This is a genomic window from Streptomyces spongiicola (assembly GCF_003122365.1).
Classification (GTDB): Bacteria; Actinomycetota; Actinomycetes; order Streptomycetales; family Streptomycetaceae; genus Streptomyces; species Streptomyces spongiicola.
Window position 1 is genome coordinate 6,954,834 of record NZ_CP029254.1, and the last position, 115,343, is coordinate 7,070,176.

At 73.6% G+C, this 115,343-nt stretch carries 90 protein-coding genes and 1 pseudogene (2 of these 91 cut by a window edge); 51 read left to right on the forward strand and 40 right to left on the reverse strand.

The features are described from left to right. Positions 1-642: the 3' portion of an NAD(P)H-dependent flavin oxidoreductase gene (locus DDQ41_RS30215; RefSeq protein ID WP_109297311.1), read on the forward strand. The gene continues 468 nt to the left of window position 1, outside the view; 642 of the gene's 1,110 nt are visible here — the last part of the coding sequence; its start codon lies beyond the left edge, outside the window; its stop codon occupies positions 640-642. Continuing rightward, the gene (locus DDQ41_RS30220; RefSeq protein WP_262508622.1) at positions 639-2,279 is read left to right on the forward strand and encodes an acyl-CoA synthetase; all 1,641 of its coding nucleotides are present in this window, start codon (positions 639-641) and stop codon (positions 2,277-2,279) included. Before DDQ41_RS30215 ends, DDQ41_RS30220 begins: the two co-directional genes overlap by 4 nt. Positions 2,280-2,717: 438 nt before the next feature. On the opposite strand, the gene DDQ41_RS31515 is transcribed toward DDQ41_RS30220, so the two are convergent. Then, positions 2,718-2,900 (reverse strand): hypothetical protein, encoded by a 183-nt coding sequence (locus DDQ41_RS31515; RefSeq protein WP_147317672.1) that lies wholly within the window; start codon positions 2,898-2,900, stop codon positions 2,718-2,720. A 429-nt stretch (positions 2,901-3,329) separates the two neighbouring features. Between DDQ41_RS31515 and DDQ41_RS30225 the strand changes: the two genes are divergently transcribed. From DDQ41_RS30225 to DDQ41_RS30240, 4 genes are all read left to right on the forward strand, one after another. Next, a complete protein-coding gene (locus DDQ41_RS30225; protein ID WP_109297313.1) occupies positions 3,330-4,208 on the forward strand; it encodes an alpha/beta fold hydrolase in 879 nt (292 codons plus the stop codon). A gap of 131 nt (positions 4,209-4,339) precedes the next feature. Then, positions 4,340-5,368 carry an L-threonine 3-dehydrogenase gene (tdh, locus tag DDQ41_RS30230; protein ID WP_109297314.1) on the forward strand — a complete coding sequence of 343 codons (1,029 nt, stop codon included), beginning with the start codon at positions 4,340-4,342 and terminating at the stop codon, positions 5,366-5,368. Between the two features lie 90 nt (positions 5,369-5,458). Beyond that, positions 5,459-6,658, forward strand: coding sequence for a glycine C-acetyltransferase (locus tag DDQ41_RS30235; RefSeq protein ID WP_109297315.1), 1,200 nt, complete (start codon positions 5,459-5,461; stop codon positions 6,656-6,658). After that, complete coding sequence (locus DDQ41_RS30240; RefSeq protein WP_109297316.1) at positions 6,655-7,569, forward strand: LysR family transcriptional regulator; 915 nt, start codon at positions 6,655-6,657, stop codon at positions 7,567-7,569. Before DDQ41_RS30235 ends, DDQ41_RS30240 begins: the two co-directional genes overlap by 4 nt. Before the next feature lie 329 nt (positions 7,570-7,898). Here the strand turns inward: DDQ41_RS30240 and DDQ41_RS30245 are convergent, their stop codons facing one another. The 3 genes from DDQ41_RS30245 to DDQ41_RS30255 all read right to left on the reverse strand — a co-directional run bounded on the left by DDQ41_RS30245 (position 7,899) and on the right by DDQ41_RS30255 (position 12,347). Then, entirely contained in the window at positions 7,899-8,705 is an 807-nt protein-coding gene (locus tag DDQ41_RS30245; RefSeq protein WP_109297317.1) for a GNAT family N-acetyltransferase, read from the reverse strand. An 83-nt stretch (positions 8,706-8,788) separates the two neighbouring features. Beyond that, positions 8,789-10,201 (reverse strand): aminotransferase class I/II-fold pyridoxal phosphate-dependent enzyme, encoded by a 1,413-nt coding sequence (locus DDQ41_RS30250; RefSeq protein WP_109297318.1) that lies wholly within the window; start codon positions 10,199-10,201, stop codon positions 8,789-8,791. A gap of 427 nt (positions 10,202-10,628) precedes the next feature. Continuing rightward, positions 10,629-12,347: an acyl-CoA synthetase gene (locus DDQ41_RS30255; protein WP_262508623.1), complete on the reverse strand. Its 1,719-nt coding sequence runs from the start codon at positions 12,345-12,347 to the stop codon at positions 10,629-10,631. A gap of 173 nt (positions 12,348-12,520) precedes the next feature. Between DDQ41_RS30255 and DDQ41_RS30260 the strand changes: the two genes are divergently transcribed. From DDQ41_RS30260 to DDQ41_RS30290, 7 genes are all read left to right on the forward strand, one after another. Further along, the gene (locus DDQ41_RS30260) at positions 12,521-13,321 is read left to right on the forward strand and encodes a crotonase/enoyl-CoA hydratase family protein (RefSeq protein WP_109297319.1); all 801 of its coding nucleotides are present in this window, start codon (positions 12,521-12,523) and stop codon (positions 13,319-13,321) included. Positions 13,322-13,623: 302 nt separating this feature from the next. Further along, positions 13,624-14,841, forward strand: a complete 1,218-nt coding sequence (locus DDQ41_RS30265; protein ID WP_109297320.1) for an OB-fold nucleic acid binding domain-containing protein — start codon at positions 13,624-13,626, stop codon at positions 14,839-14,841. A gap of 2 nt (positions 14,842-14,843) precedes the next feature. Next, complete coding sequence (locus DDQ41_RS30270; protein ID WP_109297321.1) at positions 14,844-15,896, forward strand: thiolase domain-containing protein; 1,053 nt, start codon at positions 14,844-14,846, stop codon at positions 15,894-15,896. Then, the gene (locus tag DDQ41_RS30275; RefSeq protein WP_172607586.1) at positions 15,886-17,055 is read left to right on the forward strand and encodes a thiolase domain-containing protein; all 1,170 of its coding nucleotides are present in this window, start codon (positions 15,886-15,888) and stop codon (positions 17,053-17,055) included. Before DDQ41_RS30270 ends, DDQ41_RS30275 begins: the two co-directional genes overlap by 11 nt. Positions 17,056-17,263: 208 nt before the next feature. Continuing rightward, entirely contained in the window at positions 17,264-17,506 is a 243-nt protein-coding gene (locus tag DDQ41_RS30280; protein WP_109297323.1) for a DUF397 domain-containing protein, read from the forward strand. 166 nt (positions 17,507-17,672) lie between these two features. After that, the gene (locus tag DDQ41_RS30285; protein ID WP_109297324.1) at positions 17,673-18,071 is read left to right on the forward strand and encodes an ACT domain-containing protein; all 399 of its coding nucleotides are present in this window, start codon (positions 17,673-17,675) and stop codon (positions 18,069-18,071) included. 170 nt (positions 18,072-18,241) lie between these two features. Further along, positions 18,242-18,742, forward strand: coding sequence for a hypothetical protein (locus DDQ41_RS30290; protein WP_109297325.1), 501 nt, complete (start codon positions 18,242-18,244; stop codon positions 18,740-18,742). Positions 18,743-19,099: 357 nt separating this feature from the next. On the opposite strand, the gene DDQ41_RS30295 is transcribed toward DDQ41_RS30290, so the two are convergent. From DDQ41_RS30295 to DDQ41_RS30310, 4 genes are all read right to left on the reverse strand, one after another. Continuing rightward, entirely contained in the window at positions 19,100-21,355 is a 2,256-nt protein-coding gene (locus tag DDQ41_RS30295) for a terpene synthase family protein (protein ID WP_109297326.1), read from the reverse strand. Between the two features lie 147 nt (positions 21,356-21,502). Next, positions 21,503-23,410: an N-acetylmuramoyl-L-alanine amidase gene (locus DDQ41_RS30300; protein WP_109297327.1), complete on the reverse strand. Its 1,908-nt coding sequence runs from the start codon at positions 23,408-23,410 to the stop codon at positions 21,503-21,505. A 371-nt stretch (positions 23,411-23,781) separates the two neighbouring features. Then, entirely contained in the window at positions 23,782-24,669 is an 888-nt protein-coding gene (locus DDQ41_RS30305; protein WP_109297328.1) for a universal stress protein, read from the reverse strand. Positions 24,670-25,159: 490 nt separating this feature from the next. After that, positions 25,160-26,278 carry an aminoglycoside phosphotransferase family protein gene (locus tag DDQ41_RS30310; protein ID WP_109297329.1) on the reverse strand — a complete coding sequence of 373 codons (1,119 nt, stop codon included), beginning with the start codon at positions 26,276-26,278 and terminating at the stop codon, positions 25,160-25,162. A gap of 232 nt (positions 26,279-26,510) precedes the next feature. On the opposite strand from DDQ41_RS30310, the gene DDQ41_RS30315 reads away from it, so the two are divergent. Next, entirely contained in the window at positions 26,511-28,004 is a 1,494-nt protein-coding gene (locus tag DDQ41_RS30315; RefSeq protein ID WP_109297330.1) for a DNA-binding protein NsdB, read from the forward strand. A 352-nt stretch (positions 28,005-28,356) separates the two neighbouring features. Here the strand turns inward: DDQ41_RS30315 and DDQ41_RS30320 are convergent, their stop codons facing one another. From DDQ41_RS30320 to DDQ41_RS30330, 3 genes are all read right to left on the reverse strand, one after another. Further along, positions 28,357-29,802 carry a PP2C family protein-serine/threonine phosphatase gene (locus tag DDQ41_RS30320; protein WP_109297331.1) on the reverse strand — a complete coding sequence of 482 codons (1,446 nt, stop codon included), beginning with the start codon at positions 29,800-29,802 and terminating at the stop codon, positions 28,357-28,359. A gap of 644 nt (positions 29,803-30,446) precedes the next feature. Next, on the reverse strand, positions 30,447-31,808 hold the full coding sequence (locus DDQ41_RS30325) for an FAD-dependent oxidoreductase (protein WP_109297332.1): 1,362 nt from the start codon (positions 31,806-31,808) through the stop codon (positions 30,447-30,449). 455 nt (positions 31,809-32,263) lie between these two features. Beyond that, positions 32,264-33,880 (reverse strand): glutamate synthase subunit beta, encoded by a 1,617-nt coding sequence (locus DDQ41_RS30330; protein WP_109297333.1) that lies wholly within the window; start codon positions 33,878-33,880, stop codon positions 32,264-32,266. 1,676 nt (positions 33,881-35,556) lie between these two features. Here DDQ41_RS30330 and DDQ41_RS30345 point away from each other — a divergent pair. From DDQ41_RS30345 to sbnB, 6 genes are all read left to right on the forward strand, one after another. Next, positions 35,557-37,356 (forward strand): S8 family peptidase, encoded by a 1,800-nt coding sequence (locus DDQ41_RS30345; RefSeq protein ID WP_174720339.1) that lies wholly within the window; start codon positions 35,557-35,559, stop codon positions 37,354-37,356. Positions 37,357-37,795: 439 nt separating this feature from the next. Further along, positions 37,796-38,362 (forward strand): PadR family transcriptional regulator, encoded by a 567-nt coding sequence (locus DDQ41_RS30350; protein WP_109297334.1) that lies wholly within the window; start codon positions 37,796-37,798, stop codon positions 38,360-38,362. Positions 38,363-38,632: 270 nt separating this feature from the next. Continuing rightward, positions 38,633-40,351, forward strand: coding sequence for an acyl-CoA dehydrogenase family protein (locus DDQ41_RS30355; protein ID WP_109297335.1), 1,719 nt, complete (start codon positions 38,633-38,635; stop codon positions 40,349-40,351). A 1,313-nt stretch (positions 40,352-41,664) separates the two neighbouring features. Beyond that, positions 41,665-41,874, forward strand: coding sequence for a hypothetical protein (locus DDQ41_RS31520; protein WP_162602768.1), 210 nt, complete (start codon positions 41,665-41,667; stop codon positions 41,872-41,874). A gap of 54 nt (positions 41,875-41,928) precedes the next feature. Next, positions 41,929-42,936 carry a TauD/TfdA family dioxygenase gene (locus DDQ41_RS30370; protein WP_109297338.1) on the forward strand — a complete coding sequence of 336 codons (1,008 nt, stop codon included), beginning with the start codon at positions 41,929-41,931 and terminating at the stop codon, positions 42,934-42,936. 197 nt (positions 42,937-43,133) lie between these two features. Further along, positions 43,134-44,171: a 2,3-diaminopropionate biosynthesis protein SbnB gene (gene sbnB, locus DDQ41_RS30375; protein ID WP_109297339.1), complete on the forward strand. Its 1,038-nt coding sequence runs from the start codon at positions 43,134-43,136 to the stop codon at positions 44,169-44,171. A gap of 323 nt (positions 44,172-44,494) precedes the next feature. Here the strand turns inward: sbnB and DDQ41_RS30380 are convergent, their stop codons facing one another. Further along, entirely contained in the window at positions 44,495-45,304 is an 810-nt protein-coding gene (locus DDQ41_RS30380) for a hypothetical protein (RefSeq protein ID WP_109297340.1), read from the reverse strand. 614 nt (positions 45,305-45,918) lie between these two features. Between DDQ41_RS30380 and DDQ41_RS30385 the strand changes: the two genes are divergently transcribed. From DDQ41_RS30385 to DDQ41_RS30395, 3 genes are all read left to right on the forward strand, one after another. Then, positions 45,919-46,329: a hypothetical protein gene (locus DDQ41_RS30385; RefSeq protein ID WP_147317674.1), complete on the forward strand. Its 411-nt coding sequence runs from the start codon at positions 45,919-45,921 to the stop codon at positions 46,327-46,329. Between the two features lie 32 nt (positions 46,330-46,361). Beyond that, positions 46,362-46,775 carry a hypothetical protein gene (locus DDQ41_RS30390; protein WP_109297342.1) on the forward strand — a complete coding sequence of 138 codons (414 nt, stop codon included), beginning with the start codon at positions 46,362-46,364 and terminating at the stop codon, positions 46,773-46,775. Positions 46,776-46,838: 63 nt separating this feature from the next. Then, positions 46,839-47,756 (forward strand): hypothetical protein, encoded by a 918-nt coding sequence (locus DDQ41_RS30395; protein WP_109297343.1) that lies wholly within the window; start codon positions 46,839-46,841, stop codon positions 47,754-47,756. A 73-nt stretch (positions 47,757-47,829) separates the two neighbouring features. On the opposite strand, the gene DDQ41_RS30400 is transcribed toward DDQ41_RS30395, so the two are convergent. Beyond that, entirely contained in the window at positions 47,830-48,489 is a 660-nt protein-coding gene (locus DDQ41_RS30400; RefSeq protein ID WP_109297344.1) for a helix-turn-helix transcriptional regulator, read from the reverse strand. 164 nt (positions 48,490-48,653) lie between these two features. Here DDQ41_RS30400 and DDQ41_RS30405 point away from each other — a divergent pair, with 164 nt between their 5' ends. Next, on the forward strand, positions 48,654-51,542 hold the full coding sequence (locus tag DDQ41_RS30405) for an nSTAND1 domain-containing NTPase (RefSeq protein ID WP_109297345.1): 2,889 nt from the start codon (positions 48,654-48,656) through the stop codon (positions 51,540-51,542). Positions 51,543-51,767: 225 nt separating this feature from the next. Here the strand turns inward: DDQ41_RS30405 and DDQ41_RS30410 are convergent, their stop codons facing one another. Next, positions 51,768-52,031, reverse strand: coding sequence for a GlsB/YeaQ/YmgE family stress response membrane protein (locus DDQ41_RS30410; protein ID WP_109297346.1), 264 nt, complete (start codon positions 52,029-52,031; stop codon positions 51,768-51,770). A gap of 416 nt (positions 52,032-52,447) precedes the next feature. Here DDQ41_RS30410 and DDQ41_RS30415 point away from each other — a divergent pair, with 416 nt between their 5' ends. Beyond that, positions 52,448-52,942: a hypothetical protein gene (locus DDQ41_RS30415; protein ID WP_109297347.1), complete on the forward strand. Its 495-nt coding sequence runs from the start codon at positions 52,448-52,450 to the stop codon at positions 52,940-52,942. A 92-nt stretch (positions 52,943-53,034) separates the two neighbouring features. Here DDQ41_RS30415 and DDQ41_RS30420 read toward each other — a convergent pair whose 3' ends face one another. After that, complete coding sequence (locus DDQ41_RS30420) at positions 53,035-53,763, reverse strand: restriction endonuclease (protein ID WP_109297348.1); 729 nt, start codon at positions 53,761-53,763, stop codon at positions 53,035-53,037. Between the two features lie 501 nt (positions 53,764-54,264). Between DDQ41_RS30420 and DDQ41_RS30425 the strand changes: the two genes are divergently transcribed. The 5 genes from DDQ41_RS30425 (at position 54,265) to DDQ41_RS30445 (ending at position 60,116) form a co-directional block, all read left to right on the forward strand. Then, positions 54,265-55,083 (forward strand): SGNH/GDSL hydrolase family protein, encoded by an 819-nt coding sequence (locus tag DDQ41_RS30425; protein ID WP_109297349.1) that lies wholly within the window; start codon positions 54,265-54,267, stop codon positions 55,081-55,083. 322 nt (positions 55,084-55,405) lie between these two features. Beyond that, entirely contained in the window at positions 55,406-56,416 is a 1,011-nt protein-coding gene (locus DDQ41_RS30430; RefSeq protein WP_172607589.1) for a glutathione S-transferase family protein, read from the forward strand. 299 nt (positions 56,417-56,715) lie between these two features. Then, positions 56,716-57,111: a TOBE domain-containing protein gene (locus DDQ41_RS30435; protein ID WP_109297351.1), complete on the forward strand. Its 396-nt coding sequence runs from the start codon at positions 56,716-56,718 to the stop codon at positions 57,109-57,111. A gap of 123 nt (positions 57,112-57,234) precedes the next feature. Continuing rightward, a complete protein-coding gene (gene modA / locus DDQ41_RS30440; RefSeq protein WP_109298022.1) occupies positions 57,235-58,035 on the forward strand; it encodes a molybdate ABC transporter substrate-binding protein in 801 nt (266 codons plus the stop codon). A 137-nt stretch (positions 58,036-58,172) separates the two neighbouring features. Next, positions 58,173-60,116 carry an ABC transporter permease gene (locus tag DDQ41_RS30445; RefSeq protein WP_109297352.1) on the forward strand — a complete coding sequence of 648 codons (1,944 nt, stop codon included), beginning with the start codon at positions 58,173-58,175 and terminating at the stop codon, positions 60,114-60,116. Between the two features lie 83 nt (positions 60,117-60,199). On the opposite strand, the gene DDQ41_RS30450 is transcribed toward DDQ41_RS30445, so the two are convergent. Continuing rightward, positions 60,200-60,517 (reverse strand): hypothetical protein, encoded by a 318-nt coding sequence (locus tag DDQ41_RS30450; protein WP_172607590.1) that lies wholly within the window; start codon positions 60,515-60,517, stop codon positions 60,200-60,202. Between the two features lie 602 nt (positions 60,518-61,119). On the opposite strand from DDQ41_RS30450, the gene DDQ41_RS30455 reads away from it, so the two are divergent. Beyond that, the gene (locus DDQ41_RS30455) at positions 61,120-61,971 is read left to right on the forward strand and encodes a hypothetical protein (protein WP_109297354.1); all 852 of its coding nucleotides are present in this window, start codon (positions 61,120-61,122) and stop codon (positions 61,969-61,971) included. Positions 61,972-61,977: 6 nt separating this feature from the next. On the opposite strand, the gene DDQ41_RS30460 is transcribed toward DDQ41_RS30455, so the two are convergent. The 8 genes and pseudogenes from DDQ41_RS30460 to DDQ41_RS30490 form a co-directional block, all read right to left on the reverse strand. After that, on the reverse strand, positions 61,978-62,823 hold the full coding sequence (locus DDQ41_RS30460; RefSeq protein WP_109297355.1) for a class I SAM-dependent methyltransferase: 846 nt from the start codon (positions 62,821-62,823) through the stop codon (positions 61,978-61,980). Positions 62,824-63,386: 563 nt separating this feature from the next. Further along, on the reverse strand, positions 63,387-63,527 hold the full coding sequence (locus DDQ41_RS31840) for a DUF6126 family protein (RefSeq protein ID WP_167450293.1): 141 nt from the start codon (positions 63,525-63,527) through the stop codon (positions 63,387-63,389). Then, positions 63,517-64,194 carry a helix-turn-helix domain-containing protein gene (locus DDQ41_RS30465; RefSeq protein ID WP_109297356.1) on the reverse strand — a complete coding sequence of 226 codons (678 nt, stop codon included), beginning with the start codon at positions 64,192-64,194 and terminating at the stop codon, positions 63,517-63,519. Before DDQ41_RS30465 ends, DDQ41_RS31840 begins: the two co-directional genes overlap by 11 nt. Positions 64,195-64,572: 378 nt before the next feature. Continuing rightward, positions 64,573-65,246: pseudogene (locus DDQ41_RS30470) on the reverse strand (chloramphenicol phosphotransferase CPT family protein). Between the two features lie 84 nt (positions 65,247-65,330). Beyond that, entirely contained in the window at positions 65,331-65,588 is a 258-nt protein-coding gene (locus DDQ41_RS30475) for an EF-hand domain-containing protein (RefSeq protein ID WP_109298023.1), read from the reverse strand. 617 nt (positions 65,589-66,205) lie between these two features. Beyond that, a complete protein-coding gene (pspAB, locus tag DDQ41_RS30480) occupies positions 66,206-66,826 on the reverse strand; it encodes a PspA-associated protein PspAB (RefSeq protein WP_109297357.1) in 621 nt (206 codons plus the stop codon). 49 nt (positions 66,827-66,875) lie between these two features. After that, positions 66,876-67,790, reverse strand: coding sequence for a zinc metalloprotease HtpX (gene htpX, locus DDQ41_RS30485; RefSeq protein WP_109297358.1), 915 nt, complete (start codon positions 67,788-67,790; stop codon positions 66,876-66,878). A gap of 386 nt (positions 67,791-68,176) precedes the next feature. After that, entirely contained in the window at positions 68,177-68,590 is a 414-nt protein-coding gene (locus DDQ41_RS30490; RefSeq protein WP_109297359.1) for an ArsR/SmtB family transcription factor, read from the reverse strand. Between the two features lie 528 nt (positions 68,591-69,118). Between DDQ41_RS30490 and DDQ41_RS30500 the strand changes: the two genes are divergently transcribed. The 3 genes from DDQ41_RS30500 to DDQ41_RS30510 all read left to right on the forward strand — a co-directional run bounded on the left by DDQ41_RS30500 (position 69,119) and on the right by DDQ41_RS30510 (position 72,627). Beyond that, on the forward strand, positions 69,119-70,495 hold the full coding sequence (locus DDQ41_RS30500; RefSeq protein WP_109297361.1) for an NAD(P)-binding domain-containing protein: 1,377 nt from the start codon (positions 69,119-69,121) through the stop codon (positions 70,493-70,495). Between the two features lie 392 nt (positions 70,496-70,887). Next, positions 70,888-71,409, forward strand: a complete 522-nt coding sequence (locus DDQ41_RS30505) for a putative immunity protein (RefSeq protein ID WP_109297362.1) — start codon at positions 70,888-70,890, stop codon at positions 71,407-71,409. Between the two features lie 477 nt (positions 71,410-71,886). Beyond that, positions 71,887-72,627 carry a lysophospholipid acyltransferase family protein gene (locus DDQ41_RS30510; RefSeq protein WP_109297363.1) on the forward strand — a complete coding sequence of 247 codons (741 nt, stop codon included), beginning with the start codon at positions 71,887-71,889 and terminating at the stop codon, positions 72,625-72,627. A 328-nt stretch (positions 72,628-72,955) separates the two neighbouring features. Here the strand turns inward: DDQ41_RS30510 and DDQ41_RS30515 are convergent, their stop codons facing one another. Beyond that, complete coding sequence (locus DDQ41_RS30515) at positions 72,956-73,705, reverse strand: MerR family transcriptional regulator (RefSeq protein ID WP_109297364.1); 750 nt, start codon at positions 73,703-73,705, stop codon at positions 72,956-72,958. A 46-nt stretch (positions 73,706-73,751) separates the two neighbouring features. On the opposite strand from DDQ41_RS30515, the gene DDQ41_RS30520 reads away from it, so the two are divergent. Beyond that, on the forward strand, positions 73,752-74,231 hold the full coding sequence (locus tag DDQ41_RS30520) for a DUF6194 family protein (protein WP_172607597.1): 480 nt from the start codon (positions 73,752-73,754) through the stop codon (positions 74,229-74,231). A 475-nt stretch (positions 74,232-74,706) separates the two neighbouring features. Here DDQ41_RS30520 and DDQ41_RS30525 read toward each other — a convergent pair whose 3' ends face one another. Beyond that, positions 74,707-76,485: a S8 family serine peptidase gene (locus tag DDQ41_RS30525; protein ID WP_109297366.1), complete on the reverse strand. Its 1,779-nt coding sequence runs from the start codon at positions 76,483-76,485 to the stop codon at positions 74,707-74,709. 697 nt (positions 76,486-77,182) lie between these two features. Further along, positions 77,183-79,990, reverse strand: coding sequence for a helix-turn-helix transcriptional regulator (locus DDQ41_RS30535; protein ID WP_109297368.1), 2,808 nt, complete (start codon positions 79,988-79,990; stop codon positions 77,183-77,185). 323 nt (positions 79,991-80,313) lie between these two features. Here DDQ41_RS30535 and DDQ41_RS30540 point away from each other — a divergent pair, with 323 nt between their 5' ends. The 9 genes from DDQ41_RS30540 (at position 80,314) to DDQ41_RS30590 (ending at position 90,378) form a co-directional block, all read left to right on the forward strand. After that, a complete protein-coding gene (locus DDQ41_RS30540) occupies positions 80,314-80,763 on the forward strand; it encodes a hypothetical protein (protein ID WP_245990818.1) in 450 nt (149 codons plus the stop codon). Between the two features lie 652 nt (positions 80,764-81,415). Then, positions 81,416-82,330 (forward strand): glycoside hydrolase family 25 protein, encoded by a 915-nt coding sequence (locus DDQ41_RS30555; RefSeq protein WP_262508624.1) that lies wholly within the window; start codon positions 81,416-81,418, stop codon positions 82,328-82,330. A 140-nt stretch (positions 82,331-82,470) separates the two neighbouring features. Continuing rightward, on the forward strand, positions 82,471-83,757 hold the full coding sequence (locus DDQ41_RS30560) for an aminotransferase class V-fold PLP-dependent enzyme (RefSeq protein WP_109297370.1): 1,287 nt from the start codon (positions 82,471-82,473) through the stop codon (positions 83,755-83,757). Between the two features lie 221 nt (positions 83,758-83,978). Then, the gene (locus tag DDQ41_RS30565) at positions 83,979-85,295 is read left to right on the forward strand and encodes an MFS transporter (protein ID WP_109297371.1); all 1,317 of its coding nucleotides are present in this window, start codon (positions 83,979-83,981) and stop codon (positions 85,293-85,295) included. A 298-nt stretch (positions 85,296-85,593) separates the two neighbouring features. Then, entirely contained in the window at positions 85,594-86,349 is a 756-nt protein-coding gene (locus DDQ41_RS30570; RefSeq protein ID WP_109297372.1) for an amidohydrolase family protein, read from the forward strand. Positions 86,350-86,796: 447 nt separating this feature from the next. Further along, positions 86,797-87,243: a MerR family transcriptional regulator gene (locus DDQ41_RS30575; RefSeq protein ID WP_109297373.1), complete on the forward strand. Its 447-nt coding sequence runs from the start codon at positions 86,797-86,799 to the stop codon at positions 87,241-87,243. Further along, positions 87,240-87,941, forward strand: a complete 702-nt coding sequence (locus tag DDQ41_RS30580; RefSeq protein ID WP_109297374.1) for a hypothetical protein — start codon at positions 87,240-87,242, stop codon at positions 87,939-87,941. The genes DDQ41_RS30575 and DDQ41_RS30580 overlap by 4 nt, the downstream gene beginning before the upstream one ends. 331 nt (positions 87,942-88,272) lie before the next feature. Then, entirely contained in the window at positions 88,273-89,607 is a 1,335-nt protein-coding gene (locus DDQ41_RS30585; protein WP_109297375.1) for a ferredoxin reductase family protein, read from the forward strand. Positions 89,608-89,787: 180 nt separating this feature from the next. Then, the gene (locus DDQ41_RS30590) at positions 89,788-90,378 is read left to right on the forward strand and encodes a TetR family transcriptional regulator (RefSeq protein ID WP_245990825.1); all 591 of its coding nucleotides are present in this window, start codon (positions 89,788-89,790) and stop codon (positions 90,376-90,378) included. Positions 90,379-90,677: 299 nt separating this feature from the next. Here DDQ41_RS30590 and DDQ41_RS30595 read toward each other — a convergent pair whose 3' ends face one another. Beyond that, positions 90,678-91,547 carry an SDR family NAD(P)-dependent oxidoreductase gene (locus tag DDQ41_RS30595; protein ID WP_109297376.1) on the reverse strand — a complete coding sequence of 290 codons (870 nt, stop codon included), beginning with the start codon at positions 91,545-91,547 and terminating at the stop codon, positions 90,678-90,680. Positions 91,548-92,054: 507 nt separating this feature from the next. Between DDQ41_RS30595 and DDQ41_RS30600 the strand changes: the two genes are divergently transcribed. From DDQ41_RS30600 to DDQ41_RS30610, 3 genes are all read left to right on the forward strand, one after another. Next, a complete protein-coding gene (locus DDQ41_RS30600; protein WP_109297377.1) occupies positions 92,055-93,407 on the forward strand; it encodes an endonuclease domain-containing protein in 1,353 nt (450 codons plus the stop codon). A gap of 333 nt (positions 93,408-93,740) precedes the next feature. After that, positions 93,741-94,436 carry a type 1 glutamine amidotransferase domain-containing protein gene (locus tag DDQ41_RS30605; protein WP_109297378.1) on the forward strand — a complete coding sequence of 232 codons (696 nt, stop codon included), beginning with the start codon at positions 93,741-93,743 and terminating at the stop codon, positions 94,434-94,436. Between the two features lie 3 nt (positions 94,437-94,439). After that, on the forward strand, positions 94,440-95,066 hold the full coding sequence (locus DDQ41_RS30610) for a TetR/AcrR family transcriptional regulator (protein ID WP_109297379.1): 627 nt from the start codon (positions 94,440-94,442) through the stop codon (positions 95,064-95,066). Between the two features lie 393 nt (positions 95,067-95,459). Here the strand turns inward: DDQ41_RS30610 and DDQ41_RS30615 are convergent, their stop codons facing one another. Next, positions 95,460-96,056 (reverse strand): TetR/AcrR family transcriptional regulator, encoded by a 597-nt coding sequence (locus DDQ41_RS30615; RefSeq protein WP_109297380.1) that lies wholly within the window; start codon positions 96,054-96,056, stop codon positions 95,460-95,462. 562 nt (positions 96,057-96,618) lie between these two features. Between DDQ41_RS30615 and DDQ41_RS30620 the strand changes: the two genes are divergently transcribed. Together DDQ41_RS30620 and DDQ41_RS30625 are read left to right on the forward strand one after the other, a co-directional pair. Then, positions 96,619-97,641 carry a zinc-dependent alcohol dehydrogenase gene (locus tag DDQ41_RS30620; RefSeq protein ID WP_162602769.1) on the forward strand — a complete coding sequence of 341 codons (1,023 nt, stop codon included), beginning with the start codon at positions 96,619-96,621 and terminating at the stop codon, positions 97,639-97,641. Continuing rightward, the gene (locus DDQ41_RS30625) at positions 97,638-98,351 is read left to right on the forward strand and encodes a TetR/AcrR family transcriptional regulator (protein ID WP_109297382.1); all 714 of its coding nucleotides are present in this window, start codon (positions 97,638-97,640) and stop codon (positions 98,349-98,351) included. Before DDQ41_RS30620 ends, DDQ41_RS30625 begins: the two co-directional genes overlap by 4 nt. A gap of 377 nt (positions 98,352-98,728) precedes the next feature. On the opposite strand, the gene DDQ41_RS30630 is transcribed toward DDQ41_RS30625, so the two are convergent. Next, entirely contained in the window at positions 98,729-99,400 is a 672-nt protein-coding gene (locus DDQ41_RS30630) for an esterase/lipase family protein (protein WP_109297383.1), read from the reverse strand. 781 nt (positions 99,401-100,181) lie between these two features. On the opposite strand from DDQ41_RS30630, the gene DDQ41_RS30635 reads away from it, so the two are divergent. Continuing rightward, positions 100,182-100,949 carry a VOC family protein gene (locus tag DDQ41_RS30635; RefSeq protein WP_262508625.1) on the forward strand — a complete coding sequence of 256 codons (768 nt, stop codon included), beginning with the start codon at positions 100,182-100,184 and terminating at the stop codon, positions 100,947-100,949. A gap of 568 nt (positions 100,950-101,517) precedes the next feature. Here DDQ41_RS30635 and DDQ41_RS30645 read toward each other — a convergent pair. Continuing rightward, positions 101,518-102,480 carry a helix-turn-helix transcriptional regulator gene (locus tag DDQ41_RS30645; protein ID WP_109298027.1) on the reverse strand — a complete coding sequence of 321 codons (963 nt, stop codon included), beginning with the start codon at positions 102,478-102,480 and terminating at the stop codon, positions 101,518-101,520. Positions 102,481-102,544: 64 nt separating this feature from the next. On the opposite strand from DDQ41_RS30645, the gene DDQ41_RS30650 reads away from it, so the two are divergent. Next, positions 102,545-103,687, forward strand: coding sequence for an epoxide hydrolase family protein (locus DDQ41_RS30650; protein ID WP_109297384.1), 1,143 nt, complete (start codon positions 102,545-102,547; stop codon positions 103,685-103,687). 536 nt (positions 103,688-104,223) lie between these two features. Here the strand turns inward: DDQ41_RS30650 and DDQ41_RS30655 are convergent. From DDQ41_RS30655 to DDQ41_RS30695, 9 genes are all read right to left on the reverse strand, one after another. Continuing rightward, positions 104,224-105,864 (reverse strand): FAD-dependent monooxygenase, encoded by a 1,641-nt coding sequence (locus tag DDQ41_RS30655; RefSeq protein ID WP_109297385.1) that lies wholly within the window; start codon positions 105,862-105,864, stop codon positions 104,224-104,226. A 105-nt stretch (positions 105,865-105,969) separates the two neighbouring features. Then, positions 105,970-106,812, reverse strand: a complete 843-nt coding sequence (locus DDQ41_RS30660; RefSeq protein WP_109297386.1) for an SAM-dependent methyltransferase — start codon at positions 106,810-106,812, stop codon at positions 105,970-105,972. 251 nt (positions 106,813-107,063) lie between these two features. Further along, positions 107,064-107,690, reverse strand: coding sequence for a dTDP-4-dehydrorhamnose 3,5-epimerase family protein (locus tag DDQ41_RS30665; protein ID WP_147317676.1), 627 nt, complete (start codon positions 107,688-107,690; stop codon positions 107,064-107,066). 79 nt (positions 107,691-107,769) lie between these two features. Beyond that, on the reverse strand, positions 107,770-108,879 hold the full coding sequence (locus DDQ41_RS30670) for a DegT/DnrJ/EryC1/StrS family aminotransferase (RefSeq protein WP_109297388.1): 1,110 nt from the start codon (positions 108,877-108,879) through the stop codon (positions 107,770-107,772). 67 nt (positions 108,880-108,946) lie between these two features. Continuing rightward, positions 108,947-109,933, reverse strand: coding sequence for an NAD-dependent epimerase/dehydratase family protein (locus DDQ41_RS30675; protein WP_245990832.1), 987 nt, complete (start codon positions 109,931-109,933; stop codon positions 108,947-108,949). Between the two features lie 19 nt (positions 109,934-109,952). After that, positions 109,953-111,398 (reverse strand): NDP-hexose 2,3-dehydratase family protein, encoded by a 1,446-nt coding sequence (locus DDQ41_RS30680; protein WP_109297390.1) that lies wholly within the window; start codon positions 111,396-111,398, stop codon positions 109,953-109,955. 17 nt (positions 111,399-111,415) lie between these two features. Further along, complete coding sequence (locus tag DDQ41_RS30685; protein ID WP_109297391.1) at positions 111,416-112,243, reverse strand: methyltransferase domain-containing protein; 828 nt, start codon at positions 112,241-112,243, stop codon at positions 111,416-111,418. Positions 112,244-112,286: 43 nt separating this feature from the next. Beyond that, positions 112,287-113,546, reverse strand: a complete 1,260-nt coding sequence (locus DDQ41_RS30690) for a cytochrome P450 (RefSeq protein WP_109297392.1) — start codon at positions 113,544-113,546, stop codon at positions 112,287-112,289. A gap of 135 nt (positions 113,547-113,681) precedes the next feature. After that, positions 113,682-115,343, reverse strand: the 3' portion of a protein-coding gene (locus tag DDQ41_RS30695; protein WP_109298028.1) for a ferritin-like domain-containing protein. It continues 1,653 nt past the right edge of the window; only the last 1,662 of its 3,315 coding nucleotides appear in the window; its start codon lies off the right edge, out of view; the stop codon is at positions 113,682-113,684.

The window sequence follows — 115,343 nt, forward strand, 5'->3', positions numbered from 1 at the left end:
GACCGCGGGGTGCTCGTCGCCGCGCTCGCGGGCAGCGCGGCGCACGCCCGCCGCCACGCCGAGGCCGGCATCGACGTCGTCGTCGCCCAGGGCTACGAGGCGGGCGGCCACACCGGCGAGATCGCCTCCATGGTGCTCACTCCGGAGGTCGTCGACGCCGTCCGCCCGCTGCCGGTGCTCGCCGCCGGAGGCATCGGCAGCGGCGAGCAGATCGCCGCCGGACTGGCCCTGGGTGCCCAGGGCGTCTGGCTCGGCTCGATCTGGCTCACCACCACCGAGGCCGACCTGCACTCCCGCGCCCTCACGGCGAAGCTGCTCGCCGCGGGCTCGGGCGACACCGTCCGCTCCCGCGCCCTCACCGGCAAGCCCGCCCGCCAGCTCCGCACCGCGTTCACCGACGCATGGGACGACCCCGGCGGACCCGGCGCCCTGCCCATGCCCCTCCAGGGGCTCCTCGTCGCCGAGGCCGTCTCCCGCATCCAGAAATGGGAGACCGAACCGCTCCTCGGCACCCCGGTGGGCCAGATCGTCGGCCGGATGACCTCGGAGCGGAGTGTCCGGCAGGTCTTCGACGATCTCACCCGCGGCTTCGAGCGCGCCGTCGACCGGGTCCAGCGCATCGCCGGAAGGAGCGGATCATGAGTGAGCGGGATTCGGGAGCCCCCCGTGCGGACTCGGGAGCCCCCCGTGCGGACTCGGGAGCCCCCCGTGCGGACTCTGGACCCCCGCGGCCGGACTCCCCCGGGGGCTTCTGGGCACAGGCCACCGCCGATCCGGCACGGACGGTGCTGATCGCACCCGGCGGCGAGGAGTGGACCGCCGGACGGCTGCACGGCGACGCCAACCGCCTCGTGCACGGGCTGCGCGCCGCGGGGCTGCGACGGGGCGACGCCTTCGCCGTCGTCCTCCCCAACGGCGTCGAGTTCCTCACCGCCTACCTCGCCGCCACCCAGGCCGGCTTCTACCTCGTCCCCGTCAACCACCATCTCACCGGCCCGGAGGCCGCCTGGATCGTCGCCGACTCCGGAGCCGAGGTGCTCATCGCGCACGCACGCTTCGGTGCGGCCGCGGCCGCGGCCGCCGACGAGGCGGGTCTGCCGGCGAACCGGCGCTACGCCGTGGGCGGGGTGGACGGCTTCCGGCCGTACGCCGCACTCCTCGACGGGCAGCCCGCGGCACCGCCCGCGGACCGCACCCTCGGCTGGGTCATGAACTACACCTCCGGCACCACCGGCCGGCCCCGGGGCGTCCGCCGCCCCCTGCCCGGGACGCCGCCGGAGGAGACGCATCTGGGCGGGTTCCTCGGCATCTTCGGCATCAGGCCCTTCGACGGCAACGTCCACCTGGTGTGCTCGCCGATGTACCACACCGCCGTGCTCCAGTTCGCGGGAGCGTCACTGCACCTCGGCCACCGGCTGGTGCTGATGGACAAGTGGACGCCCGAGGAGATGCTGCGGCTCGTCGACACCCACGCCTGCACCCACACCCATATGGTCCCCACCCAGTTCCACCGGCTGCTCGCGCTGCCCGAGGAGGTACGGGCCCGATACGACGTCAGCTCCATGCGGCACGCCGTCCACAGCGCCGCGCCCTGCCCCGGCCGGGTGAAGCGGGCGATGATCGAATGGTGGGGGCACTGCGTCGAGGAGTACTACGCGGCCAGCGAGGGCGGAGGCGCCTTCGCCACGGCCGAGGACTGGCTGAAGAAGCCGGGCACGGTCGGCCGGGCCTGGCCCATCAGCGAACTCGCCGTCTTCGACGACGACGGCAACCGGCTGCCGCCCGGTGAGGTCGGCACCGTCTACATGAAGATGTCGACCGGCGGCTTCAGCTACCACAGGGACGAGGCCAAGACCCGCGGCAACCGCATCGGCGACTTCTTCACGGTCGGCGACCTCGGCCTGCTCGACGAGGACGGCTACCTCTTCCTCCGCGACCGCAGGATCGACATGATCATCTCGGGCGGCGTCAACATCTATCCCGCCGAGATCGAGTCCGTGCTGCTCGGCCACCCCGCCGTCGCCGACGCCGCCGTGTTCGGCATCCCGCACGCCGACTGGGGCGAGGAGGTCAAGGCCGTCGTCGAGCCGGCCGAGGGCCATGCCCCAGGACCCGGCCTCTCCACAGCCATCCTCACCCACTGCGAGCACCACCTCGCCGGCTACAAACGCCCCAGAAGCGTGGACTTCGTAGACGCCATGCCACGCGACCCCAACGGCAAGCTCTACAAGCGCCGCCTGCGGGACCCGTACTGGGAGGGACGCGACCGCCCGGTGTGACGGCGAGCCGGAGCCGGTGAGCCGGAGCCGGCGCGGCTGCCCGGTGCTGCCCGCGCTCACCGCCGTGTTCAGCGCCCTGGCCCTGGTCCCCGGCCGGGCCGCCCTGCTCCAGGGCGCCGCTCCCCGCGGGTGCGCGGAGCGGCCCATCCCGCGCGTGCTGGTGGTCACCTCGGTGGTCCGCTCCCCGCGGGTGCGCGGAGCGGCCGGCCTCGTCAGCCGGGTGCTGCCGGCCGCCTTCAGCCTCCACTTCCCCTCCCCTCCGCGCCCTGCCGTCCTTCAGCCCCTGACGACGCGTGCGGCGGCGAAACGCCCCCCCCCGCGCACCGGGTCCGCCGTGCCGACCGGGCCGGGTCCTCAGCGCCGACCGGGCCCGGTCGGCCGCGGCCGGGTGGAGACGGGTGGGGCCGGGTGGGGGACCCGCGACCCGGCGGTGCGCGCCTACCGGCCGGGCGGGAACTGCTGCGCCTGCTGGGTGTACGTACCGGCCGACGCCGCTTTCGGCCGGATCAGCTGCTCCAGACCGCGCAGGGTCTGCTCGGCCTCCTGGCGCACCTGGGCGGGCACATCACCGCGTTCGGTGACGAGCCGGTCGTAGATCGGCGCCTCCTGCCACACAGCCAACCAGCCCTTTCCCCATACGAGTTCCGCCTCCGGTACCGGAGGCGGCTGCCGAGCTTAGTCGGTCCGCGGCGCCGTCCCGAAACCGGCCCGTCGAAGCCGCCCGACCGCTTCCCGGGCCCGCTCGGGGACAACGGCGCGGTCCGGCGCCCCGGGACGACGGTCCGGCGCCCCGGGACGACGGGCCGGTACCGCGGGACGACGGGCCGGCACCCCGGCACCGCCGCGGGGCATCGCGAGCCGGCCGGCGGAGCGTTCGGTCCGGGCGCCCCGGATCCACGTCACCGGTCCGGGCGTCAAGGCACCGGCATCCGGACGCCCGCCACCCGTCCGGGCGTCAGGGCACCGGCACCCGGACGGCCGGCCGCGCGGCGCCTCCGGCGGGCGCCCGACCCGTTGGCGGGATCGACGCAGCCCGGCGAGGATCACCGTATGCCGACCTTCCCCGCGCACGACGGCACGGCGCTCGCCTACCACACCGAGGGCGAGGGCGAGCCGCTGCTCTGCCTCCCCGGCGGCCCCATGCGCGCCTCTGCGTACCTCGGTGATCTCGGCGGGCTGACCGCGGACCGCCGGCTCATCCGGCTCGACCTGCGCGGCACCGGCGACTCCGCGGTCCCCGACGACGAGGGCACGTACCGCTGCGACCGGCTGGTCGACGACGTCGAGGCGCTGCGCGAGCACTGCGGGTTCGACCGCGCCGACGTCCTCGCCCACTCGGCGGGAGCCAACCTCGCCCTCCTGTACGCGGCGGCGTACCCCGCACGGGTGAAGTCCCTCGTCCTCGTCACCCCCGGCGCCCGCGCCCTCGGGATCGCCGCCACCCGGGAGGACCGGCGGGGCGCGGTCGCACTGCGCCGCGGCGAGCCCTGGTACGAGGCCGGCCGCGCGGCCTGGGAGGCGCTACTCGGCGGGGCGGAACCCGACGACCTCTGGCCGGACGTCGTGCCCTTCATGTACGGCCGCTGGGACGCCGCCGCCCGGAAGCACGCCGCGGACGACGCACACCAGACCAACCCGCACGCGCGCGGCGGCTACCACGCCGACGGCGCGTTCGACCCGGACGCCACGCGCAGGGCGCTCGCCGCGCTGGAAGCGCCCGTCCTCGTGATCGCCGGCGAGTACGACGGCGCTCCCACCCCCGCCCGCGCGCGCGAGATCGCCGCCGTGTTCCCGCACGGCGGGGCGGCCGTGCAGTCCGGCGCCGGCCACTACCCGTGGCTGGACGACCCCGCCGCCTTCCGCCGCACCGTGGCCGACTTCCCGGGGGCCGGGACCGACTTCCCGGAGACCGGGGGACGCCCGCCGTGAAGCTCCGCTGTCGGCCCGCTTAAGAAGATCTCGATGGACTGAACGCCGGACGCTCGGCAGATTGGTGCACATCACCCCACGCCGGGACGTCATGCCTGGTCACCCCCCTCGCCCCGCCTGGAGCCGCACCCATGAAGGCACTCGTCAAGCAGTACGCCCAGCCCGGGCTGTGGCTCATGGACGTCCCCGAGCCCGAGTACGGCCCCGGCGATGTGCTGATCAAGGTCCTGCGCACCGGCATCTGCGGGACCGACCTCCACATCCGCTCCTGGGACGGCTGGGCGCAGCAGGCGATCTCCACCCCGCTCGTGGCCGGCCACGAGTTCGTCGGAGAGGTCGCCGCCGTCGGTGCCGACGTCGCGGACATCGCCGTCGGCGACCTGGTCAGCGGCGAGGGCCACCTGGTCTGCGGGAAGTGCCGGAACTGCCTCGCCGGCCGCCGCCATCTCTGCCGCAGCACGGTCGGGCTGGGCGTGGGCCGCGACGGCGCGTTCGCCGAGTACGTCTGCCTGCCCGCGTCGAACGTCTGGGTGCACCGCACCCGGGTCGACCTGGACATCGCCGCGATCTTCGACCCCTTCGGCAACGCGGTGCACACCGCCCTGTCGTTCCCGCTCGTCGGCGAGGACGTCCTGATCACCGGGGCCGGCCCGATCGGCGTCATGGCGGCGGCCGTCGCCCGCCACGCGGGCGCCCGCAACGTCGTGGTCACCGATGTGAGCGAGCCGCGGCTGGAGCTGGCCCGCAAGGCCGGAGCCACGCTCACCGTCAACGTCGCGGAGTCCGGCATCGCCGAGGCCCAGCGCACGCTCGGTCTCAGGGAGGGCTTCGACGTCGGCCTGGAGATGTCCGGCCGCCCCGAGGCCGTACGCGACATGATCGACAACATGACGCACGGCGGCCGGATCGCGATGCTGGGCCTGCCGGCGGAGGGGTTCGCCGTCGACTGGTCGCGGATCGTCACCTCGATGATCACGATCAAGGGCATCTACGGCCGCGAGATGTTCGAGACCTGGTACGCGATGACGGTGCTCCTGGAGGGCGGGCTCGACCTCAGCCCGGTGATCACCGGCAGCTACGGCTACCGGGACTTCGACGCCGCCTTCGACGAGGCCGCCACCGCCCGCAGCGGCAAGATCATTCTCGACTGGACCGCCTGACCCTCTCGACCCGGCGCGCGGCGGGTCCCCGCAGCGCCCATCGCACCAGCAGCCCGCAGCCCGCAGCCACATCCCAAGGGAGCACCCCGCATGTACGCCTCCGTGCGCGACGACCTCCGCGCCACCCTCGACGAGATCCGCGCCGCCGGCCTCCACAAGCCCGAGCGGGTCATCGGCACCCCCCAGTCGGCCTCGGTGGCCGTCACCGCCGGCGGCGCCCCCGGTGAGGTGCTCAACTTCTGCGCCAACAACTACCTCGGGCTCGCCGACCACCCCGAGGTCGTCGCCGCCGCCAGGGAAGCCCTCGACCGCTGGGGCTACGGCATGGCCTCCGTCCGCTTCATCTGCGGAACCCAGGAGGTCCACAAGGAACTCGAGAGCCGCCTGTCCGCGTTCCTCGGCCAGGAGGACACGATCCTCTACTCCTCCTGCTTCGACGCCAACGGCGGTGTCTTCGAGACCCTCCTCGGCCCCGAGGACGCCGTGATCTCAGACGCCCTCAACCACGCCAGCATCATCGACGGCATCCGCCTGTCCAAGGCCGCCCGCTTCCGCTACGCCAACCGCGACATGGCCGAGCTGGAGGCCCGCCTCAAGGAGGCCACCGAGGGCGGAGCCCGCCGCAGGCTGATCGTCACCGACGGCGTGTTCTCCATGGACGGATACGTGGCGCCGCTGCCCGAGATCTGCGACCTGGCCGACCGCTACGACGCCATGGTCATGGTCGACGACTCGCACGCCGTCGGCTTCGTCGGTCCCGGCGGCCGCGGCACCCCCGAACTGCACGGCGTCATGGACCGCGTCGACATCATCACCGGAACCCTCGGCAAGGCCCTCGGCGGCGCCTCCGGAGGCTATGTCGCGGCCCGTGCCGAGATCGTCGAACTGCTGCGCCAGCGCTCCCGCCCCTACCTCTTCTCCAACTCCCTCGCCCCGGTGATCGCCGCCGCCTCGCTCAAGGTCCTCGACCTGCTGGAGTCGGCGGGCGACCTGCGCGGGAAGCTCGCCGCGAACACCGCGCTCTTCCGCCGCCGGATGGCCGAGGAGGGCTTCGAGATCCTCCCCGGCGACCACGCGATCGCCCCCGTCATGATCGGCGACGCCGCCGAGGCGGGCCGCATGGCGGAGCTGCTGCTGGAGCGCGGGGTCTACGTGATCGGCTTCTCCTACCCGGTCGTCCCCATGGGCCGGGCCCGCATCAGGGTCCAGCTCTCCGCAGCGCACTCCACCGAGGACGTGGAGCGGGCCGTGGCGGCGTTCGCGGACGCCCGGGCGACAATGGCAGGGTGATCGATCCTCGCAGGCTCCGCATTCTGCGCGCCGTGGCGGACCACCGTACGGTGACCGCCGCGGCCGCGGCGCTGTATCTGACCCCCTCGGCCGTCTCCCAGCAGCTCGCCGCGCTGGAGCAGGAGACCGGCCACACCCTGCTCATCCGCAGCGGCCGGGGCGTGACGCCGACCGCGGCCGGTGAGATCCTGCTCGGCCACGCCCACGAGGTCCTCTCCCAGCTGGAACGGGCGGAGGCGGAACTCGCCGCGTACGCGGGCGGCGCGGCGGGCGAGGTCACGGCGGCCTCCTTCGCCACCGGGATCGCGGAGGTGCTCGCCCCGGCGCTCGGACGGCTCGCCCTCGACCATCCCGGTATCCGGGTGCGCGTCCGTGACGCGGAGGGCGACGAGAGCCTGCCGATGGTGCTCGACGGGGAGGCCGATCTGGCCCTGGCCGTGGAGTACCGGGGCGCCCCGCGCGAGGACGACCTCCGCCTCGCCCGGGTCCCGCTGTACGCGGAACCCTTCGACGCGGTGCTGCACTGCGGCCACCCCCTCGCGGACGGCGGCGGGGTGGAGCTGGCGGCCCTCGCCGACAGCGACTGGATCGGCCCCTACCCCGGCAACCCCTGCCACGACGTCATGCTCCTGGCCTGCGAACTCGCCGGTTTCCAGCCCCGTCTCACGCATTCCTCCGACGACTTCCGGGCCGTGGTGGCCCTGGCCGGGGCGGGCGCCGGAGTGGCCCTCGTACCCCGGTCGGCGCTGCGCGGCATGGAGCTGAAGGACACGGTCGTCCTCCCGGTCGCGGGCCCCGCCGCCACCCGGCGCGTCTTCGCGGCGGTCCGGCGCGGGTCGGAGAGCCATCCGCTGCTCAGCCCCGTCCTCAAGGCCCTGTCCGGGGCGGCGGCGGGGCTGACCATCGGCTGAAGGGCGCGGCAGGCGGTCCCGCGTACGAGGTACCCGGAGCGGGATCTGCACCCGGCTGACGGGCGCGTACGGGGGCGGGCCCAACCGCACACCACCCACCCCCGAGGAGCAGAGGCCGGCCGGCGGGCGCCGCGGGACGACCCACCGTCACCGCCGCAACCCCGGGCCGGCCTCACCTGGGCCGGTGTCGCCCGGGCCGGTGTCGCCCGGGCCGGCGTCACCCGGGCCGGTGTCACCCGGCCGGCGGGCACGCGGGGCGGCCGCCCCGGGGCACGTGGCGGCGGGGCTGACCACCGGCTGACGGGCGCGCGGTGGCCGCCGCGAGGCGGTCAACGAACCCGGGCGGGCCGCCCCGGCCGGTACAGGAACGGCGTGGTCGTGGTCAGCGCGGTGAACCCCAGCCGCTCCAGGATCGGCCGGCTCGACGGCAGCGCGTCCACCTGGAGGAAACGGTGGCCCCGCTCCGCGGCGAGCCTCGCGCGGAGGGCCACCGAGGCCCGGTACAGACCGCGACCGCGCCACTGGGGTGCCGTGCCGCCGCCCCAGAGGCCCGCGAAGTCCCGGCCGGGTGCCGACTCCAGCCGCGAGGACCCCACCGGTTCCCCGCCCGCGGTCGCCACCACGGCCACCGCCGTCCGCGGAGCCGGCGCCAGCTGCGTCAGCAGGTAGTCCCGCAACCAGGAGCCGTCGCGGGCGAACGCCCGCTCGTAGGCGCGTGCGGCGAGGTCCACCCCGTCGGGGTCCGTCACCTCGCGGAGTTCCACGTCGGCGGGGAGTTCCACCCGCAGGTCCCGCAGTGCGTCGACCGAGGCCACCATCAGCGTCTCGGTGGGCTCCGGTTCGAACCCGGCGGCGAGCAGCCGGTCCGCCAGGTCGCCCGGCCGGTCGTGCCCGTAGAGCTTCCACTCGAACTCCCGGCCGAGGGAGGCGAAGTGGCGCACCTGCGCGGCGACGGCCCCGTCCGCCGTCGCCGCGTCCAGGTCCGACCAGACGACCCCGTCCCAGCCGCCCTGGTGCCCCGCGGTCTGCCGGACGACCCCGGCAACGTGCTCGATTCGAGCGCCCGGCCCGTCCGCCACCGCGCCCCGCCGCATCTGCCGGTCGTACCGCGCGAGGATCTCGCCATGCTGTTCCATCCGGCCAGTGCAGCACCGGCGGACCGTAGCGGCAACGGGATTTGTGCCGGGGCGGTCGACGGCGACCGGCGGCCGCGGCGGACTCAGGCCCCCTGCACCAGCCGGTCCACCGCGGCCGTGCCGGAGGCGTAGGGCAGTGCGTGCGCCGGTGTGTGCGCCGGTCCGGGGCGGGCGGGCACGTGCACGGGCATGGGCATGGGGCCGGGAGACTGAACGGCGGGTACCAGGTGCTGGCCGGGAGGCAGTGCCGTGCCGGATGCCCCCTGCGTCCCGTGCATCGCGTGCATCGCGTGCATGCCGTGCATCCCCGGTACTCCGGGCGCGGCGGGTATCGCGGGCGTCCCCGGTACCGCGGGTACCGAGGGTGCCGCGGCCGCCGCGTACAGGGTCCGTTCCAGCCCGGCCACCAGCCGCTGCACATCCGCCTTCGGCCGCACCACGAGGCGAAGGAAGCTGCTGGAGCTGCCTATCTTGTTGCCGCACTCCCGCACCAGTACGCCGTGCTCCTCCAGCATCCGGTTCCTCAGCAGGGCGCCGTCGGCGCCCTCCGGGAGCCGTACGTACACGAAGTTGCCCTGGGACGGGTACACGGTGAGCCCGGGCAGCCGGCTCAGGTGCCAGATCATCTCCTGGCGGTCGCGCTGCACCAGCCGCAGGCTGTGCGCGTACTCCATCCGGTACTCCTTGAGCATGAACACCACCGTTTCGGCGAAGGAGTTGAGGTTCCACTTCGGCAGCGCCGCCCGCACCCGGCCCGCGAGGCCAGGGTTGGCCACGAGGTAGCCGAAGCGCACCCCGTGAAGCCCGAAGTTCTTGCCCAGGCTCCTCAGCACCACGGTGTTGGGCCGCAGCACCGCGTCGGCGACGACGCTGGAGTCCGTCTCGGCGTCGGCGAACTCCAGGAACGACTCGTCCACGACCACCAGGTCCAGGTCCTGGAGCTGGTCGAGCAGAGCGAGGACGCCGTGCCGCGGCAGCAGACCGCCGTCAGGGTTGTTCGGATTGCAGATGACGGCGGTCCGGGAGCCGCGCGCGCGGATGAAGTCGACGAACGACGCCGGGTCGAGCGCGAATCCGCTGGGCTCGGGCAGCGGGAACATGTCGACCCGCTTGCCCGTCTCCATCGGCTGGTCCGTCCACCGGCCGAAGGTCGGCACCGGCACGGCCAGCGACTCGCGCACCAGCAGATGGTCGATCCAGGTGATCAGTTCGGTGGAGCCGTTGCCCATGGCCACGGTCTGCGGGTTGAGACCCAGCACGGAGCACAGCTCCGCGGTGATGGTGTCCGCGCTGCTGGGGTAGTAGGTGAGGATGTCCCGCAGCCGGTCTCCCAGTTCGTCGAACATCTCCGGTGGGGGGAAGTACGGGTTGCACGGGATACAGAAGTCGGTGATCGGCTGGTGGTCGCCGGTGGCCCGGCTCAGCGCGGCGTACGACGGGCTGTGTGCCGTGGACGCGCGGAAGAGCTCGGTGACATTGCTGCCGGCTTCGGCCATGGGGGTCCTCCGGAGGTGGCTTGGTGCTCCCTGCCGGGGATTACGTACGAGTGATCGGCCGTGCTCAACGGGATCGAGCCACAGGGCCCACGGGACGGGGCGGGCGTCTCCCGGGACGGGCCGGGGGCGGTTCGCCTCCGGCCGGTGACGTGCCGACTGCCGCCTCCGACCGGTGACTTCCGGTCCCGCCGTCTGCCGTCGGGCCGTCCCGCCGTCCGGCCGTCCGGCCGTCCCGCCGTCCCGCCGTCCGGCCGTCCGGCCGTCCCGCCGTCCCGCCGTCCGCCGTCCGGCGCCGGGCGGGCGTTGGTCGCCCTCGGCCGCCGGGTCGTCCGGCCGCCAGGCGGGAACCTTCCGCGGTGCCCGCTCGGTCTGCTTCGCCCCGGTGCCGCCGGGGGCCGAGACGGCCACCCGGTGTCCGCCGGGTTCACTACGCCTCGCTGCCGCTGCCGCTGCCGCTGCCGCTGCCGCTGCCGCTGCCGCTGCCGGTGCGGGTCCCGGTCCCGGTCCCGGTCCCGGTGGCGGTGGCCGTCCCGGTGGCAGCCGAGGCGACCTCTCGTGCCCAGCGGTAGTCGGCCTTGCCGCTCGGCGAGCGCCGGATGACCGGTGCGAGGACGAGCTGCCGAGGGATCTTGTACCCCGCCAGCCGGCCGCGGCAGTGCGCCTGGACGGACTCCAGGTCCAGCGCGGCCGCCCCCGGGCGCAACTGCACGACCGCGGCCACATGGTTGCCCCACCTCGCGTCGGGTACCCCGGCGACCAGCGCGTCGTAGACGTCCGGATGGGCCTTGAGCGCCTGCTCGACCTCTTCCGGATAGACCTTCTCCCCACCGGTGTTGATGCACTGGGACCCCCGGCCGAGCACCGTGACGACCCCTTCCCCGTCCACCGTGGCCATGTCGCCGAGCAGCACCCAGCGCTCGCCTCCCCTGCGGAAGAAGGTCTCGCCGGTCTTGGCCGGGTCGTTGTAGTAGCCGAGCGGCACATGGCCGCGCTGGGCGATGCGGCCGGGCCGGCCGGGCTCGACCGGCTCGTGTGTGACCGGGTCGACCACCCGTGTGCGGTGGTTGACCCGCAGCCGCATCCCCCTGCCCGGACCGGAGTCCTCCGTGGCGGTGCCGTTGAAGCCGGACTCCGACGAGCCGAAGTTGTCCAGCAGCATCACATGCGGAGCCAGCGTCCTGAACTGCTCCCGCACGGTCTCGGACATGACCGCACCGGACGACGACACGCTGAACAGCGACGACAGGTCCGTTCCCTTCAGCGGGCCGTTCAGCGCGTCGACCAGCGGGCGCAGCATCGCGTCTCCCACCAGCGACACGGACGTGACCCGCTCCCGCTCGATCGTGCGCAGTACCTCCTCGGGCACGTACTTGCGGTGCAGCACCACCCGCTGGCCGAATCCGAAGCCGATGAACGCGGTGAGTGTCGAGGTGCCGTGCATCAGCGGGGGAGTGGGGAAGAAGGTGAGGCCGCCGCCGCCCGCCGCGACCCGCTCCGCCAGTTCCTCGGGCCGCCGCACCGGCTCACCGGTGGGAGCGCCGCCGCCGAGTCCGGCGAAGAAGAGGTCCTCCTGGCGCCACAGCACCCCCTTGGGCATCCCGGTCGTACCGCCGGTGTAGATGATGAACCGGTCGTCCGCCGACCGCTCGCCGAAGCCGCGCTCCGGCGAGCCGGATTCCTCGGCGGCCCTGAACGCCGTGCAGTCCAGCGCCGGTGCGTCCCGCTCCGGTTCACCGACGCGCACGAGGTGCCGCAGCTTCTCGGTCCGCGGCAGCGCGGCCGCCACCCGGCCGGTGAACTCGGCGTCGAAGACCAGGGCCGCGAGGTCGGCGTCGCGGAAGAGGTAGACCAGCTCGTCCTCCACATAGCGGTAGTTCACATTGACCGGGACGATGCGCGCCTTGAGGCAGCCGAGCAGCGTTTGCAGGTACTCGACGCCGTTGTAGAGGTGCAGCCCGAGGTGTTCCCCGGGCTTCAGCCCCGCGCCGGCGAGATGGTGGGCGACACGGTTCGCGGCCGCGTCGAGCTGCGCGTAGCTGAGCATCCGCCGCGCGCCCGTGCCGGGATGGTCGACGTAGCGGAGCGCCTCGCGGTCGGGAACCACGTCGACGACAGACTCGAAAAGGTCGGCAAGGTTGTACTCCACCGCTCCTCCTGACCCCGGCCGCACGGTGTCCGCCTCGGAGCGGTCATTAGAGCGCCGCCGTCCGCAACTGGGAAGGGGTACCGCCCAGAAAATCTGACTGTCTGTCAGAAAACTCTTGAACTGCTCCGCTGGCTCCTGCAACCTGTTCTAGGTCTCAGGACGGGAGGACGGGAATGGCGGGTACGGAACACCTCACCGTGCGGCGCGAAGGCGCCACTCTGGTGCTCACGCTGAACAGACCCGAGGCCCGGAACGCCTTGTCGCTGCCCATGCTGGTGGGGCTGTACGACGCCTGGCTGGAGGCCGACGCGGACGACGGCGTCCGCTCGGTCGTCCTCACCGGCGCGGGCGGCTCGTTCTGCGCCGGGATGGACCTCAAGGCCCTCGCCGGGAACGGAATGGAGGACGAAGGGTACCGGGACCGGCTCAGGGCCGACCCGGACCTCCACTGGAAGGCCCTGCTCCGCCACCACCGCCCGCGCAAGCCGGTCCTCGCAGCCGTCGAGGGCCCCTGCGTCGCCGGCGGCACCGAGATCCTCCAGGGCACGGACATCCGTGTCGCCGGCGAGAGCGCCGTGTTCGGGCTGTTCGAGGTCCGCCGGGGCCTGTTCCCGATCGGCGGCTCCACCGTGCGGCTCCCGCGCCAGATCCCGCGTACCCACGCCCTCGAGATGCTGCTCACCGGCCGCCCCTACACGGCCTCCGAGGCGGAGCGCATCGGCCTCGTCGGCAGCGTCGTGCCCGACGGCACGGCTCTGGAGCGCGCGCTCGGCATCGCGGAGAGGGTCAACGCCTGCGGGCCGCTCGCCGTGGAGGCGGTGAAGGCGTCCGTGTACGAGACGGCCGAGATGACCGAGACCGAGGGGCTGGCGGCCGAACTGATCCGCGGCTGGCCGGTCTTCGACACCGCCGACGCCAAGGAGGGGGCCCGCGCCTTCGCCGAGAAGCGCGACCCGGAGTACCGCCGGGCCTGACCGCTCGGCCCGCCCGGTCGCCCCGGCGGAGCCACCCGGCCCCGCGGCACCGGCACCTCGCCGGCCCGCCCGGCGGGCACCACCCGGCGAGGCCGCCCGGCCGGCGTACCCGGCGACGCCGCCCGGCTGCTCCGCGCGCGGCAGCACGGCACCCGGGTACCGGCACCGGCCCTCCCGGCGCAACGGGCGCAACGGGCGCGACCTCCGGCACGGCACACGGCACACGGCACACGGCACACGGCGGACCATGCGCCTGAGCACGCGGCAGCACATCCGGCAGCACAAGCGGCAGAAGGAGTCCCATGTCCGCCACCCCCGCGTCCGCCACCCCCGCGTCCGGGGCGCCCTCGTCACCGGAGGTGCCGCGCGCCCCGCTCGTCGTCGAGTTCCCCTTCACCCGCTCCCTGGGCCCCGTGCAGTCCGCCTTCCTCACCGGCCTGCGTGAACGCACCGTGCTCGGTGTCAGGACCACCGGCGGCCGGGTCCTCGTACCACCCGTCGAGTACGACCCCGAAACCTCCGAGGAGATCGGCGACCTCGTCGAGGTGGGCACCACGGGCACCGTCACCACCTGGGCCTGGAACCCGGATCCGCGCCGCGGCCAGCCGCTCCGCACCCCCTTCGCCTGGGTGCTGGTGAGACTCGACGGCGCCGACACCGGCCTCCTCCACGCCCTCGACGCCTCCGGCCCCGACGCCGTGCGCACCGGAATGCGCGTCCGGGTCCGGTGGGCCGCGGAGCGCGGCGGATCCATCACGGACATCGCCTGCTTCGAGCCGTACCGCGACGGTCCCGAAAGCGGCGCCGAAAGCGGTCCTGAGAGCGGCGGCGAAGGCAGCCCCGGAAGAGGCTCCGAGAGCGGCGCCGAGCACCGCGACGACGACCCCGCCGAGCACCGCGGCCCGGGGAACGGCACGGGGAGCGGCACGGGGAGCGGCACGGGGAGGGCGACGAGGAGCGGCACAGGGAGCGGCACGAGGAGCACGGAGCCCGCGACGCCGGGTGCCGAGGGACGCGCGGCGACCGGACCACGCTCCCACAGCGGCGAGTTCGACGACCCCGTGACCGGTGTCGTCGTCCCGGCCCGGCTCGACTACACCTACACGCCAGGTCGCGCCCAGACCCGCTTCATCAGCGCCCTCGCCGAGCGCCGGACCACCGGCGAGCGCTGCCCCTCCTGCCGCAAGGTGTACGTACCGCCCCGCGGCGCGTGCCCGACCTGCGGCGTCGCCACCTCGGAACAGGTCGAGGTCGGTCCACGCGGCACGGTCACCACGTTCTGCATCGTCAACATCAAGGCGAAGAACCTCGACATCGAAGTGCCCTACGTATACGCGCACATCGCCCTCGACGGCGCCGACCTGCCGCTCCACGGCCGCATCGCCGGAATCCCGTACGACCGGGTGCGCATGGGCCTGCGCGTCGAACCGGTGTGGACCGGTGACGACCGGCACCCCGACCACTACCGGCCCACCGGTGAACCCGACGCGGACTACGACACCTACCGGGAGCTGCTGTAGCCATGCGAGACGTCGCGATCGTCGCCTTCTCCCAGACCGACCACGTACGCAGCAGCGAGGAGGTCTCCGAGGTCGAGATGCTCATGCCCGTGCTCCACGACGTCCTCGGGCGGACCGGGCTGCGCACCGGGGACATCGGCTTCACCTGCTCCGGCTCCTGCGACTACCTGGCGGGCCGGGCGTTCTCCTTCACGATGGCACTCGACGGGGTGGGCGCCTGGCCGCCCATCCCGGAGTCGCACGTGGAGATGGACGGTGCCTGGGCGCTCTACGAGGCCTGGGTCAAGCTCCTCACCGGCGAGGCGGACACGGCCCTCGTCTACGCGTACGGCAAGTCCTCGCCCGGTTCGGTCCGGGATGTGCTGACCCGGCAGCTGGACCCGTACTACCTCGCGCCGCTGTGGCCCGACTCCGTCGCCCTCGCCGCCCTCCAGGCCCAGGCGCTCATCGACTCGGGGGAGACGGACGAGCCGGCCCTGGCCGCGATCGCGGAGCGCAGCAGGACCGCCGCCGAGGGCAACCCGCACGCGCAGCTCCGCGGGCCCCGCCCGCAGGGCGGGTACGTCGTCCGGCCGCTGCGCACCGGCGACTGCCCGCCCGTCGGCGACGGAGCCGCCGCGGTGGTCCTCGCCGCCGGCGACCGGGCCCGGGAACTGTGCCCGCGCCCCGCCTGGATCCGGGGTATGGACCACCGCGTCGAACCGCACGCCCTCGGCGTGCGCGATCTCACCGACTCGCCCTCGACCCGCCTCGCCGCCGAACGCGCCGGAGTCCACGAGCGGCCTGTGGACACCGCCGAACTGCACGCCCCGTTCACCTCCCAGGAGGTGGTACTGCGCAAGGCCCTGCGCCTCGGCGACTCCGTCGCCGTCAATCCCTCGGGAGGCGCGCTCGCCGCCAACCCCGTCATGGCGGCGGGCCTCATCCGCGTCGGCGAGGCCGCCGCGGCCGTCCACCGCGGCGCATCCGGCCGCGCCCTCGCCCACGCCACCTCCGGCCCCTGCCTGCAACAGAACCTGGTCGCCGTCCTCGAAGGAGAACCGCATGCCCGCTAAGGAGCCGGTGGCCGTGGTCGGCGTCGGCCAGACCAAGCACGTCGCCGCCCGCCGCGACGTGTCCATAGCCGGGCTGGTCCGCGAGGCCGCGCGCCGCGCCCTCGACGACGCCGGCCTCGGCTGGGCCGGCATCGACGCCGTCGTCATCGGCAAGGCCCCCGACTTCTTCGAGGGCGTGATGATGCCGGAGCTCTATCTGGCCGACGCCCTCGGAGCCGTCGGCAAGCCGCTGATGCGGGTCCACACTGCGGGATCGGTCGGCGGCTCCACGGCGCTGGTCGCCGCCGGTCTCGTGGCGGCCCGGGTCCACCGGACCGTCCTGACCCTCGCCTTCGAGAAGCAGTCCGAATCGAACGCGATGTGGGGCCTGTCGCTGCCCGTCCCGTTCCAGCAGCCGCTGCTCGCGGGCGCGGGCGGGTTCTTCGCCCCGCATGTGCGCGCTTACATCCGCCGCAGCGGCGCGCCCGGCACCGTCGGCTGCCTGGTCGCGTACAAGGACCGCCGCAACGCGCTGAGGAACCCGTACGCACATCTCCACGAGCACGACGTCACCCTGGAGAAGGTGCGGTCCTCGCCGATGCTGTGGGATCCGATCCGGTACTCGGAGACCTGCCCGTCCTCCGACGGGGCCTGTGCGATGGTCCTCGCCGACCGGGCCGGGGCCGCCCGCGCGCCGCACCCTCCGGCCTGGGTGCACGGCGGCGCGATGCGCAGTGAACCGACGCTGTTCGCGGGCAAGGACTTCGTGTCGCCGCAGGCCGGCAAGGACTGCGCGGCGGACGTCTACCGGCAGGCCGGCATCACCGACCCGCGGCGCGAGATCGACGCCGTCGAGATGTACGTGCCCTTCTCCTGGTACGAGCCGATGTGGCTGGAGAACCTGGGCTTCGCGGCCGAGGGCGAGGGCTGGAAACTCACCGAGTCCGGTGTGACGGAGCTCGACGGCGAACTGCCGGTGAACCCGTCCGGAGGGGTGCTGTCCACCAACCCCATCGGCGCCTCCGGGATGATCCGGTTCGCCGAGGCGGCCCTCCAGGTGCGGGGCCGGGCGGGCGCGCACCAGGTGGCGGGGGCCCGGAAGGCCCTCGGCCACGCCTACGGCGGCGGCTCGCAGTTCTTCTCCATGTGGCTCGTCGGCGCCGAGCCGCCGGAGGCCTGAGCGGCGCGCCCGGGGGAGGCGCGCCGCGGGTGGACGAGGAGCGGGGCCCGGCGGGGCGCGGTCGGCCGGCGGGTGCGGCCCGGCGGGGTGCGGTCGGCCGGTGGGTGCGGCCTGTTTTTCCGGCGGCGACTCCCGCCGCGGCGGCCTGTCCGCGACCGGCCCCGATCGCTACGCTGACCCCGGACGAAGAACCGGGAGGAGCAGGGACGTGGCCGACATCATCACCACAGAGCAGCCGCTTGCGGGTTGGGACAAGCCGGACCTCGACCTCAGCCAGGCGGACTGGCAGTCGGGGTCCCAGGGAGCGGGAGACGTGCAGATCGCCTTCGTCGAGGGCTTCATCGCCATGAGGAACGGCGGCCGCCCCGAGGGCCCGTCACTGATCTTCAGCCCGGCGGAATGGCGGGCCTTCGTCATGAACGCCCGGCACGGCGAGTTCGACCTCACCTGATCCGCGCCTCCGGCGGCGGCCCGCGTGCGATACGGGATGGGCCGCCACTCCGGATGCCGACCTTCGAAGATAAGGCGCAGTGGCGAATCCTTCCCTGGTTCCCAGGTCCATATCGCCGGTGAGGGGCGCTCCGCCGCCGGAAGCACAGAACCGCAGGCTGCGAATCATGGCACCAGAGCACGATCTCGGCCGTCTCCTGAGCGGTATGCGTCCCGAACTCCACCCCGGCCGCTATGTCTTCACCACCGTCCCCGCGTCGGTACCGCCGGGCCTCACCCCCGTGGCCACCGTCACCGAGGACGAGGGCCTGACTCTCGTCGTACGCAGGGAGGAGGCCGACGGAGCCGGGCTGGCCTACGACTACGTCGCCGGCTGGATCACCCTGCGCGTGCACTCCGCACTCGCCGCCGTCGGGCTCACCGCCGCGGTCGCGACCGCCCTGGCCGGTGCGGGCATCGGCTGCAACGTCGTCGCCGGCCACCACCACGACCATCTGTTCGTTCCGTACGAACGCGCGGACGAGTCTGTTGCCCTCCTCCAGGGGCCGGCCGAACGCGCGGGCTGAGGCCACGGCGACGGCCCGTCCGCCCGGTCGACCCGCTGCGGCGTGTCGCGCGGGCCGGGGGGCCACCGTGCTCCTGCGTGTCGCGCGGGGCGGGGTCACCGCGCTGCGGCGTGTCGCGCCGCCGTGCGCCCGGTCGGCGGCATCGGCTCCCGGGCACGTACCATGTCGGCATGTCCTTCCTCCGCCGCCGCAGCGCCTCCACTCCCGCGGGCCCGGACTTCGACGTCCTGGCCATGGACCCGGGGGACTGGCCCGGCAATCTGGGAGCCGGGCTGCTTCCCGCGCCCGACGGCAGCTGCCAGGGCGTCTTCCTGCGCTACGACCTGTTCGGCGGCCGGGGCCCCGCGATGATCATCGGCAATCTGCCGGAGGGCTCCCCCGCCCGCGACGTCGCCGAGGGAGAGGCCCCCTTCGAGGTCGCCCAGCTGCTCGCGGCGCTGGAGGACGACGAGGAGGTCACGGTCGTCGGCGCCGAGGACGTGCCCGTCATGCAGGGCGACAACCTGCTGATCGTCCGCAGGGTCAAACTCTCCCAGGGCCGGATCTCCTGCGTGCAGTTCGACCGCAGCGACAACGTCCTCGTCACGATCGCGAGCTGGGACCGGCCGATCACCGACGACCTGTACGCGCTGCTGAAGCCCCTGCCCGCGGAACTCTTCCAGCAGGGCTGACCGACCCGCCCGCCGCGGAGCACCGCACACGGAGCGGACCCCGCGCGGGTGAGTCCGGCCCGCCGGGTGTGGGTCTCGCGCATCCACTGCTGGCGCGGACCCCGCGAGGCTGAGTCCGGCCCGGGGGTCCCGCCGAACCTCGTGCCGCCCGGTCCTCACCCCGCCCGGTCGTCGCCCCTCCCACCCGTGCACGGGCCCCGTCCCGGACGGGGGCACGGAGGACCGCACACCCCGTCCGGGCCGGGGCACCGCGTCGCGGCCCCGGCCCGGACACGCCGGACGCATCGGACACGCCGGACGCACCGGACACCCGGACGCGCCCGATGCCCAGGTGCGCCCGACGCCGGCGCGCGCGGCTCAGAGCCGCACGGCGCCCGCCGCCGCGCCCACGCCGGGGAACGGTTCACCGGCGCCCGTCCCCCCACCGGACCGGAGCAGACCGGCGAGGTCCGCCGCCGACATCCCCAGTGCCAGGGGCCCGTCGACACGCAGCGCCGACCCGGCGCCCGACCGCACGTCCTCCACTCCGTAACGGCGCGCCTTGCGGTGCCAGTTGAGGATGCCCGCGAGCCAGTCCTCCAGTTCCCGCACATAGGCGCCCAACGCCGCCCTGCCCCGCGAGTCCAGGGAGAACTGCTCGTGCAGCAGCGGGAGTTCATGCTCCTTGACATGGAGGAACTGGCTCATCCGCGAACGCATCAGATCGTCGACGATCCCCACCGCGGCCCGGTAGTCGCAACCGTAGAAGTTCTGCACCACCAGCAGCGCGTTGTGCACCTCCCCCTCGACCTCGATCTCCTTCTGGTAGGAGAAGAAGTCGTTCAGCAGGCAGGCGTAGTCCGCTGCGGAGTTCTCCAGGCTCCGCATCACCCCCGTCCCGTAGATCTCCGGCGGCAGCTCCCCCTCGTGCCGCAGCCGGCTCAGCATCATGGTGAGGTCCGAACCGAAGGTGCAGCGCCGCATCTCCAGGTAGTCCACCGGGTCGGGAACCCGGTGCTGGGCCTGGTTGTGCAGCTCCCACAGCCAGCTCTCCAGCATCACATCCATCGCACGCCGCAGCCCCGCCCGCGCCCCGGGGCCCATCGGCCCGGCCGTCCGCGCCCAGAGGTCGGCGAGCGACCGCTCCATCGGACTCACCGCGACCGCCGCGCCCGACGCCGGGTCGTCGAGCGGCATACAGGCCGCCAGCCGGTCCGTGCACGCCTTCGCCCCCGCCAGATCGCGGCGGCGGCCGAACACCAGCGGGTAGTAGTCGTCCCCGTACGTTCCCCACGTCAGCCACTCCGCACTCAGCTCCAGTTCCTCGGCAGTGGCGTCCGGATCGATGCCCGCCGAACAGAGCGCGAAGTCGAAGCCGTTGAGCATGGCCTCGTCCCAGACGTCCCCGAGGAGCCCCATCCGCTTCGCCCAGGCGATCGACCGGCTCCGCGCCTCCTCGTGGTGCGGGCTGAGCGACAGCGGGAACGGGCAGTCGAACTCGGGCAGCAGCGACGGCCCCGTCGCCTGGTGCGGGACATGCGTCAGCGCCCGCAGCCGGGCCGCGGCCGGCCTGCCGAACAGCGTCCTCACATCCAGGGCCGACGTCCCGAGCACTCCCTCGAACATCGACGGCCCCGCCACCGCCCCCTCGTTCATATAGCGGCTGGAACGCAGATGCCACTCATGGCCACCGGACTGCCAGTCCTGCAGGCCCTTGGCATACGCGGCGACCGCCGCGCACTCCGCCGGATCCAGCCCGCGCTCGGCACACAGCGCCGGGACCTCCGTGAGCGCGGTGTTCTCGAACTGCTGCAACCGCGACGTCAGCAGGTCGTTGACCGCGTCCGCCGCCTCCTGCGTGGAGCAGCCGAGGAACTTCTCCAGCACCAGCACACCGTTGCTGTTCTCGCCCTCGTCACCGACCTCCCGCTCGTACGAGAACAGGTCGTTGCGCAGATGCACCCCGTCGGAGAACGCGTCCCTCAGCACCCGCATCGGCCGGGAACCGGCGACCCGCTCCGGGACCTCCGCGCCCGCCGCGAACTCGACGAGCCCCGCCGACCAGGGCGCCCCACCGACCTTGCGGCGCATCTCGACGTACTCGACCGGATTGGCGATCCGGCCCCGGTCGATGTTGCGCAGCTCCCACAGCGACTCGTTGAGCAGATGCTCCGTGGCCTCGGCGAAACGGGCACGCCAGGCCTCCGACATACCGGGTGCCGTCCGCCTCCACAGGTCGGCGAGGCCCGCCTCCACCTGGTTGGCCGGTTCGGGCACGCCCTGTCCCGGGTCCGGCGGCATGAACGCGGGCAACCGTTCCAGATAGGCGCTGCCGCCCGCGATGTCACGCGGGCGCTTGAAGACCTCCAGGAAGTGGTCGTCGAAGAAGAACACCCACACGTACCAGTCCGTCACCAGCGAGAGCGTCTCCGCCGAACAGTCGGGATGGGTGTAGGCGCACAGCAGGGCGTAGTCGTGCGCCTCGAGATCCTCGGGCTCCCAGACCCCCGAGCCCTCCAGCATCCCCATCCGGCGCGCCCACTCCCGCGTGTGCCGCCGAGCCGCGTCGACATGGGGATTGAGGCGCGCCGGATGAGGCACATAGAAGTCCGGCAGTTCGAAGGGCTGTGCCATACGTGCCCGGCCTTTCGGTGAGCGTCCGCGCGCGAGCCGCGCGGACCGGTCCGCGTACGGGCCAGCCCTACCCGTCGCCGCTCCGGGCCACGCGACCCCGGTGATCACCCGTCCGGGTGAACCGGGGGCGCACCGCCACCCCGCCCGCTACCGCCTGGTGACCAGCACGTCGGCGGCTTTCACGAACGCCACCCGATGACCGAACTGGATCACGTGGTACCGCTCTTCGCCGCGCACCACCGTGTGCTGCGACGCGTCGAACCCCGTCGCCCGGTAGTACTCGCCCGGCATGCTGCCGGCGGTCACATACCTCTGCCCCGCGAGCAGCTTGTACGGCAGCGGCGTCACCGCCTGCACCGGCACACCCGGCGGGTACGCCGACGCCTCCGGATAGGCGCGCCCGTACACCGGAACCTCCGCCAGCCCCGCCCGCGGGGTGACGAGCACGGCATGCGCGCCCACCGCGACCGGCCGGGTACGCGGGTTGTGGAACCACGCCTTCCCGCCCAGGTACCACACGGCCGTCCAGTCCCCCCGGCGCTCCGCGACGGCGTACCGCTGACCCGTGGAGGCCCGCGCACCCGTGTCGTTGACGCCCGTGGTCGAGTCGCCGCCGTCCGGGCGCAGCCCGGCGTCCTTCACCAGCGGCGACGACGCGTCCGGGGCGGTGTGCAGCCGGACCGCACCCGAACCGTGCGGCGCACAGCCGCCGCCCGCCTCGGCACAGCCCGTGTACACCGGCCGGTGCCGGTCGTAGTCGGGACGGATCGTCACCGCTGCGGCGCCCGGCCCCGCGGTGGCCGCGAACGGCCGCCCCAGGAGCGTGAAGTAGTGCGCCCAGTCCCAGTACGGACCCGGGTCGGTGTGCATACCCGGGACGGTCGACGGCAGGGTGCCCGGGACGTTGTCGTGGCCGATGATGTGCTGCCGGTCCAGCGGGACTCCGTACCGCCCGGCGAGATGGCGCACCAGCCGGGCGGAACTGCGGTACATCGCCTCCGTGTACCAGGCGTCGGGGCTGACCAGGAAGCCCTCGTGCTCCAGCCCGATCGACTTGGCGTTGATGAACCAGTTGCCGGCGTGCCAGCCGACGTCCTTGAGCCTCAGATGCTGGGCGACATGCCCGTCAGAGGACCGCAGCGAGTAGTGCCAGGACACGTACTCCGGGTCCTGGACCAGCCGGAGGGTGGTGTCCCAGGTCGCCTCGGTGTCGTGGATGACGATGTACTCGACCGACTGCGACACGGGCCTGTCCGCCTTGTCGTGGTTGCCGTAGTCGCCCTCACCGAACTGCTCGTACGGGGCGGGGATCCACTCGCAGGCCACGGTCACCGGACACTCGGTGAGCGTCCGGTCCGCGGTGCGCAGACCCAGCCGGGCCACGGCAGACCTGTCGGGAGGCGGACCCCCGTCGGCCCGCAGCGACACCCGCTGGCCGCCGTCGGTGGTCCGGCTCTGCCCGGTGCGGATGACGTCGAACACGTCGTCGGCGTATGCCGTCGCGGTCGCCGTGTCGTCGGCGCCCGAGAACCGGGCGACCGCCCCGAACCAGTCCGCCGCACCGCCGCCCGGCGCCCCGCCCAGCTCCCGCTGGGCGTCCGCGAGCAGCGCCGCGCCTCCCCGGACGTTCGCCGACGGGTCGGTGCGCAGGCGCTCGGCGGGGATACCGGTGAGGTCCGCGGCGCGCTCGAGGGTCCGCAACCGGGCCGGAAACACGGCACGCTCCCCGAGCGCGTGTGCGCCACCCGTCCGGGGCACCCGCGCCGTGTCGCCGCGGGGATCCTCAGCGCCGTGCGAATGGTGCGGAGCCTCGGCCAGGGCCGTCGCCGCGTCCGTCAGATGCATGGGCCCGTAGCCGCCGGTGACACTGGGGGCGCCGCCGTGCCCGTCCCAGCGCGACTGGATGTAGGAGACGCCGAGCAGCACATTCTGCGGCACCCGGTACTCCGCGGCGGCGTCCGCGAAGGCGCGCTGGAGTCCGCCTGACGGCGCTGACTGCTCCGCGGTGGCGGACGGGGCGCCGGAGGCCAGGGTCAGCAGCAGCGCCGCGACCACCGCCCCCCGCCTGCGAACATGTCTCGGTCGTACGGGGACGGACGCCTGCAACGCAGCCTCCAGTGACGGACGGTGCCCGGGGGATCCGTACAGGGGTAGCCGTTCCCGGACGATCCGTCAATGAGGCTCGGCGGTAGGGAAGTCCACGTCGGACCGGGCCGAAGACCCGGACCGGCGGTCGGCGGAGGCCGGTGGAGGAAACCGGCGACCACCGGCGGCGGAGCATCGTGACACGGCCTCCGGTGCCGGCAGTCCGTCCCGCCCGCCCCGCCCACGACCGCGGGCCACTCCGGACACGGCACCGCGCCGGGCTGCCGGGCTGCCGCACCGACCGATCCGACCGCACCGACCGATCCGACCGGCCACCGGACTCAGACCGGCGGCACGACCGCCACGGGGCAGGGCGCGTGGTGCAGCGCGGCATGGGCGACGGATCCGATCCGCGAACCGACTGGGGAGCGGCGCGCCCGCCGGCCGACCACCAGCAGCCGCGCACGGGCGGTGGCGGACAGCAGCACCTGCCCGGCGCTGCCGATCTCGACATGCTCCGTCACCGGCACCCCGGGATAGCGGTCCCGCCAGGGCTTCAGCGCCTCCGACAGCGCCTTGCGCTCGAACGGCTCAAGGCCGCCGGCCTCGTCCGCGAGCCTCATCGCGGCCGGGCTGTAGGTGTAGAGCGTCGGCAGGCTCCACGCTCGCACCGCCCGCACCCCCACTCCGTGTGCGGCGGCGGTCTCGAAGGCGAAGCCGAGGACCGCCTCGCAGTCCTCCGGCGCGCCCTGCTGCCCCACCACGATCTCGTCGCCCCCGCCGGGCTCGGGGTCCGCGGCCCGATCCTCCCCGGCGGGTGCGCGAACGGCGACGACGGGGCAGGACGCGGAGGCGATCACCTGCTGGCCGTAGGAGCCGACGAGGAAACCGACGACGGCGCCGTGCCCACGCGAGCCCAGCACCAGCATCGTCGCGCGCTCGGCCTCCCCGACGAGCGCCGCCACCGCGGTGTCCGGAACCACCTCGGCGGACACCGGCACATCCGGGAAACGCCGGCTGATCTCCGACTCCGCCTCACGCAGCAGACTCTCGGCGGCCCGGGCCTGCGCCTCCCGGTCCTGCACGATCGGAACGTCGAGCGGCTGCCACAGCCATGCGTGCACCAGACGAAGAGGAAGCCCGCGGAGCGCCGCCTCGCGGGCCGCCCAGTACGCCGCTGCCCGGCTCTCCGGCGATCCGTCCACTCCTGCGGTGATGCATCGGGCCATCGGGTTGTGCCTCCGTCCGGGGCCAGGGCTCGACCACGCGGGCCGCCCTGTGCGAATCGGTCCAGCCGAACCCGACCCTACAGGGGCGAACCGGCAGGCCCCGGACCCGGCCTCCGATACCGCCGGAACCGGCCGCGGCCCGCCCCGGGTTCCCCGGTGCCGGACACCCCGCACCGCCGGCCGCGGCCCGCCCCCGTCCGGTGGGCCGCCGGTCGACCGAGCGGTGACGGGTGCTCCCCGCTCAGCCCCGGAGGGGCACGGGAGCCGGGTGCGAGCCCGGGGTGGATCCGCCCAGGGGGAAGAAGCGCAGGAGAGGGCACGCAGGAGAAGCGGGAGAGGGCACGCAGGAGAAGACGCGTAGGAGAAGACGCGCAGGGAAGCGTTGAGGGAAGCCGCCGGACATCCGGGGCGTACGGCCCGGCAGACGACAGAGCGCTGTGTGTCCGGTGTGTCGGCACTGGACGCACAGCGCTCTTCCCCCTCGTCGCGGTCAGCGCGTGCCGACCGCCGCGCGCACGGCCCGCCGTGCCAGCGCGCAGTCATCGTGCAGCCGCCGCAGGAGCAGCCGCTGCTCCTCTCCGGAGGAGAGTCCGGTGTGCGGCGGCGGGACGGTGCCGGCCGGCGGCGCCTCCCGCATCGTCCGCTGCACCGCCGTCTCGTAGGTTCTGATCTCCCGGGTCAGCACCAGCATCAGGTTCACCAGGAAGGCGTCGCGCGCCGCCGGGCCGGACTGCTGGGCCAGCTGGCTGACCTGCCGCCGCGCCACCGGGGCGTCGCCCAGCACCGTCCACAGCGTCGCCAGGTCGTAACCCGGCAGATACCAGCCCGCGTGCTCCCAGTCGACGAGTACCGGGCCCGTCGGCGCGAGGAGGATGTTCGACAGCAGCGCGTCGCCGTGGCAGAACTGGCCCAGCCCGCCCTGCCGCCCACCGTGGTGCGCGAGCCCGTGCAGCAGCTTCTGCAGATCACCCAGATCGCGGTCGGTGAACAGACCGAGTTCGTGGTAGCGGGCGAACCGCGACACGTAGTCCAGCGGCGCGTCGAACATCCCGGAAGGCGGCCGCCAGGAGTTCAACCGCGCGACGGCCCCGAGTGCGGCACGGACGTCGGCGCGCGGCGGTGCCTCGGAGGGGTGCCGGGCGAGGGCGGCGGGGCGGCCGGGCATCCGCTCGACGACCAGCGTGCAGTTCTCCGGGTCCGCGGCGATGAGCCGGGGCACACGCACCGGTGGCCGGTGCCGGACGAACGCACGGTATGCCGCTATCTCGTGCCGGAACCGCTCCGCCCACGCGGGCGACTGGTCGAGTAAGCACTTGGCGACGGCGGTGGTCCGCCCCGTCGTGCCGACGAGCAGCACCGAGCGACCGCTCCTGCGCAGCACCTGTACCGGATTGAACTCCGGGCAGATGCGGTGCACCGAGGCGATCGCCATGCGCAGCTGCGCGCCCTGCGGGCCGGACAGGTCGATTCTCCCGCTGAGCGGCTGGCCGACCGCCCCCGGCCACCGCCGGGCCCTGCCGGCCGCGGAGGGCTCGAGCAGCGGCCCGCCGCCCGCCTGGAGGGTGCGCGGCCGGGGCGGGGCGGACACGGAGGACGATGCTGTGTACATGGGCGATACAGATCCCTTCGTGTGCCGACAACTCGCGTGCGCGGCCCTGCCCCGGAAGCCTTCGGCACCCTGGGGAATGCGTCTCGCTCCCGGGGCGGGGTGGCGCTTTCCTACCTGACACCCGCCCGCGGGTGGCACACCATCTGGCGGACCCTGGCGAAGCCTGGCGAATAGTCGCGGCGCATCTGACAGGGGGTTACTGTCAACTCAGCCGAGAACCTGGGGGCTTGACGTGACCGGAGTACCCAACACCCGTCTCGCGGACCTGTTCGGCCTCGCCGGCTGGTCCAAGGGCGAACTCGCGCGGCTCGTGAACCGGCAGGCGGCGGCCATGGGCCATGCGCAGCTGGCGACCGACACCTCGCGGGTGCGGCGTTGGATCGACATGGGGGAGTCCCCGCGCGATCCCGTGCCGAAGGTGCTGGCGGCTCTGTTCACCGAGCGACTCGGCCGTGTCGTGACCATCGAGGACCTCGGGTTCGTACGGCACGGGCGCACGCGCAAGCGGAGGGAGGCCGGCGGCGTCGGCCACCCCGACGGACTGCCCTGGGCACCCGAACGTACGGCGGCGGTCCTCACCGAATTCACGGGAATGGACCTCATGCTCAACCGACGCGGCTTGGTGGGCGCGGGCGCCGCGCTCGCCGCAGGCTCCGCACTCAGCAGCGCCATGTACGACTGGCTGCACACCGACCCCGCTCTCGCCACCCACGCCCCCCGTGTCCACGACCCCCTGCACGCCGACCCCGCCGGGTTCGACCGCTACGAGGCCGCGCCCATCGGGTCGCAGGAGATCGACGCCCTCGAGCGCTCCGTCGAGGTGTTCCGCGCCTGGGACGCCTCCCGCGGTGGCGGGCTCCAGCGCAAGGCCGTGGTGGGCCAGCTCAACGAGGTGGGCGGCATGCTCGCCTACCGGCACCCCGACCACCTCCAGCGCCGCCTGTGGGGTGTCGCCGCCAACCTCGCCGTACTCGCCGGCTGGATGTCCCACGACGTCGGCCTCGAACCCACCGCCCAGAAGTACTTCGTGATCGCCGCCCACGCGGCACGCGAGGGCGGCGACCGGCCCCGCGCCGGGGAGGCCCTCTCCAGGGCCGCCCGCCAGATGGTGCATCTGGGCCGGCCTGACGACGCCCTCGATCTGATGAAGCTCGCCAGGTCCGGCTCCGGCGAGTCGACACTGCCCCGCACGCGAGCGATGCTGCACACCATCGAGGCCTGGGCGCAGGCCTCCATGGGACGGGCTCAGGCCATGCGACGGACCCTGGGCGAGGCGGAGGAGCTGTTCGTCTCGGACAAGGGCGATGTGCCGCCGCCGAGTTGGATGCAGATGTTCGACGAGGCGGACATGCACGGCATGCAGGCGCTCGCCTACCGCACCCTCGCAGAGCACGATCCGGCCGCCGCCGGCATCGCCCAGCGCCATGCCAAGCAGGCGCTGGAACTCAGGGAGGGCGGTCGCCAGCGGTCGAAGATCTTCGACTACATCTCCATGGCGTCGGCGTGCTTCATCGCCGACGACCCGGAACAGGCGGACAGGTATGCCCGGCTGGCGCTGGTGTCGATGGGAGAGACCTCCTCGCACCGTACCTGGGACCGGCTGCGGGAGATGTACCGCCTCACGGGCCAGTTCGCCGGCTATGCGAAGATCGAGGACCTGCGGGAGGAAATCCAGCACGCGCTGCCCAACAGCCCGTCCCGGAGCGAGCGGAGCGTCAGGATCTGAAGCCGAGCCCGGGAAACCCGGTTGCTGCCTGCTGCCTGGTGTCTGATGCCGGCTGAGGGCTGCCGGCTGAGGGCTGCCGGCTGGCGATCGACAGCTGACAGCCACCAGTTGACAGCTGACGGATAGCAGCTGACAGATATTGAAAAGTGTCACTCCGTGAGCGTTTTCATGATTCCGGTATGGCCGGCCGACGCGGGCCGCGCTGGAGGGACGATGCCACCGAGGGAACCGGAGAAGCCGAAGGAACCGCAGCAAGCGAAGCGACGAGGACACCCGCAACGTCAGCACGCCGACGGCGAACCCGCCCGCCGCGCAGCCGCTCCGTGCCTCTTGTCTGTCAGGCGATCGTCTGTCAGGCGATCCTGGCCACCATCACCGAGGCGTCGTGCTGACGGTCGCCCACGTCGAACTCCTCGACGATCAGGCGCACGCAGTCCTGCGCGCTCCGGGCGACGGTGAGTCGGGGGGCGAGGGCGAGCAGCCGGTCGTGTCCGGTGCTGTCATGGGGGGCTCCCGTCCCTCTCGTCAGTCCGTCCGTGTGGAGAACCAGCACATCGCCGGGCAGCAGGGCAGTCTCGCCCTGCTCGTACACACCTCCGGCCGTCGCGCCGAGCAGGACGCCGCCCGGTCGGGGCAGGGCACGCCCCACCCCGCCGCGGTACAGCAGCGGGGCAGGGTGCCCCGCCTGCGCCCACGAGAGGATCCGGGTCGACGGGTCGTAGTGGCAGCACACGGTGCTGCCGAGTGCGGGCTGCGCAGCGGAGTCCAGCAGCGCGTTGAGGTGGCCCATCAGCGGGCCGGGCCGGATGCCGGCCACGGCGAGCGCCCGCTGGGCTCCCATCAGCATCGCCATGGCGGATGTCGCGGTGACCCCCTGACCGGTCAGATCGCCCACGCTCAGCAGCGCCAGTCCTCCGGGGATTTCCTGGGCGTCGAACCACTGGCTGCCGTTGAGCGCCCCGCGTGGAGACGGGAGGTGGTGGCCTGCGAGGTCCAGTGCCGCCGGACCGTTCGCGGGGATGCTGCGCTCGCCGCGCCAGGGCGGGAGGACCGCTTCGTGCATCTGTGTCGCCACACGGCGCTCGGTGCGGTCGATGTGCTGTCGTCGGGTGAGCGTGTCCTGGGATTCGCGTACCGCGCGCTGGGATCTGCGCAGTTCGCTGACGTCGCGGAGGACCGCCCACATCGAGGCGGTGCAGCCGTCGGCGTCGAGGACCGGTTCGCCCGTCATGTGGAGTGTGCGGACGCGCCCGTCGGCGCGGACGATGCGGAACTCGCCGTCGATCGGTTTTCCGTCTACCAGGCAGTCCGTCACCATCTCGGTGAGTAACGCCTGGTCCTCTGCGAACACCATGGAGGGCAGCTCGTCCAGGGTCATCGGGTCGCCGGCGGCGGGGCGTCCGAAGATCCGGTGCAGTTCCTCGGACCAGCTGACCTCGTCCGTCAGCAGGTTCCACTCGGCGCTGCCGACACGGCTGAGCAGTGAATCCGGTCGCGGTGGCAGGTCCTCGAACCCGGCCTGGTCCTCCCGGCCGGGTGGGCCGTCGGGCCCCGGCAGGGGAGGGAGTCCCTCCCTGAGCTGGCCCAGGTGCGCGCCGAGGTCGTCGAGCTGGTGGACCGCCAGGTCGCACAGGGCCCGCTGCCAGCGGCCCTGAGGGTCGTCCTCGTCCACCACGGCGTCCCGCCGGACCGCGTCGACGTCTCCGCGCAGTCGCCGGGTCTGCGAGATCAGCTCGTCCACCGAGTCGCGCCGTGGAGGCTGCGGGGCGGGACGGTCCGCGAACAGATGGGACGGCATGTCGTACTCCGATGCAGGCGCGGCATGGCCAGGTCTCAGCGAAAGACCGGTTATGACTGTTGCACAGGTACCGGGGGTGTGTAAGGGATTTGGCAACACTCGATACGGTGGTGCACCTGGCATATGTCAATGGCCCGCAGTGCGCCCGACCAGCCATGACGTCGTTCCCTGTTACTCCTGAGTCCTCGTGAGGCGTGACTCCGTGATGTCCTGTTCGAAGCCCTCGGTGGCAGCGGTCATCGGCGAACCGGGCTGAGGGGTGGGTCCCGTACGCGGCGCCACGCCGGTACCGGCACCGGCACCGGCGCAACGCAGGGGCCGGTACCGGGACCGGCACCGGGGGCGAAGCGTGACCGCGCGGTGTGACCGGGCGCCAGGCACCGGGCACCAGACATCGGGCACCAGGCACGGGGCCACGGGCGCCGCTTCGGTGGGCGCCGGTGCCGGGCCGTCTCGGTCTGTCCCGGGCCGGGTGGCGCATCTGGCGGAAGCGCGCCCGACGTCGATCACGATCCGCTCGGGCGGGTGGAGGCGCCTGGTCCTGCGGACCGGCGTGGAGCCCGAGGCCGCCCCGAACCCGACGCGACCATCGAAGTGGACGGCGGTGCGGGCCGGCGGCCCCGACCGCCGGCCCGCACCGCAGGTCAGGCGCCGCTCGCGCGGAGCATCCCCTCACGGTCGACGATCTTCACCCGCTCGCGGCCCTCGGGCTCGCCCAGCGCCCGCTCGGCCGCGTCCAGCCGGTACCAGCCGTCCCACGTGGTGTAGCGGACGGTCCGCTCCTCGAGGAAGGCGACGACCGCCTCGGGGTCCGGCGCCGACGGTGTGTGCAGGCGGCCGTTGGCGTGGTCGTCGAGGAGGCTCGCGACGGTCTCGTTGGCGTCTCCCTTGGTGTGGCCGATGAGGCCGACGGGGCCGCGCTTGATCCAGCCGGTGACGTATGTCGACTGCATACACCGCCCGGCCTCGACGACACGGCCCGCCTCGTGCGGCACCGTGCCGCTGCCGAGGTCGAAGGGCAGTTTGGCGATCTCCTCGGAGAGGTAGCCGACCGCGCGGTACACCGCCTGCACGTCCCAGTCGCGGAACTCGCCCGTCCCGGTGACGTTCCCGCTGCCGTCGAGGGCCGTCCGCTCGGTACGCAGCCCCGTCACCCGGCCGTCCTCGCCCACCACCTCGACGGGGGACTCGAAGAAGTGGAGGAACAGCTTGTGCGGCCGGTTCCCCGCATCGCGGATCGCCCAGTTCTCCAGCGTCTTGGCGACCATGTCCGCCTGCTTGCTGGCGCGGCGCGTGGCGATGGACCCCCCGTCGTAGTCGATGTCCTCGGGATTGACGATGACCTCGATGCTGGGGGAGTGGTCCAGCTCGCGCAGTTCCATCGGGCTGAACTTCGCCTGCGCGGGGCCGCGGCGCCCGAACACATGCACCTCGCGGGCCTTGTTCGCGGCCAGGCCCTCGTACACGTTCGGCGGGATCTCCGTCGGCAGCAGCTCGTCGGCGGTCTTGGCGAGAATGCGCGCCACGTCGAGTGCCACGTTGCCGACGCCGAGTACCGCTACCTTCTCCGCCCCCAGCGGCCAGGTGCGGGCGACGTCCGGGTGGCCGTCGTACCAGGACACGAAGTCCGCGGCACCGTACGAGCCGTCGAGGTCGATGCCTGGTATGCCGAGTGCCCGGTCGGCGTCGGCGCCCGTGGAGAAGACGACCGCGTCGTAGAAGGCGCGCAGATCGTCGAGGCCGATGTCACTGGGGTAGTCGACGTTGCCGAACACGCGGATCTGCGGTTTGTCGAGCACTTGGTGCAGGGCGGTGATGATGCCCTTGATCCGAGGGTGGTCGGGGGCCACGCCGTACCGGATCAGTCCGAAGGGGGCCGGCAGCCGCTCGAAGAGGTCGATGGACACGCCCGGGTCGGCGGCGGCCCCGGACTTGAGCAGGGCGTCGGCGGCGTAGATCCCCGCGGGTCCGGCTCCTACGACAGCTACCCGCAGGGGGCGAGGCATGACGGATTCCCTTCGAACGGTGATGGCGGTCTGGCGAACACTCTCTCACCCGGATGACCTGGTCAGGTAAGGGGGCCCTAATTTATGACCTCATAAGCCTGACTTATGGGTTCCCTAAGCGGGCGTGAGAGGGTCCGGTCGTCCGTCGTCCGTCGTCCGTCGCCCGAGAGGCCCGTCGCGCGTGCCGCCCGACAGGCCGCCTCCCGGGCGGCACGCGCCCGGCCGTGCGTCGTGAGGGTCATGGACCTCGGCGGGGCGCGGGCGGAACCCGCTGTCGGGCGGTTGCCGGCCGCACCGCCGGAGTCAGGGCGCCTCCAGCGCGAAACAAACGGTCCTCGGGCGCTGTGCCGCGCCTGCATCCCGCCCCGCGTCGCGGCGGGCCCCGAAATCCCCCGGATCCCCCGATCCCCGGATCCCGGGATCCCCGGATCCCGGGATCCCCGGATCCCGGGTTCTCAGGCGACCAGGGGCCGATCGCGCGGAGCGATCGGCGACGGCAGCACGGTGGATCCGGAGAGATAGCGATCCGCCGCCGCGGCGGCCGCCCGTCCCTCCGCGATGGCCCAGACCACCAGGGACTGCCCGCGCCCCGCGTCGCCCGCGATGAACACGCCGTCCGGCGGCGCCTGCCCGGTCGTGCGCTCCGGCGGGCGCGCCGGGCCGGACTCCCCGTCCGCCGGGGAGCCCCGTCCAGCGGAGGCGGCCCGTCCGGCGGAGGCGTCCCGGCCAGCCGAGGCGTCCCGGCCGCACGGCCGGGACGGCAGCGCGGCGAAGGCGCCGTCCCGGGCGAAGTTCCCCCGTTCGTCGACGGTCAGCCCCAGCTGCTCCATCAGCCCCGATCCCTGCTCGGGGCCGGAGAAGCCGAGGGCGATCAGCACGAGGTCCGCCGGAAGCGCCCGCTCCGTACCCGGCAGTGGGCTCCTCGCCGCCGGTTCCACTTCCGTCAGGCACAGCGCCCGTACCCGCCCCTCGGCGTCGCCTTCGAAGTGCAGGGTCGCCGACGAGAACAGCCTGGGATCGATTCCCTCGCGGCCCCGTGCTTCCGCATGGGCATGGGAGATCCGGTACACCTTCGGATGGGTCACGGGCCAGGGCTGCGCATCCGGCCTCGACTCCCCGGGCTCCGGATTGATGTCCAGCTGCACCGCGGAGAGAGCGCCCTGGCGCAGGACGGTGCCGAGGCAGTCGGAAGCGGTGTCGCCACCCCCGACGATCACGGTGTGCCTGCCCTCGGCGCTCACCGGTGGAGCGGCGTAGTCGCCCTCCCGGACCCGGTTCGCGTAGGTCAGATAGTCCATCGCCTGATGGATTCCGTCCAGCCGGCGGCCCGGCACCGGCAGCTCGCGCCGTTCCGTCGCGCCCACGGCCACGATCAGCGCGTCATGGCGGCGCCGGAGTTCGGCGGCGTCCAGCTCGCCGCCGACGTCCACACCGGTCCGGAACTTGGTGCCCTCCTCCCGCATCTGCTCGATGCGGCGGTCGACATGGTGCTTCTCCATCTTGAACTCGGGTATGCCGTACCGGAGGAGCCCGCCCGGCCGGTCATCGCGCTCGTAGACCACCACGGTGTGGCCCGTGCGGGTCAGCTGCTGCGCCGCAGCCAGTCCCGCCGGACCGGACCCGATGACGGCGACGGTCTTGCCGCTCAGACGCTGCGGCGGCTGCGGCGGCGTGTACCCCCGCTCCCACGCCTCGTCGGCGATGGTCTGCTCGACGTTCTTGATCGTCACAGGATCCGCGTTGATCGCCAGGACGCATGCGTCCTCGCAGGGCGCCGGACAGAGCCTTCCGGTGAACTCCGGGAAGTTGTTGGTCGCGTGCAGCCGTTCCGCCGCGGCGCGCCAGTCGCCGCGGGAGGCGTACGCGTTCCACTCAGGGATGAGATTGCCCAGTGGGCAGCCGTTGTGGCAGAAGGGGATACCGCAGTCCATACAGCGTTTGGCCTGCTCGGAGACGAGCGGGAGCAGCGCCTGCCCCGCGTAGACCTCCCGCCAGTCGCCCAGGCGCTCCTCGACCGGGCGTGGCGGTACGGGCCGCCGGGGAATGCTGAGGAAGCCGCGTGGGTCGGTCATGCGCCGTCTCCGTCGTCCATGGGTACTGCACTGCGGCGTTCCGACCAGCGTACGCCGGGTTTGTGCACGTCTGTAGGGGTATCGGTGGCATTGCCGCTTTTCCGGGCATGTCATGGTCTGGCTGGCGTCCGGTACGCCGCCGCCTTCCCCGCCCCCTCGCCCCCTGCGACGTCGGCGACCCCTGCCGCCTCCTCGTTCTCCACGGGCCCAGCCGGCCCGCGATGCCTCCGCGGTCTGTGCCCGTGGTTCCGGCGGCCGACGTGATCTCCGCGATCTCCGCGATCTCCGTGATCTCCGCGGTCTCTGCGCCCTCCGGCTGCCTCTGCGCCCTCCGGCTGCCTCTGCGCCCTCCGTCGCCTCCGTGCCCCCGAGTCCCTGCTCTTCGCGCCCTCCCAGCGCCATCCGGGTCGCGGGCTCGTACGCGACCTTCGCGAGCGACGGCGTGCGGCATGAGCCGTACTCCGTCACCAGAGTGCTCCGCGGGGACGAACCCGTCTCCGGCCTCGAACGGCCCGCGTCGTGGCGCGTCATGAACCCGGAGGTGGCCCTCGGCGTCACCTCCGTGCTCGAGGACACCGCCTTCAATACCGCGGCGGCGCCCGCCGTGGCGGCCCTCGGCCCTTCGCCGGGACGGCCCCGGGCCGGAGTGACACCCAGCGCGCAGCGTGGTTCGCCGGGTACGCCGGGAACCCGTCCACGGCCGTGACGATGTTCCGTTCCCGGCCCGGCGAACCGCTGCTCCCCATGGCCGGAACGGGTGGTGAGGGTACGGTGCGCGGCAGCCTCTTCCCGGCGCAGATCTGGGCGGACTGCATGACCTCGGACCCCCTGCGGAGGGTCGCACCCGTGCCGGTCGCGGCCCCGGAAGCCGTCCCCACCGCGCCTTCGTTGGGATAGCGGACGGGACCCGGGGCCGCCCGGGGCGGGCGCCCCCATCCGGCGCGGCGTCACGGCACAGTCTCCGGCCCGCCCCGGGTCCCGGGGACCGAGGCCGGGCGGGATGGAGGCGTCCGGTGGCCCGCGCGCTCGGCGGGATGGGCGTACCCCGGCCGCACCGAGGCGCTCGCCAGGCTCATGACCGGCTCCCTCGAGGGCGCGACCCGTCGCCCGTGCCGAACGCGACGTACGTCCGCTGGAGTGGGTGGTGAGGGAACCGGGCCGGCCGCTGGAGTGGGTGGTGAGGGAACCGGGCCGGCCGCTGGACGGATGCGCCACGGAGGAGCCGTCGGGGCGGTGGGGGACCCGAGGCCGGACGGGGCCGCATCGGCAGGTCCTCGGCGACAGACGGGGCCCGACCTGCCATGGGCAGAGCCATCCCCTCGGGCCCGCTCGAGACATGAGTGCGGTACTCGTCCCCGTCGCGCCCCCCTCCGCCCCTCCGCCCCTCTGCCCCGTCGCGCCTGCCTCCGCCACTCCGCCCCGGACGGTTGTGCGCGGCCGCATCGGTCGCCGCAGCCCTGTCCCCATGCCGCCGGTGCACGGCCGCCTGCCGATGAGACAAGCCGTCCGAGTGGCATCCAAAACAGGCGGAATACTCGCCAACCACTTGTCTGCCAGGGGTAGTTGGGCGCGAGGAACACCTTCCCCCACGGCGCCGCGGTCTGAGATCTTGCGTCCGTTCCTTTCATCGCACGCCCGGTGCGCGCCTCGGTGCGGCCGGGCTTCCGGAGGATGCATTGCCTACCCCCCTCATATCCAGTCGTCTGAGACGTCCGCCGGCCGCGTGCGCCGCCGTCGGTGCGGTTCTGCTGGCCGCGCTCCCCGTGAGCGCCGCACAGGCCGCGCCCCAGGCGGCGAGCGCAACTGCCGTGTCGGCGGCGCCCGCCGCCCCGCAGGCCGTCTGGGCCGCCGGGACCCGCGCCTACCTGGTGATCACCGCGCCCGGTGACACATCCGCCGTACGCGGTGCCGTCACGGCCAACGGCGGGACGGCCTTCGCGTACTACGACGCCATCGGCGTGATCGTGGCCCACGCCACGTCCCCGTCCTTCGCCGGCACCATGCGCGGCGTCCCGGGCGTGCAGCAGGTCGGTGCGACCCGCACATCGGACGTCCCCGCGGACGCGTACGACCCCGCGCTGCCCGCGGCGCCGTCCCAGTCGCCGACCAGCCTCACCGAGTCCAACCGCTGGGACATGACCCAGATCAAGGCGGACAAGGCGTGGGCTGTCAGCACCGGTTCCGCCTCGGTCAAGGTCGGTGTCCTCGACACCGGCGTCGACGACCGGCACCAGGACATCGCGCCCAACTTCAACGCGGCGGACTCCGTTTCCTGCGCCTACGGCCGACCCGACACCCGCGCCGGCGCCTGGCGCGACATCGGCGACCACGGCACGCATGTCGCGGGCACCATCGCCGCGGCCAGGAACGGCAAGGGCGTCGTCGGAGTGGCCCCCGGAGTGCGGATCTCCTCCGTCCGCATCGCCGAACCCGACACCAGCATGTTCTTCGCCGAGAACACCGTCTGCGGCTTCATGTGGGCCGGCGACCACGGCTTCAGGGTCACCAACAACAGCTACTACACCGATCCGTGGATGTTCAACTGCCCGGACGACGCCGACCAGGCCGCGATCATCGAGGGCGTGAGGCGCGCCCAGCAGTACGCGGAGGGCAAGGGCTCGCTCCAGGTCGCCGCCGCCGGCAACTCCAACTACGACCTGGCGAACAAGCGGACCGACAGGTCCAGCCCCAACGACTCGACGCCGGTGACCCGCACCATCACCAACGCCTGCATCGACATCCCGACGGAGCTGCCGGGCGTCGTCACGGTCGCCGCGACGGGGAACGGCAACGTCAAGGCGTCGTACTCCAACTACGGCCGTGGCATCATCGACGTCGCCGCGCCGGGCGGTGACGGCGCGTACGGGGTGTACTCGACGCTCCCGGGCGGCAAGTACGGGAACAAGAACGGCACGTCGATGGCCTCCCCGCACGTGGCGGGCGTCGCGGCCCTGATGGCGAGCACCGACCCGGCCGCGACCCCGGCCGAACTGCGTTCCCGCCTCGCGGCGCAGGCCAACGACACCGCCTGCCCGTCCGACGGCCGCTGCACGGGTACGACCGCCGACAACGCCTTCTTCGGCGAGGGGCAGGTCGACGCGCTGAAGGCGGTCGGCGGCACTCCGCCCCCGGGCCGCTACTTCGAGAACACCACCGACGTGGCCGTCAACGACAACGCCACCGCCGAGTCGCCCATCACGGTCACCGGACTCACCGGCAACGCCCCCGCCGCGCTCGTCGTCGGTGTGGACATCAAGCACACCTACCGCGGTGACCTGGTGCTGTCCCTCGTCGCTCCGGACGGCACGGTGTACCTGCTGGAGGACTTCCCGGACGGCGACAGTGCCGACGACGTCGTGAAGACGTACACGGTGAACGCCTCATCGAAGGTGGCCGCCGGCACCTGGAAGCTGCGGGTACGGGACTCGGCCACCCGGGACACCGGCCGTATCGACGCCTGGAACCTCACCTTCTAGCGAAGCGCAACGGAGCAGAACGGAGCAGAACGGAACGGAACGGAACGCAACGGAGCGGAACGGAGTGGTCCGGCCGCTGGACGAGGGCCCCGGGGAGTCGCCGAAGCGCTCTCCGGGGCCCTCCGTACGGGCCGTACCCGCGCCCCGCAAGGGCCGTACCCGCGCTCCGGAGGGGACGCACCGGAACCGTCGGCGCGGACGCCGGCTCCGCGCCGAGCCGGCTCCGCGCTGACCGTGCCGTTTCCCGCCGCCGGCCGCGGTGTCCGGCATGATCCTTCGAGCCGTCCTCGCCGGGCCCCGGCCCCACCCGAGAGGCGGGCGGACGCCCGGGGCCGAGGGCGGGATCGGGGCGGCGCGCCGCCGTCCCCGTGGGTGAGGCGCGTCTCATCCGCACACCTCCACTTGCCTATGCAACGAGTTGCACACAAGGATCGGAGGCATGGCTCTCGAACACGCGATCCTCGTCTCCCTGCTGGAGCAGCCAGGCTCCGGCTATGAGCTCGCGCGCCGGTTCGAGCGGTCCATCGGGTACTTCTGGACCGCCACCCACCAGCAGATCTACCGCGTCCTCAAGCGCATGGAGGGCGACGGCCTGCTACAGGTCCGCGAAGTGGCCCAGCAGGGCCGGCCGGACAAGAAGGAGTACTCGGTCGCCGTCCCCGGTCGCGCCGCCCTCTCCCGTTGGCTGCACGAACCGGTCGAACCGGAGAGCATCCGCCATGAACTCGCCGTGAAGATCCGCGGTGCCGCCTTCGACGACCCGGCGGCGCTGATCTCCGAGGTCGAGCGGCACCGCAAGGCCCACAGTGCCCGGCTGGAGCACTACCTCGCGGGGGAGCAGCGGGACTTCGCCGGACCCGGTGCGCCCCGGCCGCCTGACACCCGCCGGGAACTCCAGCACGTCGTGCTGCGCGGAGGGATCGCCTACGAGCGGATGACCATCGCCTGGCTCGACGACGTCCTGTCCACCCTCCACCGACTGCGCGCGGCATCCGCGGGGACCTGAACCGGGCACCTACGGGGACCTGAACCGGGCGGCCGTGCGGACGGCCCCGGCCGGCTCCGCCGCCCGGGAACCCCGGGAACCCCGGGAACCCCGGTCACCCGGAACCGCACCGCTTCACCCGTACCCGCCTGGCGGGACGGGCCCGGCTCGTGGCGAACCGCCCCGAGCACCCCGCCCCGCGGCGAACGGCGGTACACCCCCTGACCGTCCGCGGCGAACCGCACCGCCCGGGCCCACCCGTCCGACCCCGACCTCAGGAAGGCGTATCCGATGGCCGACGAACTCCTGTTCAACCCCCGCACCTACGACCCCGCGCACTTCGACCCCGAGACCCGCAGGCTGCTGCGCGCAACGGTCGACTGGTTCGAGTCCCGCGGCAAGCGCAGGCTGATCGAGGACTACCGCTCGCGCGTCTGGCTGGACGACTTCCTCGCGTTCTCCGCCAAGGAGGGCCTGTTCGCCACCTTCCTGACCCCGGCGGCCGACGCCGCCCGGCCGGACCAGCGCTGGGACACCGCGCGCATCGCCGCACTCAACGAGATCTTCGGGTTCTACGGTCTCGACTACTGGTACGCCTGGCAGGTCACCATCCTGGGCCTCGGGCCGGTGTGGCAGAGCGGCAACACCGCAGCCCGGGCCCGCGCGGCCGAACTCCTCGCCCAAGGGCAGGTGTTCGCCTTCGGGCTCTCCGAGAAGAGTCACGGCGCCGACATCTACTCCACCGACATGCTGCTGGAACCCGACGGCGACGGCGGTTTCCGGGCCACCGGGTCCAAGTACTACATCGGCAACGGCAACGCCGCCGGGCTCGTCTCCGTCTTCGGCCGCCGCACCGACGTGGAGGGCCCGGACGGCTACGTCTTCTTCGCCGCCGACAGCCGGCACCCCGCGTACCACCTGGTGCAGAACGTCGTCGACTCCTCCAAGTACGTCAGCGAGTTCAGGCTCGAGGACTACCCGGTGGCACCCGACGACGTCCTCCACACCGGCCGTGCCGCCTTCGACGCCGCCCTCAACACCGTCAACGTCGGCAAGTTCAACCTCTGCACCGCGTCGATCGGCATCTGCGAGCACGCGATGTACGAGGCCGTCGGCCACGCGCACAACCGCGTCCTGTACGGCCGCCCCGTCACCGCGTTCCCCCATGTGCGGCGCGAACTGACCGACGCGTACGTACGCCTCGCCGGCATGAAGCTGTTCAGCGACCGCGCTGTGGACTACTTCCGCTCCGCAGGCCCGGACGACCGCCGCTACCTGCTCTTCAATCCGATGACCAAGATGAAGGTCACCACGGAGGGCGAGAAGGTCATCGACCTGATGTGGGACGTCATCGCCGCCAAGGGCTTCGAGAAGGACAACTACTTCGCGCAGGCCGCGGTCGAGATCCGGGGCCTGCCCAAGCTCGAGGGCACGGTCCACGTCAACCTCGCACTGATCCTGAAGTTCATGCGCAACCACCTGCTGGACCCGGTGGCCTACCCCGAGGTGCCCGCCCGGCTCGACGCCGCCGACGACGGGTTCCTGTTCCGGCAGGGACCTGCCCGGGGGCTCGGCTCCATCCGCTTCCACGACTGGCGGGCCGCCTTCGACGCCTACGCCGACGTGCCCAACGTCGCCCGCTTCCGCGAGCAGGCCGACGCCCTGTGCGTCTTCGTCGGCACGGCCGCCCCCGACGAGGAGCAGAGCCGCGACCTGGACCTGCTGCTCGCCGTCGGCCAGTTGTTCGCCCTGGTGGTGCACGGCCAGCTGATCCTCGAGCAGGCCCGGCTGACCGGCCTGGACCAGGACGTGCTGGACGAACTCTTCGCCGTCCTGGTCCGCGACTTCTCCGGGTACGCCGTCGAACTGCACGGCAAGGACTCGGCCACCGAGCGGCAGCAGAACTGGGCGCTGGGCGCCGTTCGCCGGCCCGTCGTCGACGAGGCCCGCTCGGCACGTGTCTGGGAGCGGGTCGAGGCGCTGTCCGGGGCGTACGAGATGGCGCCGTAGACGGAGGGATCGGCAGCCCGGCGGTGTACCGCACCGCGGACGCCGGGCCGCCGCCTCGGCCGGTACGGCCGTCGACCGCGCCGGTGGCGCGGACACGGGAGGTCGAGTGGCGCGGGTCCCGGGAGAACGGACGGTGCGGGTCCCGGGAGAACGGACGGTGCGGCGTCAGCGACGCCGGGCGGGCCGGGTCGGCCCGGGAGACCGTGCGGGTGTCAGGCCGCGGGGGAGGGGGCGGCAGCGGTCCGGCGGGCGGGTACGTGCCGGCCGCAGGGGCCGTGGAACCGGTTGTTCCGGCAGATCGGATCCGGGTACCGCTCGCCCGGGTCCCGGGCGATGGCCACCGACGTCAGGTCGTCGTCCCCGTCTGCGGCGGGCCACTCCGTCGCACCTCCGACGACGGTGCCGGTGGGACCGCCGAAGCGGAACGCGCGCCGGGCCGGCCGAAGGCACCCGGATGGTGTCGCCCCCGGCGACGTGGACGACCGCGTCCGCATACGCGCCGTCCAGCAGCAGCGGCGGACGGACGCCGGTGCCCGCTCCCGGGACCATCCGTCGGCTCGGGGTGCCGCCGACGGTGACCGAGCCGACGCTGTCCACGGCAGCGAGGCGCACGGGGCGGTGCCGTCGACCGAAGAACGCGCACGGCCATGTGATTCCTCCCCTGTGCAGCTCAACAGCATGATCGGTTTCGATGCCGGGAGTATTCGAGCGGTCGGCGGAGATCCGCTATCCGGTGTGCACCTTCGCGTCGGGCGGCGAATCCCAGGGGCAGGGCAGGGCGGGGCAGCACAGGACAGGACAGGGTGAGGCAGGGCGGGGCGGGACCCGTCCGGCCTACCGGGGAGTGCTCGGCACCGGCGGGCAGGAGCATTCCCGAACCGCTGCCGCGAGGCTCCGGACAAGGGCGCTCCTGGAACGGCCGACTCCAAGGGAGAACATCGGCGCGACCGCGCAGATCGCAGGTAGGCGGCTCATACGCTCGTGGTTCCGTTACCGGTACGGGGTAGCGGCCTCGGCCTGCCCTGGCCCCGCGGCGGGCGCGTGTCCGGTGCACGGCCGGAGCGGTCCGGCGGAGCCCCGACGAGTGTGACACAGCGTGATCGTGTGCCGGTCGGCGCTGCCGACCGCCGCCGAAGTTCCCCCTAACGCACGGTGGCGCGGCAGCGCGGTCAGGGAAGGGGACCACAGGGTTCCCGGCACACAGCCGTACCCCGACGCCCGCACCACACCGTGGCACCGGGTACGCCCGTCGGCGGCCGACCGGCAATGCCACGCCGCCTCACACACGACCTGGACGACCGAGGAAAGACACGATGGACATGCAAGCGGAGCCGGGCCGGGATTTCTGGGGTGGGGTGCCGGCGTCGGGTGGGTTCACTGCGGTGCCGCGGTGGGTGGCGGGTGTTCCGGTGCCGGGATCCGGGACCCGGGCTACCAACGCCGACACCGCCGCCGACACTGACGGCGACACCGACGGCGACGCCAAGGCCGACACCGAAAGCCAACCCGCCCCTGCCCCCTGAACGCAGAGCCTGCGGGCCCGGCACGGAACACCGCAGCAAGGAAAGGACCCCATCATGACGTCCCCCGCCCCCGCGACCCTGCCCGAGGCGACCGTTCAGCCCGGCAGGACGCCGATCCTCCCCATCGACCCCCCTGACGACACATCGAGCTGGATCGCCGCGCACACCACCGCACTGCGCTCCCTCGTCGCCACGCACGGGGCGATCCTCATCCGAGGCCTGGGGCTGCGCGGCGCGGACCAGGCCGCCGCGGCTCTTCGGGAACTCGCGGGCGGTGCTCTCATGCGGGACACCGAGGCCTTCGCCGTTCGTGAGGCGTATCGGGACGGGGTGTACTCGTCCACCGCGTGGCCGCCGAACCAGCCGATGTGCATGCACCATGAACTGAGCTACGCGCTGACGTTCCCCGGGATGATGATGTTCGCGTGCCTGACCGCTCCCGCCTCGGGCGGGGTGACGGGGGTCTCGGACGCCTCGGCCGTGCTGGAGGCGCTGCCCGCGGCGATGGTGGAGCGCTTCGAGCGGGAGGGCTGGCTCCTCACCCGCAGCTACAACGACGAGATCGGCGCCTCCTGGGCCGAGGCCTTCGGTACCGGCGACCGCGGCGCCGTCGAGGAGTACTGCCGCGCCAACGCCATCGACTTCGCCTGGCAGAGCGACGGCGCACTGCGCACCCGCCAGCGCCGCAGCGCGGTCGTGCGCCACCCGGCGACCGGGGTGCGCTGCTGGTTCAACCAGATCGCCTTCCTCAACGAGTGGACCCTGGCCCCCGAGGTCCGCGAGTACCTCGTCGACGTCTACGGCGAGGACGGCCTGCCGTTCAACACCCGCTACGGCAACGGCGACCCCGTCGGCGAGGACGTCGTGGCGACCCTCAACGAGGTCTACGAGGCCCACACGGCCCGCGAACCCTGGCAGCCCGGCGACCTGATGCTCGTCGACAACATCCGCACCGCCCACAGCCGCGAACCCTACGACGGCCCCCGCGAGATCCTCGTGGGCATGTCGGACCCGCAGCAGTTCTCCGGCACCTCGTCGGTGAGCGCAGAGGCAGCACGATGACCGCCTCGGCCCGCCGTACCGCCTCGACCGGCAGTACCGCCTCGGCCCGCCGTACCGCCTCGACCGGCAGTACCGCCTCGGCCCGCCGTACCGCCTCGACCGGCAGTACCCCCTCGGCCGCGACCGGTCAGGGACACCCGTCCCCACCGGCGGCTCCGACCCCACCCGAGACCCGCTCCACCCCCCGGGAGTCTCCCATGTCCCAGCCCACCGCAGTGCCACCGTTCGCCGTGATCTCCGGCGCCCAGGTGCAAACCACCCTCCGGCATCGCGAGAAGCAGATCACCGACCTGGTCGAAGCCACCTACCGGCTGCATGCCATGGGCGACTCGGTCAATCCGCCCTCGTACTTCCTTCGGTTCCCCGACCGCCCCAACTCCCGGATCATCGCACTGCCGGCGTCCGTCGGCGGACAGGTCCGCGTGGACGGCATCAAGTGGATCTCCAGCTTCCCCGACAACGTCGCCGCGGGGATCCCCCGCGCTTCGGCCGTGCTGATCCTCAACGACCACGACACCGGCTACCCGTTCGCCTGCCTGGAAAGCTCGATCATCAGTGCGTCGAGAACCGCCGCGATGGCGGCCCTCGCCGCCGACCGGCTCAGCCGCGGCCGGCCCGAACGCCCCTCGCGGGTCGGGTTCTTCGGCACCGGCCTGATCGCCCGCTACATCCACACCTTCCTCGCCGGCACCGGCTGGTCCTTCGACGAGATCGGGGTGCACGACCTGTCCGCCGACAGCGCCGCCGGGTTCGCCGGCTATCTGAAGCAGACGGGCACTCCCGGCCGGGTCACCGTCCACGACGGCCCCGAGGAACTCATCCGCTCCAGCGACATGGTCGTATTCGCGACCATCGCCGCGAAACCGCATGTCACCGACCCGTCGTGGCTCGGGCACAACCCGCTGGTGCTGCACGTCTCACTGCGCGACCTCGCCCCCGAGATCGTCCTCGCCTCGGCCAACTTCGTGGACGACGTCGAGCACTGCCTCAAGGCCGACACCTCCCCGCACCTGGCCGAACAGCTCACCGGAAGCCGGGACTTCCTCAACGGCACCCTGGCCGACGTCGTGTCCGGCGAGGCACGGGTGCCCGGTGACCGGCCGGTGGTCTTCTCGCCCTTCGGCCTCGGGGTCCTCGACCTGGCCGTCGGCAAGTACGTGTACGACGAGACGGTACGCGCCGGCCGGCTGCACACCGTCGACGACTTCTTCCACGAACTGCGCCGTCACGGCTGAGGCCGACGCCCGGCCCGCCCGGCCTGCCCGGCTCGCCAGGCCCGGCTCCGTGCCCGGCGGAGCCGGTCTCGTCGAACATCCGGCCCACCCCGTCGACCGCGCCCTCCGCCACCTCGCCGAACTCGCCGCCGCCCGTGCCGGGCCGCCCCCCGAGGCGCATGTCACGACACTCGCCGCCGGCAACCGCCCCGGCGAAGGTCACGACCGCATCGCCCTTCCCGCCCTTCTGGCCCTCCGTGCGCCGTCCCTCCGCACTCCACGGCCCGGCTCCGGGGCACGGGTGGCGCCGCGGCGCACGTCGCAGCGCCACCACGAGCTGCGGTTCAGCCGGCCGGGGCCTGGTAGAGGCCGCGGCCCGCGCGGTGCGCACGGGAGGTGGCGACCAGCCGGTCGAGGGTGCTGCGCACGGTGTTGATGTTCCCCGCGCTGTCGTCACGGCCGAGGGCCCGGGCCACGTCCCGGGCCCGCAGGGCGGTTCCGGGGTGGCGGGACAGCACGGCGATCACCTGCTCCGTCAGCCCCCCGGACTCCGGGGACGCCCCGGCCGGTGCCGTGCCGTCCGCCGTCTTCTTCGCCGTGGCCGCGGACTGCTTCCTCGCCTTCGACTTCACGGACCTGGCCGGTGAGGTGGGCGCCTTCTTCGCCGGGCGGCGCCGGGAGGTGGTGGCGGGCTTCTTCGCCTTGGGCTTCGGGGCGGTGGGGCTCCTGCGGGACGTACGGACGGTGCCCGAGCCGGTCACCGTGCCCGAGCCGGTCACGGTTCCCGAGCCGCCCACGGACCGGGCATCCGCGGGCTCAGCCGCGGTCTCGTCGGTCCTGTCCTCCTGCGTGGTGGCCTCGTCGGTGGCCTCGGTGCCGGAGTCCTCCACGGCGACGTCCGCGGTGGGTTCCACGGGGGCCACCTCCGCCGCGGAGGCACCGACGGCCGGCTCGGCGGCGCGCGGTGCCGGGACCACGGTCGCCGACAGCGCGCTGAGCGCCGCCAGGGCCGTGCGCACCGACTCCAGCCGGTCCGAGACCGCCGCGAGTTCCTTCTGCAGTGCGACCTGCTGCTGCTCCAGCTCAGGAAGCTCCGCCTGAAGCAGCGCAGTTGTCGCCTCGATGCTGTGCGTTGCGTTGGGCGTCGATGTCATCGTGCTCTCCTGACGCGGCTGTGCCTGCTGCCGGTGGTGGGAATGGTGTGATGCAGGGTACGCCGTTTGCCCGGAGTTCGGTGCATGTGGTTCCGGCATCGCCTGTGCGTGCGACGCCCGGAGGGCGCGGCGGGACCGGAATCCGCCGCGGACAGCGCGGTGTTGTGACGGATCCCCGCGGGCCGGAGCCCGCCGGGGGCCGTTGCGTACGTTCGCGGGGCCGGGTCCTGCCGCCCCCGCCGCACAGCCCCCGCCCCCCGCCGGGTACGGGGAGCGGTGCGGCGGATACGGGGAGCGGCGCAGCGATACCGCTCCCCGGGCGCCGTCCCCGCGGTGCCGCGTGGACGGCCCGGACGGGGGCCGGGTGACGGAGTCCCCGTCGCCCGGCGCGCCGACCGCGGCGGAGGCGCCGTGGCCGTGATTGTGGCCGTGGCCGTGGCCGTGATTGTGGTCGTGGTCGTGCTCGGGGTCGTGTGCGGACTTCTGGTCCGACGCCGGTTGCCCGTTGGGCCGGCCCGTGACCTGTACCCAGGTCCGATGTGGCCGTCGGCCCGCCTTCCTATCGTCGACTGCGTCGCGTCCCACCGAGGGCGCAGCCGAACAGGGAGGTAGCGGTGGGTTCGAGGAGATGGCGGTCGGCCGTCGTGGCCGCGGTCGCGCTGGCGGTGACGGGCTTGCTGACGGCTCCGGGCGCGTCGTACGCCGACAACGGGGACGGCCGGACCGCGTGCAACCAGGGAGAGATCTGCTTCTGGCGCTACAGCGGCGCCGTGCTGTGGACCAAGCAGTTCTGGTACACGGCGAACCACGGCGGCTACACCTGGTGGGCCGGGCAGGCCACCGGCGTCCAGGTGCAGGACAACGCGGCCGAGATCACCAACAGGGACACCCAGTGCGATGTCAGGGTCGGCAACCGCAGTCCGGCCACGGGGCTGTGGACGTGGCGGTACTTCCCCAACGACCATGTGCGCCGCGACCTCGGCGAGATCAGGAACGCCAACGACCGTCACGAGCGTGTCTGTTGACGGCCCGGCCCGGCCCGGAGGAGAGGAGAACCATGACCGTTCGTAGCTTCCGCCCGGCGGCCGCGGTGGCCGTCGTCGCTGCCGTGGCCGCGGCACTTCTGCCGGGCGCGGCGCACGCCGACAACGGTGACAACAAGCCCGGTTGCGCCCACGGGGAGATCTGCTTCTGGTACAGCGCCGGCGACACGTACCAGAAGCAGTTCTGGTACACGGCGAACCACGGCGGCCACAACTTCATGTACTACGACCAGTACCGCTACCAGGTCTCGAACGAGCCGGTGCAGGACAACGCGTTGCAGGTCACCAACCGCGACACCCGCTGCCGGATCCGGGTCGGCAACTACTCCGGCGGGCTGTGGACCTGGCGGGAGTTCCCCAACGACAACGCCCGGTACCACCTCGGCGACATCAACAACCGCAACGACCGTCACGAACGACTCTGCTAGCAGGGCCGGGTCCGGTCGCCGGGCGGCCGGACCCCGCTCCACCCGGATCCAAGGGAGACGCCGATGCGAGAACGACGGACCCGAACGGCCCTCGGGGCCCTGGCTGCCGCGGCGGTCCTCTCGGCCTGTGCGGCCGAGGCCTTCGAGGCCACCGACCTGGCCGCCGTCCCCACGGACAAGGTCGCCGACGAGATCTTCCGGGCCGGCGACATCGACCTGATCGAACACGTCAGGAACCGGCTCACCGGCGACTGCATGGACCGGCAGGGCTACCCCCAGCTCAAGCGGACCGGACTGTCGCGGCAGTCCAGGCCCTTCGCCGACATGGACGTCCGGCCGCCGCTCTTCGCCACCCGCACCGACGAGCAGGCGAAGCTGCTCGGGTTCGGCGAGCACCGGCGCCCCGAAGCCGCCAGCGTCCTCAGCTACGACCGCGGCTTCGACAAGCAGTTCGAGAGGTGCCGGCACGCCGCGGGAAGCAGACTGGGGCCGGAGTTCTCCGAGATCCAGAACCAGAGCTACCGGCTCTACAACGACGTCGCCGACGAACGCGACGCACTGCTGAAGTCCCCCGCGGAGGCCGCCGTCACCGCGGCCGCCCTGCGGCCCCTGCTCGCCTGTGTCGAGGCCGGGGGCTTCCGCCGGCACATCCCCGGTGCGCGGACTCTCGACAGCTTCGGGATCGGCGTTCCCACGGGCCGCCACGAGGGCACCGGACCCGCGGAGCCCAAACGGGTTCCCGGAACCGTCGAGGTCCTTCCGGCCGTACCGGAGCGGCGCTATGTGCCGACCGCCGAGGAGTCACGGTTGGCGGTCGCGTCCGCCCGGTGCGCGCGGCAGACCGGGTTCGGGGAGAAGACCGCCGCCCAGCGGGCCCGGGTCATCAGGAAGGTCGTCGCGGCACACGAGTCCGAGATCGCCCGACTGCGGCCCAGAGTGGCGGAGCTGGCGAACTCGGCGACGAAGCTGGCCGGGCCGTGAGCGTACCGGCCCTGGTCCGCCGGGCGCCGCCGCGCGGTCCCGCCGGTCGCCGCGGCGGTGAAGCGGTGCGTCCTCAACCGCCGTCGGCCCGCCGGGCACCGCCGAGCCGGGCCATGGCCACCGCATGCGCACGGTCCCGGGCGCCGAGCTTCATCAGCAGGTTCGTCACATGATGCTTGACGGTGCGGACGCTGATCGTCAGGTCCTCGGCGATCTCGGCGTTCGGCGAGCCGAGGGCGATGTGCTCCAGGACCTGCCGTTCACGCGCCGTGAGGCACGCGGGGAGCGCGTAGGGGGCCGGCGTCAACCGGCGCAGCAGCCGCGCCCCCACGGCGGGACTGACCCAGCGGTCCCCGGCGCCGACGCTGACGATCGCGGTGACGAGTTCCCGGGACAGGGCGGGGCGCAGGACGACGCCGGCGACACCGGCGTGCCCCAGCTCGCCGAGTTCGGCGTCGGTCACGGAAACCGGGGCCACCAGCACGGCCGCCGCGGCGAACCGCCCCGCGGCCGCCGCGCTGTCGGTGACCACGACAACCGGGGCCCGCGGCACCCCGGGTGGGCGTGTCCCGCTGTGCCGCACCACCAGCGCCCGGGTGGCCCGCAGCGCCGCCTCGGTCTCGCGGGACACGAACCGGCCCGCGAGTTCGGTTCTGACGACCAGGCGCGGGGAGCCGGGACACGAAGGGAGCCCGGACCGGGCACGTGAGGTCTGCTCGCAGTAGTAGTACACGGATGTTCCCCCTCGGCAGCCACGCTCCGCGACGTCGTCCGCTCCAGGACTACCGGCCCGGTGTTGTTCGCGTTCGGCCCCCTGGTGCCGAACAAACAACTCCTGGACAATGGGTTCCGCCGCGCAGACCGCGGCCAGAGGGGACGACGGGCGAAGGAGTGCCGGTGCCGCGCAAGGAGACCCCGCTCGGCGCGGGAGACGGTCCGCTCCTGGACTTCGCGGCGGGTCTGCGGCGACTGCGGACCTCGGCCGGCAGCCCGCCGTACCGGAAGCTCGCGGAGCGGGCCCACTACTCGGTCTCGACGCTCTCCTCGGCGGCGTCCGGTCTGCGCCTGCCGACACTGGCGGTGACGCTGGCGTACGTCGGAGCCTGCGGGGGCGACCCGCGGGAGTGGGAGCGCCGGTGGCGGGAGACCGCGGGACGGCTCGGCGGCCAGCGGCCCGGCCCGGGTACGTCGGAGGAGGCGCAGGCGCCCCCGCCGTACGCGGGCCTGCGCCCGTTCCGCGAGCAGGACGCGCAGTGGTTCTTCGGCCGGGAGCAACTGGTGGAGGAACTGGTCGGACGGCTCGCACGGCAGCGGTTCGTCGTACTGCTCGGCGCCTCGGGATCGGGCAAGTCCTCGCTGCTGCGGGCAGGCCTGGCGCCGGCCCTGCGGCCGTCGGCGGCACCGGTGCTGCTGACCCCCGGGCCCCGTCCGCTGGAGGAGTGCGCGGTGCGGCTGGGCGCGCTGGCGGGACTCGCCCCGGGCGGGCTGTACCGGGAGCTGCGGGAGGACCCGGAGAACCTGGGCCGGGTGCTGCGGCAGACCACCGCGCGCTCCGGTGGTCCCGGCGGCCCCGCCGTGCTGATCGTCGACCAGTTCGAGGAGGTCTTCACGCTGTGTCAGGACGGCCGCGAGCGCGGCTGCTTCATCGAGGCGCTGGTCGCCGCCGCCGCGGACCGGCCCGGCGGCTGCCGGGTGGTACTCGGCGTGCGGGCCGACTTCTACGCCCACTGCGTCCGCGACTCCGCGTTGGCGGGGGCGATGCGTCAGGCACGGGTGCCGCTCGGGCCGATGAGCCCGGACGAGCTGCGGCGGGCCGTGGTGCAACCGGCCCGGCGGGCGGGCCTCACCGTGGAGGGCGCGCTGCTGGCGACCCTCACGGCGCAGGCGCACGGCCGGGCCGGAGCGCTACCGCTGCTGTCGCACGCCCTGTTGGAGACCTGGCACCGCCGCCGCGGCAACCTGCTCACCCTCGCCGGCCTCGAAGCCGTCGGCGGGATCGAGGGCGCGCTGGTCGAGAGCGCGGAGGCGTTCTACACGGACCTGGACCCCGAGCAGCGCGGCGCCGCCCGCCGCCTGCTGCTGCGGCTGACCGCACCCGGGGCCGGCACGGAGGACACCACACGCCGCATGACCCACGGGGAACAGGGGGACGACGCCGCCACCGTCGCCGTCGTGGAGCGGGCCGCCGCCGCCCGGCTGGTCAGCCTCGACGAGGAACGGATGGAGATCACCCACGAAGCGCTGATCAGCAGCTGGCCCCGGTTGCGGGAGTGGCTCTCGGCCGACCGGGACCAGCGCCGCGCACACCACCGGCTGACCGAGGCCGCCGCGGTGTGGGCGGCCACCGGGGAGGACCCCGACGCCCTCTGCCGTGGCGCGGGCCTCCAGACGGCCCGCCGGCTGGCGGAATCCGCCGACGTGGGCCTCAGCGCCCGCGAGCAGGCCTTCCTCTCGGCGAGCCTCGCCGCGGAAGCGGCCGAGACCCGGTCCGCCGCGCGCCGGACCCGGCGGCTGCGCGTCCTCCTGGCCGCCCTGGGTCTGATGACGGTGCTCGCCACGGTGGCCACGGTGCTCTCCGTCCGGGCGACCCGGGAGGTCACCCGGCAGCGCAACGACGCCGTCGCGCTGAACGCGGCCGCGGCGGCCACCCGCACGTACGCGGCCGACCCCGAGTTCGCCGTCCAACTCGCCCTCGCCTCCTACCGGCTGAGGCCCCGGCGCACCACCCGCGACGCCCTGCTCAGTACGCTCATGACCACCTGGGCGGCGCACCGCGCGGAGGCCTACACGCTCGATGTGAGCGACGACGGCGCGCTGCTGGCCGTGGGGAGCCGTGACCACACCGTCAGCCTGTGGGACATCCGCGATCCCGGACGCCCCGTGCGGGCGGGAACGGTGACGGGCCACACGGAGGCGGTGCACGCCGTCGCCCTGAGCCCCGGGCGCCGGATCCTCGCCACCGCCGGCGCCGACCGGACCGTACGGCTGTGGGACGCCGCCAGGCCGCTGCGCCCCGCGGCGCTGTCCGTCCTCACCGGCCCGGGCGGAGGTGTCCACGCCGTGGCCTTCAGCCCAGACGGCCGCCTGCTCGCCGGCGGCCACCGGGACGGCACGGTGAGCGTCTGGGGCATCGGGAACACCCGCCGACCGCGGCTCCGGGCGGCGCTCGGCGGCCACTCGGACACGGTCCGGTCGCTGGCCTTCAGCGCCGACGGACGGCTCCTGGCCACGACCGGCCAGGACGGGGCGGTACGGGTGTGGGACCTCGGCGGCTCCGGCGGGCCTTCGCCGCGGGCCACCTGGAACGCCCATGAACTGGGCGCCTTCTGGGCGGAGTTCCACCCCCGTGGCCGTCTGCTCGCCACCGCCGGCGGCGGCCGGGAGGCGGTGAGACTGTGGGACGTCACCGACCCCGACCGGCCCCGCCGGGTGTCGGGGATCACCGGGCACAGCGACGTCGTCGGCCATCTCGCCTTCAGCCCGGACGGGCGCACGCTCGCCACCGCCAGTGACGACCGGTCGGTGGGTATCTGGGACGTCGGCTCACCGGCCGCCCCCCGCGGCAAGGCCGTGCTCGGCGCCTATGCCACGGCCGTGATGGGGGTCCGCTACACCCCGGACGGCCGCACGCTGCTGACCGGTGTCTTCGACGGGACCGTCCGCCTGCTGCCGACCGACTTCGGGCGTGCCGTCGCACACGCCTGCGACGGCGGCCGCCCTCCCCTCACCCGGGACGCCTGGCACCGCCACCTGCCCGGCATCCCTTACCGGCCGCCCTGCGGGTGAGCGGTCGGCCGGTACCCCGCACGCTCGCACGGGGACCGGCCGGCCCACGGATCCGGTGCGATCCGCCCGCCCGATCCGCCCGCCCGATCCGCCCGCCCGATCCGCCCGCCCGATCCGTCTGCGCGATCCGCGTGCCCGGCCCGGGCGCAGCACCGCTCAGCCGCCCGCTCCCGCCCGCTTCCGCCCGACTCCGGACGCACCGGCGGGACGAACGCGGGGAAACGCTCAGCGCGGTGCCTTGGCGCGGTCGAGGGCGGCGACGCCGACCGCGGCGAGGCCGATCTGGATGAGCCACTCGATCCAGTCGATACCCCTGGTGTCCGCGACCCCGAGAGCCGCGGCGAGCGCCGTACCGATCAGTGCGGCGACGATGCCCACGGCGATCGTCCACAGGACGCCGATGTGCTGCCGCCCGGGCAGCACCAGCCGCCCGAGCACACCGACGACGATGCCGATCACGATCGCGCTGAAGATGCCGGAGATTTCCATGACCGTCCCTTCCCTGATGATCCCTCACTCCGTATGCCCGTCATCGCCCCGTACACGCATGCCCAGGCCGGGTCGTCCGCCGCGGCGCGGAGCACCGCGCCCCCGCGCCCCCGCGTCCGTGCGCCCCCGCGCCCGTGCCGGCGCCCTGGGCGAACGCGTCGACTGGCACCTGGGCACCCCCCGCACCCCCGCGCCCGTGCCCGGCGGGTCGGGACCGAGTGCCCCCTCGGCCCGGCACACCGGCCGGGTGGACGGCGCCCCGGCCGCCGGTGCCCGCCGGGGAACCGGCCCGGTGCCGCGGCGCCCGGCCGGACGGATGAACGGTCACCGTCCCGGTGTTTCGGAATTGAATCCACGTCAGGCCGGAGGTGATTCTGTGCCGCATCCAGGAGCCGACGGCACAAGGCGAGGACCGCATGCTTTCCCTTCCCAAGTGGGGCGTCGTGGCGGCTACGGCACTGTCCGTGGCAGCCCTCGTCAGCCCCGTCTCCGCATCCGACGACCCGTCCGGCCGCCATCGCGGCGCCGCACCCGACCGAGTCCAGGTCCTCAGCCTCACGTCGACCGGTACCGGTACGACGATGGTCGACAACGGAACCCCCGGACCCGGGCTCGGCGACCAGGTCGTCATCACCGCCGAACTGTTCCGCAACGGAAGGAGCTACGGCACCGAAGCCGCGGTGTGCACCCGAGTGGCCCCCATGACCACCCACTGCACGGGCACGTTCAGCCTGCCCCTCGGCCAGGTGACCTGGCAGCACCTGCAGACCACCCCCGTCGGCACCCCGCCGCGCGACTTCGACGTGGCAGTCACCGGTGGGACGGGTGCCTACCGGACCGTTCGCGGACACGCCCACATCGAACGCATCGCCCAGGACGGCGGTGCCTTCACCCTGTTCCTCGTGCGCTGACCGGGCCCCGGGCCGGCACCTCACCGCCCGGGCCGGCACTTCACCGCCCGGGCCGGAGCGGATCGTCTCGCCCACCCCGCAGAGCCGCGGGCTCAGCGCCCCCGCCGAACGGTGCCGCCGTGCCACGGTGCGGGGGAGGAGCCGTCGGCCCACGCCGCGAGCGCGGCCCGGTCCAGGCAGACGATCCCGCACTGCTCCGCGTACTCCGCCGCGGGACCGGTGAACTCCCCCGTGGTCACCACGGCGGCGATGTCGGCCTCGTGCACGGCGAAGCAGGTGCCGCCGAAGCGCTGCATGTCCTGCGACCCGACCTTGTTGACCGGACCGTACCGCTTGCACTGGATGACCAGGCGGCGTCCGTCCGGAGCGACGGCCCGGACATCGGCGCCCAGGTCCCCGCTGCCGCCCACCGCCTCGACGTCCGTGCAGCCGTCGCGCTCGCAGAGCGCGGCGACGGCCAGTTCGAACGCCTCGGCGTCCATCGCCGCGAAGTCCCGGGCGGCCTCCCGCCCTTCCCCCGCCTCGGGCAGCGCGGACTCCGTGACCGGCTGCGGCACCCCCGTCTCGTACGGTATGGAGCCGGTACTCGTTGCGGCCCGCCGTCTCCCGCCGGCCCGCCGCAGGCCGAGGAGCGCGAAGAGCGTGCCGGCCAGCGCGACTCCACCGAGCGCGCCGCCCACACCCGCCGCCCTCACGAGCGATCTGAGCATCAGACCGCAGCCGCAGAGCACGGCCCCTGCCAGAGCGAACCACAGAATCGTCTGCCTCATGCTGAAGGCGGCTCGGTCGGCGGACCGCGGACGCCGGACGGGCACCGTCATGTGCGGCGAGCACCTCGATTCGTCATCGGGACCAGTTCCAGGATCGTCCCGATCTTCTCTGCCCCGTAGCCGCGGCCGCTAACTGGCGCGTTCCTTCGTGGTGTTCACCGTCGCGGGCGAGTCCGCCGCGGTCGGGGGCCGGCCCCGGCCCGCCCCGCGAACCCCGGTGCCCCGGGCGTGCGACGGGTCCGGGCCGCGATCGACCGCATCCCACATACCCGCCCATATGAATAGTCATATTCTTGAGTATGCTGAGGCTGGTTCGCCGGTCCGTAGGGGACCCGGGCGCGAGGAGGGGGTTCGGATGGTGCTGCGGCCTGTGCTTCCGGGGAAGGGGGGCCGGAACCGCTGCTCGGTTCGAGACCGCCGTGCAGGCCGTGCGTCCGCCCGAGCGCACGGAGGATGCCGCGACCGGCGCCGGGCGGCCGGACGTCGGCGACCGCGGCGACCGTGCGATCTCCGGTCGTCCGATCTCCGGTCGTCCCGGAGGGCGGGGCGTCCGTGAACGGCACTGAAGCGCACCGGCTCCGCTATGTCGCGCTGGGCGACAGTCAGACCGAGGGCCTCGGCGACGGCGACGACATCGCCGGACACCGGGGATGGGCCGACCGCCTCGCCGAGCACCTGGCACGGCACAACCCCGGTCTGCGGTACGCGAACCTGGCCGTGCGGGGGCGCCTCGCGTCCCAGGTGCGCGCCGAGCAGCTCGCCCCGGCCCTCGCCCTCCGCCCCGACCTCGTCACCGTGGTCGCCGGAGTCAACGACCTGCTGCGCCCCCGGTTCGACGCCGATCAGGTCGCCGGCCACCTGGAGGCGATGTTCGCCGCGCTCACCGCGCAGGGGGCCCGGGTCGCGACGCTGACCTTCCCCGACATCACGCGCATCATCCCCGTCGCCCGGCCGCTGGGCTCACGTGTCACCGCCCTGAACGACCGCATCCGCCACGCGGCCCGGCGCCATGGTGTGGTCCTCGCCGAGACCGGTCACCATCCCGTCGTCACCGACCCGCGGCTGTGGAGCCCGGACCGGCTCCACGCCGCCCCGCTCGGGCACCAGCGGATCGCCGCCGCGATGGCGCACGCACTCGCACTGCCCGGCAGTGACGACACCTGGAGCCGCCCGCTGCCCCCGCCTGCCGCACCTCTCCCCACGGGGTGGCAGGCAGCGGTCGCGGAACTCCGCTGGACCGCCGCGTATCTCGGCCCCTGGCTGGGCAGAAGGCTGCGCGGCCGATCGTCGGGAGACGGATGCACCGCCAAACGCCCGCGCCTTCTCGCGGTGGAGACCCCGCCCGAAGCCTCCCGAGGGCAACGTGAATGAGCCGGTCCCCGCCCCCGGATGCCATGCGGCCGGGGGCGCCTGACGGGCCGGGGCGCTGGGGAGGCGCGGGGGAGGGGCGTCTCCGGCTCCCCGCGCGCCCGAGGAGCGAAGAGGCTCGCCGTCGAGCACCTCCTCGCCGACATCGAATCCCCCGTGCGCCCGCGGGACGGAGGTGCGCCGCCATCGCCACCGCCTCCGGTGTCCGCAGGGCGGATCCCCCGTGCGCCCGCGGAGCGAAGCGAGCGGGACCCGGGCGACGGCCCCGCACCCGTACGGGGGCGCCGGGGCGTTCGTCACGGTCGCCGGCGGGTAGGGCGATCAGATGAGCTATGTGAACCCCGGCGGGGCGTACACGCGCGACAGCCGCTACCTCGCGACGAGGATCACCGCCGACGGGCGCGACGGTTTCCCGGTGGAGGCGGGCCGCTACCGGCTGGTGGTGAGCCGCGCCTGTCCGTGGGCGAGTCGCGCGGTGATCGTGCGCAGGCTCCTCGGCCTTGAGCGGGCGCTGCCCATGGCCGTAGCCGGGCCCACGCACGACGAGCGCAGCTGGACCTTCGACCTGGACCCGGGCGGGCGCGATCCGGTGCTCGGTATCGAGCGGCTCCAGGAGGCCTACCTGGCCCGGGACCCCGACTACGACAGGGGGGTCACGGTCCCGGCGATCGTCGATGTGACCACCGGCAAGGTCGTGTCCAACGACTTCGCGCGGATCACGATCGACATGTCGCTCGAATGGTCCGCCCACCACCGCTCGGGAGCCCCGGCGCTGTATCCGCCCGCCCTGCGCGACGAGATCGACGCGGTGAACGAGGCCGTGTACCGGGATGTGAACAACGGGGTGTACCGCGCCGGGTTCGCCGGCTCGCAGAAGGCGTACGAGGCCGCGCACGAACGTCTCTTCGCCCGTCTCGACCTGCTGTCGGACCGGCTCCGGGAGTCCCGCTACCTCGTCGGCGGCACGGTCACCGAGGCCGACGTACGGTTGTTCACCACCCTCGTGCGCTTCGACGCCGTCTACCACGGCCACTTCAAGTGCAACCGGCGCAAGCTCTCGGAGATGCCGGTGTTGTGGGCGTACGCGAGGGACCTCTTCCAGACGCCGGGCTTCGGCGACACGGTCGACTTCGACCACATCAAGCGGCACTACTACGTGGTGCATCGCGACATCAACCCGACCGGGATCGTGCCGGCCGGCCCGGACCTGTCGAACTGGCTCGAGCCGCACGACCGGGCGGCGCTGGGCGGCACGCCCTTCGGCCGCGCCACACCGCCCGGCCCGGTCGCGCCCGAGGAAGCGGTGCCCGGCGCCCACAACCCCCTCGCCGCCTGAAGCCAGGCGCCCCGGAGCGGGCGAAAGCCCCCGTGCCCGGTTCCTGACCGCGGCGCGACCGCGGCGACTGCGGCGTCCGCGGGCGATCGGGCCGGGGGATGCGGGGTACCGGGGAAGTGGGGTACCGGGGATGCGGGGTACCGGGGAAGTGGGGAAGTGGACGGGGCGGTCGCCGGGCCGCGGGCGACCATGAGTGCCGCCCCGCGGCCTCGTCCGAATCTCCAGTCGATCCCGCACATGCCAGGTGGAACGCACGGAAGGTTTGCAGAAAAGAGGGCTGTAACCCTACGGTGACGCATATGCAGTCCTACACCATCGGGCAGGCGGCGCGGCTGCTCGGCGTCAGCCCCGACACCGCGCGCCGCTGGGCGGACGCCGGCCGGATCGCGACCCATCGCGACGAGGGCGGGCGGCGTCTCGTCGACGGCCGCGACCTGGCCGCCTTCTCCGTCGAACTCGCGCAGTCCGGCGGCGGAGACGACGACACTCCGCGCACCTCCGTCCGTAACGCGTTCCCCGGCATCGTCACCGCCGTGAAACTCGGCGACGTCGCGGCACAGGTCGAGATCCAGGCAGGGCCGCACCGGCTGGTGTCCCTGCTGACCAGGGAGGCCGTGGAGGAACTGGGGCTCGAGGTCGGCATGCGCGCCACCGCCCGTGTGAAGTCGACCAGCGTGCACATCGACCGCATCTGACCCGAACCCGCCCTCGGCGGCGCCGACGTCCCGCCACGGCCCACCGCCACCCGTACGGAAAGCCGCCGAGGACCCGTGCGGACGGCCGCCGAGCCGGCCCCGTCCATCAGGAGCCCCAGCACCATGAAGCGCAGCTTCACCCGCCGCCGCGCCGCCGCCGCAGTCCTGGCGACGGCCCTGGCCGCGCCCCTCACCGCGTGCGGCGGCGACGACCCCGCCGGCGGTGCCAAGGCCGCACCGGCCGCCTCCGGCCCGTCCGCGGCCGACCTCACCGTGCTGGCCGCCGCCTCGCTCACCGACGTGTTCCGCACCGCGGGACCGGCCTACGAGAAGTCCCACCCCGGCACCGCCGTCACCTTCTCCTTCGCGGGGTCGCAGGAACTGGCCGCACAGGTCGGACAGGGCGCCCCCGCCGACGTGCTGGTCACCGCCGACACCCGGACGATGGACGGTCTCAGCGCCGACACCGGAACCCCCGAGGTCATCGCCCGCAACCGGCTTGTGATCGCCACCGCCGAGGGCAACCCCGAGGGGATCGGCGGCCTCCGGGATCTGGCCGATCCCCGGTTGAAGGTCGTGCTCGCCGCACCCGAGGTACCCGCGGGGCGCTACAGCAGGGAGATCCTGGACGCCCAGCGGATCACCGTGCGGCCGGTCTCCCGGGAACCCAGCGTGCGGGCGGTGCTGAGCAAGGTCGGACTCGGGGAGGCGGACGCCGGGATCGTGTACGGAACCGACACCGCCACCGCGCCGGACGAGGTCGACGCCGTCGAGATCCCCGACACCCAGAACGCCGTCGCCGCCTACCCGGCCGCCACTCTGAAGTCCTCGAAGAACGCCGAGGCCGCCGCCGCGTTCGTCTCCTGGCTCTCCTCTCCCGAGGCGCAGCGGATCCTCCGGGACGCCGGCTTCCAGCAGCCCTGATCCCCGGATCCGTCGTCAGGTGCCGCCCGGTCACGGGCCGCGCAAACCCCCGTCCCAGACCCGGACCCGCCCCCGCCGCCAGACCCGGACCGGGCCCCCGGACCCGGCCCCCGCCTCCTCGTACCAGGACCACCCCCATGCCACCACTCCGCCGCCGCACAGGCCGCAGCCCGCGCGCACCGCTCACCCTGGCGCTCCCGGCGGTGATCGCCGTCGCGTTCCTGCTGCTCCCACTGGCCGGTATCCTCACCCGCACCCGGTGGGGCGAACTCGCGGCCCATCTGACCGCCCCGGCAACGGTGGAGGCCCTGCGTCTCTCCCTCCTGGTCTCGTTCTGGGCGCTCGGCCTCTCCCTGCTGCTGGGAGTCCCGCTCGCATGGCTCCTGGCCCGTGTGCCGTTCCGCGGCAAGGCGTTCGTGCGCTCCCTGGTGCTGCTGCCCATGGTGCTGCCGCCGACCGTCGGCGGCGTCGCGCTGCTGCTCGCCTTCGGCCGGCGCGGTCTGCTCGGGCCCTACCTGGAGGACTGGTTCGGCATCACGCTTCCGTTCCACACCGCGGGTGCCGTTCTGGCGGCCGCCTTCGTCGCGATGCCGTTCCTGGTGATCAGCCTGGAGGGGGCGCTCGGCGGTCTGCGGCCGGGCTACGAGGAGACCGCGGCCTCCCTCGGCGCCTCACCTCTGCGGGTGTTCCTCACCGTGACCATGCCCATGGCCGCCCCCGGGCTCGTCGCGGGGGCCGCCCTGACGTGGGCCCGGGCCCTCGGCGAGTTCGGCGCCACCATCACCTTCGCCGGCAACCTTCCCGGCACCACGCAGACCCTGCCCCTCCAGGTGTACCTGCTGCTACAGGAGGAACCCGCGGCCGCCACCTCCGTCTCCCTGCTCCTGCTCGCCATCGCCATGCTGGTGCTCGTCGCGCTCAGGGGCCGCTGGACCGGCACGCCCGCGGTCCGCGACCGGACCGGGCGGCCCGCCGCCGCGGCGGCCGAACCCGCCCCCGCGGACACCCCGGAGGCGACCCTCGCCTCCCCGGCGGACCCCGGCGGGCGCTGGCCCCTGCGCGCCGACCTCACCGGCTTCACCCAGTTGACGCTCGAGGCGGAACCCGGCACCACCATCGCCGTCGTCGGCCCCAACGGTGCCGGCAAGACCACCCTGCTGCGCGCGCTCCTCGGCCTCACCGACCGCGCCCACGCCCGGCTCGTACTGGGCGGCGCGGACGTCACCGAACTCCCGCCCCACCGCAGGGGAGTTGCCTGGGTCCCGCAGGACGGCGCCCTCTTCCCGCACCTGACGGCCCTCGCCAACACCGCCTACGGACTCCGCGCCCGCGGCACCCCCCGGACCGCCGCACGCCGCGACGCCCAGCACTGGCTGGACCGGCTGGGCGTCGGGAACCTCGCACACCGCAGACCCGCGCAACTCTCCGGCGGCCAGGCCCAGCGCGTCGCCCTCGCCCGGGCCCTCGCCGCACGCCCCCGCGCCCTGCTCCTCGACGAACCCCTCGCGGCCCTCGACCAGACCACCCGCGCCCGCGTCCGGCACACCCTCCGCCGCCACCTCGACGGCTTCGGCGGTGTCTGCCTCATCGTCACCCACGATCCCGTCGAGGCGGTCGCACTCGCGGACCGCGTCCTCGTGCTCGACGGCGGACGCGCTCTGCAGGACGCGCCGCCGGCTGAGGTCACCCGCCACCCCCGGTCCCCATGGGTCGCCCGCATGCTCGGCCGCAACGCCTGGCCGGGCGCCACCACCGTGCGGGGGCTCCGGCTCTCCGGCGGCGGCACCCTCGTCGTCTCGGACCCCCTGCCGCCGGGCACCGACGCCCTCGCGATCATCGCCCCGGAGGCCGTCTCGGTACATGCGGAGCGCCCATCCGGAAGTCCGCGCAACGTGTGGCCCGGCACCGTCCGCGAGATCACCGCCAGCGGCAGCAGGCTCCGGGTCCTGATCACCTCGGATGACGCCCCCGACCTGGTGGCCGAGATCACCCCGCAGGCCGCCGCCGAACTCGGCCTCGCCGAGGGGGCGACGGTATGGACCAGCGTCAAGGCCACCGAAACGACGCTGGTGCCGCGCTGACCCCCTGCCGTCCGGGCCGTCCCCCTCCCCGGACTCCGGGAGGTGCGCAGGGCGGTGTGCCGCCGCGGACTCCGTGCCGACGCCTACTCCGCGTCGATACCGGTGATCACCGGTTGCCCGAGGGGCGCCTCCTCCTCGGGAATCCCGGCCGACCTGAGGGCAGCTGCGACCAGCTCGCGCGCCTTGGCCTCGGCGGACGCCTTGTCATGGGCCTCGACCTCCAGCCGGAGGCTGAACGCGGGGGAGTCCGGATAGCGGGTCAGGATGTCGAGATCCTCGGCGGCGCCGAAGTCGGTGGTGCGCGGGTCGGCGGGCCGGAGGGCCCGGACCAGCTCCGTACGGGCCGACGCGGGGAACTCCCCGAGGAACGTGCCGGGCACGGTGACAACGTAGACAGTCATGACAACGGCCTTCCCGGTCGCGCCCCGGAGCACGCCCCCCGGGTCGCAGGCGCCCCGGAAGCATGCCGTCCTGCTCCGGAGCGCGCCGGAGCGCGCCCCCGGCCCCGGTGTGCACCCGCCTCCCGTCGCCCGCCGTTCCCCGCCGTCGTCCCCCCGGGTGCTCCGGGTGCTCCGGGTGCTCCGGTGCCCCGGTACTCGGACGTCTCCTCGGCCCCCGCCCGAGGGAGAGGCCGCGGGCGCAGGACGGCCGCCGCGGTCACGCGGCGTGGACGGCCCGACCCGGGGCCCGGGCCGTCCATCCGCCGGCCGGCCGCGCCCGCGCGGCCTGCTGTCCTGTCCCCGGGAAGGCGGCCGCGCGTCGCCGTGCGAGCCGCCGCACCGGCGCCTACCGCACCGGCGCCTACCGCACCGGTACCGCCCGGCTGCCCCGGCGGCACGCCGCCGGGCCCCGCCGCCCGGATCGGCGCGAGGAGCGGTGCGCGCGGCGAGGCCCGGCGGGTGGCTCAACGTGCGCGGGCACCCTGTGACGGGTACGGAACCGGTGGCACCATGGCGATACCCACCGGTCCACGACCGGCTCCACCTCCCATGGGGGCGCACGTATGAACACCTGGCTCCCGCCAAGGACCTTCGCCGCAGCGACCGCGGCCGTGCTGGCCCTCACCGCGTGCGGCGGTTCCGGCGGGTCCCCGAACGCGTCGGGATCGACACCGGGAGCATCGGGAACCCCCGCACCGCCGGCTGCGACGTCAGCACCCTCGGCCCCTTCCTCGCCGACGCCCGGCACCACGACGTCCCCGCAGACCCCGGCCGGGCCCAGCGCGACTCCCGACGGCACCCCACCGCTCGGCTCATGGAGCCTCCAGCCCCTCTGGCCCTTCGGCACGCTCGCCCAGGCCGAGGCATGGCAGCGCTCCTACCGGACCGGCGGCCACCAGCCCTGGCACCTCGACCCCGGTCGGACCGCGCTGGCGTTCACCCGTGACTACCTCGGCTTCACAGAGATCGACAGGGTCTCGTCCAGCAGGGTCAGCGGCCGGCACGCCCGTGTCGGCGTGGCGCCGACGGGGTCGGAGGGCGGCACCGCCGCCGTGATCCACCTGGTGCGGTTCGGCACCGGCCCGGACGCCCCCTGGGAGGTCGTCGGCACCGACGACACGACGTTCTCCCTCACCGCACCCGCCTACGGTGCGCTCGCGCGCTCCCCCCTGACGGCCGGCGGCCGGATCACCGGAGTGGACGAGAGTATCCACGTACAGGTGCGCCAGCCGTCGTCCGAAGCGCCGCTGGGCACCTCCGCGTGCTGCACCCCCGCGGGCGGAGAGAACCAGCCCTGGTCCGTGACGGTCCCCTTCTCCGGGGCCCGTGACCCCGTGCTCACCGTGGTCGCGTCAACCGGAGGACATGTCGCAGCCGTCGAGCGCTTCACGGTGACGGCGGTACGCACCCGCTGACCGCGGTCAGGACCTGCGTGCCGTCAGGAGCAGATACTCCCATTCCATGGCCATGCCGTCGGCGCCGCCGGTGAACCGGGCATGTCCGCGCGCCAGTTCGGCCAGTTCACGGTTCAGGGCCGCGACTCGTTCGGGGGAGTCGGCGATGTTGCGGTAGACCGCGATCGTGGGCCCGTAGTTCTCCTTGAAGTAGTCGCGGAGTTCCTCGGGGGTCGTGAACCGGTCCACGCGGACGCCGGCCCGACGCGCATCCACCGAGGCGACCCGCTCCCCGAGCAGTGCCCGCACATGCTCCTCGTCGCCCCACAGCGGCGGGGGCTGCGCACCGGGCGGCGGTGGCGGAGCGTAGGGCTTCATCATGGCGAACATGCGGCCGACGAAGCTCTCGGGAGTCCAGTTGACCAGCCCGATCGTGCCTCCGGGCCGGCAGACCCGCAGCATCTCGTCCGCGCCGGCCTGGTGGCGCGGTGCGAACATGACCCCCACGCAGGACATGACGGTGTCGAAGGTGCCGTCGGCGAAGGGGAGCGCCTCCGCGTCCGCCTCGCGCCACTCGAGTTCCGCGCCGAGTCCCTCCGCGACCAGCCGGCCCGCGTCGAGGAGTTCCGGTGTCAGGTCCGAGGCGACGACATCGGCCCCGGCCAGCGCTGCCGGGATGGCGGCGTTGCCGGTGCCGGCCGCCACGTCCAGCACCCTGGTCCCCGCGCCGATGCCGCAGGCCTCCACCAGCGCCGCGCCCAGGGACGGGATCAGCTCGTCCGCCACCGCCGCGTAGTCGCCCAGAGCCCACATCGCCCGGTGCTTCGCCTTCACGGCCCGGTCGGTGCCGCTTGTGCCCGTCGCGTCGCCCATGCCGCGCACCTCCCTCGCAGCCCTGCCGCCGGGGCGCACGGGACGGCCCGCGGCCACGTCGTCCTTCCCCCATCATCCGCCGGGTGCGGTCTCCGCGCCGCACGGTGCGGGCGGTGATGCCGACGGGACGGCACGCCTCGGCCGGTGAGCGGTGAGCCTTGTGTTGTGAGCGGCGGGCCGTGTGTCGTGTGTTGTGAGCGGCGGGCCGTACGCCGTGAGCCGGAGTGCGGGGCAGCGGCGCCGGCGACGCCCCGCGGAGAGCCCGAGCCGCCTGCGCCCACCGTGGGCGACGGGCCCGGCCCCACCGGGTTTCCCGGACTTCGCCGGCACCCGGGGACGGCGCGACAGCGCGACGGGGACGGCGCGGCGGTGCGGCGGTGACGGTGCGGCGGAGCGACGGTGACGGTGCGGTGGGTGTCCGTCCCGGGCCCGGCCGCCCCGGCTCTCCGCCGCCGGCGTGCCAGCGGGCTGGAAGCACGGCCGCGGCTGTGCGTCGTGGAACGGGAGGCCTGCGCCCCCTCGTGCCCCTCGCGGGCTCCTCCTGTCCTGCTCCGCGTCTGCCGCTACTTCGCGCCGACGGTGAACAGCATGTAGAGGAAGCCCGCCACGAGGTGCCCGGCCACGATGTAGGCGAACAGGCGCAGGACGAACCCCTTGGGGAACCGCCCGTCTCCGCGCTCGACGCCGGTCTTCTCACTCAGCATGATCGTCACCTTCGGAAGGGCTCGTGCGCCTGTCGGCACCGAGCGGAGTCGGATGGCCCCCGTCCCCCATGCACAGCTCGCTCGCGTGGCTCTGGAGCAGGGTATGGACGAAGAGAAGGTCTGCGCCTCCCGGCGGCATTGCGGTGATCCGGTGAGGGGTGAGACTGTCGTAGTGCGCGGAATCGCCCTGGTCGAGTACGTACTCCTGGCCCCCGAGCGAGAGTCTGAGGCGGCCCTTGAGCACATACAGCCACTCCTCGCCGGTGTGGACGCGGACCGGCTCGTGCCGGACCCCCGGGGGGACATGCACGCGCAGCGCCTGCATCGCCCGCCGGGAACCGCCCGCCTGCCGGTACGTCCACCCGTCCGCACCCACCGATCCCGCCGCAGAGGCCCTGATCACCGGATTCCGCTCGGGGGACGTCTCCCCGAGCAGGTCGGAGACCGTGGTCCCGTACGCGCGGGCGAGGGTCAGCAGGACGGGCAGTGAGGGCTGACGCTGCCCGGTCTCCAGCCGCGACAGGTGCGCCGAGGACAACCCGAGCCGCTCCGCGGCCGCCTCGACGGTGAGACCGCCGCGCTTGCGCAGGTCCCGCAGCTGTGACGCGACGCTGGAGAGCGCGGCACTCGTCTCCCCGGTCCCCGGCGCGGTGGTGTCTTCGGGCATGTCGCCATTGAGTCACAGGTTTTCCTCCCGGGCAAGTTTCTTGCCTAGGAGGCAATCTCGTTCATGCCGCCGTGCTCCATGCCGCCGCGCAGTCCATGCCGCCGAAGCCCATGTTGCCGTAGTTCGTGCTGCCGAAGGCAGGGTGGCACATGACCGCGGGCGGACGCGGCGCCTGCCCGCCCCGTCGGTCCCCATGGGAGGCAGCGGCCGTCGGCGAGCCGCCGGGTGCCGAGGCGCAGGAAGGGCGGTCCACCCGTACCGGTTCCCGGTGATCGTCCTGCCCTCCCGCACGGGAGCGCCGGTGCGGCCGGCCGGTGCCGAGGCCGCGAGGCCGGCGGCGAACCCGCGGCGGCACGCTCGTCGGCGTCGGCACCTGTGTCAGGGGCCTGCGTCAGGGACCGGAGGCTGTGGGCGGTCCCCGGCCGCCCGCCCGGCGCCGCCTCCGCCCGCAGCCGCTCGAAGCCGCTCGAAGGCGGTGGGAAACGGCCTCCGGGTGAGAAACGACCTGATCCGCCGGGCGCAGTCGGTGGAACTGGCCGTGGTCGTGTCGCACTCCACATCGTACGGACCGTAAGCGTGGACCTGGCGCAGCTGGCGGGCCGCCAGGCCTGCCGGACGGTCACCGCGGGCCAGTTCACGTCGTCGCAGTTCCTCGACGGAGCACCGCACGCCGACCAGCACGACGTTGCGCGGCTCGAAGAGCCGCAGACAGTCCCGCAGGCGCCACTCCTCGCTCAGCACGTGGTCCACGACCACGTTGTTCCCCGCCGCCGCCATGCCGGCCACCGCCCGGTGGAACCCCTGCCAGGTACGCCGGAGCACGAGCGGAAGCTCCTCCGGGGCGAACGCATCGCATGGAAGGCGTCTACGGGCATGTGGAACCAGGGCTCGTCCAGGATCCGCAGCAGCTCTGCCGCGATGCTCGACTTGCCCGAACTGGATGTCCCGTTGAGAAAGATGATCTTCCCTGCCGGGGACTCGCCGGGGGGCTCACCGGGGACGGCGCCCGGCCGGGGCCCATCGGGCGCGGGCCGGCGAGGGGACTCGGGCATCTCGGCTCCTTCACTGAGGGGTGGTGACGTCCACGTCATCGTCGATTCCGCGCCCTGCGGCCGGGGTGGCGGCCGGTGCGGGGCTCAGCGCCAGCCGAAACGGCGGTCCACCACCGCCGAGAACTCCTCGAGGGTCAGCACCGAATCCCCGTTCTGGTCGGCCGCGTCGAACAGGGCCGAGGACGCGTCGGCGTCTCCCACGCCCCAGAACGGCAGATCTCCCGCCGCGGCCAGCTGCGGGCCCTTCGCCCGCAGGGCGATGATCACTTCCTCGCGGGTCAGTGTCCCGTCGTGGTCGAGATCGAGCGCTTCGAAGAGCTTGCGCGCCTTGTCGCTGACCATGCCGTCCCCGTCCCCCTTCGACTGCACCGACTGGGCGGCGCGGCCGCCGCCCTCCTGATCAAACGCTGTTCGCAGCGTCCCGGTTCCAACTCCGCGGGACGCGGCCCGGGCGCCGGACCCCGGCCGGGACAGTATGCGCGGAACGGCCGGACGGCCGCCCGCGGCCAAGCCGCGGCCGCACCCGTGGCGTCTCGGGGGGTACGGGGCCGCCTGGTCGGGTGCCGGGCGCCGGGGTCCGCAGGCGCACGGCGGTGGCCTCCGCCTGCCGTGAGGAGGTCGGACGACGCCGCTGCCCGACCGGGCGCCGGGCGCACGGTGGGAGTGCGCCTGTGCACCGGACGCGTGCCGTCGACCCTACGGCCGAGGACGCCGCCGTCCCGGCGCCCGCCGAGACGAGGAGCGGTCTGGGCGGCGATCCGCCCCTGCTCGGCAACCGCGTCGCCTCGCCGGTGCACGGTCCGCTGCGGACGGGTGGGGGAGGCCGGGCGGCCGTCCCGAGGCCGCCTCCTACTCGGGCCTCACCCCGCAGACGGTCTGCAGGACCACGGTTCGCCTCCGGGAGCCGGGCCCTGGCCCAGGGTGCCCGGCGCCACACCGTGCACCGAGTGCCACGCGGCTCATCCGTGCCCGCCGCCCTCCTCCGGAGCGTCGGCGACGCCGGGGGCGCCCCAGAGGGGGAACCACCGGCCCAGTTCCTCCTCGATCGGCACGTCGTCCGCGAGCAGACTCCTGACCTGGAGCTCCAGGGCGTTGTCGCGCTTCTCGGCGGCCCCCGGGAGGGGCGCGAAGGGATAGAAGGTGCCCCGCTTGTAGAGGTACACCAGCGCGAGCACCCGCCCCGTCGCGGCGTTGCGGAAGCCGACGAGCGAGCAGAGCAGATGGGGGCCGAAGCCGGCGTCCTGGAGCAGGGTGTTGACGGCGTGCAGGTCGTTGACCAGTGAGGCCGTGTCGTCGGCCGGATGGCGGGACAGGAGCCAGGTGTACCCGTACGCGTCCCGGGTGAACTCCACAGGCGTACCGCCCCGGCCGGTGTCGGCGTCGAGGAGGTCGCGCACGTCGTCCCGGATCCTGGTGAAGGCCGCCCCCTCGACTCCGGCGAAGCACACCGAGCCGGATCCCGTGGGGGTGAAGCCGGCTCCCGCCTGGAGGGTGATCGCGGCCCCGGGCAGGCCGAAGAGCCGGTCGAGGTCGGGCCGTACCGGTTTGCTGCGGCCCAGAATGGCGTCGAGGAGTCCCATGGGTCGAGTCCTTGTCACTCGGACGAGGGCCGCGAGGGCGCCGGGCCGGTCACGGGCGGCCGAGCTGCAGCGAGATCCTGCCCAGCTGGTCCAGGCGCTGCTCCAGCGTCGGGTGGGAGGAGAGCAGCCTGCCGAGGCTCTCCTTGGAGGAGAACGCCGGGGCGAACCAGAACGCGTTGAACGGCTCGGCCTTCCGCAGGTCCTGGGTCGGGATCCTGGCCATCTGGCCGGTCACCTTGGTCAGCGCCGACGCGAGCGCCGACGGGCGGCCGGTCAGCAGTGCGGCGGCACGGTCGGCGGACAGCTCCCGGTAGCGGGAGAGCAGCCGGGTCAGCAGGAAGCTGATCACATAGACGGCGGCGCTCACCAGAGGGATCACCAGCACCGCCACGGCCGTGTTGACGTCGCGGCTGCTGCGGCTGAGCCCGCTGTAGAGCCAGACCCGGACCATCAGCCCGGCGAGCACGCCGAGGAAGGAGGCGATGGTCATCACCACGACATCGCGGTGGGCGACGTGCGACAGTTCGTGTGCGATCACGCCCTCCAGTTCCTCCGGCTCAAGGCGGCGCAGCAGACCGGTGGTGGCGCAGACGAGGGCGGTCTTCTCGTTGCGGCCGGTGGCGAACGCGTTCGGCACGTCACTGTCGGCTATGGCCACCCGGGGCTTGGGCATGTCGGCGAGGGCGCAGATGCGGTCCACGGCTCCGTGAAGCTCGGGTGCCTGCTCGGGAGTGACCTCGCGGGCCCCCATGCTGTACGCGGCGATCCGGTCGCTGAACCAGAACTGGACGACGAACAGGCCGCCGGCGATCACCAGGACGAGGAACCAGGAGTCCCGGAGGATGGCCAGCAGCACGCCGACGAAGACGACGTACAGCAGTCCGATCAGGAACATCGTCGTCACCATGCGGGTGGTCAGTCCCCGGTCGGGTGCATACCGCGAACGAGAACGGGATCCTGGCATCCGGCTCACACTCCAGTCTTCGTCCCACTGCTCACTACCGAGTATGCGCCGATGCGCCTGTTGTCCGGATAAGTGCTCTGCGGGGGCCGGCTGGGTGTTTCGCGGGGAAGCGGGCCCTGCGGGTGTTCGGCCGTTCCGGCGGGGCGGGCGGTCAGCGGCGGCCGGTGCCGGCCGGTGCCGGGCGGTGCCGGGCGGTGCCGGGCGGTGCGGTCTGTGTGGTCGGCTCTCGAGGAGGCGGGCGCTCCGGCGCATCCGGACGGGGACCATCCGGTGCTCGTCACCGGGCTGAGCCGGCTGGAGCGGGCACCCGGTGCCCGCGCGAGGGGGGAGCGCCGCGCGCGGCCCGGCGGTTCTGCCCTTCCCGCGCCCTGCGTCCAGGCTGCGGGTCAGGCGGCAGGTACCGGCGCCGGGGTCTCTGCCGGTGCCGGTGCCGGTGCCGGTGCCGGTGCGAGCAGCCTGCCCATCGCGGCGAGGACCGACGGCTGCACCCGGTAGTAGACCCAGGTGCCGCGCCGCTCCGAGGTCAGCAGCCCGGCCTCCTTGAGCTTCTTCAGATGGTGGGAGACCGTCGGCTGGGACACCCCGACGTCGGAGATGTCGCATACACACGCCTCGCCGCCCTCGTGCGAGGCGACCGAGGAGAACAGCCTGAGCCTGACCGGATCGCCGAGCGCCTTGAACATGCGTGCGGCCGTCTCGGCCTCATCGGCCGTCATCGGCCGCTCGGCCAGCGGCGGGCAGCACGGCACCGCGCCCCGGGCGGTGGGTTCGAGCGGCGGAAGCGCCTTCGCATTCGACATGGGTCTATGTTGACACATGTCGAAACACCGCCGGGGTGGCCGCGGTCCGCTCGCACACCGGATGGTGCGCGCGGAGGGTCCTCGTGCGGGCCGGGTGACTGCGGTGACCGGAGTGACCAGAGTGACTGCGGTGACCGGAGTGACCGGAGTGACCGGAGTGACCGGAGTGACTGCGGTGACCGGGGTGACCGGGGTGACCGCGGCCGGGTGCCGACGTGGCTCGATCGGTTGCCGGTTGCCGGTTGCCGGTTGCCGGTTGCCGGTTGCCGGTTGCCGGTGGCGTACGGCGTCCGGCGGGAGGGTGCGGCGACGGGGTCGGGAAGGTGGCTGGACCGGTCGACCGTCCCGGGTGAACGGCGTGTGGTGTCAGGCGTTGCCAGGTGTGACGGGTAGCGGCGGTCGTCGCCGGTTCAGGCCCGCGAGGGACTCTCTTGATTCGATGACTGCCTATGTTGACATGTGTCGAAACAGATGCGACGCTGACGAGTGAAAGTCATCGACGGATATCGAAACAGAATCGGGGTCATCGTGAACGAGCCCAACGCCGCCCTGCCCATCGTGGTGATCGGGGCCGGCCCGATCGGTCTGGCCGCCGCCTCCCACCTCGTCGCCCGCGGCCTCGAGCCGCTGGTCCTGGAGGCCGGAGCCGGTGCCGGCAGCGCGGTGCGGGAGTGGAGCCATCTGCGGCTGTTCTCCACCTGGGGCGAAGTGGTCGACCCCGCCGCCGAGAAGCTCCTGGCCCCCACCGGCTGGGTGAGGCCGGACAACGGGACCTACCCCACCGGCAGCGACTGGGTGCAGCGGTACCTCCAGCCCCTGGCTGACGCCCTCGGAGACAGGGTCCGGTTCGGTACGCGCGTCACCGGTGTCTCCCGCCTCGGCCGCGACCGGGTCGTGGACGCCGATCGCGAGAGGCAGCCCTTCACCGTCCGGATCCTCAACGCCGACGGCAGTGAGGAGAGGATCACCGCCCGCGCGATCGTCGACGCATCCGGCACCTGGTCCACACCCGGCCCCCTCGGCGGCGACGGACTTCCGGCCCTCGGCGAGCACACCGCCGCGGACCGCATCTCCTACCGCGTGCCCGACCTGCGCGACGAAGCCCAGCGCGCCCGGTACGCGGGGAAGCGCACCGCCGTCATCGGCTCCGGCGCCTCCGCCTTCACCGCCCTCGCCCTCCTGGCCGGCCTCGCCGAGGACGCCCCCGACACCAAGGCGGTATGGGTCCTGCGGCGCGGCCTCTCCGGCTCCACCTTCGGCGGCGGCGAATCCGACCAGCTCCCCGCCCGCGGTGCCCTCGGACTTGCGGCGAAGGCGGCCGTCGACTCCGGGCATGCCGACGCCGTCACCGGATTCCGCGCCGTCGCGATCGAGACCCGCACCGGGACCGACGGCGAGCGGCTGGTGATCGTCGCGGAGGACGGCCGCCGACTGGACCCGGTCGACGAGGTCGTCGTCCTCACCGGTTTCCGCCCCGATCTGTCCTTCCTCGCCGAGCTGCGCCTCGGCCTCGACGAGCGCCTCCAGGCCCCCGTCGAGCTGGCGCCCCTGATCGACCCGAACGTCCACTCCTGCGGAACGGTCTACCCCCACGGCGCCGGGCAGCTCGCGCACCCGGAGAAGGACGTCTACCTCGTCGGCATGAAGTCCTACGGCCGCGCCCCCACCTTCCTCGCCATGACCGGCTTCGAGCAGGTCCGCTCCGTCGCCGCCGCGCTGGCCGGCGACCACGAGGCCGCCGCACGCGTCGAACTCACCCTCCCCGAGACGGGCGTCTGCGGCGGATCCGGCCTCTTCGACGAAACCGGCGCCGCCTCTGCCGAGGAGGCAGGTGGCTGCTGCGCCACCACCCCCGCAACCCTCCGGATCGGTACCGGAGCCCCGGCCGGATCCGGTGGCTGCTGACAACCGTTGACAGCGGTAGGCGACTGCCGGCCGCTGCTCTCGGCCGCTGACACCCGCCCCCTCAGCCAGGCGGGAGACCCGGTCATCTCCCGTCCCCGGCTCGCCTTCCGCGTTCCCGACCTGTGCCCGACCGGACCGGAAACCGGCCGCGGTCTGGCCGGGGGCTGCCGCGGTCTGGCCGGGGGTCTCACGAGGGCTGACCGGGTGCGCCGTGCCCGGTCGGTATGGCGCCCGGCCCGCACGGCGCCCGGCGCAACGGAGCCGTGAGACCCGGCCCGCCTGCCGAGCCGGGTCTCACGACGCCTCGCGCACGGGGCTCACCGGGGCAGCCGCAAGGCGGCGGGCAGCGGCGGGCAGCGGCGGGGAGGACCCGGACCGGGCATGATGTGCGAGTGGACGAGGTGCTGATCAGCGACGAGGACCGTCGGCTTCTCGCACTCTGGGCGGCCGACTGCGCCGCGCGGGCGCTTCCCCTGTTCGAGGCGGAGGCCCCCGGTGACTTCCGGCCGCGCGAGGCGATCGACGGCATCCGGGTCTTCGCGCGGGAGGGGGAGCGGACCCGGCTGCTGCGCTCGCTCGCCTGGGCGGCGCACGCGGCCGCGCGCGACGCGGGCGACCCGGCGGCCGCGGCCGCCGCCCGCGCCGCGTGCTATGCGGTGGCGACCCCCTATCTCCACCCACTGGCCACCGCCCACCAGTCGAAGCACATCCTCGGCCCCGCCGTCCAGCAGGCGCGGGCGTGCGAACTAGCGGCGGGCGACGACGCCGGGGCCGGCGACGAGGAGATCCGGTGGGCGATCGGGCACGCTCCCGCGGCAGTTCGGCGACTCGTGCAGCGGATGCCGGCTCGCAGTCCCGGTCGCAGCCGTCTGGACACGCTGTACCACCGACTCGACGCGGCTCTCCGCTGCTGATCGCCGAGGTGTCCGCGTCCTTCGGGTATCCGGCCCGCCCGGGGGCGCCCACCGGCGGGCCCGTCAGCGTGGCCCGCTCGGCGCGGCCGAACGGCGGACGGACCCGCCGCCCCGGCGCGGCCGGACGGCGAGTGCCACCGTCCCGCCGCCCCGGGTCGCTCCCGGCCGTCCTGGCCGTCGAGCAGGACCAGCCGTGCGCCGAACCACCACCGTCGCCGGCGCCACCACCACCGTCGCCGTGCGCCGAACCGCCGCCGCCGTCGGCACGGCCGGACCCGGACCCGGAGCCGCAGCGGTAGCAGGAGCAGGAGCAGGAGCCGCCGGGGCGCCGCAGCCTCCGGACCCGGACCGCTCCTGGGTACGGCCGCCACCACCGTTGCGGGTATCCGGTACGGCGGAGGTGAGTACGGGTGCTCAGGCCCGGCCCCGTCCCGGCCCCGACGATGAAGAGCAGCTTCGTCGAGACAGGGAGACCGCATGCTCAGCCGCCTCGCAGAGGTCCTGGTGCCGGCCGCCGGCCGGCTCACCGTGACCACCGACACCCGTGCCGCCCTCGTACCGGGCAGCATCGTCGCCGCGAACCACACCTCGCTCGCCGACCCTGCCGTCGTCCTCGCCGCACTGCACCGCCTCGGCGCCGAACCGGTCGTCATGGCGGCCGCGGGTCTGTGGCGCGTACCCCTGCTGCGCCGCGCACTGGCCGGCGGAGGCCACATACCCGTGCACCGCTACGACCGGCGCGCCGCACGGTGCCTCGACCTCGCCGAGGCCGCGCTCGGCGAGGGGCGGCTGGTCCTCCTCTACGGTGAGGGCGGACTCCCACCCCGCACGGACGTCGCCGAGTCCCCGCCCCTCGCCTTCCGGAGCGGCCTGGCCCGTCTCGCCGAGCGGACCGGCGCGCCCGTGGTCCCCGTAGGCCAGGCGGGAGCCCGCCGCCTCGCCTCGGGGAGCGCCGTCAAGCAGTTCGCCGGGCTGACCACCGCGCCGCTGCGCCGCCCGGCCCTGCATGTCCATGTCGGGGCACCGGTCCTGCTGAGCGGCGACCTGCCCGCGCGTACCGCGCAGGCCCGTGCAGCGGTGACGGCCGCCTGGCGCACGGCCGCGGCCCGACTCGGTGAGTGGCCCGCCTCCCGGCCGCGGAGGCCTGCTCCGCCGCAGCACGGCCCGCGCCGCTCGCCGGGCAGCGACGCACCCGGCGGCCTCGCCCGGCTGCGGTGACGTCGCCGGACCGCCGGACCGCCGGACCGCCGGACCGCCGGGCCGCCGGGCCGCCGGGCCGCCGGACCGCTGGGTCGCCGGGCCGCCGGACCGCCGGACCGCTGGGTCGCTGGACCGCTGGGTCGCTGGACCGCCGGACCGCTGGACCGCCGGACCGCTGGACCGCTGGACCGCTGGGTCGGCGGAGCGGCGGAGCGGCGGAGCGGCGGGCCGACCGTCCCGGCCTGCCGTGCGCGGCGTGACCACCCGGCCGCGCGAGCGGGCAGCACGAAGAGCCGTAGGAGGTGACGGCCTGCGGAACGCCGCGAACCCGGCACACCCGTACCGGTCACCCCTGCGGTGGCTGCTGCTCCGCCATGACGACGGCCGCCAGGTCCGCGCCGACGCGGAGCAGGGCCACACTCCTCGCGGCAATCCGGTCGAGACGGTCTCCCAGGAGGCGCCGTGTCTCCTCGAACCCGGCGAGCCCGTCCAGGGAGCCGACGATGTCGCGTACCTCGGGCACGCCGTAGCCCGCGCTGCGAAGCGCCGCGACGATCCGGGCCGTCCTGATGGCCGGAAGTCCGTAACGGCGCGCTCGCAGCGAGGTCACGCGCTCGGGCGTGAGTAGTCCCTCCTGCTCCCAGAAACGCAGCGCCGACGGTCGCACCCCGAGCGCTCCGGCGAGTTCGGTGATCGTCATGGCATCGCTCTCCCGCGCGAACGCGGATTCGCCCGCCTCGGCCCGTACCGCGAGCAGGGCCTCCTGAGCACGCAGGGCCTCCTCCCGTTCCCGCGCGAGCCGGACGTGCAGCGCGCTGACCGCCGAGGCCGCCTCCGTGAGCGTCGCAGTCCGCAGTTCCGGGAGCATCGCGCGTGCTGCGACGGGCCCGACTGCTGCCGCGAGACCCCGGTAGGAGCGAAGGGCGTGCACGTGGGCCGCCGTGTAGCAGCGGTAGCCGTTGTCCGACCGCGCGGCCGGGGGAATGACTCCCAGCCGCTCCAGGTCGCGGACCTGCTGCGGCGAATACCCCGACTCCCTGGCGGCATCGGCCGTCCGGAGCGGTCCCCGGCGCGGGCGGACCGGCGGCTCGTCCATCGTCAACCCCACACAAGCACTTGAGGGTGATGCTTGAACCATGAGTATGGAACAGATCATCGCCGTCGTGCGGGGCTTCGACGGCGCCCTCGTCCTCGTCCCCGAGCCGGGCGGGGACTTCCCCGAGTCCGCATGGGGAGACGCCTTCTGCTACTACGCCCCCGACGGGCAACTGCCGCGGAACGTGCAGCCGTACGCGACGGCCGTCACCAGGAACCGACCCGGCGACACCGCTTCCGACCTCGACCCGCCGAACCGATGGCGGCTGAACATCCGTGTGGACCGCGCGGTGTTCGAGGAACTCACCGGAGAGGAGCGGCGCGACCCCGGCCGGCCGCGTGACCACGCGGCAACCGACCTTGTGGTGCCGCACCCGGTGTACGGCGCACTGGGCTGGATCTCGGTCGTCAATCCCGGAGCGCGGACGCGGAGCACGGTCCTGCGGCTTCTGCAGGACGCCCACGACGCCGCTCGCGTCCGCTCCGAGCGGCGACGACGGCAGGAGCGGCTGCCGCGGGACGACTGACCGGGGCGGCGGCCGCGTCGCGGCGGGACGACAACGGTGCCGGACCCTCGGCACGCAGCAGGACGGCCACCGGGCCTCCGGCCGCCCTGCCTCCGACGGGCCTCGCGGTGCGCGCGAACGCGCGGTACTCCCGCACGCGCGGTACTCCCAGACGGGCGGTACTCCCGGACGGGCGGCGCCGTTGCCGCTCTCGCCGCCGCGGAGGAAGCCCGGCCGGGCGGCCGGCAACCTGCCGGGGTGTGAGCAGCGGGCCGGGCGGAGCGGGCGAAGTGCGGAGCGGCCGCAGCCGCGGTGCCGTGGTGCCCGCCCGGTGCCGAGGTGTTCCCGGACCCCGGACCCCGGACCCCGGACCCCGGACCCCGGCGACCGGCGACCGGCCGCCTGGACCGCTTTCCGCTGGTCCGCCCGCCGCGGTCGGGAAACGCGTGATCTGCCGGTGCCCCCCCGAGCACCGGCAGATCGGTGTGCGTGACCGTCAGAAGGTCAGGCCCCAGGAGTCGATGTACCCGGTGTCACCGGAGTAGACATCTGCCACCCGAAGCTTCCAGGTGCCGTTGGCCGCGACGTCGGAGGCGTTTACGGTGTACGTGGTCAGCAGGTTCGCCGTGCTGTCGTCGGAGGAGTCCTTGAGCCGTGCGGACGAGCCGTCCGGGGCGACGATCTCGATGATCAGGTCACCGCGGTAGGTGTGCTTGATGTCCACGTCGACCTTCAGGCTCGACGGCGCGTTGCCGCTGCGGCCGGTCACCGTCACGGACGAGGTCGCCCAGGAGCCCGTGTCGGGGATGCTGACGTCGGTGGTGTTGCGGAAGACGTTCGAGCCCGTGGTCGTGGTTCCACCCGAGCCGAGAGCGGCTCCCGCGTCGGCGAGGCCCGAACCGCAGCCACCGGAGCACGAGCCCGGCAGCGAACGGGCCTTGCTCTTGATCGTCGACTCGATCTGCGCCGGTGTCAGGGACGGGTTCGCGTCGATCATCAGCGCGGCGAGGCCGGCGATGTGCGGAGCGGCCATGCTGGTGCCCTGGTAGGCGGCGTAGCTCTCGCTGCCGACGCTGCGGGTGCCGCTGTTGAGCGTGGAGAGGATGCCGTTGGAACTGCTCACCGGGGTCTCACCGCCGGGTGCGGTGATGTCCACGACGCTGCCGTAGTTGGAGTAGTAGGCGCGGTTGCCCTGGCGGTCGCTGGCGGCGACGGTGATGACGTTGCTGCAGCTGGCGGGGTTGAAGTAGGCGGCGTTGGCGTTGTCGTTGCCCGCGGCCACGACGATCGTCGTACCCCGGCCCACGGCGGAGTTGATCGCGCTCTGGGTGCCGGCGTCGCAGCCGCCCTCGCCGCCGAGGCTCATGTTGATGACGTCGGCGGGGTTCGGGTTGCTCGGCACGCCCTGCACGGAGCCCCCGGACGCCCAGGTGATGGCGTCGATGATGTCGGAGGTCATCCCGCCGCACCTGCCGAGGACGCGCACCGGCTGGATGGTCGCGTCGTAGGCGATGCCCGCCACGCCCTTGCCGTTGTTCGCCGCGGCGGCGATCGTGCCGGCCACATGAGTGCCGTGCCAGGAGTTGTCGGACGTCTCCTTCGGCACGGGCTGGCCGTCCTCGTCCACGCCGCACTCGCCGGCGCTCGTCCAGTCGCCCGGGTCGGCGGCGTTGCTGTCGCGGCCGCCGCCGTCCTGGGAGATGAACGGGTCGGAGATGAAGTCGTACCCGCTGACGATGTTGGCGGCGAGGTCCGAGTGCGCGACGTAACCGGTGTCGATCACGGCGACCTTGACGCCCTGGCCGGTGGCCTTGTCCCAGGCCGCGGGAACGTTCATGCCCGCGGTGCTCTCGAAGAGGTCCCACTGGCGGCTGTACTCCGTGTCGTTCGGGGAGACGGCCGTGGCGTACATGCGGGTGTCCGGGACGACGTAGGCGACGTCGGGGTCGGCGCGGAAGGCATCCATGACGTCGGCGGCATCGCCCTTGTCCAGCTTTCCGCCGAGGTCGAGCAGGGCGGCGCCGGTGCCGAGGCGGCGGTCGAAGCCGAGCGACTCTCCGGCCTTCTTCCCCTTGGCCTGGGCGTCCTTGTCCGCGGCGGAGTCCGATGCGGCCTCAGCCGCGCGGGACTTGTAGCCGACGATCAGCCTCTCGACAGGGGTGTCGGCGGCGGCGGAGGGCGTCGCCGGGGACGCGGCGGGTGCCGGGGACGGTGTGGCGGCGGCGGAGGTTGCGGCTCCCGTGGCGAGCAGTGCGGTGGCGGTCACCGCGAGCACGGATATACGAAAGGGTCTTGAACCGTTCAAGTTGCTGCCTTTCCGGTCTGTTACCGGCTTGCCATGAACCGACTCGAACTCGTTCGGTTCATGACATGCCGCCCTGCGGCCGCGTCAGGGTGGGGTGGGGGGCGGCCGGTCGTGCGGAGGCCCCTCGGGAGACCTCCGCACGCGAGTGCCGGCCGGCCGGCACGCACATCGGGGAACGCCTCGCGGCGGATGTGCGGATCGACCGGGCAAGCAGAAGGGAACGTATGGCCGATAGTCCGCACGTGAACATCCGGGAGGCGGGTACTACGGATACGTGATTAATCCCTGAACGGGTGCGTGCACGTCCGATTGATCACCCGGTGTGCGGGTTGCTTCGCCGCTCGACCGGTGCCCGCGGCGGGGTGGGGCGGGGGGAGACGGCGGGCGAACGGGTGGGCGCGGGTGGGCGCAGACCGGGGTGAGTGGGTACGGGCGCGTGCTGCGCCGACGGGCACAGCCGGGAACGGCCGCGAACAGCAGGGCACAGCAGGGCACAGCAGGGGAGTGCAGGGCACAGCAGGGCGCAGCCGGGAACGGCCGCGAACAGCAGGGGAGTGCAGGGCACAGCAGGGCGCAGCCGGGCACAGCCGCGAACAGCAGGGCACAGCTAGGAAGTGCAGGGCACAGCCGCGAACAGCAGGGCGCGGACGAGTGTGAGCGGAATCGGTCACTCCGCGCCGTCTGCGCCGACCGGAGCGCCGGTCATCCGCTCCGCCGCCTCCGGACCGGCCGGCTCCCGCCGCTCGGCGAGTTCCTGGCGCGAGGGCGTCCCCAGCTTCCGCATGGCGCGGGCGACATGCTGCTCGACCGTCCGCGGCGACAGATGCAGCGTCGCCGCGATCTCCTTGTTGGTGAGCCCGGCCGACGCGAGTTCGGCGACCTCCCGTTCGCGCGGGGAGAGCAGACCGCCGTACGCGGGGCGTCCCGGCGGACGGCCTTCCCTGGCCGGCTGATGGCGGCGGAGTTCGGCGCGGGCGCGCGCGGCGTCCCACACCGCCCCCAACCCGGTGAACCGCGTGGCGCAGCCCGCCAGTTCGTCGGCGGCACGGGCGGCGTCGGCGCTCGTCTCCCCCGGCCGCTCGGCCGCTCCCCGGCCGCTTGCCGCGACGGCCGCGAGTGTGCAGCGCGCCGCACCTTCGGCGGTCAGCGCCTGCGCATAGGGACGCGGCGCGCGAGCGAACACGGCCGCGGCCTCCCGGTACCGGCGCGCGGCCTCCAGCGGGTCTCCCGCCACTTCGGCCAGCACCGCCCGGCCCCAGCCCAACGCGGCCGTCGCGGACGGAGCGTCGACCCCGGCCAGGCCGGACGACAGCTCCTCGAGCATGGCTCGGGCCCCTTCCGCGTCACCCGCCCGGGCCACCGCCTCGACGGCCCAGGGGACCAGTTCCGCGGCCCACACCCACACGCCCTTCGCCGCTGCCTTCCTCCAAGCACTCCTGGACTCCTCGGCCGCCGCGCGCACGTCCTGGCGGGCCAGCGCCAACCGGACCAGGGCGCCGGACGTGGCGGCGGCGAGCGGGGCGGCGGCGTGCTCGGCCGACGACGCGTCCGGGCCCGCCAGCCACGACAGCGAGGCGCCCCAGTCGCCCTGGGAGAGGGCGAGCATCCCGCGGACCATGCGGGCGTCCGCACTGATGACCGGCATGTCGGCGGTCGCGGCGACGAACTCCTCGCAGCGCTCGGCCAGTCCGGTCCAGCGGCCGGTGAACCACTCCAGCAGCAGTCTCGCCCCCAGGGCGGTGTGCTCGGTGTACGGGGCGCCGCTGCGGGCCGACAGCTCGAGTCCCTCGTGCAGCAGGTCCTCGGCTCCTTCGAAGTGGCCGAGCCACACCGCCGAATCGGCCGCGTTGCACAGCCCGCGGGCCGCGTGCCGGCGGATGCCGGGGTCGGGGTGGTCGGTGGGGAGCGACTTCAGCAGGTCCCAGCCCTCAGGGTCCCCGCAACTCATGGCCAGTCCGGCGCGGTTGGCCCGCACCGCTGTGCGGACGACCTCGTCCCCGCTGTCCTCGGCGGCCACCGCCGCGCCCTCGAGCCAGGCGCGGTGGACGTCGATGGAGGAGCCCGGCCAGTACGGCATCGCGAGGGCCGACATGGCGCGGGCGGCCAATCCGGGTCGTTCGCTGCGGAGTTCGGCTGCGGCCCGCTCCAGCTCGGTCCAGCCGGTGCCGCCCATCCCGACCTGGTTGCACAGCAGCAGCCCGAGGTCGAGGCGGATCGCGCCGCGCAGCACGGAGGGAAGGCTCTCGTCCTCCACGATCTGCGACAGCACCTCGACGGTCTGATCCGAACGCAGCCCGTTGACAGCGATGTCAGCCAGCAGCGGTGCCAGCTCGGCCCGGGCGTCCCGGGGTATGTCGGGGGACGCGAGGGCCTGCTCCAGCAACGTGATGGCGCGCTGGTGGTCTCCGGCGCCGGTGGCCAGGGCGGCGGCCTGCTCCACCGCACGCAGCCAGGCCCGTATCCGGCCCGCCTCCCGGCGGTGCCCCGCGAGCGCCGTCCACGGCACGGGCTGCCTGCGCACCAGCACGTCGGCGGCTCTCGCATGCAGCTCCCGCCGTACGGGACCGGGCAGCACCCGCCGCACGGCGCGGGCCGCGAGGGGGACGAACAACCCGTAGCGGCGGCCGGGGTACTCGGTGAGGACCGCCGCGTCGAGTGCGGCTACCAGCGCGTCGTCGAGTGCCCGGCTCCGCCCGGCCCTCTCCGCGGGGTCGCCGCCCGGCGGCCGGCGGGGCACCGCTCCCGCGGCGACCGTCAGCAGTTCCTCCCTCGTCGCCGGCTCGTCCAGCACCGCTGCGGCCCACACCACGGCCGTCTGCGACGCGGGCAGCGAGGCCGCCCGGCCCAGCGCCAGTTCGGCGAGGCGAACGGGCACTCCCGCGCTGTCGACGTCGGCTGCGGTGTACCGCGGCAGGTCGTGCTCCCGCAGCACCGCCAGCAGGTCGACCACCACCTGCGCGACCCCGCCGGACTGCGCGTGCAGCCGCTCCGCGGCCTCCGGTGCGCAGCGCTCGCCGAGGGCGGTCGCCGCGACCCGCTGCACCTGCTCGGCGGTCCAGGGGGCGACCCTGTGCTCAAGGGCGAGCAGCTCACGCGGATAGCGCACCGGCGGCGTGCCCAGCGGCAGTCCGGGCCGGGGCAGTTCCTCGGGCCGGTACAGCAGCACGGTGGCGAGCGGGGGCCGGGACCGCTCCAGCAGCCGGCGGAGTGCGCCGATCTCGGCGGCGTCCGCCCGGTGCAGATCGTCCACCAGCAGGAGGACCGGCCCGTCACCCGCGAGTTCCGGCACGGCGCGTTCCTCGCCGCAGACCCACGTCCGCACCTCGGCATGGGCGGCCTCGGGGAGAGCGGCGAGACGGCGCACGAGGTGGCTCTTCCCGGTACCGGCCGCTCCCGCCGCCAGGACGAGCACCGGCTCGGCGGTCTCCGATACGAGAGTCCGTCGCAGTCTGCCCTCCCAGACCGGCGTGCTCATGCTGCCTTCCCCCTCACTGTCGGGTCGCCCCGCCGCTCCGGCCGTGGTGTCGCCCAAGTCTGCCCCATCGCACGTGCGGACCGACCGGCCGGGATGCCGGCCGGCGGCGGGGCTGACCCGCCTCCCGGCCCGGGGCCGAACCCGGCCGCCGAGGCGACGGGCACTCGGGTCGCCGGTGTGACGGGACGGGCCGCCGTGACGGGACGTACCGGTTCGGGCCCCCGGCGTGTTCCAAGGGGATTCTCATCCTGTTCCCAGCCCTGCCACAGGCAGGCGCCCGACGCTCGACCACGACACAGCTCCCGGATACGGAGGAACGTTCCATGGTGACCAAGAGAGTTCGAGTGGGTCTCGCCGCCGCAGGAGTCGCGAGCATCGGACTGCTGTTCCCGGCGGTGGCCCTCGCGGAGGACGGCGCGCCCGCCTCCTCGGCTGACTCGACCGCGTCCTCCGGTGACACGGCCGATCCGCGGGAGGAGCGGCGCGAGTCGCGCAAGGAGCGCATGGAGGAGCGGCAGGGCGAGCTGGCGGCCTCCCTCGCGGAGGAACTCGGCGTGTCCGAGGACAAGGTGAAGGCGGCGCTGGAGAAGATCCGCGGCGAGAAGCAGGAGGAGCGCAAGGCGGAGCGCGAGGAGCGGCTCTCGGAACGCCTGGAGAAGGCGGTGTCGGAGGGAAAGCTCACCCAGGAGCAGGCTGACGCCGTCCTCGAGGCCGCGAAGGAGGGTGTGCTGCCCGGCGGCCGGGGCGGGGGACCGGGGCGCGCGCACGGCTGAGAACCGGCACGCCCGCGCCCCGTGGACGCGGGGCCCTCGGCGTGGGCTGTGCCGCCGGCGGCACGGCCCGCCGGGCGGCCGCACCCCCGGCGGAGGGGACCTCGCATCCGGCCCCTCCGCCGGGGGTGCACCTGACGGGCTCCGGCGCGACCGCCGTCCCCGCCGCCCTGCTCCTGGTCCGCACCCTCCTCTCCGGGCACCCCTCCTCTCCCGGCACCCTCCGCACGGGGCACAGGGCACAGGGCACAGTGTTCGGCGACCGGCGACCGGCGACCGGCGACCGGCGACCGGCGACCGGCGACCGGCGACCGGGGGCCATAGGGCCATAGGGCCACGGGGCCACAGGGAATCCGGCTTCCGGGGCCGGCCCGTGTTCGGCGACGAGCCGGGTCAGCATCGGGGACCGCGCTCCCCTGGCGAGCCGCGCGTCCCGCGTCGGGGTCGGATCGCCGTGGCGGGACGAACCCCCCGCACGTCGGGCAGTTCGACGGCCCGGGGCCGACGGCCTCGGCGAAGAGCGCGGGTCCGGGCCGGCGGATAGACTTCGGGGAGAGGCGTCCGTGTCCTCGGCCGGTGGCCCGAGGGCCCCGGCCCTGAACGCCCCGCGCTGAGGGGGCTTCGCCGGTACCACCACGTGGCCGGAGGGTGCGTCATGCCGCGTCGCCCTGTCGGGAAGCACCTGATCGGCATCACGGCGGCTGCCGTGGCACTCGTGCTCGGACCCCACCCCGAAGCGCTGGCCCCGTCGCCCGCGTCAGCGTCCTCGTCCTCGTCAGCGGCCTCGTCCGCGCCCGCGCCCGCGTCGGCGCCCGGCGGACCCGCGGGAGTGGACACCAGCGCGTTCAACCACGGTGGCGGTGGTGAGCCCATCGACTGGAACCGGGCCGCCGCCGGCAACGCCTTCGTCTTCATGAAAGCCACCCAGGGCACGCGGTACCGGGACCCGTGGTTCGCCGAGGACTTCGCCGCGGCGTCCCGCACGTCCCTGCTCCGGGCCCCGTACCACTTCTTCGACGCGCGGGGTCCGTACGACGCCGCGGCCCAGGCCCGGCACTTCGCCCGTACGGCACGCGCGGCCGGGTACACCGGGCGGAGGCCGGGGGAGTTGCCGCCGGTCCTCGATGTCGAGAGCACCTGGGTGAACGGCCGCGCGATATGCCCTCCGCACGCGGGCGCCCGCCAGATCGCCGCCCTGCTGAGGCACGTCGAGGCGGACTTCGGTGTAAGGCCGGTCGTGTACACGGACCACTCGTTTGTCGCCCTGTGTCTGGGCGGGGACGCCCGGGTGCTGAAGGGCTATCAGCTGTGGCTCCCGGGCTACGAGAGGGAACCGCGTGATCTGCCCGGAACCGATCAGGGCTGGACGTTCTGGCAGTACACCGACAGGGCGCGAGTGCCGGGCATCCCGGGCCCGGTCGACCGCAGCGTCTACCGCGGCAGCCTGCGCGAACTGCGCACCATGGCCGGAATCACCGGCGCCCCTGGTGATTCCGGTGATTCCGGCGCCCCCGGCACCCCGGGAGCGGTGAGGGCCGCACCCGGGCCGCCCCGCCGGAGGCCCGGGTGACGCCCGACAGCGCCCGCCGCCCGCCCCGTCTCGGGTCGCCTTGTGGCATCATCCGATGATATCAGATGAGTTGTCCGCATAGTCGACTTCAAGGGTTTCCGGCGTCGCTTCCGGGAATCCGGCCCGAGGGAGCGGTGAGGATGTCCACGGTGAGCCGGCGTGATCTCCTGGCGGGATCGGCGGGAGTGGCGGCGGCCACCCTCGCGACCGGATCGTGCGCCGCGCCGAGTTCCCGGCCCGCGCGTCCGGCCGCGTCGGCCGCCGACGGCCCCGCGGACTGGGAGGCACTGCGCAGGCAGTTCCGCCTCGAACCCGGATGGGCGAACCTCGCCCTGTTCTACCTCGCCTCGCAGCCGAAGCGGGTACGGGACGCGGTGGACTTCCTGGGCGCGCAGGTCGACGCCAATCCCCTGGTGGTCCCCACGGGGATGAGACTGCCCGACGGCCCCACCGGCTGGCCCCGAGTGCGCCGGGCCCTCGCGTCCTACATCGGCGGCCGGGCCGAGGACATCGCGATGACCGCGAGCACCAGTATCGGCCTCGGGGTGTTCTACAACGGCGTCAGAACGCGCCCCGGCCAGGAGTTCCTGCTGACCGGGTACGACCACCGCGCGCAGCGCACCGCCGCCGAGCTGGCGGCCGGGAAGCACGGAGCCAGGGTGAGGCCGTGCTCCTGGTTCGCCGATCCCGCCACGGCCACCGCGGAGGGAATCGCCGCGGCCGTCGGTGACGCCATCCGCCCGCACACCAGGATCGTCGGCATCACCTGGGTCCAGTCCAGCACCGGGCTCCGGATGCCGGTGCGCGCCGTGGCCGCGGCGGTCCGGCGGGCCAACGAGGGCCGCGCGCCCGCCGACCGGTGCCTGCTGGTGGTCGACGCGGTGCACGGGCTCGCGGCGGTCGACGAGGACGCCGCGCGCCTGGGCGCGGACGCGGTGATCGCGGGCACCCACAAGTGGTTGTTCGGCCCGAGGGGAACCGGGTTCGTGTGGGTGAGCCCCGAGGTCCTCGACCAACTGCACCCGACGTTCGTCAGCTTTATCACCGGTGGAGGAGCGGCCCCGTTGTCCCCGGGGGGCTTTCTGGCGTTCGAGCACGCCTTCGCCCTGCCGGTGGCGGTCGAGATGCACCGGCAGCTCGGCCGGACGCGGGTCGCCGCGCGCATCGCCGAACTGTCGACCCGCGCCAAGCGGGGGCTGATCCGCATCCCCGGGGTGACGGTGCACACCCCCATGGCCCCCGAGCTGTCGGCCGGCATCACGTGCTTCAGCATGGCGGGCCGCACTCACGAGCAGATCGTCGGCCACGCGGCGACCCGCCGGGTGCGGTTGTCCGCCTCGGTCCACACCCGTCTTGGCACCGCCGTCATCAACACCCCCGCCGAGGTCGACACCGCGGTCGGGAGCGTGGCCGACCTCGCACGCTGACGGCGGCGCCGGGCGCCCGACGGGCACCGTCCGCGGCCCGGGGCGGTGGCTCTGAGCGGCGACCCGCGGCGGCGGCCCGGGGCGCGTTCCGGCCGCGCGTTCCGGCCGCGCAGCGGCCACGTTCCGCGGGGTGAGCCCTCAGCGCGGCAACGCCGCGACCGAGGGTCCGACGCACTACAGTCGCAGCTCGCCGCCGCCCGCGGAGGAGGGGGTGCAGATCGGTGAAACGGGGACGCCACCCCGACTACGGTTCGGGGTTCCGGCTGCTCTGGGCCTCCGTGGTCGTCTCGGGCCTCGGCAGCGGCATGCGCTATGTGGCGCTGCCCCTGCTCGCCGCCGACCTCACATCGGACCCCCGCAAGGTCTCCCTGGTGTTCCTCGCCGGCCAACTGCCCTGGCCGCTCGTCATGCTGTCGGCCGGGGTGCTCGCCGACCGGGTCGACCGGCGCCGCCTGATGTACACCGTGAACACGGCCCGTGCCGCGGTGGCCGGCGCGCTGGCCACCGCCGTCGCCCTGGGGGACGCGACACTCCTCCTCCTCATGGCGGTTGCCGCCGCGCTGGACCTCGCCCAGCGGTTCTACCTCGGAGCCTGGGCCGGGATCGTGCCCGCGATCGTGCCGCCACCCGCACGGGACCGCGGCAACGCGGCGCTCAAGGGCGGATCCGTGGTGGCCGGACTGGTGGTCGGCAACCCCGTGGGCGCCGTGCTGTACGACGTCGACCCGGCACTTCCGTTCACCTTCGACGCGTTGTCCTATGTGGTCGCGGTCGTCCTGATCGCCCTGCTCAGGGGGAGCTTCCGGCCGAAGCCGAAGCCGGAGACGGAGCCGGAGACGGAGCCGGAGACGGAAACAGACACGGAAACAGACACCACGGACACGGAAACAGACACGGACACGGAGACGAAGACGGAGGCCGGCCCGCGCGCTCCGACGGGCCTCTTCCGGCAGGCGGCCGCCGGGTTCGGCATGCTGTGGAACCTGCCGCTGCTGCGCCGCATCGTCCTCCTGGCCGCGCTCTTCAACTTCGTCGGGGCGGCGCAGCTCGCGGTCGCCGTCCTGTTCGTCAGGCACACCCTCGGTCTGAGTCCCACCGTCTACGGGGCCCTGGCGGCGGCGTTCGGGGTGGGCAGTCTGCTGGCGTCCCTGCTGGAGGGGCGGTTGGTCTTCCTTCTGGGCAGAGGGGGAGTGCTCTACGCGGCACTGCTCGCGGCGGCCGCCGCCGCGCTCGGGGTAGGCCTGTCGGACTCGGGCTGGGAGGCGGGGTTCTTCACCGCCGCCTACGGTGCTTCGATGACCCTCTGGGCGGTCACCGCGACGACGGTACGCCAGAACCGTGTGCCCGGGGAGTACATGGGGCGGGTGACCATGACGCACAGGACCGTCGTACGCGCCGCGGCCACGGCGGGAGCGGCCGTCGGAGGACTCACCGCCCATGCTCTCGGTCTCCGCTCGGTCTTCCAGGTCGGATCCGCCCTGCTGCTGGTCGGGGTGCTCGCCGGCGGCCGTGGGCTCCTGAGGGCTTCCGCCTCATGACGGCGCGTCGGTCAGCCCGTCCGAGCCACCGGACGCCGGGGACGCCGTCCGGGCGCGGGGCCCGGCATCCGCCGCGGGCCGGCGGACCGGCCGCCGCTCGTTCCGGTCCACCGCCGCGCAGGGCCTCGCCCAGCAGGCCCCGAGGCCCCGGGCCGGTCGCCCCGTCCGGTGCCCCTGCCGCTGTGGCGGCACGCGGACGGCGGTCGGCGGCCGACCGGGGGCGACGGCGGAACGGCGGACGGCTCCCGGCAGCCCCTCGGAAAGGAAGTGCGATGGTGAACCGGAAAGGAGGGGAAGTGTGACGGCGAAGGCGCGCCCGTTCTTCGACGCCCACTTCCACGTGATCGACAGCCGCTTCCCGCTGGTCGAGCAGGACGGCTATCTGCCGGCCGACTTCACGGTCCGGCAGTACCGGGAACGCACCGCCGCGCTGGACGTAGCCGGCGGCGCGGTCGTCTCGGGTTCGTTCCAGGGCTTCGACCAGACCTGCCTGCTGGACGCACTCTCGCAGCTGGGCCCCGGCTTCGTCGGCGTCACCCAGATCCCCCACGATCTTCCCGACGAGCAGGTCGCCCTTCTGGCCGAACGGGGGGTGCGCGGTGTGCGGTTCAACCTGCGCCGCGGTGGCTCCGCGCGGGTGGAGCACCTCGACACCCTGGCACGCCGCGTTCACGACGTGGCCGGCATGCACATCGAGCTCTACGCCGACGCCCGCGACCTTCCCGGACTCGCCGGGATCCTGGCCCCACTGCCTGCGGTGAGCGTCGACCACCTGGGGCTGCACCCGGACGGCCTGCCGTGCCTGCTGGAACTCGTCGAGCGCGGCGTCCGAGTGAAGGCCACCGGCTTCGGCCGGGTCGAACGCGACGTCCCCCAGGTGCTCCGCGCCGTGCTGGACGTCGACCCGACCGCCCTGATGGCCGGCACCGACCTGCCTTCCACCCGGGCCCCGCGCCCCTTCGCCGAGAGCGACCTCGAACTCCTGGCGGAGGTGGCCGGAGAGCACCTGGACGGCGTCATGTACGGCAACGCGGCGGCCTTCTACCGGGTGTGAGGCGGTACGCGGCCGCCTCCGCCCCCGCGTACTCCCGGCCCGGGTCGCCGCCGGGGCGGAGGAGACTCCGGCGGCAGGAGGCGGAGGCGACTCCGAGCGGAACCGGACCACCGGCGTCCCCTGCCGGCGTGCCCTGCCGGTGTTCCCTGCCGGTGTCCACCGCCGGAGTGGCCGGGCCGACTTCCGCGGCCTCGTCCCGGACGGGCGGCGGCAGCGTTCGCCGGAGCCGGCCCGGGCACAGCTGCCCCGGCCCGGGCACAGCTGCCCCGGCCGGGGTGGTCGGGCCGCGCCCCGCCGGAACCGGACAGCGCCCGCCGGGCCCCAGGAACCTCGGTGGACTCGGTTCCCCGTGCCGGACCCAGGCGCGGCCCCCTTCGACGGGGTGTGGCGAGGGTCACGATCCGGGAGGTTGAAGCTGGAGTCGTGTCCAGGATCTAGCGTCGGGACATGACCACAGCGATCCTGCCGGGAACATCCCGGTTCAGCACCGGGGCACTGGCGCGCGCCGCTGGTGTCTCGGTCGACGCCGTCCGCTTCTACGAGCGCGAAGGGCTTCTCCCGCCCCCGGAGAGGACCAGCGGCGACCACCGCCGGTACCCTCCCGAGGCGCTCGACCGCCTCGACTTCATCCGGGTCGGGCAGCGCCTCGGCCTGAGGCTGGAGGAGATCAGGGAGCTGGCGGACGCCTGCGAGCAGACCCCGGACTGCCCGGTGGCCCACGCCGCCGGGCTGCTGCGCGGGCGCATCGCGAACGTGGAGCGGCAACTGGCGGAACTCGCCGGGCTGCGCGACCGGCTGGTGCACGCCGTCGAGCGGATGGAGTCGCACCGGGACGGGGACGACTTCACCGCCGGCATGGTCTTCCGGACCTCCGGGACGGGGGACGCCGTATGACCGCGCGTCCGGTCGCCGTGCCCCTGACGCCCGCGGCCCGGGCGCTCTACCGTGCCGGCCTGATCGGGGCCCTGGTGACCTTCGCATGCGCGGTGGCCTTTCAGGTCCTCTCCGCCGTGCACGCGGATGTGCGTCTCCAGCCCACCGACGTGCCGCTGCCCGCCGACGCGTTCCTGCGGCCCCTCAACGACAGGCCGGAGGCCGTGCTGTCGTGGATGGCCTTCGACACCGTCTTCGTCGTCGCCTACCTGACGGCGTTCGCCGCAGCCAGGGCCCTGGCCGTCTCCCGCACTCTCGGCGCGCTCAGCCTCGGCGCGATGGTCACCGCCGGCGCCCTGGACATGGTGGAGAACGCCGTTCTCGCCGTCCACGCGGCCCAGGCATGGGCGGCGGAACCGCTCACGACGGCGCCGACGATGACCCTGTATGCGGTCGCTCAGCTCAAGACCGCCGCCGCCACCACCGGCATCGCCTTCCTCGCCCTGGCGCTTCCCGCGCACGACCGGATGCTGCGCGCCGCGATCGTGGCGGCGGGAGCCTTTGTGCTGGTCACCGTGGCGGGTGTGGCCCTCCCCGAGCTCGCGCCCGTGGAGGCGCTGCCGATCCTGCTGTTCACGGGGTTGCTGGCGGGGGTCTTCACCCGCCGGCTGAAGGCCGGGCCGCTCCCGGATCCGGCCACCCCGGCGCAGGCGGTGTAGACGCCCGGAGGCCTCCGGCCGCTCGTGCCACGGGGCGGCCGGACGTCGTTCCCGTCGTTTCCGCTGTCCCGCCCGGAGGAGCGCCCCGGGACCGGGAGGGAGAGGCCCGACCTCGGCCCCGGGCGTCCTCCGTACCGTGCAGCCGCTGATCCACGGGTGCGCGAGGGCGTTCGAGAACCACCCGGGGGCGTGGCGCGTCAGGGGTACCGTGAACGTGACCGGGCCCGGTGCCGCAGAGCCGGCGGGTTCCACGGCAGGGCGGCCCCGGGTTGCGGGACACCGCGGGCGGGGGACCGGGAGCAAGGCGGCGCGGCGAACGAGAGGTGCGAAAGTGGCGACGGGTCATCGGGTCCGGAGAAGTGGCGTACTCCCGCGCGTTGCGGCGCGGTGGGCGCTGTGGACGTTCGTCATCGTCAACGTGGTGGTCGTCGAGGCGCTGTTCCTCACGGGCGGCACCGGCAAGAACGGGACTCTCACGGCAGCCAAGTTCATCGGTCTGCACGCCGCGTTGCTGATGCTGTTTCAGCTGCTGCTGGTGGCACGGCTGCCGTGGCTGGACCGCCGCATCGGCATGGACCGTCTGACGGTGTGGCACCGATGGGCCGGCTTCACCCTGCTGTGGACCGTCCTCACCCACGCCGCGCTGGTCGTGCTCGGATACGCGAGGCTCGACGGGGCGTCGATGCCGGCGACGCTCCTCGCGCTCAGCGGGGTGCCGGCTTCCCTGCTGGGCATACTCGCCGCGGCCGTCGTCGTCCTGGTCGCCGCGGTGTCCACCCGGTACCTGCGGCGGCGGCTGCGTTACGAGACCTGGCACGCCCTCCACCTGCTGCTGTACCTGGCCATCGGGCTGTCGTTCGTCCATCAGCTGCTGGAGACCACGACCTTCGGCGCGTCCGGGTTCGCACGGGTCTACTGGTGGGGCATGTGGCTGCTCGCCTTCGGAGCCCTGGTGTTCGGGCGGCTCGTGGTGCCGGTATGGCGCAACGCCTACCACCGGTTCCGGGTCGCGGCCGTGGTGCCGGAGTCGGACACGGCGGTGTCGGTCTACGTCACCGGGCGCCACCTCGACCGGTTGCCCGCACGGGCCGGCCAGTTCTCCATCTGGCGCTTCCCCGGGCACCACCACTGGTGGCTTGCGAACCCGTTCTCGCTCTCCGCGGCACCCGACGGCCGGTCGCTGCGCCTGACGGCGAGAGCGGTCGGCAGGACCAGTGCGGGCCTGCGGCACCTCGCCGTCGGGAGCCGCGTCTTCATGGAAGGGCCGTACGGTGCGTTCACCTCGCTGCACCGGACACGGCCGGGCGCCCTGCTGATCGCGGGCGGTGTGGGGATCACACCCATCCGGGCCCTGCTGGAGGAGCACACGGCCGGCGACGTCGTGGTGCTCTACCGGGTGCGCAGTGCCCAAGACGCCGTGCTGGTGGGCGAGGTACGGGAACTGCTCGCCGCCCGCGGCGGCCGGCTGCACCTGCTCACCGGCCAGACCGCTGCGGGGACACGGCCGTTCGAGCCGGACAGCCTCCGAGCCCTGGTCACCGACATCACCGAACGCGATGTGTATGTCTGCGGGCCTCCGGCCATGACCTCGGCCGTGCTCGGCGCACTGCGGACGCTGAAGGTTCCCGCCCGGCAGGTGCACGCCGAGAGGTTCAGCCTGGCCTGACGCCGGTGGTGAGAAGCCGGCCGCTGCCGCTGCCGCCGCTGCCGCTGCCACAGCCACAGCCGCAGCCGCCGGTACGCCGGAGGGGCGCATCTGTGAGTATCGATGTCGCATTCGGTATGAGGTTTGAAATGTGGTACCAAGTACCATGTAGTCGATGCCGAACGGGAGGCGGGACGCCCGGTGAGTGGAGCGCCGCGTACGAACACGAGGGACATCGCCCGGGCGGCCGTTCGTGCCGAGCTGGCCGAGGTCGCCTTCGGCCTGTTCCGGCAGAAGGGCTTCGACAACGTCACGGTGAACGACCTGGCCGCCGCGGCGGGAGTGTCCCGCAGCACGTTCCTGCGCTACTTCGGCACCAAGGAGGACGCGGTCCTCGGCGCCTTCGACACGCACGGCGAACGGATCGCCGCGGCTCTGCGGACCCGCCCGGCCGCCGAGGACGACTGGAGCGCCCTGCGGTCTTCGATGGACGTGGTGGTCGGACCCTACCGCCGGGATCCGGAGGGGGCCCTGGCGCTGGCCCGTCTCGTACGGGAGACCCCGGCCCTGTGCGCACGCCAGCTGGAGAGGCAGCGCACATGGCATCCGCTGCTGGAGCGGGCCCTCGCCGAGCGGGCGGGGCCCTCCGGGTCCTCGGCCCTCGCGCTGTCGGTGAAAGCCGCCGCGGCGCTGGACTGCCTGAACATCGCCGTCGACCACTGGACCGCGTCGGACGGCGCTCTCGACCTCATCGCACTGCTCGACGAAGCCTTCGCGGCCCTCTCGCCGTGACCGTCGCCGCCCGGCCCGGGGCCTGCACGCAAGGCCGGGTGCGGCAGCCCCGCCGGTGTGGGCGGATCCACCGGTTCCGCGCCGGGCGGCCTGGCGCGGCGACCAGTGGAGATCGGGCCGTACGGATGGGCCGGCGGCGCGCCGGGGCGGCGGGCGGGAACCTCACCGGGGTGCCGGGGTGCCGGGGTGCCGGGGTGCCGGGGTGCCGGCGGGCGCCGGGCCGCCGACCCGAGACCCGGCGGTTCACGGCCGCCGGGGCCGGAACCGGGCGAGTCGCGCCGGCCCCGGACCGTGCCTCGTCACCCGAGGACGGTGGCCGCGGAGCCGGTCAGTTCCGCCGAGCGGTCCCACAGGCGCCGGGCGAACCCGGGGTCGGTGGCCTGTGCGTTGCGGGGCTCCTCGCGGTCGAGGCGGTCGAAGTAGGCGCCGTTGACGGCTGCGGCGTTCGGCGCGCCGGCCAGGTGCAGCAGCGGCTCGGCGCCCTGCTCGGGCGTGGACATCATGGACTTGACCAGGCGTGAACCCATGAACGCCCGCATCATGGCGCTGTCCCGGGCGACGTCGCTGGCGATGGAACCGGGGTGGAAGGACGAGGCCGTCACACCCGTGCCCCGGGCTCGGCGGGCGAGTTCCCCGGTGAAGACGACGGTGGCGAGCTTGGCGGCCGCGTACGCCTCCCGCCAGCGGTAGCGGCCGCGGGTGCGGTCGAGGTCGTCCAGGTCCAGGCGCCCCCTGCGGTACTCCACGCTGGCGGTGTTCACCACCCGGGAGCCGTTCGGTGCCTCCGCGAGGCGGTCCAGCAGCAGGTTCGTCAGCAGGAACGGCGCCAGGTGGTTGACCTGGAAGGTCAGTTCGTGGCCGTCGGCGCTCTCCTTGCGGCTGGTGAAGAATCCCCCCGCGTTGTTGGCCAGGACGTCGATCCGCGGGTAGCGGACCAGGAGCTCCCCGGCCAGGCGGCGCACGTCGTCCAGCCGCCCGTAGTCCACGAGGTGGGCCTCGGCGCCGATCTCCGCGGCGACGGCGCCGGTCTTCTGCCGCGATCGGCCGACGACGGCGACCGTCGCCCCGAGTGCGGCGAAGCGCCGCGCCGCCGCGGCGCCGATCCCCGAACTCGCGCCGGTGACCACCACCGTGCGGCCGGTGAAGTCGGCCCTCCTGCTGTCGCTCATCCTGCACTCCTCCGGAGTTCTTCGTGTGCCGGGCGTCGAGTCGATGCGACATCGACTCGAAGATAGATTCAGATGCCATAAGTGGAACTCGGTCTCACTCTAGATATGGTGACTCATGGATGCAAGGGGCGGTCTTCGGTGGGCCGGCACGGACCCACGGCCCGACGGCGCCGGCGCGGGAATGCGCGGTGGCCGGGCGGCGGTGTGCCGATCGATTCGTTCGTCGCCTCCGGCGCGGCCCGCGTGCGGTGGCCGTGCGGGGTGGGGTGTGCCGATCGCCCTGTCGGCATGGCGGTGCCGCTCGCCGGGGGATGTCCCGCACCGGCGCCGGTGGATCGGCGCGTGCCGGAAGTCGCGGCGCGCCGCAAGGCCGAGGGCCGTCCCCGTATCGGGTGCACTGTATCGGGTGCACTTTGCTGTATCCGGGTGATCCGGCGACGCGGCGAAGTGCCGGGACCGTCGTCATACGCCCGCTGGATACTGCGGGACAGGCCTTAGCCTGCCGGTATGTCAGATCGTGTCATCCAGGGCCGCGCGGGCGGCCTGATCGCTCTGGGCGCAGCGGACGCCCTGTGGGTCGGCTTGACGAACGGCAGTGCTGTGCCGGCTGCTTCCTCGGCCTTCACCGCCCCGCCTGCCGATGCCGGGTCGGGGTACATCCTGCTGGGCGGCCGCGCGGTGGCGACGGTGCGGGCGGGCGGCGGGCTGTGGAGTGTTCCGGAGACCGAGGTGCGCCGGGCGGCGGCGGAACTGAACGCGGTGGAGGTGGACCGCCGGGACCTGGTCCGCATCGGTCCGTTCCGCGGAGCCGCCGAGCGGGAGCGCATGGAGGGCCCGCCGCTGCGCTGGCGCCCGCGCGTCACCCGGGAGCTGCGGGAGTCGGGCACCCTCGAACGGGCGGCACGGCATGCGGGAGGCCGGCCGCACCATCTGGCGGGGATCGACTGGCGGCCGCTGCTCGAGGCACGAACCCGCGACCACGCGGAGCGGACGTGGTGGCTGCCGCGCGCCGTGGTCAGGCTGCTGGACGCGGCCGAGCACGCCGAAGCGCGGTGGCTGCGAGCCGCACCGGCCCGCCGGGACGCCGCGGCCCCCGCCGAGCCGCCCTCCCGCCACCGGCAGACCTCGGCCGCCGGCGGCCGGCCGCCGGCGAGCCCTCGGCCACCGGCCGCCCCACCGCGCGCGTACGACGGGGAACTGCAAGGCCAGGTCTACTCGGTACTCAGCAGGAAGCCCGGCATCTCCCGCAAGGTGGCCGGTTGGCGGTGCGCCGTCTGCCGCACCGCGCCCGCCGCCGTGCTCGACCACTGCCACGAACACGGCTACGTCCGCGCCCCCGTCTGTCACTCCTGCAACACGCAGGAACGCCCCGACCACCTGTACGGCAACGACATCCGCGTGGCCGACCACTACATCCCCCTCTTCCACACCCACGCGGCCGACTGGCTGCGCCACTGGCACCGCTGCCCCGGCTGCCGCACCCGTACCACCCTCCCGCTGCCGCACCTCGCCGCATGGACCGCCCGCATATCCTGCCGAGCACTGCGCCCGACCCACCGGGAACCCCGCGGCTCCCGCGCACGCAAGCCCTGCGGTGTGCTGCGCGTGTCCTGGACGGGCAGTCAGAACGCGCCCCGCTCCTGCCTGCTCACGGTCGCCGTCGACTTCTGCCCTTCCGGTGAGCACCGGGTCCTTGCGCGGGTCCCCTACCGTGAAGCGGTCGAGCGGTTCGGCGCCTGGCTGGCCGAGACCGCTCCCGCCGTGGCCGCCGCGGCCGGGCCCGACAGCCTGGAGGGTCTGCCCACCCGGTTCCGGCCGGTCATCGCGGACACCGGCGGCGAGGGTCTGGCGCTGTTCTGAGCGGCGGCGGTCACCTTCCGGGGGCGCTTGCCGACCCGGACGTCGTCCGGCCGCCCGGCCCGGCCCCGGTGGCCGGGGCCGTCGCCGCCGAGGTGCCGCTCCTCCTGCCGCTCCTCCTGCCGGGGCAACCGCCCCGGCGCCCCGGCTTCTTCTCCGCCGGCCGGTGCTCCTGAAGGGTTCGCCGGGTTCCCGGCACGCCCGGCGCCCGAGGACCCCCGCCCAGGCGAGCCCGCCGAGATCCACTGACGCTCTGACGTTTTGCGCTCAGATTGTCATTCTGTAGAGTGGGGGTATGGCGGGCCGCCGAGGTCCGCGTCAGAGGAAGGTTCGATCATGTCGAAGATCCTTTTTGTTGTGAGCGGGGCCCGGTTCTGGACCCTCAACGACGGCACGCAGCACCCGACCGGTTACTGGGCGGAGGAGGTCGTCGCCCCGTTCGACGAGTTCACGGCGGCAGAGCACGAGATCACCGTCGCCACGCCGGGCGGCGTGATCCCGACCGTGGACGAGCGCAGCCTCTCCCCGGAGATGGCCGGGGGGCAGGAGAACGCCGAGAGGTTCCGGCAGCGGCTCGCCGGCATCGCCCAGCTGCGGAACCCGATCCGCATCGAGGACGTCGCCCTTGACGACTACGCGGCTGTCTACTACCCGGGCGGCCATGGCCCGATGGAGGACCTGGCGGTGGACAAGGACTCCGCCGGCCTGCTGGTGTCCGCCATGCGATCGGGCAAGCCCCTCGGCATCGTGTGCCACGGCCCGGCCGCCATGCTCCCCGCCGTCGACGAGAACGGCGGCAACGTCTTCGCCGGCTTCCAGGTGACCGGCTTCACCAACGTCGAGGAGGAGCAGGCCGGTTTCGCCGGCAAGGCCCCGTGGCTGCTCCAGGACCGTCTGACCGGGATCGGCGCGCGCTTCCGGGAAGGCGACGCCTGGGCGCCCAACGTCGTCGTCGACCGCAACCTGGTCACCGGCCAGAACCCGGCGTCGTCCCTCGACGCAGCGCGGGAGTTGCTGAGGAAGCTGGGCTGAGACATGGACGCCGACCGGCTCTCCGAAGTCCTCGACGCGACCTACACCTGCCTGGTCCGGCACGGAGTACGGCGTACCACGATGGACGACATCGCCTCCGCGATGGGAGTGTCCCGGTCGGCGGTCTACCAGTACGTCCGCAACAAGGACGACGCCTTCCGCAAGCTCGCCGAACGCCTCCACGCCCAGGCACTCCAACGCGCCCGGCAGGCGGCAGCCCAGGACGCCCCCGACGCCCACCGCATCCGGGGCGTCCTCGCCGCCAAACACGACCTGGCCCTCCAACTCATCGGCGACTCACCCCACACCGCCGAACTCATGGACGCCAAAGCCCGGCTGTTCGCCGAAACCTGCTCCACCTTCACCACCGAACTCCACACCCTCCTCACCGACCTGTTCACCCAGGCCGGAACCGGCCCCGCACGAGCGACCGAAGCAGCCGACATCTGCCTCGCCCTCGTCATCGGACTGGAAACCGCACCCGACAGCCGGCGCCTCCTCCCCCGCGCCGCGGACGCCCTCATCACCGGCCTCCTCCAGCAGAACACCCGCCGTGCTTCCGGCGGGAGGGGCCTTGAGGGCGCCTCGTTCCCGTACGGCGGCGCCCACCCGGGCGCAGCCGCCCCCTGACCGGACCGACCGGCGCCGCCGCATCGGCCCGGACCGACCGGCGCCGTTGTGCCGGCCCGCCCGCGCCGAGCGGTATGCGCCTGACACGCAACCGCGCCGGGCGCATGCCGCGCACCGGTACGCCCATCGCTCTCCACCCGCCCGACGGCAGCGCCCCGTGCCCAGGCCCGCCTGGCGCCGACGTCGCGGAGAACCCCGTCCGCGTCTCCGACACCCTCACCGGGTCGGCCGCTCAGGCGCCCGGTCGCCCCGCTGCGGCTGAAGCGCTTCACACGGTCCTTCCGCCTCCACCAGCCCCGCTGACCGACACCGCCCGTGCCCGGCGCCAGGCCTCACAACGCGCCCGGCCGACGGGCCGCACAACGCCGCCGGTGAGTCCGGGTGGTGCTGCCCCTACGCCTGGGCGGTGAGGGCGCCGGGTCCGGGGTCCGTCACCACCGTCGCGGTGTTCTGCTGGAGGAGGCCGGTGATGAGGGCGTCCGCGGCGCGGGGGAGGAGGCGCCGGCTGTCGGGTGCGGTTTCCAGTCCGATGACGAGGGCGAGGCAGATGTCGGCTGCTTCGGTCGCTCGTGCGGGGCCGGTTCCGGCCTGGGTGAACAGGTCGGTGAGGAGGGTGTGGAGTTCGGTGGTGAAGGTGGAGCAGGTTTCGGCGAACAGCCGGGCTTTGGCGTCCATGAGTTCGGCGGTGTGGGGTGAGTCGCCGATGAGTTGGAGGGCCAGGTCGTGTTTGGCGGCGAGGACGCCCCGGATGCGGTGGGCGTCGGGGGCGTCCTGGGCTGCCGCCTGCCGGGCGCGTTGGAGTGCCTGGGCGTGGAGGCGTTCGGCGAGCTTGCGGAAGGCGTCGTCCTTGTTGCGGACGTACTGGTAGACCGCCGACCGGGACACTCCCATCGCGGAGGCGATGTCGTCCATCGTGGTACGCCGTACTCCGTGCCGGACCAGGCAGGTGTAGGTCGCGTCGAGGACTTCGGAGAGCCGGTCGGCGTCCATGTCTCAGCCCAGCTTCCTCAGCAACTCCCGCGGACGGGCCGCGGCTTCCGGGTGGGCAGCGGTTCGCCGTTGCGGAACACGGCCACTCCCTTCCCTCCCCGAGTCGTACCCGCCCCGATCGGATGACCGGGCGACCGCCGGGAGCGGTGGTTCCCCGGTCGTCCACCGGTACGGGCGGTACGGGCCCCGGAGCCGGCGTCGCGGACGCCCTCGGACGGACCACCAGAGGGTACCAAAGGGCCGGGCGGCCTCCGGAGCCTGCGGGGCCCTCCCGGCGGCCAGGCGGCCAGGCGGTCCGGTGCCGCCCGGGGCCGCGGAGACCCGGACGAGAGGTGTGAGATGCGAGAGGTGCGAGATGCAAGAGGTGAGGCGCGTTCCCCGGGGCCTGCGTGCTGCCGCCGGCCGTACTCGTACGGCCCCGGGTCCGGCTACTTGTCACCGTCAGCCTGACATGTCAACCTGGTCACCGGTGACCGTGCCCCTGCCGTGCCTGCGGCAGGAGCACGGCGTGTAACGGGACGGGGTGAGGCCCCGCTGCTGACGAAGGGCTCGGGTGATCGCGATGCGAAGTCTGACTGTGCTGGGTCCGCGACGGGTCGAATGGCGGGACCTGCCGCCCGTCTCGCTCCGCGAGGCCACGGACGCCCTCGTGCGCCCCCTCGCGTCCGCCGTGTGCGACCTCGACCGCCATCTGGTGCACGAGAGCCCGCTCGAACCGCCCTACGCCCTCGGGCACGAGGCCGTGGGCGAGGTCGTGGACGTCGGCAGTGCCGTCAGCGGTCTGCAGCCGGGCGACCGGGTCGTCATCCCGTGCCACATCAACTGCGGTGTGTGCGCGGAGTGCAGCCGGTCGATGCCGGGTGCGTGCAGTGCCGTGCCGCCCTTCGCGAGTTACGGCACCCCCGCGGGGGGCTCCTGGGGAGGGCTCTTCGACGAACTGGTCCGCGTGCCGTGGGCCGAGCACGGCCTCGTACCGCTGCCGCCCGGCCTGGACCCGGTGATGGCGGCGTCCTGTTCGGACAACCTGGTCGACGCCTACCGCGCGGTCAGCCCCGCACTCCGCGCCGATCCGGACGCCGCCGTGCTGGTCGTCGGAGGGACTCCCACGTTCGGACTGCTGACGGTCCTCGCCTGCACGGCACTCGGCAGCACCGCGGTGCACTACGTGGACCGCGATCCCCGCTCCGTCGAGAAGGCGGCCGCTCTGGGCGCCCGGGCGACGCTGATCGATTCCTACTCCGAGCGGATTCAGGGCCGCTACGACCTGACCGTGGACGCGTCGGCCCATCCGAAGGGACTGCGGTGCGCGCTGACCTCCGCCCGGCCCGGAGGGACCTGCGTGTCCCGGTCGGTGTTCTTCACCGAACCCGCGTTGCCCTACCTGGAGCTCTACTCCAGCGGAGTCACCTTCGTGACGGGGCCTCCGCACATCACCCCCTTCGCCCCCGAGGTCCTGCGGCTGATCGACTCCGGGGCCCTCGACCCGAGTCCGCTCATCGCCGGGCCCTACGGCTATGACGACGCCCCCGACGTGCTGCTCGACCCTCCCGCGGGCAAGCCGGTGTTCACCGCGAGCCGCCGATGACCGGCGCCGGCGGGCGTAAGCGGGCCCGGCCGGGGGAGGGAGCGCGTCTGCGCACCGAACTCCTCGCCGCGGCGGAGCGGATCCTGGACGCCGACGGGGAGGAGGCGGTGACCGTGCGCGGGGTCGCCGCCGCGGTGGGAGTGACGACGCCCTCGGTGTACCTGCACTTCGCGAGCAGACTCGAACTGCTGCACGCCGTGTGTCTGGGGGTCTGGGACGAACTGGGCCGGTGCATGAGCGATGCCGCCTCGGACGTCGACGACCCCTTCTCGGCACTCCACCGCCGCTGCGCCACCTACATCGCCTTCGGGCTCGAGCACCCCCTGCGGTACAGCCTCGTCATGAACGGCCGTGCCACCGAGGCGAGTCGGCAGGTGGCCGCGGACTGCTTCCGCTACCTGGCCGAGGCGGTCGAGCCGTGCGTCGCGGCCGGCGCCCTGCGCGGCGACGTCGCGGAGCTGACCCGCGCCATCTGCGCCGGACTGCACGGATCGGTGGCCCTGCTCGCGCAGCAGCCGCCCGAGACCTGGCCGCGCGACCTGGACGCCTACGCCACGAACACCGCGTCCCTGGTGGCCTTCGGAGCCGCAGCACTGGGACGGCTGCCCGACACCTCGGCCACCCCGGACAGTGGCACGCTCGCGGGGCTCTTCACGACGCCGCCGGCGACCGGGACCGCCTCCGGGCGGCCGGGGTCCTCCACCCCGTAGCGCCTCGTCCATGACGGCGCCGGGCCGGGCCGATCCGGTCGCACCGCCCGTCCCCACCGTGCCGGCGGCGCTCCAGCGCCTCCGGCGACTCGGCCACCGGTGGGCGCGCGGGGCTGGGCCCGGGCCGGCGCGGTGGCCGCGGTTGTGTGGACCGGGTGAGGATCCGGCGCCCGGAGCCGCGACGGGGAACCGGCGGTGGTTCCGGGCCGTCCTCGTCCACCGCGGCCCGCAACCGTCCCTCCGGACTCCGGGTTGCCCGATCCCGGATCGGGGATCGGGCAACCCGGACCTGATTCCGGGTGGGGCGGTGCCCCCGCGCCTCGGCGGACGGTCGGGCGGACGGACGGACGGGCGGGCGGCCCCTACGGGAACCCGGTTCAGGCGATGAAGTCCCGCACCTTGGTGTAGTTGCTCGCGTTGTCGTTCATGTTGTTGTGGCTGATGCAGCCGACGGACACGTTCGTCGCGCCGTCCAGCTTCGCCGACGAGTCCGGGTTCACCAGGGCGTCGCACGTCGAGTACAGCGCCAGGTAGTCGACGCTGCCGGGGGTCTCGTCGCCGGAGTTCAGGGTCTTGAGGAAGCTGCTGCCGGCGACCATCTCCCAGCACGAGGTGTAGAAGGCGCACAGGGCGCTCAGATCCGTGCCGTGGTTGACGCCGGCCACCGAGACGAAGTCGTCGACGTACGAGGTGCCGCCGTTGAACTTGACGTACCAGCGGGCGTTGAGGGCTCCCATGGAATGGGTGACGATGTCGACTCTCTCCGCGCCGGTCGCGGCGCGCACCTGCGCGACCTTCGTGGCGAGTTGGGACGCCGTGGTCTTGTTGGACTGCTTCCAGTTGTAGGACCAGGTGAACAGCTCCGAGGAGTCGTAGCCGTCGGCCTTGAACTTGCCCACCCAGGTGTTCCAGGTGCTGGACGAACTGCTCAGGCCGTGGACGAAGATGACCGGGTCGCGGGTGTCGGCCTGTGCGGGCGACGCCGCGAGGAGGGGAGTGATCGCGGCGGCCACGGCACCGAGGGCCACGGTGCGAACGGAGCGCTTCATAGGGCTGTCTCCAGCATTCGGCCACACCTCGCCCCGTGCGGGAGCGCGGTGTGGGTGGGGGTTGGGGATTGAACACCGGCCGGTGGCGTCGGAAAAGGTGGCACAGGCCCGCGTGTTACCGCTAGGTAGCCGAATGTTTCATTCAGATGACGACACTCAGCGTGAGCGCTCTGGTGACGGCATATCAGGGAATACCGGTATGCGATCCGCGCACATGGGCCCTGTCCGTCACGTCGTCCGGGGGCACGGGTGAAGGCTCCGGAAGGACGCCGCGGGACAGCGCGACGGGTGCGCCGACGGCAACTTCCGGGGATGCGCTGTACCGGTTCGACCCGATTCGGGAATCCGCTCCGGTGTCAGGGCGGGGCGCGTGCCGTCGGACGGCCACCGGCTGAACCCCGAAGTGCCGCAGCCCGGAGGGGGATCGGCACGGCGACCGCACCCGGCAGTGCGCCCCGGCACGCACTCGCCGATGGCAGCCCCGCCGGGGAGAGCCCGCCCGCTCCCGCCCGAACCGCCCGAACCGCCCACCGCAGTGCCGGCCGGCCCGGCCCTCTCCCGAGTCGGCGGCTGCGGTGCGGAAGCGGGGCCCACCCCCTTCCCTTGGGCGGGCCCGGCTCCCGCAGGCCGGGGCCGCGGCGAACGCGGCGCGGGCCTGCGGGCGCCGCCGACCTGCACGGGCGCGGGCGCCGTCGACCTGCGCGGGCGCGGGCGCCGGAATCGATTCTGCGGCAGTCTCGGAGCGACTTCAGTTCAGAAGGGACGTCGAGAGGTGGAGATCGTGACGGAAGCCATGGTCCGGGCGAACGAGACGACGGTGCCGGTGATGCCGTGCGCATCGGTCGAGGAGACGCTGGAGTTCTACCAGGCGCTGGGATTCGAGGTCTCCTACCGTCAGACCCGGCCCTACGTCTATCTGGCGCTGGAATGGAGCGGCTTCGCGCTGCACTTCGGGACGCCGCCCAGGAACATCGACCCGAGCCGGGAGGACGCCGGCGCCTGCCTGGTCCTGGTCGACGAGATCGCGCCCTACCACGCGGAACTCACCCGGGCCATGCGCGCCGCCTACGGCAGGGTCCTCGCCAAGGGCAGGCCCCGCATCACCCGATTCCGGCCCGGGGCGAGCCGGTTCACCCTCGTCGACCCGTCCGGGAACTCGATCATCTTCATCCAGCGCGACGAGCCCGCGAAGCTGGAGTACGGCGGTTCGAAGACCCTCACCGGTCTGGCCAGGGCCCTGGACAACGCCCGGATCCTTTCCGAGTTCAGGAACGACGACCGCGCCGCTCTCCGCGTCCTCACCACGGCTCTGCGCAGGCACGAGAGCACCTCTGCGCCCGTGGACGTGGCCCGGACGCTCGCCGCCCTGATCGAACTCGCGACCGCCCTGGAGGACACCGGCGGCGTCGACGAATGGCAGCGCCGGCTGACCGCCCTCGACCTCACCGACACCGAACGCCACCAGGCCCTGAAGGGCCCGGGCGACACCGAGGACCTCCGCATCCGGCCCACCGGGGAGACCGCGGCACCGGCGGCGGACACGCCCTGACATTCCCCCTTGCCGAGGACGCCGCCCCGGCGGGGACGGGATGCGCTCGCCCGGCACCTCACGGCACCTCACGGCACCTCCGGCGGGCCGGCAGGCGGAACGGGACCTGCCCGGCGGGCCGTCGGCGGTCCTCCGGCGGCCGTCTCGCCGTCGGGGGCGCTCACCGCCGCCGTGCGCCGCTCCTGCCGGTGGGCGGCCACGGCGAGGGATGCGTACCGGCGCCGCGGCGTGCCGCTGCCGCCGCGACTGCCACTGCAGGCACGGGGGAGCGCGCTGTCCCGGCCTGGTCGGGCGGTAGCCGCGGAGGCGGCCGGCGCCCCCTGCGCCCCCTGCGCCACGTACGGCGCGGCGGACGCGCAGGGGATCGGCCTACCGGCCGCCGCGGCCGCAGCACTTGGGGCCGAGGCGGGCAGGCGCGGGCCGCTGGGCGCGGGCCGCGCCCAGCGGCCCGCAAGGCCCGCAAGGCCCGCAAGGCCCGCAAGGCCCGCAAGGCCCGCAAGGCCCGCAAGGCCCGCAAGGGCCCCGGACACCGCCCTCGGCGGCACCGTCGAGGGCCGGCGGCCGGGGTTCACGTCGCGGAGGCGCCGCCCGCCGCGCGGCGGAACCTCCTCGCGAGGCGGTCGAACGCCACCGCGAGTCCGTCTCCGTCGATCACCTCGATGTCGACGTCGAGCTGGGCCATCCACAGCGCGAGCCGGTCCGGGTCGTCGGAGCCCAGCTCGACACGGCACGTGGCCTCGTCGACCACCTCGACATCGACCGGGATGGGGATCTTCGCGGCGACCTCGGCGGCGGGAGCATGAGCGAGTACCCGGGCGCGGTACTTCCAGGCCGCTTTGCCGACGCGTCCGACGACGTACGCGACGGCATCGTCCGCCGGGATGGCGCGCGGCTGGAACCGCGCACCCGTCGCCGGGCGCGGAACCATCCGGTCGACGCGGAAGACCCGCCAGTCATCACGGTCGAGGTCCCACGCGAGCAGGTACCAGAGCGGTCCCCAGCTCACCAGCCGGTGCGGTTCGGTATGGCGGGCCCCTTCGCTGTCCCCGGGCTTCGTGTATCCGAACCGGAGCCGTTCGCGGCCGCGGATCGCGGCAGCGACCGCGCCGAGAACCGAGAGGTCGAGCGGCGGCTCGGTTCCCCGAACGACGCTCGTCGCCTCGCGTACCGCCTCGACGCGCCGACGCAGCCGCGAGGGCAGCACCTGCTCCAGCTTCGCGAGCGCGGTGAGCGACGTCTCTTCGACGCCGAGCCCTCGGGTCGCGGCCGCACCCAGTCCGACGGCGACGGCGACGGCCTCCTCGTCGTCGAGCAGCAGTGGGGGCATCGCCGTCCCGGCGGCCAGCCGGTACCCGCCCGCGACGCCGGGGCGCGCGTCCACGGGATAGCCGAGCGACCGCAGCCTGGCGATGTCGGCGCGCACCGTCCTCGTGCTCACGTCGAGCCGGCCGGCGAGTTCGGTACCCGTCCAGTCGCGCTTCAACTGGAGCAGTGACAGCAGTTCGAGCAGGCGGGCCGAGGTCTCCAGCATGTTCTCCATCATGTCGGCGATTGCGGAAGCCGGCCTGCCGCATTGCCTGGGAACGTCGCCTGCCATGAACGAGGACAACGCACTCACACCGTTCCGCATCGGCATCCCGCAGGCCGACCTCGACGACCTGCGCGACCGGCTGGCCCGCACGCGCTGGCCCGTCCCCGTGCCGGGCCGGGACGATCGCACCGACTTCAGCCGAGGCATCCCGCCGGTGTACCTGAGGGAACTCGCCGAGTACTGGCGCGACGGCTTCGACTGGCGTGCGCAGGAGGAGAGGCTCAACGAGCACGAACAGTTCACGACGGTCGTCGACGGCCAGACGTTCCACGTCGTCCACGCGCGATCGGCGAACCCCGGGGCCGTCCCGCTGGTCCTGAACCACGGCTGGCCGGGCTCGTTCGTCGACTACCGGCGACTCGTCCCGCTGCTGACCGACGAGTTCCATGTGGTCGTCCCGTCGTTGCCCGGTTTCGGGTTCTCCACCCCGCTGTCGGGGACCGGCTGGGAGCTGGCGCGGACGACGGAGGCCTACGCCGAGATCATGACGCGTCTCGGCTACGAGAGGTTCGCGGCCCACGGCACCGACATCGGCGCGGGGGTCACCGGGCGCCTCGCGGCGGTCCACCCGGAGCGCGTGATCGGCACCCACATCGGCAGCGACCCCCGGTGGCTCGGTCTGCTCGGCGACCGGTTCCCCTTCCCCGAGGGGCTGTCCGACGACGAGACCGCCCGGATCGAGGCGGTGCGCACCGAGTACGCGGCCGAGCGCGGGTATCTCGAGATGCAGAACCACCGCCCCGACACGATCGGTGCGGCGCTCACCGACTCGCCGGTCGGTCAGCTCGCCTGGATCGCCGAGAAGTTCGGGACCAGGGCCGGGGGCGCCTACCGGACGCCGGACGAGTCGGTCGACCGCGACCAGCTCCTCACCGGCATCAGCCTGTACTGGTTCACCCGCAGCGGCGCGTCGAGCGCGCAGTTCTACTACGAGTCCGAGCACTCCGGCGTCGACCTGGTCATGGGCTCCGGTGTGCCGTCCGGATGGGCCGTGTTCGACACCCACCCGCTCATGCGGCGCGTGCTGGACCCGGGGAAGGCCATCGACCACTGGAGCGAGTTCGCCGAGGGAGGCCACTTCCCCGCGATGGAGGAGCCGGAGCTGCTCGCGGACGACATCCGGACCTTCTTCCGCGGCGTTTCCTGACTCCGGTTCAGGGACCCGAGGCCGAAGGGTCCGCCGTGACGGGCGGCTCCGGCCCGTAGCGGCCGGTGACGCCGGGCAGCGGTCGGGGCAGGAGGACGCGGTGCCGGGAAGGCCGGGTCCGGCGCCTGCCTGAACTCCTCCTGCGCCGGCCTCCAAGCCGCTCACGATCAGTAGCCGTTGTGAGTGCGGGTCACGGCGAACCGGAACTCGTTCCAAGCATGCGGCGCGGGTGGTCTCGCGCACGGGGATGCCGGCGCGGTCGCCGGCCCGGAGGAAACGGCCCTTGCCGGTGACGTGGTTGCCGGGGCCGGTCGCGATCCTCGGCGCCGTCGCCGGGTCCGTGCCCGCCCCGATGTCCGAACTCACCGGGGGCGGCCCGGCCGCCGCCCGCGCCCGCAGCCGCACCGGCGGGCGGCAACCCGAACCCGGACCCGCCGGGTCGGACTCGTCCGCGAGCGAGACCCCTGGCCGAAGCCCACCGGTACGGGGCGCTCGGCGGTGGTCCGTTCGTTCGGCTGAAGCGGGCCGTGGCGCGGTCACCCCTCGCCGGACGCCGCCTCGCCCCGGTCGCCCCGGACCGTGTCGACGAGGGCCACCGGGTCCCCCGGGAGGTCGTCGCCGCGCCATGCCACGTGGCCGTCGGGGCGTACCAGCACGAAGGAGCGCTCGTACAGCTTGGCGATCTCCGGGTCGCCGCCCCGGTGCACGGTCAGCGGGACCCCCCGCTCGGCGAACGCGCGCTCGAACGCCGGAAGGCCGTCGTGGTCCGCGAAGCGGAGCAGTACGAAGCCCTGGCCGAACAGGTCGAGCGTGGAGGTGGAGGCTTCCCACCACGCGTGCGCGGCGCGGTGGCCGGGCTCGCTGCCGGGCCGCCAGTCGGCGTCTGGCCGGCCTTGGCGGATCGGTACGCCGGGGTCGTCGACGATCGCCGGGGAGCGGTAGCGCAGTCCGAAGTGGATCTGCGGGGCGTCGAACTCCCGCCGCGCGCCGCTGCTCGCCAGCCGCCCCGCCATCTCGGTGCGGGCCCGCTCGCCCTCGGGCCCGTCCAGGTGGATCCCGGGCGGCAGTTCCCTGCTCATGGTGCGTTGCAGGTTGGTGTTGGCCTCGTTGAGGCTCTCCAGGGCGATCGGCCTGCGCTCGGTGTCGTAGGTGTCGAGCAGGTGCCGACCCGCCCAGCCGTTCAGTGTGGCGGCGAGTTTCCAGCCCAGGTCGGCGGCGTCCGCGATGCCGGTGTTGAGCCCGAAGCCGCCCGAGGGCGACAGGGTGTGCGCCGCGTCGCCGGCGAGGAGGACGCGCCCGGCCCGGTACCGGTCGGCGACCCGGTGGGTGAGGTGCCACTCGCTGTCGCCGAGCACTTCCACCGGCGTGTCGAAGGCGAGGGCATCGTGGATCAGGGACAGCGCGTCGGCACGCGCCCCGCGGTCGCCGTCCGCGCCCACGACCAGGTTGTAGAGGTCGCCGCCGTTCAGCGAGCGCATGGGGAAGCGCAGCGTGGACGACAGCATCAGGAAGTACACGAGGGCGGCGCGGTCGCCCAGCCGTTCCCTGAGTTCGGGGGCCCGGAAGAGGACGTTGCGGAAGACCTGTGTGCGGTGGCGGCCCGGCGCCTCGATGCCGCAGGCCCGGCGGATGGGAGAAGAGGCGCCGTCGCAGGCGACCAGGAAGCGTGCCCGGACGGTGCCGGTCCTGCCCGTGGCCCGGTCGGTCAGGACGGCTTCGACGTGGTCATCGGCCGGCAGTACGCGGTCGACGGTGGTGAGGAGCCGCAGCGGGCCGGCCGGGTGGACGCCCAGCGCCCGCGACAGCACCGGGCTCAGCCAGTGTGCGGGACAGATCTGGTCGGGCTCGGGAGTGTGCACGAAGGCCGGCCGGCTCGCGGCGGTGCCGCGGCGGTACCGGTACACCTCGTGACCGCCCACCCTGGTGACCCAGGCGATGTCCAGAGGGTGGTCGGCGGGCCAGCCCGCCCCCCGGACGGCGTCCGCGACGCCCCAGCGGCGGAACAGTTCCATCGAGCGCGGACCGATCGTGCTGACCTTGGGATGCCGGACCTGTCCGTCACCGGCGTCGACGACCATGCAGTCGATCCCGCGGTACGTCAGGTCCAGTGCCACCGCCATCCCGACCGGGCCGCCGCCCACGACCAGCACGTCGGTCCGCTCGCCGGAGTACGTCATCTCGTTCCTGCCTCTCCTCGTGGATCCGTGCTGCGCGTTCGGCTCACGGCCCGTCCGTACCGCGCGGGGAGGGTGCGCGGGTGCACCCTCCCCGCGCGCACCCGGTCAGGGGCGTTCGGCGGTGACCAGCAGGCAGCCGAAGTCGTCGGCTCCCGCCAGGTCGGACGGCTTGAAGGAGTCGTCGCCGAAGTCGAAGTTGCCCTCGTCCATGGCCGCGGGGCGCTCCTCGGCGGCCGCCAGCTTCCCCAGTTCGTCGGCGAGGCGCAGCGTGGTCTGCTCGGTGACGTCGAGGATCTCGCGCAGCCGCAGGCCGGAGCGGTGGAGCAGTGCGACGTAGTCGTCGATGTCGGCCGTGGTCGACATCAGGTCGCGGCAGAACTTGTCGATGCCCGGGTGCCGCACCGCCTTTCGCGGGTGACGTTCGAACACGTCGGTCAGGACGATCCGGCCGCCGGGCCGGAGCACCCGGCACACCTCGGTGAACACCCGCTGCCGGTCCGGCATGTGGCAGACGGACTCGAGGGCCATCACGGCGTCGAACGACGCGTCCTCGAAGGGGAGCCGCATCGCGTCGCCGTGGCGGAAGATGGCACGGTCGGCGAGCCCGGCCTCGGCCGCGAGCCGTCCCGCGGTCCTGATCTGCTCCTCGCTGATGCTGATGCCGGTGACCCGCGCGCCCGTGCGCGTCACGACCCGCAGACCGGGGCCGCCCACCCCGCAGCCCAGGTCGAGGACGTGGGAGGAGCCGTCCACCCTCATCCGCTCGATGAAGACGTCGGTGAGCCGGTCCATCGCCTCCTCGACCGTGGCCTCTGAGTCCGGTGTGTCCCAGTAGCCGATGTGCACGTTGGGGTTGAAGGTTCCGTCGCTCATCGCGCTCAGCGTCAGCCGGTCGTACAGCTTGCCGACGGCTTCCGGCTCGGGCAGGGTCTGGACGGGGTCGGTCATGGAGACGGCCTCTCTGGTCGGCAGGTGAAGGTGAAGGTGCGGGTGCAGTTGGTGGGTGGGCGGGCGGTCCGCGGCCCCGGCCGGCCACGGCGTTGCGGTGGGCCGGCAACCGGGCTCGAGCGCCGGTCAGGCACCACGCGTTCGCGTGGGACCCGCGTCCGCCGCGTCCGGGCGGATGGGCCGGACGCCGGGCGGGCCGATGCGCTCCCGGCCGCCCCGCGGGACACGAACCGGCGGCGGGCGCGCGGGCGTTACCGTACGGGCCTCGCGGGTCTCTCGGGCGCCAGCCCCCTCTCGATCTGCCGGCAGCGGGCGTAGTCCGGCAGCAGGCCCTGCCGCTGCGCCTCGGCGAGGGTGATCGCCGCACGGTCCCGCTCGGAGAGGACCGGTTCGGTGTCCGTGGTGATCGGCAGTGCGAGGGCCGGGTCGAGGACGGAGAGGGAGAGTTCGTTCTCGGCGGCGTAGCACTCGGAGAGCATGTAGGACATGACGGTGTCGTCCTCCAGCGCCACGAACGCATGGCCCACTCCCACGGGTATGAAGCTGGCCCGGTGGTCGTTCTGGTCCATCAGCACCGCGTCCCAGCGGCCGAACGTGGGTGAGCCGACCCGGATGTCGACGACGATGTCCAGCGCGCTGCCGCGGGAGCAGTGGACGTACTTCGCGGTACCCGGCGGTGTCACCGTGTAGTGGATGCCGCGTACGACGCCGCGCCGGGACACGCTGTGGTTGGTCTGCGCGACGGGGAAGAGCGGGGCGCCGTGGGCCTCGGTGAACGCCCGCTCCTGGTACGGCGAGACGAACCTGCCCCGGTCGTCGGGGAAGACGCGGGGCGTGAACTCGATGGCCCCCTCGACGGTGAGTGCGCGTGCTTTCACATCTTCTCCCTCGGCTCGCTGGTCGGTTCGCTGGTCGGTTCGGTGCTCGGTTCGGCGGAACGCGGCGGGCGGCTGGGCGTCACAGCGTCCCCAGCACCTCGCGCAGGGCATGGATGACCTTGTCCTGGAGATCGGGGGCGAGTGAGGGGTACATCGGCAGCGAGAAGATCTCGCCGGCCAGCGCCTCGGTGACCGGAAGCGACCCCTTGGCGTACCCGAGGTGGGCGAAGCCGGTCATGGTGTGCACCGGCCACGGATAGCTGATGTTGAGGTGGATGTCGTACGCCTTGAGTCGCTCGATGATGTCGTCGCGCCTGGGGTGGCGGACCACGTACACGTAGTACACGTGCTCGTTGCCGGGCACGGTCCGCGGCAGGACGAGGCCGGTGCCCGCCAGACCGTCGGCGTAGCGCCGGGCGACCGCCCGGCGGCCGGCGATGTAGGTGTCGAGCCGTCCCAGCTTGCGGCGGAGGATCTCGGCGTGGAGCTCGTCGAGGCGGCTGTTGTGGGCGGGGGTCTCCAGGGTGTAGTAGCGCTCGTCCATGCCGTAGTAGCGCAGTCGGCGCAGCCGTTTCGCCACGGAGGGGTCCGAGGTGATCGTGGCGCCGCCGTCGCCGTAGGCGCCGAGCACCTTGGTCGGGTAGAAGGAGAAGGCGGCGGCGTCACCGGTGGAGCCGGCCACCGTCCCGCCCTGCCTGGCGCCGTGGGCTTGGGCGCAGTCCTCCAGGACGGCCAGTCCGTGCCGGGCGGCGAGTTCCTTCAGCGGGCCCATGTCCACGCACTGGCCGTACAGGTGGACGGGGAGGATGCACCGGGTGCGTCCGGTGACGGCCGCGCCGACCTGGCCGGTGTCCATGAGGTAGTCGTCCTCGCGGACGTCGACGAAGACGGGAGTGGCACCGGTGGAGTCGATGGCGACGACGGTGGGTGCCGCGGTGTTCGACACCGTGATCACCTCGTCGCCGGGGCCGATGCCGAGGGCCTGGAGTCCCAGCTTGATGGCGTTCGTCCCGTTGTCGACGCCCACGCAGTGGTCCACCGAGTGGTAGGCGGCGAACTCCTCCTCGAAGCCGCGCACGCTCGCGCCGAGCACCAGCCGGCCCGAGGAGAAGACCGTCTCAACGGCGTCCAGGATGTCCGGGCGCTCGGCCTCGTACTCCGCCAGGTAGTCCCATACACGCGTCGTCATCTTCCAGCCTTTCCAGAACGGCGGCGCACTGCGGTGCGCCTGCGGTCGGTGGGTGTCGGGGGTGCGGTCACCGGGGGTCGTCCCGCCCGCGGGCCAGGGCGGTCACGGCGCGGCGCACGCCTTCGTGCAGCGGGATCCGGGGATGCCAGCCGGTGGCCGCGCGGAACGCCGAGGAGTCGAGGGTCACGCTCCGGAAGTCCGTCGCGGGGGCGTGCGCGGGTGGTTCGACGGACACCACGTCGACCGGAGGCCGTCCCAGTACGTCGGCCGCGGTGCGGGCGACCAGCCGGAAGACCTCGCCGAGCGCGTCGCCGCGGCCCGCGCCGATCAGCCAGTGGCCGCCCACCAGGGAGCCGGGGTGGTCCAGAGCGGCCGTGAACGCCGCCGCGACGTCGTCGACGTGGACCAGGTCGCGGCGCACCGTGCCGTCGTGCCACATGGTGAGCGTCCGCCCGTCGAGCGCCCGCCGCGCCATGGCGGACACGACACCCCGGTCGCCCGCACCGGGCGCCGCGCTCTCGCCGAACACCGTGGGCAGACGCAGGCTGACGCCGCGTACCCGGCCCTCGGCAGTGGCCTTCAGCAGGTGCTGCTCGGCGGCCAGTTTCTGCCGGTCGTAGGCGGTCTCGGGGCGGTCGGGTTCGGTTCCGTCGAGCGGCTCCCGCCGGGGCACCCCGACCTGCGAGGCGGCACCGCCGTACACGACCAGCGGGGGCGTCACCTCGCCCGGGGCCGGCCGCAGCACGTCGACGAGGTCCCGCATGACCCCGACGTTGACGCGCTCGGCGCCGGGGTCGCTCTCGGCGGCCCGCCAGCCGCCGTCCCCCAGCAGCAGATGGATCACCGCGTCCGAGCCTGCGACCGCTTCGGCGAGGGCCTCCCGGTCGGTGAGGTCGGCGGTGACGACGGTGGTCTCGGCCTGGCCGGGAGCGGGTGTGCTCGGCCTGCGCGCAACGGCCCGCAGCCGGATCCGGCGGTTCGCCAGCGCGCGGGTGACGGACGATCCGACGAAGCCGGAGGCACCGAGTACGGTGACCAGGGGTGTGCGCTTCACTGCGCTCCTCTTCTCGATGTCAGCGGTGCCCGCCTCCATGGAGCAGCCCTCCCCGGGACCGCGCCGCGGCGGCGTTGAGGCAGGCCAGCAGCGTGCGGGCCTCGACGTTCAGGTAGTGGCCGTGCCGGGTGAGGGCCCTGAGCTGGGCCGGGGCGGCCCAGATGTAGGCGGGGGGCGGTTCGAGCGGGGCGTCGCCGGCCTCGACGACGAGGTACCGGCTTCTCGCGTTGAGGAAGCGCCCGCCCTCCTCGGACAGGACGGCCTGGTAGCGGACCTGCGACGGCGGGGCGTTGAGCACGGTGTCGAGGAACGGCGGGCGGTCCGCCGGGGGCAGATGGGCGTAGTTGCCGGGTGTGCACTGGACGGTCGGGGCCAGCTCGACGGTGTCCAGGAAGCCGCCCTCGGCCCGGGCGTGCACCAGCACATGGGGGACTCCGCCGATCTCGCGTACCAGGAACGCGGCGACCCCCAGCCCCACGGGCTCGACCAACGGCTGGTCCCAGTGGACCACTTCGCGGCTGCCGGCCCGCACGGAGACGGCGACGACCCTGAAGTAGCGCCCGTCCTCGTGCTCGATCGCCTCGGCGCCGCGCTTCCAGCCGCGCACGTCGGCGAGCGGTATCCGTTCGGCGCGCACGTCGCGGCGGGAGCGCTCGCCCGTGAACCAGGAGAGGAGCTGCGCGTCCGACAGCAGCGCGCCTGGGGACGTGTCCCCGTACGGCACGCACGACAGCACGGTCCTGGCGTTCATGTTGACCATGTCGTCCTCGTGGAGCAGTTCGGCGATCTGGCCGAGGGTGAGCCAGCGGAAGTCGTCCAGCTCGGGGACGTCGCCGGCGGTCTCCACGATCATGTTGCGGTTGGTCTTGCGGTAGAACCACGAGCCCTGCTCGGACTGGAGGACGTCGACGACGACGCGGTCCGGGTCGGGCCGCAGGAAGTGGTCGACGAGCTGGACTTCCGCACCCCGGTGGGCCCTGGTGTAGTTGCTGCGGGTGGCCTGCACGGTCGGGGAGAGCTGGAGCAGGTTGGCGTTGCCCGGCTCCATCTTGGCCTGCATCAGGAAGTGCAGCACCCCGTCGAACTCCTTGGCCAGGATGCCGAGGATGCCCACTTCGGGCTGTCTGACGACCGGCTGCTGCCACTCCCGGTACGGGCCGTCGCCGAAGGGCCCGCCGGACTCCACCACATGCATGCCCTCGACGGTGAAGAACCGCCCGCTGCGGTGCACGAGATTGCCGCTGCCCGGCTCGAAGCGCCACTGGCCCAGCTCCGCGAACGGTATCCGCTCCACGTGGAACACGTGGGCCCGGCGACGCTCGGCCAGCCAGGCGCGCACGTCCCCGGTCCGCGCCCGCGCCCCTCGCCCGGTCGCGGCCGACAGGGCGATGCGGTCGGCCAACCGGCCGTCCTCGCGCGGGCGTACGGCCGGAACGGCGGGCGGTGGCACGATCCGAGACGACATCGAGGGCTCCCTGCCGCTCAGGACCGCTGCGCCGTGATCAGGACATAGCCGGTGTGCGGGTGGCTCCCCACGCCCTCCATCAGGTCGGCCGCCGCGGCCATCTGCTCCGCCGCGCCGGAGTCGAGGGACTCGGCGAGTTCCCGGAAGGCCGCAGCGGCGTGCCCGTAGCTGGCGCGGACCTGCTCACCGATGTCCGTCAGCTCCAGTAGTTCCCAGCCCGCGGCCGCCAGATGGGCGCGGTGCTCCTCGGGCGTGTTGATCCCGGCGATCTCGTACATGCGCAGCATCCCGTCGAGTACGGCCCTGTCGCCACCGCTGAACGGCTGCCGCAGGCACAGGTCGGCGACGGCGAGCCGGCCGCCGGGCCGGACGACTCGGTGGAGTTCCTTCAGCGCGCGGGTCTGGTCGGCCATGTGCAGCAGCGACTCGATCGCGAAGGCACCGTCGAAGGAGCCGTCGTGGAAGGGGAGGTCGGTGGCGTCCGCCAGCCGGAAGGAGACCCGGCACCCGAGTCCGGCCCCCACCGCCCGCTCCGCCGCCTCGGCGACCTGCTGCCCGCTCACGGTGATGCCGGTGACGTGCACGTCGTGCGCCTCCGCGACGCGCAGGGCCGGTACCCCGATGCCGCAGCCCACGTCCAGCAGCCGGCGGCCCGGCCGGAGGTCGAGGCGGTCGGCGACCAGGTCGGTGAGACGGTCGGTGGCTTCGGCGAGCGGGACACCGGGGTCGTCGTCCCAGTAGCCCACGTGGATGTTGCCGCCCATGGCCGTGGTGGCCCCGGCGTCGGCGAACTGGTCGTACACCTCGCCCACGGAGTCGGCGGTGGTGTCGGACTTCTGCGTCATGGCTGTGCCTTCCTGTTGTGCGTCGTCGATGCCGCGCTGCGGGTCACGGAAGGTCGGACAGGTCGAGGACCAGCCGGGTCGGGCCGTGGAAGACCAGGTCGTCGGCGTACTCGACCCGGTGGCCGCCGAGGCCGAGTCCGGGGATCCGGTCCAGCAGGGTCCCGAGGCCGATCTCGGCCTCGGCGCGGGCCAGCGTCGCGCCGAGGCAGTAGTGGATGCCGAGGCCGAAGCCCAGGTGCCGGTCGGCTGCGCGGTGGACGTCCAGGACGTCGGGGTCCGGGAAGCGCGCGGGGTCCCGGTTCGCCGAGCCCAGCAGGGCCACCACGCGGCTGCCGCGCGGCACGTCGTGGCCGCCGAGGTGCGCGTCCTCGTACGCCCAGCGCGTCACCGCCTGCACCGGCGGGTCGTAGCGCATCAGTTCCTCGACCGCGGACGGCGTCAGCCGGGGCGCGGCACGCAGCTCCGCCAGGATCTCGGGGTGCGCCCGCAGGGCCAGCACGGCCTTGGCCAGGAAGTTGGTGGTGGTCTCGTGTCCGGCGGTGAGCAGATGGACGCACGTCCCGACGATCCCGTCCACGGTCAGCCGCGCGCCGGAGTCCCGGGCCCGGACGAGGAGGGTCAGCAGGTCGGCACCGTCGCCCCCGCTCCGCCGGTCCACCTGCTGCCGGAAGTAGCGCGCGAACTCCCGGGAGGCCGTCTCGGCCCGGGCGTAACCGCCGGCGCCGCGCGAACGGGTGGTGCTGGCCTCCTGGAGGGCGACCGCGCCGGCCCGGAGCCATGCGCGGTCCTCTTCGGGGAGGCCGAGCAGTTCGGAGATGACGAGGACGGGGAAGGGCGCGGCGAAGCCCTCCACGAGGTCTGCCTCGCGGTGCCCTCCCAGCCGTTCCACGAGTTCGCGTGCGAGCCGGGTGATGCGCGGCCGGAGATCGGTGACGATCGAGGGCGAGAACCGGGTGTTGAGCAGGGAGCGCAGTTCGGTGTGGCGCGGCGGGTCCAGGAAGACCAGCCAGTTCTCGACGATGGTCCGCAGGGCCCGGTGTTCGGCGGGGACCGGGACGGGCGCCGCGCGGGTGCCGGTGTCGCCGGACGCCGCGCGGGCGCTGCGTCCGAACCGCCGGTCGGACAGGACGCGGACGACGTCGTCGTAGGCGAAGAGGTAGAAGGTGTCCGGGCCGCCCGCGCCCGACGCGGTGCGATGGACCGGCGCGGCCTCCCGGTAGCGCCGGTACACGGGGTACGGGTGGCTGATGTCCTCCCTGGCCCAGCCCGTGAGGTCGAACCGCGGCAGTGTCGCGCGGGGCATGCGGTCTCCTTCGGTCGGTGGTGCGGTGGTGCGGCGGCGGGGCGGTGCGGCGGTGCGGTGGCGCGGCATGGGGACGGTGCGGCGGTGCGGCTCCGGGGGAGTGCGGCCGGGGCGTCCTCCGGCCGCGGGCCGGCCCTAGCGGCCCGGTGGCCGGAAGTGATCCGCCCAGAAGGCGCTCATCTCGCCGACGCGCGCGGGCACGAGGGGATGTTTGCCGCACTCCGCCGCGAGATCGTCCAGGCGCCGGGCGATACCGCGCCGGGCCACGTCGGGGCGGGAGACGGCCATCGGCTGCTCGGGCAGTTCGAACGACGGTCCGGCGGTCATGCCCCGGCGCCCCGACGGCATGGTCACGAGCAGTTCCGCCAGCGGGCGCATCAGGCCTGTCATCATGTCGATCGACGCGTTCATCAGGTCGGACCGCCGCAGTGCGGCGTCGGGGCACTCGCCGAAGTGCTGGGCCATGAGCTGAAGCGCCATGAAGTAGGCGCGGTTGAACAGCTTCATCACCGCCCGGGCGCCGGCCTCGGTGACCGTCTCCATCGCCGGGTCCCCCGGACCGAGGGTCGGGTTCCGTACGACGGGGTAGGCGGGGTTCCACCGTTCGGCACCCGGGTGCGGCCCGTCGGTCGGCGCGCTGCGGAGCAGCTCGGAGATCCGCAGGAACGCGTGGTAGTGGGACGTCTCGCCGTCCCGCGGGCCGAGTACACCTCCCTCCCCCTGCTCGGTGATGACGTCGACGGCGAACAACGCGCTGGCGAGGTCGTCTACTTCGAGCTGGTAGTCGGGGTGCGTCCGGTTGAGGGACCTGCGGAGGAAGAGGTGGTGCTCCCCGCCTCCCCTGCCCCTGTCCACCGTGAAGAGGTCCGGGACGCTCTGCAGTCCCTCCCTGAGGTCCGCGTAGAGCTCGCTGAGCGAACCGTACGGGTGCCGTTCGTCGTACGCGGCAGGGGCCGCCGGTCCGTCGCCGCGCCGTACCTCCCCGACAAGGCCCTCCGGACGCTCGATCCGCACGAACCGGTCCACGCTGCCGGGCCCCAGCCGCTCCAGGGAGAAGTCGAGCGGGACCGCCAGCTCGTGGTTGACGGTGCGGAAGTCGACGCGAGGCACGTGGAACGGTTCGCCCACCGCCATGAGGATGTTGTTGACGAGCAGGAAGTGGATCATCTCCTCGCGGGCGATGTCCGTCAGCATGCTGCGGATGCCCTCGTCGAGGGTCTCCCCGCCGTCACCGCAGGCGAGCCGGAGCTGCCCGGGCGTCCACAGCCCCCGCCGCACGTACTCGGCGCCGGCGCCGTGGGTGGGCACCGAGTAGGCGGCGTAGAGGTACTGGAGCATGACGGCCAGTTCGATCGCGGCGGCGTCGCGCAGCAGCCTGACCAGCTGGTCCCGGGTGGTGGTCCGCCGGCTTCCCCGGCTGGTGGCACGCACCGCCGAAAGGACTTCGCCGGGCTTCTGCCGGGACCGCAGAAACCTCAGCAGGAGCCGCGCCTTCGGTTCGGAGAGCTCCCGTGTGGGCGGCATGTAGTAGGTCTTCGACTTGTTGCGCGGATCGCACATCTGCCAGATCAGCTTGGCGTACGTCTCGACCTTGCAGCGGTCCGCGAGGCTGAAGACCTCCGCCTTCATGAACGAGTACGTGTGCTCGTAGAACGCGAAGACCTCCTCGTACACCAGGTCGAAGGACACCTCGTCCTCGTCCTCGTCCTGGTCCCGGTCCGTCCCGGCCAGCCGCCAGTCGTCGGGCAGCACCCGCACCGCCAGATACCCGGCGCCGGGCCAGTAGCCGAGGGTGTC

Bases quoted from the DNA above. Each gene is read 5' to 3' on its own strand.
- DDQ41_RS30490 (WP_109297359.1), bottom strand. From the start codon at position 68,590: ATGTCGAATGCGAAGGCGCTTCCGCCGCTCGAACCCACCGCCCGGGGC.
- DDQ41_RS30395 (WP_109297343.1), top strand. From the start codon at position 46,839: ATGCGAGAACGACGGACCCGAACGGCCCTCGGGGCCCTGGCTGCCGCG.
- DDQ41_RS30275 (WP_172607586.1), top strand. From the start codon at position 15,886: ATGCCCGCTAAGGAGCCGGTGGCCGTGGTCGGCGTCGGCCAGACCAAG.
- DDQ41_RS30220 (WP_262508622.1), top strand. From the start codon at position 639: ATGAGTGAGCGGGATTCGGGAGCCCCCCGTGCGGACTCGGGAGCCCCC.
- DDQ41_RS30250 (WP_109297318.1), bottom strand. From the start codon at position 10,201: ATGGCCGAAGCCGGCAGCAATGTCACCGAGCTCTTCCGCGCGTCCACG.
- sbnB (WP_109297339.1), top strand. From the start codon at position 43,134: ATGTCCCAGCCCACCGCAGTGCCACCGTTCGCCGTGATCTCCGGCGCC.
- DDQ41_RS30265 (WP_109297320.1), top strand. From the start codon at position 13,624: ATGTCCGCCACCCCCGCGTCCGCCACCCCCGCGTCCGGGGCGCCCTCG.
- DDQ41_RS30260 (WP_109297319.1), top strand. From the start codon at position 12,521: ATGGCGGGTACGGAACACCTCACCGTGCGGCGCGAAGGCGCCACTCTG.
- DDQ41_RS30330 (WP_109297333.1), bottom strand. From the start codon at position 33,880: ATGACCGACCCACGCGGCTTCCTCAGCATTCCCCGGCGGCCCGTACCG.
- DDQ41_RS30465 (WP_109297356.1), bottom strand. From the start codon at position 64,194: ATGCCCGAAGACACCACCGCGCCGGGGACCGGGGAGACGAGTGCCGCG.
- DDQ41_RS30290 (WP_109297325.1), top strand. From the start codon at position 18,242: ATGTCCTTCCTCCGCCGCCGCAGCGCCTCCACTCCCGCGGGCCCGGAC.
- DDQ41_RS30680 (WP_109297390.1), bottom strand. From the start codon at position 111,398: ATGTCGTCTCGGATCGTGCCACCGCCCGCCGTTCCGGCCGTACGCCCG.
- DDQ41_RS30600 (WP_109297377.1), top strand. From the start codon at position 92,055: ATGTCAGATCGTGTCATCCAGGGCCGCGCGGGCGGCCTGATCGCTCTG.
- DDQ41_RS30515 (WP_109297364.1), bottom strand. From the start codon at position 73,705: ATGGACGAGCCGCCGGTCCGCCCGCGCCGGGGACCGCTCCGGACGGCC.
- DDQ41_RS30535 (WP_109297368.1), bottom strand. From the start codon at position 79,990: ATGAGCACGCCGGTCTGGGAGGGCAGACTGCGACGGACTCTCGTATCG.
- DDQ41_RS30615 (WP_109297380.1), bottom strand. From the start codon at position 96,056: ATGGACGCCGACCGGCTCTCCGAAGTCCTCGACGCGACCTACACCTGC.
- DDQ41_RS30605 (WP_109297378.1), top strand. From the start codon at position 93,741: ATGTCGAAGATCCTTTTTGTTGTGAGCGGGGCCCGGTTCTGGACCCTC.
- DDQ41_RS30295 (WP_109297326.1), bottom strand. From the start codon at position 21,355: ATGGCACAGCCCTTCGAACTGCCGGACTTCTATGTGCCTCATCCGGCG.
- DDQ41_RS30305 (WP_109297328.1), bottom strand. From the start codon at position 24,669: ATGGCCCGATGCATCACCGCAGGAGTGGACGGATCGCCGGAGAGCCGG.
- DDQ41_RS30650 (WP_109297384.1), top strand. From the start codon at position 102,545: ATGAACGAGGACAACGCACTCACACCGTTCCGCATCGGCATCCCGCAG.
- DDQ41_RS30630 (WP_109297383.1), bottom strand. From the start codon at position 99,400: ATGAAGCGCTCCGTTCGCACCGTGGCCCTCGGTGCCGTGGCCGCCGCG.
- DDQ41_RS30620 (WP_162602769.1), top strand. From the start codon at position 96,619: ATGCGAAGTCTGACTGTGCTGGGTCCGCGACGGGTCGAATGGCGGGAC.
- DDQ41_RS30320 (WP_109297331.1), bottom strand. From the start codon at position 29,802: ATGCCGTCCCATCTGTTCGCGGACCGTCCCGCCCCGCAGCCTCCACGG.
- DDQ41_RS30310 (WP_109297329.1), bottom strand. From the start codon at position 26,278: ATGTACACAGCATCGTCCTCCGTGTCCGCCCCGCCCCGGCCGCGCACC.
- DDQ41_RS30450 (WP_172607590.1), bottom strand. From the start codon at position 60,517: ATGACTGTCTACGTTGTCACCGTGCCCGGCACGTTCCTCGGGGAGTTC.
- DDQ41_RS30435 (WP_109297351.1), top strand. From the start codon at position 56,716: ATGCAGTCCTACACCATCGGGCAGGCGGCGCGGCTGCTCGGCGTCAGC.
- DDQ41_RS30690 (WP_109297392.1), bottom strand. From the start codon at position 113,546: ATGCCCCGCGCGACACTGCCGCGGTTCGACCTCACGGGCTGGGCCAGG.
- DDQ41_RS30510 (WP_109297363.1), top strand. From the start codon at position 71,887: ATGCTCAGCCGCCTCGCAGAGGTCCTGGTGCCGGCCGCCGGCCGGCTC.
- DDQ41_RS30285 (WP_109297324.1), top strand. From the start codon at position 17,673: ATGGCACCAGAGCACGATCTCGGCCGTCTCCTGAGCGGTATGCGTCCC.
- DDQ41_RS30390 (WP_109297342.1), top strand. From the start codon at position 46,362: ATGACCGTTCGTAGCTTCCGCCCGGCGGCCGCGGTGGCCGTCGTCGCT.
- DDQ41_RS30380 (WP_109297340.1), bottom strand. From the start codon at position 45,304: ATGACATCGACGCCCAACGCAACGCACAGCATCGAGGCGACAACTGCG.
- DDQ41_RS30560 (WP_109297370.1), top strand. From the start codon at position 82,471: ATGTCCACGGTGAGCCGGCGTGATCTCCTGGCGGGATCGGCGGGAGTG.
- DDQ41_RS30410 (WP_109297346.1), bottom strand. From the start codon at position 52,031: ATGGAAATCTCCGGCATCTTCAGCGCGATCGTGATCGGCATCGTCGTC.
- htpX (WP_109297358.1), bottom strand. From the start codon at position 67,790: ATGCCAGGATCCCGTTCTCGTTCGCGGTATGCACCCGACCGGGGACTG.
- DDQ41_RS30660 (WP_109297386.1), bottom strand. From the start codon at position 106,812: ATGACCGACCCCGTCCAGACCCTGCCCGAGCCGGAAGCCGTCGGCAAG.
- DDQ41_RS30655 (WP_109297385.1), bottom strand. From the start codon at position 105,864: ATGACGTACTCCGGCGAGCGGACCGACGTGCTGGTCGTGGGCGGCGGC.
- DDQ41_RS30575 (WP_109297373.1), top strand. From the start codon at position 86,797: ATGACCACAGCGATCCTGCCGGGAACATCCCGGTTCAGCACCGGGGCA.
- DDQ41_RS30350 (WP_109297334.1), top strand. From the start codon at position 37,796: ATGGCTCTCGAACACGCGATCCTCGTCTCCCTGCTGGAGCAGCCAGGC.
- DDQ41_RS30430 (WP_172607589.1), top strand. From the start codon at position 55,406: ATGAGCTATGTGAACCCCGGCGGGGCGTACACGCGCGACAGCCGCTAC.
- DDQ41_RS30415 (WP_109297347.1), top strand. From the start codon at position 52,448: ATGCTTTCCCTTCCCAAGTGGGGCGTCGTGGCGGCTACGGCACTGTCC.
- DDQ41_RS30460 (WP_109297355.1), bottom strand. From the start codon at position 62,823: ATGGGCGACGCGACGGGCACAAGCGGCACCGACCGGGCCGTGAAGGCG.
- pspAB (WP_109297357.1), bottom strand. From the start codon at position 66,826: ATGGGACTCCTCGACGCCATTCTGGGCCGCAGCAAACCGGTACGGCCC.
- DDQ41_RS30670 (WP_109297388.1), bottom strand. From the start codon at position 108,879: ATGACGACGCGTGTATGGGACTACCTGGCGGAGTACGAGGCCGAGCGC.
- DDQ41_RS30595 (WP_109297376.1), bottom strand. From the start codon at position 91,547: ATGAGCGACAGCAGGAGGGCCGACTTCACCGGCCGCACGGTGGTGGTC.
- DDQ41_RS30645 (WP_109298027.1), bottom strand. From the start codon at position 102,480: ATGCTGGAGACCTCGGCCCGCCTGCTCGAACTGCTGTCACTGCTCCAG.
- DDQ41_RS30475 (WP_109298023.1), bottom strand. From the start codon at position 65,588: ATGGTCAGCGACAAGGCGCGCAAGCTCTTCGAAGCGCTCGATCTCGAC.
- DDQ41_RS30225 (WP_109297313.1), top strand. From the start codon at position 3,330: ATGCCGACCTTCCCCGCGCACGACGGCACGGCGCTCGCCTACCACACC.
- DDQ41_RS31840 (WP_167450293.1), bottom strand. From the start codon at position 63,527: ATGCTGAGTGAGAAGACCGGCGTCGAGCGCGGAGACGGGCGGTTCCCC.
- DDQ41_RS30355 (WP_109297335.1), top strand. From the start codon at position 38,633: ATGGCCGACGAACTCCTGTTCAACCCCCGCACCTACGACCCCGCGCAC.
- DDQ41_RS30445 (WP_109297352.1), top strand. From the start codon at position 58,173: ATGCCACCACTCCGCCGCCGCACAGGCCGCAGCCCGCGCGCACCGCTC.
- tdh (WP_109297314.1), top strand. From the start codon at position 4,340: ATGAAGGCACTCGTCAAGCAGTACGCCCAGCCCGGGCTGTGGCTCATG.
- DDQ41_RS30370 (WP_109297338.1), top strand. From the start codon at position 41,929: ATGACGTCCCCCGCCCCCGCGACCCTGCCCGAGGCGACCGTTCAGCCC.
- DDQ41_RS30270 (WP_109297321.1), top strand. From the start codon at position 14,844: ATGCGAGACGTCGCGATCGTCGCCTTCTCCCAGACCGACCACGTACGC.
- modA (WP_109298022.1), top strand. From the start codon at position 57,235: ATGAAGCGCAGCTTCACCCGCCGCCGCGCCGCCGCCGCAGTCCTGGCG.
- DDQ41_RS31520 (WP_162602768.1), top strand. From the start codon at position 41,665: ATGGACATGCAAGCGGAGCCGGGCCGGGATTTCTGGGGTGGGGTGCCG.
- DDQ41_RS30610 (WP_109297379.1), top strand. From the start codon at position 94,440: ATGGACGCCGACCGGCTCTCCGAAGTCCTCGACGCGACCTACACCTGC.
- DDQ41_RS30420 (WP_109297348.1), bottom strand. From the start codon at position 53,763: ATGACGGTGCCCGTCCGGCGTCCGCGGTCCGCCGACCGAGCCGCCTTC.
- DDQ41_RS30540 (WP_245990818.1), top strand. From the start codon at position 80,314: ATGGTGACCAAGAGAGTTCGAGTGGGTCTCGCCGCCGCAGGAGTCGCG.
- DDQ41_RS30235 (WP_109297315.1), top strand. From the start codon at position 5,459: ATGTACGCCTCCGTGCGCGACGACCTCCGCGCCACCCTCGACGAGATC.
- DDQ41_RS30520 (WP_172607597.1), top strand. From the start codon at position 73,752: ATGGAACAGATCATCGCCGTCGTGCGGGGCTTCGACGGCGCCCTCGTC.
- DDQ41_RS30245 (WP_109297317.1), bottom strand. From the start codon at position 8,705: ATGGAACAGCATGGCGAGATCCTCGCGCGGTACGACCGGCAGATGCGG.
- DDQ41_RS30455 (WP_109297354.1), top strand. From the start codon at position 61,120: ATGAACACCTGGCTCCCGCCAAGGACCTTCGCCGCAGCGACCGCGGCC.
- DDQ41_RS30685 (WP_109297391.1), bottom strand. From the start codon at position 112,243: ATGACGCAGAAGTCCGACACCACCGCCGACTCCGTGGGCGAGGTGTAC.
- DDQ41_RS30325 (WP_109297332.1), bottom strand. From the start codon at position 31,808: ATGCCTCGCCCCCTGCGGGTAGCTGTCGTAGGAGCCGGACCCGCGGGG.
- DDQ41_RS30555 (WP_262508624.1), top strand. From the start codon at position 81,416: ATGCCGCGTCGCCCTGTCGGGAAGCACCTGATCGGCATCACGGCGGCT.
- DDQ41_RS30580 (WP_109297374.1), top strand. From the start codon at position 87,240: ATGACCGCGCGTCCGGTCGCCGTGCCCCTGACGCCCGCGGCCCGGGCG.
- DDQ41_RS30625 (WP_109297382.1), top strand. From the start codon at position 97,638: ATGACCGGCGCCGGCGGGCGTAAGCGGGCCCGGCCGGGGGAGGGAGCG.